Below are 91140 nucleotides of genomic sequence, written 5' to 3' on the forward strand. Positions count from 1 at the left end.
TATGCTGTGGATAACTGCGCCCGGCATGTGGCGAGCGCGGCTGGGAAGGCCTGCCGATCAATCGGTTGCCTCGCCCGGCGGGCCTGTCCGGTGGGCGCGGACCTGGCCTACCCGGATCGGGCGATGGCCTTCCATATGGCGGCCTTTCTGCGCGGGCGGGGGCTTCGGGTTTCACACCCCGAGGATTCGGAGAGTGTCCATTAACACGATGATTTGTCGAGCCGATTCCAGAATTTGCCTTGTCTTTGCCTGATTCATCGGGTTATCAATCGGCCAGTAATCCACCTCTCAGGGGAGTCCTTCGCGTGGGCATCCGATTTGGTCGGCTGGCGCTTGCGTCCGCCCTCGTCTTCGCGGCTTTGCCGGCATTTGCCAGCCCCGTTACACTGAACGCCGTCGATCAGCCGGGCGGCGCCGTTCTCAACGAAGCGGTGCAGTGGCGCGTGATGCGCCTCGACAACCAGGGCAAGGAAGTGCCGACGCCGGCGGCGGTCGGCAACGATCCGGTGCTCAAGGCCGAACTCAGTCCCGGCCATTACATGATCCAGGCGATCCGCGGCACCATCAACATCAAGCAGGGCCTGGTGGTCGGTTCCGCTGCCGAGACCCGCAACATCGTCGTCAGTAACGCCAATGCGGCGGTGAAGGCGACCAACCTCGGCACCGCGGTCGCGACCGCGAGCAGCGGCGCGCCCGCCACCGCCGTGGTGCAGCCGCTGGTGCAAAAGCCGGCGGCGCCCGCCGCGAAGCCGGCCCAGGTCATCGTGAAGCCGAATACCAAGCTCACGATCGGCATGATCCCCAATTCCGGCCGCGGCGCGATCAACGATCCGATCGCCTGGCAGGTCTTCACCTATTCGAAGGGCGTCACCGAGAACGGCCAGCTCGTCGCCGAGAAGACCGCGCCGTCCGCGACGTTCAACCTGCCCGCCGGCAGCTACGTGGTCCGCGCCGCCTATAAGGGCACGCAGTCGGATCTGGTCATCCCGCTGGCGCCGAATCAGGCCTACACCTACACGATCAACCTCTACGCCGGTAACGCCAAGCTCAGCGCCGCCAATGTCGGCGGCACCACGATCAAGAAGGGCCTCGCCTGGCAGATCGTGCGCGCGAAGCCCGCGGCCGACGGCTCCTATCAGCTCGTCACCAGCAGCGCCGATGCTTCGCCGCAGCTGCTGATCCGCGAGGGCAATTATCTCGTGGTCGCGCGCCAGGGCGATCTCTGGGGCGTGGAAAAGCTGTCGATCAAGGCCGGCCGCACCACCAGCGTGAAGGTGAAGCTGAAGAAGGCCGAAGGCGCGCCGACCGTCCTGGCCGACGCACAGTAACAGAGCCGTCTTTCCATCCCATCCGGGTGCATGCCGAACCGGCATCGCCCGGATGAGCTTTTCTGGGGCATGGGTGACGGGGGCGGTCTGCTAGGGTCCCACCCGAGTTTCAGCCCGAAACAAGGCCCTAGCGCAATCCATGTCCAGAGAACAACGTCCCCGGCGTGAACGCCGCACCGCGCGCGGCCTGAACCAGCTGCCGTGGCGCACCTACCGCAATCCCTATAGCCCGATCCAGGCCGTCACCGCCGATCAGCTGGAGGCGATCCACAACGCCTCCCTGCGGATCCTGGAGGAACTCGGCATCGAGTTCCTGGATGACGAGGCGCGCGCGATCCTGAAGCAACAGGGCGCCGAGGTGCAGGCCGACGGCACCCGCGTCCGCCTGCCGCGCGAGCTGGTGCTGAGCCATGTCGCCAAGGCGCCGCGTGAGTTCACGCTCCACGCGCGCAATCCCGAGCACAACCTGACCTTCGGCGCCAACCACATCAATTTCGGCTCGGTGGCTTCGGCGCCGAATGTGTCCGATCTCGACCGCGGCCGGCGGCCGGGCAACTTCTCGGACTATTGCGACCTGCTGAAGTTGGTGCAGACCTTCAACGTCATCCAGTTCACCGGCGGCTATCCGGTGGAGCCCGCGGACCTGCCGCCTTCGACTCGGCATCTCGACGCGCATTACGCGGCGATCACCCTGACCGACAAAATCTGGCATCCCTATTCGCTCGGCCGCGAGCGGATCGAGGATGCGATCGAGATGATTTGCATCGCCCGCGGCATCGACAAGGCGCAGCTCGCCAAGGAGCCGAGCGTCTTCTCGATCGTGAACAGCAATTCGCCGCTGCGGCTCGACATCCCGATGCTGCAGGGCCTGATGGCGATGGCGCGGCATGGCCAGCCGGTGGTGCTGACCCCCTTCACGCTGTCGGGCGCCATGGCGCCGGCGACCGTGGCCGGCGCGCTCGCGCAGCAGAATGCCGAAGCGCTCGCCGGCATCGCCTTCATCCAGATGGTCAATCCGGGCGTGCCCTGCGTCTATGGCGGCTTCACCTCGAACGTCGACATGAAGACCGGCGCGCCAGCCTTCGGCACGCCGGAATACACCCGCGCGGCGATGGTCGGCGGACAGCTGGCGCGGCGCTACGGTCTGCCCTATCGCTCCAGCAATGCCTGCGCGGCGAATGCGGTCGATGCCCAGGCGGCCTATGAATCCGAGATGTCGCTCTGGGGCGCGGTGATGGGCCATGCCAACCTGATCCTGCATGGCGCCGGATGGATGGAAGGCGGGCTGGTCGCGTCCTTCGAGAAGCTGGTGGTCGATGTCGAGCTCATCCAGTCGATGGCCGAGTTCCTCCAGCCGCTGGTGGTCGATGAGGACACGCTGGGCTTCGAGGCGATGAAGGAGGTCGGTCCCGGCGGCCACTTCTTCGGCGCCCAGCATACGCTGGCGCGCTACGAGAAGGCGTTCTACTCGCCGCTGCTGTCGGACTGGCGGAATTTCGAGAACTGGCGCCTGGCCGGCGCGCTGGATACCGCGCAGCGGGCCAACCAGATCTGGAAACAGGCGCTGGCGGATTTCACGGCGCCGGCGCTCGATCCGGCGATCGACGAGGCCCTGAAGGATTTCGTGGCCCGTCGCAAGGAAGCCGGCGGCGTCAAGGCCGCCTAGTTCTCGTCCTTCTGCCGTGCCGGCTCATGGCAAACCGGCACGGCAGAAGACGGGTGCGCATAGCCATCAACCTCAGCCATTAATCTCAGGGCTTGTTCGGGTTCGGGCTGCCGCCGCTGCGCCCGTTGCTGCTCTGACCGCCACTCTTGCCGCCGTTGCGGCCGTCGCGATGGCGATTCTGGTCGCCGTCTTCGCCGGAGGTGGGTTCCTCCTGCGGGCCGGCCGCCGTTTGGATGTTGATATCGCAGTCGCCGCGCTCGATCGCCGCCAGGTACATGTTTCCCGACAGCTGTTCGCATTCGTCCTGGGTGTCGGCCTTGGCACTGCTGGCCAGGGCGATGACGCCGAGGATACCAAGGACGGCCAGGATCTTCTCGCTGTGCTTGATCACGGGGATGAACTCCTCTGCTTGAAGAGAACCGGGCGTCGATCCTCTGCAAGGTTGGTGTCCCATCCGGCGGCACTTGTTCAACTACGCCGAAATTTGTCGGCATCCTCGGATTGTCGAATGCAGTCCGATACTTGCCGATGCGACTCGGCGTGAATCTGCGCCATGGTGCGGTGACGGCGATCACGCCGGCGTGCGTCCCCGCGAACGTCATTGCGAACGGCGTTAAGCCGCGCCAAGTGCGTTGCGGTCCAATCGATTGGGTTTTGAGGAAAGCGGCGCCGGGGCGGCGCGCGATGAGCTGAAGCGGTCGGCTCTGACAAGAAGCGGCGGCGTCGGCCGCTGCAGGGGAGATCTTCGCTGCCTCCGTACTGCCGTGCCGTTTATGAGAGAGCGGCACGGCAGATGACGGAGCGCATTCTGGTGTCTTAGTAGCCGTAGCCGCCGCCGGACTTGCCGGAGGTGCCCGCCGGCGAACCACGCGAGGTGCGGATGTAGCGGTCGGTCTCGACGATGGTCTGCACATTGCCGGCGGCGAGGACTTCGCACTGCCCGCGCTCGATCGCGGCCAGCAGCTGGTTGCCGGTCAGCGACGCACAATCCATCGCATTCGCATTGCTCGCCAGCACGGTGGCCGACAGAACAGCGGCCGAAGCCGCGAGAATGATCGTCTTCATGGTTCCATCTCCAAATTTCGTGAGGATCGACATCGAGCCTCGTTGCTGAGGATCGACAACCGAGCCTCTGCATCGTTGGTATCACGTCGAGCGTTCGGAGTTCGTGCGGGTCGTCACAACGGCACCGAGGCAAGCGGCGAGAAAGGCCTGGCGTGGAGATCATTGTGATGAGAGTCACGGGCGACCTGGCGTGCGGCAGTGGAATGTCGTGCGCGCGAGCGGCGCGGAGATCGGCGTGATGAAGATGGCGCCGGTGAAAGCGAGAGATGGGCAAGGGGAAGGGTCGCTCAGGCCAGACGATCTGGGCCGAGACGATCTGGGCCGAGACGATGGCGGCCAGCGCAAGGAAGGCGGTGCGGGGATGGATCGCTGTGATGATCATCACGTGGGCGCCGCGCAGAGGCGCCCCGGCAGGTTGCCGGAGAGTCGCGATCAGGTCGGGGAACCGGGGCTGCGGGGTTTCGTGGCGCAGCGAAAGGAATCGGCGGGCGGCAAAGCCGCGAGAGGGAAAGTCTTAAAGCCGGGCCTCCGTACTGCCGTGCCGTCTATGAGAGAGCGGCACGGCAGATGACGGAGCGCATCCCGGGGCCTTAGTAGCCGTAGCCACCACCAGACTTGCCGGAAGTACCGGCCGGCGAACCACGCGAGGTGCGGATGTAGCGGTCGCTCTCGACGACGGTCTTCACGTCGCCGCTGACCAGGACTTCGCACTGCCCGCGCTCGATCGCGGCCAGCAGCTGGTTGCCGGTCAGCGACGCACAATCCATCGCATTCGCATTGCTCGCCAGCACGGTGGCCGACAGGGCAGCGGCAACGGCCGCCAGGGTGATCTGCTTGGTAAACATGTTCAGGTCTCCTTGTTTCGGTGAGGATCGACAACCGACCCTCTGCGCAATTGGTCATGGGTCGCGGCCTCCCGGTTCGTCCCGCTTGGATTTCTCCGCCATCGGCGATTTATTGAATTGGAACCGGGGTTTGCAGGTCGCGACTCCGATCGGATCGCTGTGACGAGGGTCACCGGGCCGCGTGGCAAAAGACAACTTTGGGGCCGGCGGGCCGGCAATGGCCGGGCCTAACGTGCCCAAGGCGACGGTGCGGACTCAAGCAGCGACGTCGCCGTTTGGCTCAGGGAAAGATGGATGGGAGAAGGATCGCTGGGGCCCAAAAGAGGAAGGCGCCCGACGGGGATGAACGTCGGGCGCCTGTGACCTCGAGGCGGGTCCGTGGGGACGGTTGGGTGTAGTTCCCGCCTCGCATGAGTAAGGTAGTCACAGCCCGGCAAAAGTTCTGTGACCGCGATCACAAGGCCGCGCCACGCCGGCTCGGGAATCGAAAACCTTTCAACAACAACACATTCGGATGCTGAAGGAGCCCGGAATTCTGCGGAAAACCGGCCCGCCCGGCATTGGTTGGCGGTCGGCGGCCATGTTAGACTTGGCCGTTCAGTGATCGATGCGGAGCAGAGAGGACAGCGATGAAGGGGCGTGTTGCGGCGGCGATGCTCGGGATCGGCCTGCTCGGCCTGTTCGGGAATCTTCCGGCCGAGGCGGAGAACAGCGTGAATGTCGGCGCGCTTTCCTGCCATGTCTCCGGCGGCGTCGGCTTCATCTTCGGATCCTCCAAGGATCTCGACTGCATCTTCAAGCACGCGAACGGCGAGACCGAGCGCTACACCGGCGAGATCAATAAATACGGCGTCGATATCGGCTTCACCACCGAGAGCCGGATCATCTGGGGCGTGTTCGCGCCGGGCGAGGTTTCCAAGGGATCGCTGGCGGGGCATTACGGCGGCGTCAGCGGTGAGGTGGAGCTCGGCCTCGGCCTCGGCGCCAACGTGCTGCTCGGCGGCAGCTCGAAGCAGATCGCCCTGCAGCCGCTCAGCGTCACCGGCGGCATCGGCCTGAACGTCGCCGCGGGCATCGCCTCCATCACCCTGGAAGCCGGCAAGTAGCCGCATCGCCCGAAGCCCGATCATGCGGTTCACCTTCGTCCTTGCGACCACTGTGGCGCTCGCCTTGTCGTCCGCTACCGTGCTTGGCCAGCAGCAGGGGCCTTATTCGGTTTCCGGCAGCTGTGGCGGCCTGCCGAAGGTCACCAGCTTCCACACCGCGCCCGGCCTCTGCGCCGGCCTGGTTGCATCGGGCCTGAAGTTTCCGCGCGGCGTGCTGCCGCTCAAGGACGGCCGGGTGCTGGTTGCCGAGATGATCGGCTGGGGCACCAAGAACGGCCGGGTCACGCTGCTGACGCCGGACGGCAAGGGCGGCTATGCGAAGCAGCAGATCCTCAAAGGCCTGAAGCAGCCGCATGGGCTGGTGCAGGGGCCGGACGGCAAGATCTATGTCGGGGTGGTCGGCGGCATCAAGCGCTTCGCTCTCGGCAACCCGGAGCAGACCGTCGAGGACGTCATCGGCGGCAAGGCCGCGGTCAAGGGCCCACCGGGCGACGGCCGGCATCCGCTGGTCAGCATTATCTTCACCCAGCGCAAGACGCTGCTGGTCAATGTCGGCTCGGTCAGCAACAACTGCGAGCGCGCCAACGGCGATCTGCCGAAGCCCGACCAGATCTGCCCGGAGACCCGGGCGCCGGCCGGCCACGGGCTGGTGCGCGAATATGAGTTCGATTGGGCGACCGGCAAGGCCAAGGGCTGGATCGTCTTCGCCGAAGGCCTGCGCAATTCCATGGCGCTGGTGGAGTTTTCCGCGAGCGGCGTCGTGCTGCAGGGCGAGAATTCCCGCGACAGCATCGACGATCTGATGCCGGAGCTTCCGAACGACAACGACCTGCCGCCGGACGAACTCAACGAACTCACCGCCGGCGGCCGCTACGGCTGGCCCTATTGCTACGGCGCCAATATCGCGAGCCCGGAATACAAGGACAAGGACTGCAGCGGCTTTCATCCGCCGCTGCTGTCGCTGCCGGCGCATGCGGCGCCGCTCGGCATGGCCTATTGGGACGGCGGCCTCGCGGTCGGCTATCACGGCTATCGCGACACCGGGCACCGCATCGTCTGGTTCCCGGTCGACGCCGAGGGCAAGCCGAAGGACGAGCCCAAGGAGCTGGTCTTCGACTGGGTGAACCCCGACGGTGCGCCGACCGATCTCAAGGCCGGCGCCGACGGCGCGCTCTATGTGACGGAGGACCGCAACGGCACGGTCCTCCGCCTCGGCAAGGAATAGCTACTCGTTGGCCTGGACCGCCATCTGCATATCGCGCTGCCGCCGCTTCTCGGCCTGGGCCATGTAGATCGTGGAGACGATCACGCCGGTCGCCACGACCGCGATGATGAGGGTGGCGAGAGCGTTGATCTCCGGGTTCAATCCCAAGCGCACCTTCGAGAAGATCACCATCGGCAGGGTGTTGGCGCCCGGGCCGCTGGTGAAGCTGGTGATGACCAGGTCGTCGATCGAGATGGTGAAGCCCAGCAGGAAGCCGGAGACGATCGCCGGCGCCACGATCGGCAGGGTGATCACGAAGAAGACCTTGAGCGGCCTGGCGCCCAGGTCCTGCGCCGCCTCCTCGAGCGAGATGTCCAGGGTGGCGAAGCGGGACTGCATCACCACCGAGATGTAGGACATCGTGAAGGTGATATGCGCGATGGCGATGGTGGCGAAGCCGTTCCGCTGCGGCCAGCCGATCAGGTCCCGCATCGAGACGAAGAGCAGCAGCATCGAGAGGCCGGTGATGACTTCCGGCATGACCAGCGGCGCGGTCACCATGCCGGAGAGGATGGTGCGGCCGGCGAACGGGCCGAAGCGCGCCAGGATGTAGCCAGCGATGGTGCCGAGGATGGTCGCGATGGTCGAACTGAGCAGCGCGATCTTCAGACTGAGGACGAAGGCGTTGATGATCGGGTCGTTCTGCGCGAGCGAGACGTACCACTTGGTCGAGAAACCGCTCCAGACCGTGACCAGCTTCGACTCGTTGAACGAGAACACGATCAGCGAGACGATCGGCCCATAGAGGAAGATGTAGCCGAGCGCCATCACCAGGATGATGAACCAGGAGAGCCGTTTGGTCATTTGCCGGCCTCCGATTCCTTGTTCTGGTAGTACTGGTAGAGCGTGATCGGCACCACCAGCAGGACCAGCACCATGATCGCGATCGCCGAGGCGGCTGGCCAGTTCAAGCCCTGGAAGAAGACGTTGAAGAGCTCGCGGCCGATCATCACGGTGTTCGAGCCGCCGAGCAGCTCCGGGATCACGTATTCGCCGACCGCCGGGATGAACACCAGCATCGAGCCGGCGACGATGCCCGGGAAGGACAGCGGGACCGTGATCATGAAGAAGGCCTTCATCGGCTTGCAGCCGAGATCGGCCGCCGCCTCTAGCAGGGTCAGGTCCATCTTCTCCAGGTTCGCGTAGAGCGGCAGGATCATGAACGGCAGGTAGGAATAGACGATGCCGATATAGACCGCGAACTGCGTGTTCATCATGTTCAGCGGCCCGTCATGGATGCCGGCCCAGGAGAGCAGGCTCAAGACGCCGGTCGCATCGAGCAGGTTGTTGATCACGCCGTTGGATTTCAGCAGGCCCATCCAGGCATAGACCCGGATCAGGAACGAGGTCCAGAACGGCAGGATGATCAGCATCAGCAAGGCATTGCGGACGGTGGCACTCGACCGGGCGATGCCGTAGGCGATCGGATAACCGATCAGCAGGCAGAAGATCGTCGACCAGAACGCGGTCTGCACCGAGTTCCAGTAGGCCTTGAAGTAGAGCGCGTCGCTGAACAGAAAACCGTAGGCGGACAGCGACGGCTGCAGGTCGAGCTCGCCGGAGAAGAAGCAGCCTACCAGCGAGGTGGAGCTCGGGTCGGCGCAGACGAAGAGCGGCGTGAAGGGGGGCTGGGTGAGCGCCTTGCGGGCGAGGCTGATCTTCAGGACGATCAGGAAGGGGATGAGGAAGAACAGCCCCAGCCAGATATAGGGGACCAGGATCACCGCGGTCCGCGGCCGCAGCCCCAGCGCGGTCAGCACCCGTCCGATCCGCTGGGCGCCGGGAGCGCGGTGCAAGCGGCTGTTGCCCGAGGTCGTTTCATCGCTCATGTTGCGCCTCACGACATCAGGACGACAGGGCTGTTGGCGTGCCAGGTGATGGTCACCCGGTCGTCCCAACCGATTTCCTGCTCGGCGGCCCGCATCTGGTTCGGCATGGTCACCTTGACCTCCTTGCCGCTGTCGAGCGCCACCAGGTAGATCGAGAGATTGCCCATATAAGCGATGCCCTTGACCGTGCCCTTGAGGCAGTTGTAGGGCTCGCCGCGCTCGCCCTTGGTGAGGGTCATCTTCTCCGGCCGGATCGCCGCCCAGACCTGGGCCCCGGGCGAGGAGGAGATGCCGTGATCGACGTAGATCCGGCCGCCGGCATCGGGGGAGTCGATCAGCACGTGATCGGGCTCGTCCTCGATCAGCCGGCCCTCGAACAGGTTGACCGAGCCGATGAAGTCGGCGACGTGCTTGGTGTTGGGATATTCGTAGATCTCCTGCGGGGTGCCGATCTGCACGATCTGGCCCTGGTGCATGACGCCGATCCGGGTCGACAGCGTCATCGCCTCTTCCTGGTCGTGGGTCACGACGATGAAGGTGATGCCGAGCTTGTCCTGGATGTTCATGATCTCGAACTGGGTCGCCTCGCGCAGCTTTTTGTCCAGCGCGCCCAGGGGCTCGTCGAGCAGCAGCAGCTTCGGCGCCTTGACCAGGGCGCGGGCCAGGGCGACGCGCTGGCGCTGGCCGCCGGAGAGCTGGTGCGGCTTGCGCTTGATGAACGGCGTCAGCTGCACCATGTCGAGGATCTGGCGGACCCGCGTGTTGACCTCGGCGGCCGGCACCTTGTCCTGCTTCAGGCCGAAGGCGACATTGGCCTCGACCGTCATATGCGGGAAGAGGGCATAAGACTGGAACATCATGTTGGTCGGCCGCGCATAAGGCGGGATGCCGGCCATGTCGATGCCGTCGATATAGATCTTACCGGAGGTCGGCTCCTCGAAGCCGGCCAGCATGCGGAGCAGGGTCGTCTTGCCGCAGCCGGAACCGCCCAGCAGCGAGAACAGCTCGCCGCGATAGATGTTGAGCGAGACGTCGTTGACCGCGACGAAGTCGCCGAATTTCTTGGTGACATTCTCGATCCGGATGTAGGGCTCGGCGCCGGGCTCCTTCCAGGGCGTGCTGGTCAGGCTGTGGGCCGGTTTCTCTGCTGCCATGATTCTTCCTATTGTCCGGTCTTGAAGCGGGTCCATTCCCGCGCGATGAGTTGCTGGATATCCCCGTTGCGCACGACGCTGGGATAGCCGTTGGCCATGACCTTCGGATCCGGGTAGATCGCCGGATCGTCGAGGATGTCCTTGTTGACGAATTTCATCGCCGCCATGTTGGCGGTCGCATAATAGGTGAAGTTGGTGTTGGCCGCCGCCACCTCCGGCCGCATCATGAAGTTGATGAACAGCATCGCGTTCTTCGGATGCGGCGCGTCCTTGGGCACCACCATGGCGTCGAACCAGATATTGGTGCCTTCCTTCGGGATGGTGTAGGCGAGGTTGATCTTGACCTTGGCGTCGATGGCGCGCTGGGTCGCCGTCGCATAATCGCCCGACCAGCTCATGGCGATGCACAGATCGCTGTTCGGCAGATCGTTGAGATAGCCGGCGGAGTCGAATTTCCGGATGTAGGGCCGGACCTTCATCAGCAGGTCGATCGCCGCCTTGATGTCGGCCTCATCCTGCGACGTCGGGTTCTTGCCCATGTAGGCGAGCGCCAGCGGGATCACGTCCTCCGGAGAGTCCAGGAAGGAGACGCCGCAGTCCTGGAACTTCGCCAGCACCGCGGGGTCGAAGATCAGCGCCAAACTGTCGACCGGCGCATTCTTCATGCGCTTCTCGATCATGTCGACGTTATAGGTGAAGCCGTTGGTCCCGTAGTTATAGGGCGCCGCATACTGGTTGCCGGGATCGGCCTGCTTCGAGAGCAGGTCCAGGATCCAGCGGTCGATGTTGTTCATGTTGCCGAGCGCGGCCTTGTCGAGCTTCATGTAGAGCCCGGTCCGGATGCCCCGCGCGAAGTAGTTGGAGGACGGGAAGACGACGTCGTAGCCGGTGTGACCGGTCAGCAGCTTGGCTTCCAGGGTCTCGTCGCCGTCATAGGTGTCGTAGTTGACCTTGATCCCGTATTCCTTCTCGAACGCCTTCACGTTCTCCATGTCGATGTAGTCGGACCAGTTCGAGACGTTGACGAGCCGCTCGGCGTCGCCCGCCTCCTGGGCGGCGGCCGGCAGCATCGACAACAGCAGCCCTGTGCCCAAGGCGGCGGCCCAAGCCATCGCCCTTGGCCATGCGGTCGATTGCGCCATCGAACCCTCCCTGTAGAGAGCCGGCCCCTTGGAATCCAAGCGGAATTCCGACAGAACGCCCTGTTGTCAGCGTCCGGATTGCAACCGGAACGTCATTGTAGCCCCGCCGTCATCTGACCGCGTCCGGCACCGGATTGTCAATCGCGGCCCATTTCGAGCCGGGCGGGAAAGAAAAACCCCGCGCCCAGAGGCTGGACGCGGGGTTCGATGCGATAACAATCGAAGCAGGCTTACTGGCCGGTCTTGATGGTCGTCCAGGTGCGGGTCCGCAGCTGGTCGAGCTCCGGCGAGGCGACCTTATCGCCGGCGAGCTTGGCCATGACATCGGCCGGCGGATAGATCGCCGGGTTGTTCTTGTCCTCCTCGGCGATCAGGTTCTTGTCCAGGGCGGCCTTGTTCGGCGAGGCGTAATGCACGAAGTTGGCATTGTCCGCGGCGACCTGCGGGTCGAGCATGTTGTTGATGTATTTCAGCGCGGCATCGACATTGGCCGCGTCCTTCGGCATGGCGAGGTTGTCGACCCAGAGCAGTGCGCCTTCCTTCGGAATGACGTACTGGATCTTCACGCCGTTCTTGGCTTCGTCGGCGCGGGTCTGGGCGATGCCGAAGTCGCCGTTCCAGCCGATCGCCAGGCAGATCTCGCCGTTGGCGATGTCGTTGATGTAGCTGGACGAGTGGAAGTACTTGATGTTCGGCCGGACCGCGGTCAGGACCTTCTGCACCTCGGCATAGTCCTCGGCCTTCTCGGAATGCGGGTCCTTGCCGAGATAGATCAGCACGGATTGCAGGACGTCGCTCGGCGCATCGAGCATGGTGACGCCGCAATCCTTGAACTTGGAGACGACCTCCGGCTTCAGCACCAGGTCCCAGCTGTCGGTCGGCGCGCCTTCCGGCATCGCCGCCTTGATCTTGTCGACGTTGTAGCCGATGCCGACGGTGCCCCAGAAATAGGGGACCGAATAGTCATGACCGGGATCGAATGCCTCGGTCGCCTTCATGATGTTGGGGTCGATGTTGGCGATGTTCGGCAGCTTCGACTTGTCGAGCTTCTGGAACACGCCGGCCGCGATCTGGCGGCCGAGGAAGGCGCCCGACGGCACCACCACGTCATAGCCGGTGTTGCCGGCCAGCAGCTTCGCTTCCAGGGTCTCGTTGGAATCGAACACGTCATAGGTGACGGCGATGCCGGTCGCCTTGGTGAAATTCTCGTTGGTGTGCTCGCCGATATAGTCGGACCAGTTGTAGACGTTGACCTTGCCGCCGCCGCTGTCGGACGCGGCCGGCGTGGCGGCCGCTTCCTGGGTGGCGGCGGGGGCGGGAGTCGTGGCCGCCTCGTTGGTGGTCGCGGGCGCAGCGGTGCTCGATTGCTCGGCCTGGGACGATTCCTGTTTCTCTTCCTTGCCGCAACCGGCCAGCAGCAGCGCCGACACGATCGCGACCGTGCCAATCGAAAATGCTCTCACGATGTCCTCCAGGTTTGGGTCTCAGCGGATTGGGTCATTTCGACTCTATCTCGGGCGCGGAGTCGGGTCCACGCCAGCAAATCCCATGCGCATTTGTCCTCGCCCATGGCTGAAAAGTCAACCGAGGCGGCCGGATGCCCGGCTGACCCAAGACGATGGTCGAACTTGCGAAGCGCCGGCAATTGCGGGAAATTCGGGCCCTCAACAAGACTCCACAGGGAGGAGAAGGGGACATGAATCGTCGCTCAAATCGTCGCTCATTTATCAGGAATGCGGGTCTGGTCGCGGCTGCGGCCGGCGGCAGCGCGACCGTGGCGGCGCCCGCCATCGCGCAATCGGCGCCGGAGCTGAAATGGCGCCTGACCTCGGGCTTCCCCAAGGCTTTGGATACAATCTACGGCGGCGCCGAGCGGTTCGCGAAGGCGGTCAGCGAGATGACCGACGGCAAGTTCCAGATCCAGGTCTTCGCCAGCGGTGAGATCGTGCCGACGCCGGGCGTGGTCGATGCGGTGCAGAATGCCACCGTCGAGATGGCCCATACTGCGAGCTACTACTACTTCGGCAAGGAGCCGACCTTTGCGTTTGGCGCCGCCGTCCCGTTCTGCCTCAACAGCCGCGGCCAGAACGCCTGGTTTTACTACGGCGGCGGCAACCAGCTGATGGACGACTTCTATGCCAAGTTCAAGATGGTCGGCTTCCCCTGCGGCAATACCGGCGCGCAGATGGGTGGCTGGTGGCGCAAGGAGATCAAGACCGTCGCCGACATGCAGGGCGTGAAGTTCCGGGTCGGCGGCTTCGGCGGCGCGGTCATGGCCAAGCTCGGCGTGGTGCCGCAGAACATCCCCGGCGGCGACATCTATCCCGCCCTGGAAAAGGGCACGATCGACGCGGCGGAATGGGTCGGCCCCTATGACGACCAGAAGCTCGGCTTCGACAAGGTGGCGAAGTTCTATTATTACCCGGGTTTCTGGGAAGGCGGCGCCACGCTGCATGCCTTCGTCAACCAGGACAAGTGGAACGAGCTGCCGAAGGCCTACCAGTCGATCCTCAAGACCGCGGCGGCCTATATCAACGTCGATATGCAGGCGCAGTATGACGCGCTCAACCCGAAGGCGCTCCGCGAGCTGGTCGGCCGCGGCGTGCAGCTGCGCCCGTTCTCGAACGAGATCCTCTCGGCCTGCTTCGACGCCGCGCAGCAGACCTGCAACGAGATGAGCGAGAAGAGCGCCGACTTCAAGAAGGTGTTCGAATCCGTGAAGGCGTTCCGCAACGAGGAATATCTCTGGTTCCAGGTTGCCGACGGCACCTACGACAACTTCATGTACAACCAGCAGCGCGCCGGCAAGCTGAACCAGTAAGCCGCGTCGCTTGAAGAAGAGGGCTCCGGAGCGATCCGGGGCTCTTTTTCTTTAGCCCGACGAAGTCCCGAAGTTCGGCGCTGCCGGCTGCTCGGCGGGCGCCTCCGGCGTTGGTGCGTTGCCGAAGTTCGGCCCGTCGGTCGGTGCTTCCAATCCGGAAGGCGCCGGCGTGGTGCCAAAATTGGGCGCGGCGGGCGCGCCGCTTTCGGGGGCCGGTGCGGGCGTGGCGCCGAAATTCGGCTGCCCGGTGTTGAAGTCGGGGCCGCCCGCGGGCTGCTGGGTGTCGATCGCAGCCGGCGGTGCGCTGTGATCGACGTGCTGGTAGCGCATCACCATGCCGGGGAAGGCGATGGTGAGGCCGATCATCAGGATCTGAATGCAGACGAAGGGGATGGCACCCCAATAGATCTGGCCGGTGGTTACCGGCTGCGTGAGGATGCCGGTGACGCGGTCCTTGTAGGGCACCTTGGGTGCCACCGAGCGCAGGTAGAACAGCGAGAAGCCGAACGGCGGGTGCATGAAGGCGGTCTGCATGTTGATGCCGAGCAGCACGCCGAACCAGATCAGGTCGATGCCGAGATGCGCCGCCGCTGGCCCCAGCAGCGGCACCACGATGAAGGCCAATTCGAAGAAGTCGAGGAAGAAGGCCAGCACGAAGACCAGCGCATTGACCACGACCAGGAAGCCGAGCACGCCGCCGGGGAGGCCAGTCAGCAGGTGCTCGACCCAGACATGGCCGTCGACGCCGTAGAAGGTGAGGCTGAAGACGCGCGAGCCGATCAGGATGAACAGCACGAAGGCCGAGAGCTTGGTGGTCGATTCCAGCGCCTGGCGGACGATGCCCCAGTTCAAGCGGCGCTTGATCGCGGCCAGCGCGAGCGCGCCGACCGCACCCATGGCGCCGCCTTCGGTCGGGGTCGCGACGCCGATGAAGATCGTCCCCAGCACCAGGAAGATCAGGATCAGCGGCGGCACCAGCGCGACGACGACGCGGACCAGCAGCTGGAAGCCTTTCAGCGTCCGGAACTCCTTCGGCAAGGCCGGCGCGAAATGCGGCTTGATCAGCGTCACGAGCAGGATATAGCCGGCGTAGAGGCTGGAAAGCACGAGGCCGGGAACGATCGCGCCCTCGTACATGTCGCCGACCGACTTGCCGAGCTGGTCGGCCATGACGATCAGCACCAGGCTGGGCGGGATGATCTGGGCCAGCGTGCCGGAGGCGGCGATGACGCCGCTGGCGAGCCGTCGGTCGTAGCCGTAGCGCAGCATGATCGGCAGCGAAATGAGGCCCATGGCGATCACCGAGGCCGCGACCACGCCGGTCGTGGCGGCGAGCAGGGCGCCGACGAAGATCACCGCATAGGCGAGCCCGCCGCGGATCGGCCCGAACAGCTGCCCGACCGTCTCCAGCAATTCCTCGGCCATGCCGGATCGTTCGAGGATCAATCCCATGAAGGTGAAGAAGGGAATGGCGAGCAGGGTCTCGTTGCCCATCACGCCGAAGATTCGCTCGGGGAGCGCCTGGAAGAAGGTCGGGTGGAACAGGCCGAGCGAGATGCCGATGATGCCCCAGAACAACCCGTTGAAGGCGAGGGCGAAGGCAACCGGGTAGCCGAGCAGCAGCACCACGACCAGCGAGGCGAACATGATCGGGGCCATGTTCGCGATGATGAAGGCTTCCATGCGTCTCCCCGCTACTCGACCGCCAGGGGCGTGTGGTGCGTCTCCTGGAACTCCGGGATGGCGCCCGCGATCACGGCGATGCGCTTGATGAGCTCCGAGATGCCCTGGAGGAACAGCAGCGCGAACCCGATGACGATGCAGGCCTTGGCCGGCCAGACGATGAGGCCACCGTAATTGCTGGAGCCTTCGCCGATCCGATAGGACTCCATCATGTTGGGCCAGGTCTCCCAGACCATTAGCGCGCAGAACGGCAGCAGCATGAAGACATGGCCGAACAGCTCGATCGCGTTGCGTACGCCCTTCGGCAGGTGGTTGGAGATAATGTCGATCCGGATATGCTCGTTCCGCTGCAAGGTGTAGGCGGCGGCGAACAGATAGGCCGCGCCGAACAGATACCATTGCAGCTCGAGGAACGCGTTCGACGAGAGATCGAATGCCTTGCGCGAGATGGCGTTGCCGGCGCTGACCAGCGTCGCGGCCAGGATGAGCCACATGACGAGGCGGCCAATGAGGGCGTTGGCCCGGTCGATCGCACGGCTGACGGCGAGCAATGCGCCCATGACTTGGCGTTCCCCTTCTCTTGGTCCGCGAGGACCGGGTGACTATCCGCTTATGACGTCAGGTTCCTGCCGGTCACGGCCTCCCAACGCCCTCCACTGACCGCAAGTTATTGTTTTAACCGCATGCGCGGCGCGCCGGCCGTTTGCGATATCCGAACGGCGCGTCAGCAGATTGTGCAGTTTCGCCGGTCAGTTCAAGCCATTTGCTGGCCCGACTCGGGAACCGCGACTTTGGTCGTAAGGAGGCTATCCCGCAGGATAGTCGAACTTCGCGTCCCGTGCATCGGCGAAGGCCGCGTAGGAGATGCGGGTCCAGGCCATCGCCTGCTTCCTGAACTTGAAGTAGGAGCTGGCGATCTTGCGGGTGATGTCGTCGCCCTTGTCGTAGAGCTCCTGCATGGTTTCGCCGGCTGCCGTGCCGAAGGCGGCGACGACCGGCCGGGGAAACTGCTTCAGCTGCACCTTGTATTCGTTGACCAGGGTAGCGAGCGCGGCGGGATTGCGACCGGCGTACTCCGCCTGGCTGATCGCGTTCTCGGCCGCAGATGCAGCCGCGACGATCTGCTTCAGGTCGTCGGCGAGCTCGTCATACTTGCGCTTGTTGACCAGACATTCGATGCCGCAGCCCGGCTCCTGGAAGCCCGGCCAATAGCAGAGCTTGGTGATCTTGTAGAGGCCGAGCGAGAGATCGTTATAGGGGCCGATCCATTCCGCGCCGTCGAGATTCTCGGATTGCAGGCTGTCGAATATCTCGCCCACAGGGAGGTTGACCGGTTTAGCGCCGAGGCGCGCCAGCACCTGCGTGGCGTAGCCGGAAGAGACCGCAATGCGGAACCCGGCGAGGTCCTTGACCGTGTTGATCTCCTTCTTCATCCAGCCGCCCATCTGCACGCCGGTATTGCCGGCGAGGAACGGCTTTACGCCGAACGGACCATAGAGCTCGTCCCAGAGCTCCTGGCCGCCGCCGAAGGAGACCCACCCCGCGAACTCATCCGGCCCGAGGCCGAACGGCACCGAGGAGAACAGGCCCGCGGCCGGCGCCTTGTCGAGATGGTAATGCGCGAAGTCATGCGCCATGTCGGCGCCGCCCTGGGAGACCGCGTCGAGGCATTGCGTCGCCGGCACCAGCTCGCCCGCCGACAGCACCTTCACCGTCAGCCGCCCGCCGGAAAGGTTGGCGATGCGATCGGCCAGCCGCTCGGCGCCGGAGCCCAGCCCCGCCATGCCCTTCGGCCAGGCGGTCACCATCTTCCATTCGGTCTTGTCCTGGGCGATGGCAGGCTTGGGCAACGCGGAGGCGACGCTGGCTCCAGCGGTGACACCCGCTCCAGCCAGAAACCCGCGGCGATTCATTCAGTGGCCTCCCCCGGTCCAGCCGGGATTCGAGATAGGGCGGTGAAGCACGCCCGATGGTGCCGCCCCCGCGTCGCGGGGCCGGCTGATGCAGGACTTAAGCTAACAACCTTCATGGAGCAAAGGAAGAACCACAAAATTCCGCCCAAGACCGAACCAAAGCGCCGCGGCTCAGTCGAAGTCCTCGTCGAGCGGCGCCAGGCGCACCCAGCCCTGCGGACCGTAGGCCTCGATCGGCCGGAAGCGCCGCTTGTAATCCATCTTCTGGCTGCCGGCGACCCAATAGCCCAGGTAGACATAGGAGAGGTTCCGGCGCTGCGCTTCCTCGATCAGCCAGATAACGATGAAACTGCCCAGGCTGTTCCTTGCGAGGTCGGGCTCGAAGAAGCTGTAGACGGCGGAGATGCCGTCCTGCCCCCAATCGGTCAGGCAGGCGGCGACCAGCTTTCCCCTGGGATCGCGGAACTCGACGATCCGGGTGTCGACCGGGCTGTCGCCGACCATGCTGGCATAGTCTTGCGGGCCCATGCCGACCATCTCGCCGTCGTTGTGCCGGGCCTCGAGATAGCGGGCGAACAGCTTGAACTGCTCCTGGGTCGGCACGGCGTCGGTCACGGTCGCACGCAGGTCGGCATTGCGCTTCATCACCCGGCGCAGCGAGCGGTCCGGCTCGAAATCCGCGGCGACAATCCTGACCGGCACGCAGGCGCGGCAGCCGGCGCAGGCCGGGCGATAGGCGATCGAATGGCTGCGCCGGAATCCGGCGTGGGAGAGGATCTCGAACAGCTCCGGCGATTGCGCGCCGGACAGCTCGGTGATGATCTTGCGCTCCATCCGCCCGGGCAAATAGGGGCAGGGGACCTCGGTGGTCACCAGAAAGGGGATGGGAAACCCACGGCCTTGGACGCTCATGGTGGGGAATCTTAAGCGAATCCCGGGCGTTGCGCTAGTCGGTGAACGTCCTTAGTGCGGCTTGCCGAAGGTCAAGCCGCCCCGGAGCTAGACCGTCCGGGCGGCCTCCGCCCGGTAGACCAGGATGCCGGCCAGGTGGTCGTGCAGCAACCGACCGCGCGGGTCGAAGAACCCGAAAAGCAGGATCAGGAAGCCGGTGGTCGGCACCGTCACGTAGTACATCGCGGTCATGATGATGCCGCGTAGCAGGCCCGGGTTCTCGCCGTTCCAGGCGATGGTCCTGAGGCCCATGGCGCGCATGCCCGGGGTGGCGGCGCGGCGCCCGCCGATGGTCAGGGCGGCCAGCACGAAATGCACGAAGGGCGTGCCGAAGATGAAGGCGGGCAAGCCGCCGATCAGGCCGAGGGTGCCGACGGTCAGCGTGCAGGAGACCGCGAACAGCATCGCGACGATGACGAAAGCGATCACCGCATCGATGAGATAGGCGAAGATGCGGCGCGAGAACACGCCATCATAGAGCGCCCGGTCGCTGAGCCATTCCGGCTCGCGCCATTCGAGTGCTGCTGCATCGAAGCTGCTGTTTCGGCCCGCCCCCGCACGGGACCCAAGAAGAATCAGCGGGGGTTTCCGGTCGCCCAATTGAAACTCGCTGCTCATTCACGCCAATCCGCTATATGGCCCGGCGAAACCCCAATGCAAGTGGGGTCGGGCGTTCACGCCCGCGTGTGCTAATGCGTGGTGCTGGCCGGCGTCGCGCTTTCGTTCGTGATGCTTTCCGGCAAGGCCGGGTTCGAGGGCACAATCTCCGGCGGCGGCCCGCTTGGCTCGGCCGGCGCGGAGGCGGGCATGACCGGGGCGGGTGACGGCGCGGCGGACGGCGCCGGGGCGGGCGCGTTCGCACCCTGCGTGCCCGGCGCGGGAACCGGTTTGTCGCGCAGCAGGACGATGGAGATCCGGCGATTCTCCGGCGAAAGCGGATTGTCCTTGATCTTCGGATCGGTGTCGGCGCGGCCGGAAACATTCTCGATCCGCTTGTCGTCGACGCCATTGGTGACGAGCGCGCGCCGCGCTGCGTTGGCGCGGTCGGTCGAGAGCTCCCAGTTGCTGTAGTCGGCGCGGCCCTGATAGGGCGTCGCGTCGGTATGGCCGGAGATCGAGAGCTTGTTGTCGAGCGGCGCCACCACATGCGCCACCAGGGAAAGCAGCCGCCGGCTGCGCTCGTTCATCGCGGCGCTGCCCGACGGGAACATCGAGACCTTCTCCTTGTCGAGCAGCTGGATCAGCAGGCCTTCCGGGGTCTGCTGGATGTCGATGTTGTTCTTCAGATCGGCGAGGCCCGGATCCTGCTGGATCTGCTCCTGGATCTTTTTCTTCACGTCCTCGAATTGCTGCTGCTCGGCCTTGGCGACGACTTGCTGCGCCTCCTGCACATCGACCGGCTTCTCGGCCTTCTGCTGCTCCTCGGCCGGAACGGCTTCGGGCTGCGAGGTGGTCTTCGGCTCGTCCTGCGCGTCTTCCTGCGCGTCCTCGATATCGACCTGCGCCTGCGCCGCCGAGGCGCCGTCGACCGCCATCATCACCGCGGGCTGGCCGTTGAGGATGGCCTCCTGGGATTGCTGGTTCTGCGGGGCGATGGTCGGCTTGAAGTATTGCGCGATGCCCTTCTTCTGCTCCTCGGTCACCGCGTTCAGCAGCCAGAGCAGCAGGAAGAACGCCATCATCGCGGTCACGAAGTCGGCATAGGCGACCTTCCAGGCGCCGCCGTGATGGGCGCCGCCCGACTTCTTGATCCGCTTGATGATGATTGGTCTGTCTTCGGCCACTGCCTGCGGCTCCTCGTCAGACCGCCGGGAGGGCGCTCACCGCCTCTTCGACCTCGTAGAAGCTCGGTCGGTCCGTGGACCAGAGCATTTTGCGCGCGAACTCGATCGAGACGGCCGGCGGATAACCCTGCATATGGGCGAGCAGGCCGGCCTTGATGCATTGGAAATACTTGGAATCCGCGTTGTCCACGCCGTTCATCGCGCCGGCGAGCGGTGCCACCAGGCCGTAGGACATCAGCACGCCGAAGAAGGTGCCGACCAGCGCCGCGCCGATCAGATGGCCCAGCACTTCCGGCGGCTCGGTGATCGAGCCCATGGTGTGGATGACGCCCAGCACGGCGGCGACGATACCCAGCGCCGGCATGCCGTCCGCCATCAGCTGCATGGCATGCGAGGCGTTGTGCTGTTCCGCGTGATGGTTCTCGAGCTCGGCGTCGATCAGGGTCTCGACCTCGTTCGCATTCTCGGTGCCGAGCGTCATCATGCGCAGATAGTCGCACAGGAACTCGACGGCATGATGGTTGTGCTGGACTTTCGGAAACGCCGCGAACAGCGTGCTCTCGTCCGGCTTTTCGATATGCTGCTCGAGCGCCAACATGCCTTTGGTCTTGGCGAGGCGGAACAGCTGGTAGAGCAGGCTCAGGAGCTCGACGTAGTCGCCCTTCTTGTAGGTCGGGCCTTTGAGTGCGCGCTTCAGGCCGGCGCCGACCGCCTTCAGGTTGGTCTTGGTGTTGCCGATCACGAAGGCGCCGACCGCGGCGCCCAGGATGATGACGAACTCGTTCGGCTGGAACAGCACGCCGAATTCGCCGCCGGCCATCAGGTAACCGCCGGCCACAGCGCCGAAGACAATGATAGTGCCGACGATGACGAGCATGCGGGGACGGGACCGGAGCTTTGATTCGAACCGGCCCAACCATTGACGAATAAAGTTAAAACTTGGTTAGGGACGGCCCTATCGGTCCGTTTATTGAGACTGCTCCTCGGACCGCGAGGAGAGGCGTCGGGTCGGAAAACCGCCGGATTCCAGGGCGGAAATGATCTCATCCACGTGTGCGGCGTTGCGGGTCTCGATCACCGCATCGACGTCGGCGCGCTTCACCGGCAGGTCGAAAAACATGCGCTGATGGTAGATTTCAATGATGTTGCCGCCGGTTGACCCGATCAGCCGGGCCAGGTGGCCGAGCACGCCGGGCTGGTCGGAAATCTCGATCCGGAGCGTCACCACCCGGCCGTCGCGGATCAACCCGCGCATCAGCACCTGGGCCAGCAGCCGGGAATCGATGTTGCCCCCGCTGACGATTATGACGACGTCGCGCCCCTTGAATCGCCAGGGGTCGATCAGCAGAGCCGCCAGGCTGGCGCCGCCGGCGCCTTCGGCCACCAGGCCCTGCCGTTCCACAAGAATGTGCACCGCGTTTTCGAGCTGGTCCTCGGTGACCAGCAGGAGATCGGCGGTGTGGCGCTGGATGATCGCCTGGGTGAGCCGTCCCGGCGACTTCACCGCGATGCCGTCGGCGATGGTCTGGCCGCGGTTGTCGGGCGGTAGCTGCTTCACCGCATGGTGCATCGAGGGGTAGAGATCGGCCTCGACGCCGAAGATCTGCACGTCCGGCTTCTTTTCTTTGACCGCGATGGCGATGCCGCTGATCAGCCCGCCGCCGCCGATCGGCGCGATCAAACTGTCGAAGGCGGGGAGTTCCTCCAGGATCTCCAGCCCGATCGTGCCCTGGCCGGCGACGATCAGCGGATCGTCGTAAGGATGGACGAAGACCAGGTTCTCCTTGGCCGCGACCTCGCGCGCATAGACCGCGGCCGCGTCGATAGTGTCGCCCTCGAGCACCACCTTGGCGCCGAAGCCGGCGGTGCGCTCGACCTTGGTGAAGGGCGTCGCCTTGGGCATCACGATGGTCGCCGGGATGCCGAGCCGCTGTGCATGATGGGCGACACCCTGCGCATGGTTGCCGGCCGACATGGCGATGACGCCGCGCTTCGATTCCTCCGGCGTCAAGCTCAATAGCTTGTTGAGCGCGCCGCGATCCTTGAAGGAGCCGGTGAACTGCTGGTTCTCGAGCTTCAGATGCACGCTGTTCGCACCTGACATGGCGGCGAGGCGCGGCGAGCTCACCAGCGGCGTCCGCACCACCTGGCCCCGGATGCGACCGGCAGCAGCGCGGATGTCATCGGCGGTCGGAAACACGAGATCGGCAGACAAGAGTCAGTTCCCCGGTTTGAGAGTCAGTGTATGGACCGACGGTTGCACGATAGAGCGATACGCGCCGTCGCGCCAGTCCAGCAGCCAGTCGGCGTAATGCTCGGAGAGCGGATTGCCGGACTGTCCGCCGGCCAGGGTCACTTGCGCCTCCATCGGCATGGCGAGATCGACCACGATGCGCATGGTCGGTCCATGGACGTCGGACATTTCGAGCGTTTCGGTATCCTCGACCGGCACGGCGCGATTGACCGTGAACATGTCGCCATGGGTGGCAAGCTCGGGATCCAGCCAGTCGCCCAGCAAAGGCACGTTGCTCAGCACCGGGTTGCGGAAGTGCATCCGGTGCAAGGCGCCCCATTTCCAGTTCGCCGCATCGACCTTGAAGTGAGCGCGCAGGCGGTCGGTCGCTTCCTTCAACGTGGCGCCGAGCAGCGCGCTGCAGCTTTCCGGTGCGCAAGCCTTGGGATCGCGTATGAGCTCCTTCAGAACCTCGTCGTTCCAGAACCACCAGTCGTCATAGGACTTGCCGAGCTTCTTGCGCAGCAGCTTGTTGGCGGTGAGCGAGACCCAGAGCGTTGCGATCGAAGGCTCGGCGCGGTCGAGATCGGCATGCCCTTCCCAGCGCTGCAGCATGCCGATGATGACCGGATCCCCGTCTTTCACCAGCGGCAGCCAGGACTGGACCAGATCGCGCAACGGACCTGAGAGCGTGTCGAGCTGGATCTTCTCCATGTCCTCGACATGGAACTTCGGTCGAGCCTGCAGCAGGGTTGCGATCCGCTGATAGCGTCCGTCGCCAAACCAGCGGCCGGCGATGAAATGCGGATAGTCGTCGGCGACCACCTTGTTGTTGGCGGTCGCGATCCATCCGGCGGCGGGATCATAGGACTGCGGCAACTGATCGAAGGGCAGGGTGCCGGTCCAGTCATAGTCGCCGGTCCAGCCCGGCGCCGGCAGCAGCCCGTTGGCGAAAACCTTCCGCCGGACCGGCACGCGGCCCGCGGCGACGAAGCCGAAGTGGCCCTGGCGATCGGCGAAGACCACGTTCTGCTGCGGGCTGGCGAAATCGGCGAGCGCCGCGCGGAACTCGTCGGCGTTGCGCGCCATGTTCATCGCGTAAAGCGCATCGGCGGTGCGGTCGTCCGGCTGGAGGAACGCTGCCGCCAATGCAAGGATCGGATCAGTCGGTTTGCGCTCTTTGTCCAGGTCGGAAATGACCGGTCCATGTCGCGTCGTTCGAACCTCGATCCCCCAGGGTTTGCCGTCGTTCTTGATCTTGATCCGTTCGAAACGGGTCTCGAATGGCGCCGATCCTTCCGGCGTCTGATAGAGATTCTGATTGCCGTCGATCGGCTTCTCCTCGAACAGATCCTCGGTGTCGCCGCTGGTGGTTGTGAGCCCCCAGGCGACGCTCTCATTGGCGCCGATCACGATCAGCGGCATGCCGGGGCTGGTGACGCCGGCCCATTGCCGGTCCGGCGTCACGACATGGACGAGATACCAGACCGACGGCGCGCTGAGACTCAGATGCGGGTCGTTGGCCAGCACCGGCGCACCGGTCGTGCTCTTCTCCGGCCCGATCACCCAATTGTTGGAAGCTACGTTGATGTGCCCGAACCAGGGCGCCGGCAGGCCGGCTTGCGGTTTCGCCTCCGGCAGCAGGATCTGGAAGAGATCCGGCGGCAGCGCCTTCTTCAGCGTGAGATTGAGCTTCTCCTCGCGCCAATTGGCCGAGAGTTGCAAGGCCATGATGCGGCCCCAGACCAGCGAATCCGCCGGCCGCCAGGGCTCGGGTTCGGTGCGGAGAAGCTGATATTCGAGCGGCAGGGCACCCGAACGCTGCGCCAGAAATGCATTGACCCCCGCGGCATAGGCATCCAGCGCCGACTTCAAGCCGGGGCTCGCACTCTTGACCTGTTGCTCCGCCTGCGCATAGATGCCGAGCGTCCGCATCAGGGCGTCGGTCGACATTCCAGGACGACCAATCATCTCGGAGAGCCGACCGGCGCCGACCCGCCGCATCAGCTCCATCTGGAACAGCCGGTCCTGCGCATGGGCGAAGCCGACCGCGAAGTAGGCATCGTTCAGCGATTTGGCGGTGATGGTCGGAACCCCGCGGTCATCGCGCGCGATCTCGACCGGTGCGGACAATCCCGGGACGGCGATCGACCCGTCCACCTGGGGCAGGGAGGTGCGCAGCCAGAAGTATCCGCCGACCGCGACGACGACGAGCAGCAGCAGGAGCGTCAGGATCCCGCGCTTGATCCATTTGAAAGCCGTCTTCATGCGGCTCAGGGAAAGTCCGCCAGGATGCGGGCGCGGTCGCCGTCCAGCGCCGGGGCGGCGGCGCGTTTCTCCGCATCGGGATAGGCCGACATCTTGATCGGCATGCCGGCCACCATCAGCGGCGCGACACTCGGGTCATCGACCGGCAGCACCATGTTGCGGGCCTGGACCTGCGGGTCATGCACCGCCTGCTCGACGTCGTTGATCGGCGCGCAGGGGATGCCCGCCGGCAGCAGCAGGTCGAGCCAATGCTGGGTCGGGTGATGCAGCAGCATGTCCTCCAGCTCCGCCTTCAGCAGCACCACATGGTCGCTGCGCGCGGCGTTGGTGGCGAAGCGCGGGTCCTGCGCCAGCGCGGGGCAGCCCATGGTCTGGCAGAACTTGGCGAACAGCTCGTCGTTGCCGCAGGCGATGACCACATGCCCATCCTTTGTCTGGTAGGGCTCGAACGGCGCGATCGACGGATGGCGCGCGCCCTGCGGCTTCGGCGGCTTGCCGCTGGCGAAATAGCGCGCGATCGAGTTTTCCAGCAGCGCCACCTGGCTGTCCAGCATGGCGATATCGACCATCATGCCCTCGCCGGTTTTGGTGCGGTGATGCAGCGCGGTCAATATGCCGAGAGCGGTGAACATGCCGGCGCCGAGATCGCCGATCGAGGAGCCGACCCGGGTCGGCGGCCCGCCCTCATGGCCGGTGACGCTCATGATGCCGCCCATCGCCTGGGCGATGATGTCATAGGCCGCGCGCTTGGCATAAGGCCCGGTCTGCCCAAAGCCGGAAGTCGAGGCATAGATGAGCTTCGGGTAGCGCTGGTGCAAGGCGTCCCAGCCGAGGCCGAGCCGCTGCATCGTGCCGGGCCGGAAATTCTCGATCACCACATCGGCGCGCTTCAGCAGCCGGTGCAGGATGGCGAGGTCGTCGGCGCTCTTGAGATCGAGCGCGATCGACTCCTTGCCGCGGTTCTGGGAGATGAAATAGCCGGACTTGCCGTTGATGAAGGGCCCGTAGGCCCGGGAATCGTCGCCGCCCTGCGGGTTCTCGACCTTGATCACCCGGGCGCCCAGGTCCGAGAGCAGCAAGGTGCAGAACGGCCCCGCCAGGACCCGCGTCAGATCGATGACAACAATGTCGGAAAGCGGTCCCGCCACAATCGATAACCCCTTCTTTCTTCGTTCTGTCTTGATAGCCGAGGCGGGTGACAGTGGGAAGCGCCTGGGCTAAGAAGCCTGGAAAGGCTCGCCCCGGGAGACGTCATGGCCACCAAGGATTTCGAATCGGTCAAAGCGATGGTGACGGCCCTGCAGCCGAGCTATCCGGTCTATTGCCTGCGGCCCGAGGTGATCGCCCAGACGGCGAAGCGCTTCCTCGATCTCTTTCCCGGCCGTGTGCTCTATGCCGTCAAATGCAACCCGCATCCGGAAGTCCTGAAGGCGCTCTATCACGCCGGCATCCGGCATTTCGACACCGCCTCGCTGCCCGAGATTGCGCAGGTGCGCGAGAGCTTCGGCGACGCGGCCTGCTATTTCATGCATCCGGTGAAGGGCCGGGCGGTGATCAACACCTCGGCCCGGGTCTATGAGATCGACACCTTCGTCATCGACCATATGGACGAGCTGGAGAAGATCCTGAAGGAGACCGGCGGCGCCGAGGGCCTCACCATCTATGTCCGCATCAAGACCCCGCCGGCCGAAGGCACGCTCTATCACCTTGCGGCGAAATTCGGCGCCGGCGTCTCCGAAGCCGCGGCGATGCTGAAAGAGGCGCAGTCGCGCGGCTGCCAGGTCGGCGTTGCCTTCCATGTCGGCTCGCAGTGTCTCACCCCCGGCGCCTATTCGACCGCATTGCAGCTGGTCGGCGAAGTGCTTGACCAGGCCAAGGTGCAGATCGCCGGCCTCGATGTCGGCGGCGGATTCCCGGCCGCCTATCTCGGCACCAACATGCCGCCGCTCGAAGATTTCGTCGCCGAGATCGAGGACGGCGTAAAGAAGCTGGGGCTGCGCCGCGATTGCGTGCTGATGTGCGAGCCCGGCCGCGCCCTGGTCGCGCACGCGATCTCGGTCGTGACCCAGGTGCAGCTCAGGAAGGGCGACCAGCTCTACATCAACGACGGCATCTACGGCTCGCTGTCGGAGACGGTCGATGCCGGGCTGCGCCTGCCGGCGCGTCTGGTGCGGATCGGCGAGGATTCCCGCGCGCCCGCGCGCGATTTCACGCTCAACGGCCCGACTTGCGATTCCCTCGACGTGCTTCCGCATCCCTTCGCGTTGCCGGAGGATGTGCGCGAGGGCGACTGGATCGAGATCGACCGGGTCGGCGCCTATTCCAACGCGCTCGCCACCCGCTTCAACGGCTTCCATCCGGAAACCATGGTCACGGTCCACGACCGGGCGATCATCCCCTCGCTTTGACCGTAACCTGTCACCGATCGGTCCTTGCCAAGCCGCTGGAAGTGCTTAATTGTTGCATTGCAACATGAAGCGAGGCGGCGATGGATAGAGCGGCGCAGCAGCCCCGGATCGGCTCCATCAAGGCGGTTTCGCCGGGCGGCTTTCACGAGGTCTTCTACACCGACTGGGGCGATCCGGCGGCAGAGCGGGTGATCGTCTGCGTCCACGGCCTGACCCGCAATGGTCGCGACTTCGATGCCTTGGCCGCAGGCCTCGCGACCGCCTTGCCGGCCCGGGTGATCTGCCCCGACGTGGTCGGGCGCGGGCGCTCGCAATGGCTCAACGACCCGCTGCATTACGGCTATCCGCAATACATCGCCGACATGACCGCGCTGCTCGCGCAGCTCGGCCTGAGCCGGGTGGACTGGATCGGAACCTCGATGGGCGGGTTGATCGGCATGTTCCTGGCGGCCTCGCCCCAATCGCCGGTCCGCTCTCTGGTGCTGAACGACGTCGGCCCGGTGCTTGCGCGGGCGGCGCTCGAACGCATCGCGGGCTATGTCGGCGACGATGCGCGCTTCGACACACTTGAAGAGGTCGAGGCGCATCTCCGCCGCATCCACGCGCCCTTCGGGCCGCTCACCGATCGCGAATGGCAGCATCTGGTCCGGCATGGCCATCGCTTCAACGCGGACGGCAGCTATGGCCTCGCTTACGATCCCCGGATCGCCGTCAACGTGAAGCTCGCGGTCCAGGACTGGGACTTCTGGCCGGTCTGGGACACGGTCGCCTGTTCAGCGTTGGTGCTGCGCGGGGCGCAATCCGACTTGCTCAGCGCCGAGACCGCCGAGGCGATGGCGCAACGCGGACCCAAGGCCGCGCTCGCCAGCTTCGACGGAATCGGCCATGCTCCGGCCCTGATGAGCAGCGACCAGATTGAGACCGTCACGCAATGGCTGGCACGGCAAGCTTAAGGGCCATCATCGAGAAGCTGCCGCCGTTCCGGCCGCGGCTGCCCTGGCTCGGCGGCGATCTCCAGACCGTGCGCAATTTTCTGATGAAGCCGAAGCCGCCGATCGAGAACTGGCCGGGCCAGCCGATCAGCTTCGACATGGCCGACGGCACCGGCGACCGCCTGCATGGCCTGCTGCACCGCCCGGCGGAGGACAGGCGCCGCCCGCTCATTCTCTTGGTTCACGGCATCGGCGGTTCGGTCGAAAGCGCCTATATCCGCAACAGCAGCGTGCATCTGCTGCGCGCCGGCTATCCGGTGCTGCGGCTCAACCTGCGCGGCGCCGGCGAGGCGCCGGGCTCAACCCAGCAGTTCTATCACGCCGGCCGCACCGAGGACCTGAAGCAGGTGATCGGCAGCCTGGACGGCGCCCTTGCGGCGCAGGGCGTGGTGCCGGTCGGCTTCTCGCTCGGCGGCAACCTGGTGCTGAAATATCTCGCCGAATGCGGTGCGCTGGCACCGGTGCTGGCGGCGATCACCATTTCGGGCTCAATCGATCTCGATGCCGCGCAGCGCCGCATCGCCGAGGCGCGCAACCGGATCTACCACCGCGAGATCTTGAAATGGGTGATGAGTGAGCGCGAAGCCCGCCACCTCCCGCGAGAGATCCGGACCCTGCTCGATTTCGACAACCACTTCGTGGCACCCGCGAACGGCTTCAAGGATGCCCGCGACTACTATCGCCATTCCTCCGCGGCGCCGCGGCTGGGCGCGATCCGCCGCCCGACCTTGCTGATCCACGCTGAGGACGACCCCTGGATCCCGGCCGCGAGCTACCGTGACCTCGCACCCAATTCGAATCTCATCCCGCTCATCCCGCGCTCCGGCGGCCATGTCGGCTTCCACGCCGTCGGCAGCGACGTGCCCTGGCATGATACCGCACTGGCGACGTTCATCGGGGCGCTGGGCTAGCACACCCGAATCTGCGGCCTTCAGGAACGCGCCGCCCGAACGGCGGTTGGCGCTGCATGAAAGCACTGCGTGTTGCCTTCGCCGCGGGCGCGCTCGCCGGCGCCTGCTTTGTCGCCGCTCTGCTGCTGCTGGATCTGGGCGGCCTCGCCCGGCTGATTGTGCGCGATCACGCAGCTTTCCAGCCGCTCCTCATGCTGGTGCTGGCTTTCGCCGCGTTATTCGGCCTGGCGGTCGCGATCTCAAGCCTGAGCTCCGCCGAACAGCCGCGCGGCCATCCGCTCCGCCTGGTCAGAGCCGCTTTAGCAGCGCGCAGGCCTCTACAGCCGAGTAGGTGAGGATGCCGTCGGCGCCGGCGCGCTTGAAGCACATGAGCGTCTCCAGCACGCATTTGTCGTTGTCGAGCCAGCCCTTGCCCGCCGCGGCCTTCAGCATCGCGTATTCGCCAGAGACCTGGTAGGCGAAGGTCGGCATCTTGAATGCCTGCTTCATCCGCCAGAGCACATCGAGATAGGGCAGGCCGGGCTTCACCATCAGCATGTCGGCGCCCTCGGCCACGTCGAGCGCCGCTTCGCGCATCGCCTCGTCGCCGTTGGCCGGGTCCATCTGGTAGGTGCGCTTGTCGGCGCGACCGAGCGCCGACTTCGATCCCACCGCGTCGCGGAACGGCCCGTAGAAGTTCGAGGCATATTTTGCCGAATAGGCCATGATCTTCACATGGCTGTGCCCCGCCGCGTCGAGCGCGTCGCGGATCCGGCCGATCCTTCCGTCCATCATGTCCGATGGCCCGATCACGTCGACGCCGGATTCCGCCAGGGCGAGGCTCTGCTTGATCAGCACCTCGATGGTCTCGTCGTTGAGAATGCGGCCACCGCGCTCAAGGCCATCCTGGCCATGGCTGATATAGGGGTCGAGCGCGACGTCGGACATAATGCCGATCTCCGGCACCGCCTGCTTGATGGCGCGGATCGCCTTATCGATCACGTTGCCCTTGCGGTAGGCCTCGCGCGCGTCGTCGGTCTTCTTCTCCTTCGGCACATAGGGGAAGAGCGAGAGCATCGGGATGCCGAGCCTGGCCGCCTGCTCGGCCGCCTTGACCAGCGCCGGCACGGTCAGCCGGTTGACGCCGGGCAGCGACGGCACCGGCTCCTTGGCCGCACCGCCTTCCTTGACGAAGACCGGCCAGATGAAATCGGCGGGGGTCAGCACCTGCTCGGCGGTCAGGCGCCGCACCCAGTCGTCGCTGCGGTTCCGCCGCATGCGGACACGCGGATACTGGCCGAAGGGCTGGCGCGAATGCTTGGAATTGTCGGGCATGGTGCGGGCAGGTGCGTTGTTCTTGCTAGGCCGGGGATACTAGGCCGCTTGACCCCGATCAACAACAGCGCCGAACGGGCGGAATGTCGCGGTTCTCAGTCGAACACCGGCGCCACGTCGATGGTCTTCGGCCGTGCCGGATAAACGCCGATCCGCCAGAACACCCAACCGCCCAGCGTGCCAAAAGGGATCAGCACCAGGCCGATGAGGAGGACCACCGCGCCGTTCGCCGGACCATGGAAATCGTCCTCAAACTCGAAGTCGCCATCGCCCGATCCTGCCGCCGGCGGCGTGGTCTCCATCCAATCGATCGCATTGCTCACGAGCAGGGCGGCCGCAGGGAGAGAGGCCGCCAGGAAGGTGCCGAGCAACAGGCAATGGGCCCGGCGCACCAGGCCGCGATAGCGCGCGAAGAGCAGGAAGATCGTGCCGAGCGGCATCGACCAGATTTCGGCGGCCGCGAGAACTCCGCCCGCAAAGACTCCGCCCGGCGGCCCGGAGACCAATCCCCCGGCCATCCCAAGCATCATCATGATTGCGATGCCCAGCACGATCGGCGGCACGGGTGCAAAGGCCAGCCCGATCCATAGCCGCCATTTCGAGAGGTCGCGCCAAGCCCGCTGGTTCGTCGGCTGCTGCTCCGCAAGCACTGCGCTCACCACGTCTGTCGTCGCCCGCCGGTCCCATCGCCACTATAAGCGGAAAAGTGGCGGCGTCATGGCGGAGCTTCGCCTCAATCGAACACCGCGGAGACATCGGGATGGGGCAGCGGCGCCGGACGCACCCCGAGCCGCCAGAACAGCCAGCCGCTCAGTACACCCATCGCCGTGAACAACACTTCGACGGCAAGGAATATGATGGCGGCATAGGATGCATCCGCTCCCGGATTGGACACCATTGCGGCAATGCCGCCCCAGCCTTCGATGCCGAACATCAAGGCTGCCAGGGCCAGCGGGAACAGGTCCGCGATGATCACGCCGAGCAGCAGGCATTCGAACCGGCCGATCCTCCGGCGCCGTCGAACGACGAGCAGCAGATAGATCCATCCGCAAACCAGGCACCAGACGAGCACGAAGATCAGCGTCGCGATCCCGGCGCGGATCATCTCCGCGGTCGTCATGCTTCCATCGACGATCCAGATCAGCGCCAGGAGCGCGGTCATCACGATCGGCCCGAGGCTGAGGCCGAGCGTCAGCCGCCCGCCATGCAAGTCCCGCCACCGGCGATGCCGTGGCGTCAGGAACCGGTCTCCGGCCTTGTCTTGACCGTGGGAGACATTGTCCGGCGCGCGGGGCCGAGGCCGGATCCCGATCCGCCAATAGATCCAACCGCTCAGCAGTCCGGCGGGCAGGAAGAACAGGGCAAGCAGGATGAGGCCGTTAAGGGCGATGTTTCCGTAGGCGTCCCCGAGGCCGTCCTCGGCCAATGACGCGATCGCTCCCAAGGAGAGTTCCGCCAGGATCGCCGTCGCTACGCCCCAGACCAGACACTGGCGGCGCGTGACCTCGCGCCGAATGCGAATCAGGACGAGGTGAAAGCAAATACAGATCGCCGCAACGGCGAGCGCCAGCGGATATGCGACGATGAGCGCCATCGGGCCCGCGTCGGACAGATCGACTTCGGCATGCACAATCAGCGCTGCTGTAATGCCAAAGGCGAGCGGAATGGCGGTCACCAGGAGCGATCCGCCTACGCGCGCCAATCTCAGCTCGCGCCACAGCCGCCGATTTGGCTGCTGCTGTTGCTCCGCCATCGCTCCGTCGTTCACGTCTGCCCTCGTCCGTTGGTCTGCCGCTACTATAAACGTAAAAGTGGCGCGTTACAGCCGAGCCCCTTGCCTCAATCGAATATCGGCGCGCTCGCCATATCCTTCGGACGCGCGGGTCGAACGCCGACCCGCCAGAACAACCAACCGGAAAGCAGGCCGATCGGGGTGAGCAAGAGGCCGAACAGGACGATGGCGAGCGCGACGACAATAAGACTCGCATCCGCCGGGATTCCGGCCGGGATGACACCGAACGCAAGGCTGAAGCCTATGCCGTAGACCGGGTAGAAAGAGGTGAGCAGGATGCCGAGCAGAAGGCAGTCCGTGCGCGCAACGCTGCCGCGGCGCCGGCTGAAGGCGAAGAGATAGAGAAGACCAAGCGCGAGAAACCAGAACTCCGTGGCGATCAGCGCCACCGGTAGCGCGCCCACAAGTTCCGCACCGCGCATTGCGAAGGCTGTGTAGGCAAGGTTGGCCAAGGTCCATGGCGCCCCTGCCGCGAGCAGACCGCAGGCCAGGCGTCGCTTGCTGAGGTCCGGCCAGCGCCGGTGCAAGGATGGGTCGAACTTCTCGGAGCGTGCGATTGCAGCGATCACCGATCGTCGCGCCAGCCGCCAGAACAACCATCCGCCCAGCAGACCGAACGGCAGACCTGTCACGCCCATGCTGACCAGGGGTTGGAAGCCGAGGCCCCGGAATGTCGACGCGACCGAGTGCGCCTCCGAGGACATGGCTTGCTGGATCAGCCCCGAAACCGCAATCGAGGCCGCGGGCAGCAGGAATCCGAGCAGCAAGCCCAAGGCGAGGCATTCAAACAGGCGAAGATAGCCTTTGCGCAGCCAGACAATTGCGATTCCACCGATCAGCCAGATTCCGACCGCGCCAAGGCAGACCATGCCCAGGCGCCACGAGAGATGCGTTGCTTCGCCGCTCAGCACCGAGGCCACCATCGGCACTGCCGTCGGGGCGGCCGCGAGGATGATGCCGCCGAGTATTCGCCCGCGACGGCGGCCGGCGGCCGCTGACACTTCGGCCGAAACCGGCAGCTCGGCGGACGCATCCGGGTGCTCAGTCATTCCACCATCGATGCCAGCTTCTTCGGCGCAGTCATCTTGTAGCTGCGCCGCAGCAGCGCCGCGACCTCCTGCCAATCCGGCTTGGCGTCAAGCCGCATGCCGACCCAGCCCTTGTGCCCGACGTAAGGTGGGCGGAAGAAGGTCTCGGGATCGGCGCCGATCAGCACGGCCTGGCTGCCCGGCGGCGCCTTGAACCAGACCGAGACCCGGCCGTCGCCGCGTTTCTGCATGGCGAAGATCTTGTCCTTCACCCGGAAGGTCGGATCGTCCCAAGCCTCTTTCTCCGCTGCTTCCGGCAGCGCGAGGCAGATCTTGCGTAGGCGATTGGTGACGGCGGCGATCATGATCCGTGGCTAGAACACTTCTGCGATTTCCCGCAGCGGACGCGCGGCGGGCCGGATCGCGATGCGCCAGAGAAGCCAGCCGCCGAACAGGCCGGGAAGGGCGAGGCATAGACCAACGAACGCCAACCCGAGCACCAGTCCGAAGCTCGGCGGATGGAGGTCGCTGGTGAGAACGGCCACGGTCAAGCCCGTTGCCGCCGGCAGCAGAGCGCTCACCGATGCGCAAAGTGAAAGGCAGTCGAACCGCTCCACGGTCGACGTTCGGTGCCCGTGCCAGAAGAGGAACAGGGATCCGCCGGCGACGAACCAGAACGTCGCGATGCCGAAAATAGAGAGGAACCCAATCCAATCGAAGGCGCCGGCGTCGTCCGCTGTGAGCCAGATGAAGATCGCACTCGGAGCAACCGGCGCGAGGGATGCGAGCGCCAGGCCAAAGACCACATGCGCCTTGTTGACGTCACGCCAGGCGCGCTGCAGCGACTCTCTCGGCTCGTCCGGTCGCTCGCGCCATTGCTGGCGGCGCGATTTATGCCTCTGCGATGCAGTCCCGGTCCCCATGCCGCAATTCTATCGGCAATTGCGTCGCGGCGAAATAGACTCAGATGGTTACGGCAGCGGCAGCTCGTCAACCGAGGTGTTGAAGTCGAAATCGGTCAGCTGCCATTGATCGTCGCTGACCCTGATGAACGAGCAGCGCAGAAAGGTCGGTTTTGGTCCGATCACGATCATGTACCAGTCCCGCTCGAAAGCGTCGGCATAGTTCTTCTGTGCGAGGAAGGAAACCGAGTTCACCTTGTCGGATTTGACGAGCGCCGTCATCGGCGCCAGGGCAACCAGTGCGCCCGCGGGATCGATATTGCCCAGCGACCCGGAATGCAGCGCTTCACCGATCGCCGCGTCCTTCCCCTCCGCGACGAGCCGGCTGAAATCGCCACACCAAGTCTTGGGATCGATGATTGTTGCCTCGGCCAAGGCAGGCGCCGCTTGTGCGAATATTGCGACAGCAATGACCAGTGCGGCAATCCGTTGCGACGATCGCCCGGTATTCATGACGCGCCCCTTTGCAAGTGTCCACACGCTTGGGTTATGCAGCAGACAACCGCCGGGAGCAAATGCCAAATCCTAGGCCGGGGCCCGTTGCTGCAACGCCAGCCTCACGCCGAGCCCGATCAGCACGGTGCCCAGCGCGCGGTCGAGCCAGAGCCCGATCCGCGGGTTGCGTCGCAGCGCCGCGGTGAAGCGCGCGGCGACGAGCACGATCACCGCTTCGACCGCGAGCCCCACTGCAATCACCAGCGCGCCGTGCAGCACCAGTTGCAGCGGGATGTAGCCCAGCCGCGGGTCGGCGAATTGCGGCAGGAAGGCCATGAAGAACACCGCAACCTTCGGGTTCAGGACGTCGATCATGAAGCCCTGCCGGAAAATGGCGAAGGTCGAGCGACCGGCACGCGGCTTGCCGTCGATGCTGAAGCCGGAGCCCGCCGTCATCAGCGCATGGATGCCGAGATAAATGAGATAGGCGGCGCCGACCCATTTCACCACCGAGAAGGCGAGGGCCGAGGCGGCGAGGATCGCCGACAGCCCGAAGGCCGCCGCCAGCACATGCACGATCGCCCCGGAGCAGACCCCGAACGAGGCCGCGAAGCCATGCCGCTTCCCCTGCGCGACGGTGTTCGAGACGATATAGGCGATATCCGGCCCCGGCGAGAGATTGAGCGCGAAGGCCGCGGTGAAGAAGACGATCCAGTGATTGACGTCGTACATCGGCACACTCGATTCCGGTTCGGCCGATGATGGCACGACCTCAGGCGGGACCGAAAGTGCTGAAGCGCCGGGGTTTGGGCTCAGTCGAACACGCCGGACAGATCCCGCATCGCTATATCCGCCGGGCGCACGGCGATGCGCCAGAACAGCCAGCCGCCGAGCAAGCCGAAGGGCAGGGTGAACAGGCCGGCAAAGGCATAGTTCTTGAGGTGCGCCCAATCCAGCAGGGGAAAGCGCCCCTGCAGCAGGAGGGTGCCCACGATGTCGTAAACCAGCGGCATGAGGAAGCTGCTGGCGCAGCCGAGCAGGAGACATTCGTGCCAGGCAATCTGGTCGCGCAGCCGGCTCACGGTCCGCAGATAGGTCATTCCGCAGATCATCGACCAGGCGATCGGGGCCAGCATCGAGAGCGTCAGGTCCTTCCAGCCGACGCCGCTGCCCTCAAAGGCATTGACCAGATGGACTCCCAGCGTCATGAGCGCGGCGCCCAGCAGCGGTGCGACGGCGAGTGCCAGCAGGACGCGTCCCAGCGGCAAGTCGGCGGTGCGGGGTCCGATCGGCACCGGCTCGTCCACCGGGATAACGGGGAGCATGGTGGTGTGGTCGTGCATCCCCCATCGATGGCGGAGGATTGCGGCCTAATCCGGGCGCGGTTGGGGAGTTGTTGTGCCGCTTGTGCCGGAAGGCGCCCCAAAAGTCGGAGCAAGAAGAAGGGCGCGCCGGCGATCCGGCGCGCCCCTTGCGGAAATGACGGGTCTTATTCCGCGGCCTTCTTCGCGTCGGTGGCCTTGTCGAGGGCCTGGCGGAGATCGCCGAGGATGTCATCGATATGCTCGATGCCCACCGAGAGACGGACGTAGGAGTCGCTGACGCCGGTCTTCAACTGCTCTTCCGGCGAGAGCTGCGAATGCGTCGTGCTCGCCGGATGGATCGCGAGGCTGCGCGCGTCGCCGATATTGGCGACGTGGTAGAACATCTCCAGGGCGTCGATGAACTTGCGGCCGGCCGCGGCGCCGCCCTTGATCTCGAAGCCGACCAGGCCGCCGAGACCGCCTTTCAGATAGGCCTGCGCCCGGCGCTTCTCCTCGCCTTCCATCTGACTCGGGTGGATCACCTTGGTGACCTGAGGATGGCTGTTCAGGAAATCCGCGACCGCCTGGGTGTTCCGGCAATGCTCGCGCATCCGCAAGGGCAGGGTCTCCAGGCCCTGGATGAACTGGAAGGCGTTGAACGGGCTCATCGCGGCGCCGAGGTCGCGCAGCAGGGTGACGCGCGCCTTGATGATATAGGCGACCGGGCCGATCGGCTTCACCGCCTGGGTCCAGACCGCGCCGTGATAGCTGGGATCCGGCTGGTTGAGGCCCGGGAAGCGCTCGGCATGCTTCTCCCAGTCGAAATTGCCGCCGTCGATCAGCGCGCCGCCGATCGAGGTGCCGTGGCCGCCGATATACTTGGTGGTCGAATAGACGATGACGGCCGCCCCATGCTCGAACGGCTTGCAGATGATCGGCGCCGCGGTGTTGTCCATGATCAGCGGCACGCCGAGCTTGCGGCCGATGTCGGCGACTTCCTTGATCGGGAAGACGCGCAGCTTCGGATTGGGCAGGGTCTCGGCGTAGTAGGCGCGGGTCTTGGAATCCGTCGCCTTGGCAAACGCCTCAGGATCCTTCGGATCAACGAAGCGCGCCTCGATGCCCATTTCCTTGAAGGTGTTGGCGAACAGGTTCCAGGTGCCGCCGTAGAGATCGGTCGAGGCGACGAAGTTGTCGCCGGCGCGGGCGATGTTCTGGATCGAGAAGGCGCTGGCCGCCTGGCCGGAGGAGAGGGCGAGGGCGGCCGCACCGCCTTCGATCGCCGCGAGCCGCTGCTCCAGCACGTCCTGGGTCGGGTTCATGATCCGGGTGTAGATGTTCCCGAATTCCTTCAGCCCGAACAGGTTCGCGGCATGCTCGGTGCTGTTGAACTGGTAGGAGGTGGTTTGATAGATCGGCACCGCGACCGCGTTGGTGGCGGCATCGCGCCGGTGGCCGGCGTGCAGGACCAGGGTCTCGGGGTTCTTGCTCTTCGCGCTCATGTCGGGGCTCCCTTATCGAAGGTCGATTTCAATGAGGTCGGACTATTTTTGATGGGCGGGGTGAGATCAAGTGATCTTCGTCACCCGCCCGGGGCTCAGCTCTGCTCCGTTCAGGGGCCAGCTCGCTGTTATCCAACCATGAAACCGCGCCCTTCCCAAAGCCTTTCGCCGGAAACGGCAAAGACTTGTCAAAACCGTCAAAAACGTGCCAATCAGGCCCGCCAATTCCGGCTCCTGACCCCGTCCCTGTCAAACCAGATCCCCTTATGCCCAGCACGCCCCATGTCGAGTTTTCCTTGCGCGCCGGTACCGGTGAAATCCGGCTCAACCGGCCGGAGATGCTGAACGCGCTCACGCTGGAGATGATCGAGGCGATCGATGGCCAGGTAACGGAATGGGCGACCGATCCCAAGGTCACCGGCATCCTGATCGCCAAGGCCGGGACCGGCGAGGCCTTCTGCGCCGGGGTGGACCAGCGGGCGCTCTACGAGGCGCTGCAGGCGGGCGACCGGGAATACGGCGCGCGGGTCTATCGCCGCTTCTATCAACTGCTCTATCGGATCGCGACCTGCAAGAAGCCGACCCTCGCGGTGATGGACGGCATCACCATGGGCGGCGGTGTCGCGCTCGGCGCCCATTGCAAGATCCGCGTCGGCACCCGCAACACCTACCTCGCCAACGCCGATTGCAAGATCGGCTATTTCCCCGATGGCGGCGCCGCCTTCTTCTACAACAAGTGCCCCGGCGAGATCGGGATGTTCCTGGCGCTGACCGGCGTCGCGCTCCGGGCGCGCGGCCTGTTCCATGCCGGGCTGCTCACGCATATGGTGCCGGAGAAGCAGGTGCACATGATCTCGCCCCTGCTGATCAACGAGATCGCCGTGCCACCGCCGGTCTCGACCCTGGCGGACATCGAATCCCATGTGAACCAGGTGTTCGGCCTCGGCGGCGTCCCCGAGATCAAGGGCGTGCTCGCGGCGCGCAGCGGCGAGTGGGCCAAGGGCACCGCCGAGCAGCTGCGTCCCCAGTCGCCGACCAGCCTGGCGCTGACCTACCGCCATCTCCGCACCGCCCAGGGCAAGTCGCTCGAGGAGGTGCTGAAGGCCGACTACCGCCTCAGCCAGCACCTGATCGACGGACATGACTTCCGGGAGGGGATCCGCGCCTTCGTCATCGACCGGGACGAGAAGCCGGCCTGGCAGCCCGCCGAGCAGCGAGATGTCACCCAGGCCGCGCTGGACGCCCTGTTTGCGCCGCTGGACCAAGGGATGGAATGGTCGCCAGCCGCCTGAGCGGCAATTTTCTTTCCAAGACCCGGGCTTAGCGATTTCCTCGCCATCCGGGCCGAATCATTTTATGCTCTTTTTTCGGCAGGTTAGGGCGTCTTCCTGCAAAATTAACCCTTTTTTTAGGACGATCGCCTAGTTTCGGCGCTTATTCGCAGTTTTCTGCCGATTCTAAGTTTCGGGGGCTCAAGGTGAAAAAGGCATATCTGGACACGATCGCGCTCATCGAGCGGCTGCACCGCGAGTGTCTCGAAGTCATCAAGGCGGACCTCGACCGCCAGGGGATTCGCGACCTCAACAACGTGCAGGCGATGATCCTGTTCAACATCGGCTCCGATGTGCTCTCGGTCGGCGAACTGACCAACCGCGGCTATTACCTCGGTTCCAACGTCTCCTATAACGTGAAGAAGATGGTCGAGAACGGCTATCTGGTGCAGGAGCGTTCGCCGCACGATCGCCGCGCGGTCCATGTGAAGCTCTCGGAGAAGGCCTTGAAGGTCGTCGAGCGCATGCACGAGATGTACGACCGGCACCTGAAGAACATGACCGCGGAAGTCGCCAACGAAGGCGATCTCGACGGCGTCAACGGGACCCTGCGCAAGCTCGAGCGCTTCTGGGCCACCAGCATGGACTACCGCTAACTCAGCGGTAGCCCGTCGTATCCGCGGGCTTTCCGGCTTCCTGCACTTCCACCAGATAGCGCCAGCAATCAGGCCTTGATCCATCGAGGTCGGTGAAGCCATAGACCTGCGCCAGCTGGCCGCTCGACAGCGACTGCCCGTTCCAGCGCGCCCGTTCCGGATCGGCGGCGAGGGCCGCGATCGCGCGGCCGGTGAAGCGGGGCGTCTCCGAGATCGCAAAATGCGGCTGCGCCTTGGTCGCGTCGCGCCAGTTCTCTTCCGTGACGTTGAAGTGTCCCAGCATCATCTCCGAGCGCATCCAGCCTGGCGTGATGGCCACGGCCGTGGCGCCGTGCTTTTCCAGGTCCTTGGCGTGGTCCCAGGCCATGCGGATCGCCGCGTTCTTGGCGAGGTCGTAGAAGACCGAGAGCCGGTAATGGCTCGCGTTGTATTCGGCGGTGCCGTCGGTCACCTCGATCATCAGCCCGCCCGGCTGCCGGATCAGCAGCGGCAGCGCGTGATGCGCGGTGATGAGATGGGTGTCGATCGCCAGCCGGAGCAGCTTGAGGCCGTTCTCCAGATTGTGCTCCCAGACCGCCTTGTTCCATTCGAACAGATTCTCGCCGCCCCAGACGTCGTTGACCAGGATGTCGAGCCGCCCTTGCTCGCGCGCGATGCGGGCGACCAGCGCCTCGACCTCGGCGAGCACCAGGTGGTCGGTGCGGACCGCGATGCCCTTGCCGCCGAGGCTGGTCACCAGCTCCGCGGTGTCCTCGATCGTCTCGGGGCGCCGGTATTCCGACTGCTGGCTGCGGGTGGTGCGGCCGGTGACATAGACCGTTGCGCCGGCGGCGCCGAGTTCCGCGGCGATCCCGCGCCCGCCGCCGCGGGTGGCACCGGCGACCAGTGCGATCTTTCCTGCAAGAGACGACATCGCCGAATCCTCTCAGCAGTGGATGGACCGGCCTTTTAGCAGCGCCGCGGAGGAGTGGCGATGCAAATGTTTTCGACGCGGCCTCGAAGAATCCTAGAGCTTCAGCCGCACCAATACGCCCGAGGTGTCGTCGAGATTGCGTTCGATGCGGAAGCCCAGTTCCTCGCAGAGCTTCAGCATGGTGGTGTTCTCGCTCAGCACATGGCCCATGATCTCGCCCAGGCCCCGACTCTTGGCATACTCGATGATCCGCTGCATCAACAGCATGCCGAGGCCCTTGCCGGTCAGGTCGTCCTGCACCACGACCGCATATTCGCCGCGCTCGTTGTTGGGATCGGAAATGAGGCGCACCGCGGCATAGATCGGCGACTTGCCGGCGGGGCCGGGCTCGGTCAGCACCAGCGCCATCTCGCGGTCGTAATCGATCTGGGTGAGGCGCGCGGCGTCGCGGTGGCTCAGCGCCTTCAGCGGCGCAAAGAAGCGCAGCCGGATCGCGCGCGGGGAGAGGCGGCCAATCAGCGCCTGCACCTCCGGCTCGTCCTCGGGCAGGATCGGTCGGATCATGAAGGCGCGGCCGCTGTCATCCTCGACCATGCCCTCGAGCCGGCGCGGATAGGGCCGAATAGCCAGCCGCGGCACGCCCTTGGCCGGCCGCACCTTCATCCGGGCGTCGAGCGCGATCACGCCATGCTGATCGGCCAGCAGCGGGTTGATATCGAGCTCCACGATCTCCGGCACATCGACGATCAGCTGCGAGAGCTTGACCAGGGTGAGCGCGATGGCATCGATATCCGCCCGCGGCCGGTCGCGATAGCCGGTCAGCAATCGGTAGACCCGGGTCATCTTCATCAGCTCATGGGCGAGCTTGATGTTGAGCGGTGGCAGGGCGAGGGCGCTGTCGGCGAGCCGCTCGACCGCGACCCCGCCATGGCCGAACAGCAGCACCGGGCCGAACTGCGCATCCTCGATCATGCCCAGGATGAGCTCGATCGAATCCGCCTTGCGGATCATCGGCTCGATGCTGACGCCGAGAAGGCGCGCTTCGGGCCTTAGTTTCTTAGCCCGGGCGATGATCGCCTCCGCCGCCCGCTCGACCGCATCGGCGCCGTCGAGGCCGAGGGCCACGCCGCCAATATCCGACTTGTGGGTGATGTCCGGCGAGAGAATCTTCACCGCGAAGGGCCCGGAGCGCTGGGCCGTGGCCGCCCTGGCCTCGGCCGGCGTCGATGCCCGGGCGGCCTCGGTGGTCGGAATGTGATAGGCGCCGAGGATCGCCTGCGCCTCCGGCCCGGTCAGCATCTCACGCCGCTCGGCCAGCGCGCTGTCGATGATCCTGCGGACCGGCTCCATCTCGACCTGGAACGAGGTCGGCATCGAGGGCGGGGTCTCCATCAGCATCTCGCGGTTGCGCCGATACTCCGCGACATGGCCGAAGGCGCGCACCGCCGCCTCCGGGGTCTCGTAGGTAGGGATGCCGGCGGCGGAGAAATGCCGCCGCGCCTCGGCCGCGGTCGCCTCGCCGATCCAGCTGGTCAGGACGCAGAGCCGGCTGCCTTCGACCGCGCCGACCACGGCATCCGCCGCGGCGACCGGATCGGCGATCGCGGTCGGGCAGTTGAGGGCGAGCAGGGCATCGACATTGGGGTCGTCGCGCAGGATCCTCGCCGCCGCCGCGAAACGCTCCGGCGGCGCGTCGCCGATGATGTCGACCGGGTTGCCGTGCGACCAGCCGGCCGGCAGCACCCCGTTCAGCTTCTCCAGGGTGGCCGGCGCAAGCTCCGCCAGCTCTCCGCTCACGTCGATCAGCGTGTCGGTGGCGAGAATGCCCATGCCGCCGCCGTTGGTCATGATCGCCAGCCGGCCGCCGGCCGGGATCCGCGACATGGCCAGGGTCTGCGCCGCGGCGAACAGCTCGTCGAGCTGATAGACCCGCAGCATGCCGGCGCGGCGGAAGGCGGCGTCATAGACCGCGTCGGCGCCGGCCAGCGCGCCGGTATGCGAGGCGACCGCCTTGGCGGCTTCAGTATGACGTCCCGCCTTGATGGCGATGACCGGCTTCACGCGCGCCGCGCGCCTGGCCGCCGACATGAACTTCCGCGCTTGGGTGACCGCCTCGACATACATCAGGATCGCGGTGGTCCCGGGATCGTCGGCGAGATAGTCGAGCATGTCGCCGAAATCGACGTCGATCAGCTCGCCCATGGAGACCAGATGCGAGAAGCCGACGCCGCGCGGCTGCGCCCAGTCGATCACGGAGGTCAGGATCGCGCCCGACTGCGACAGGAAGGCGAGGCCGCCCGCTTCCGGCATCAGATGCGCAAAGGCCGCGTTGACGCCCGACCCGGGAATGATCAGCCCCAGGCAGTTGGGCCCGAGCAGCCGCATCGTGTTGGTCCGGGCGGCAGCGAGCATGCGCTGCTTCATCGCCGTGTCGAGGCCGGCGGTGATGATCACTGCCGCCTTCACGCCCTTGGCGGCCAATTCCTCGACGATGCCAGGAACAGTGTCCGCGGGGGTCGCGATCACCGCGAGGTCGGGGATCTCCGGCAGCGCCGCGATATTCGGATAGACCGGCGCTTCGCCCAGCCGCTGATGCTTCGGGTTGACCGGATAGAGCCGCCCGGCGAATCCGGAGGCGGTGAGATTTCTCCAGGTCTTCTCGCCCATGCGGCCGGGACGGTCGCTGGCGCCGATCAGCGCGATCGATTTCGGCTGGAGGAGGCTGGTGAGGTTGCGCGTGCTCATTTCGCTCTCGTGACGTTAACCGCGTGGAAAGACATTACCGGCAAAAGTTGACGGGAATAATCTTGACCTCGGGGACGCGGACCAACTCCATGGGAATTAAAGCAAAATTGTCAGGCTTCAAAGTGCGGACTTGGCTGATCGCCGGTTTCGGCCTGATGGCAGCGATCCTGGTCGTGATCGTTGCCGTCAGCTTGAAACAGATCCAGGCTAACGGCGCGATGACCGGTGCGATGGTGGCCGAGCGGCTGCCGAGCACGATGACCGGCGATCGCCTGGTCGCCAACGTCCAGGCTTCGACCGCCGCCCTGCGCGACTGGATGATCAGCGAGAACGCGGTGTTCAAGGGCGCGCGCCTCGATATCTGGAAGGCAATCGACACGGACGTGGCCAACCTCGATGCGCTGGCCGCCGGTTGGGACGTGCAGCAGGACAAGGACGACTGGCAGCAGGTGAAGACGCTGCTGGAGACGCTGCGCAATGCCCAGCAGGAGACCGAGACGATCGCGCACAGCACGCTGGAGCAGCCGGCGCTGACCCTGCTGGAGAAGAACGCGAAGTCGGCCGAGGCGCAAATGAACGGCGGCCTCATCGCCATGGCCAACGAGGAGCGGACCCAGCCCAGCACCGACGAGCGCAAGGAGTTGCTGCTCACCATCGCCGACCTGCGCCAGGGCTTCGCGCTCAGCATGGCGAACATCCGGGCCTATGCCCTGACCGGGAATGACTCCTTCATCTCCGGCTTCAAGAAGAACTGGACCATCACCACCACGCGCATGGCCAAGCTCGAGAAGGACCAGGCGCTGTTCACCAGCGGGCAGAAAGTCACCTACGGCATGCTGCAGAAGCAGATGGCGATCATCTCGCCGATCCTGCCGCAGGTGCAGGACATCCGCAGCGGCGACGACTGGAACGCGGCCCAATCCAAGCTCAACAAGGAGGTCACGCCGACCTTCGAGTCCATTCTCGATCTGCTCGCCGGCAAGGCGGGCGAGGACGGCCAGCGCCATGGCGGCCTGGTCGAGCGCCAGGCGGATTCGCTGAAAGCCAGCGGCAACCAGATCATCGACGGCTCCAAGCTGCTGATGCTGGTGACGGGTGGCCTCGGCCTCGGTGGCATCCTGCTGGCGGCCGTGATCGCCTTCGTGGTGATCCGTGCTTTGACTAGGCCGATCTCGCGCCTGACCGCGGCGATGGGCAGCCTTTCCGGCGGCGATCTCGAGGTCGTCGTGCCGGACGCGCATCTGAAGAACGAGATGGGCGCCATGGCCCGGGCGCTGGAGGTCTTCAAGACCAGCATGATCCAGGCCCGTGCGCTCGATGCGCAGCAGAAGGAAGAGCAGGCGGCGCGCGAGGCGCGCGCGGAACGCGTGACCGAAATCACCGGCCGCTTCGACGCGGCGGTCTCCGGCATCCTGCAGGACGTCTCCGACGCGGTCGGCAAGATGCGGACCACGGCGGAATCGATGACCGATACCGCGAGCGGCGCCGCCGAGCGGGCGCAGACCGTCGCCAAGGCCTCCAACGCCGCGACCGTCAACGTCCAGGCGGTGGCCGGTGCCAGCGAGGAACTGGCGGCCTCGGTGCAGGAGATCGGGCGCCAGCTCGAGAACAGCACCAAGATCGCCGTCGAGGCGACCGAGCAGGCGAAATCGACCAACAAGCTGGTCGAGAGCCTCGCCGCCGCGACCGAGAAGATCGGCACCGTGGTGCGCCTGATCAACGACATCGCCGAGCAGACCAACCTCCTGGCGCTCAATGCCACGATCGAGGCGGCGCGGGCGGGCGATGCCGGCCGCGGCTTCGCGGTGGTCGCGTCGGAAGTGAAGACCCTGGCCAACCAGACCGCCAAGGCGACCGAGGAGATCGGCGCGCATATCTCGGCGGTGCAGTCGGTGACCGGCGAATCCGTGGCGGCGATCCGCTCGATCGTCGATACCATCGACAAGATCAACGATATCACCGCCCAGGTCTCGGCGGCGGTGGTCGAGCAGAGTGCCGCCACCCAGGAGATCGCCCGCAGCGTCCAGGAAGCGGCGCAGGGTACCGCCTCGGTGGACGAGAACATCACCGGCGTCACCCATGCCGCCGACCTGACCGGCGCCGCGGCCTCGGAAGTGCGCGGCGCGGCCGACGGCCTGGCCGAGCGCTCTCAGGCCCTACGCGGCGAAGTCGAGAACTTCCTGGAAGCGGTGCGCGTCGCCTAGCGACGCGCGCTACTCCGCCATGAAGGCCTGGATTCCGGTCTGCGCGCGGCCGAGGATCAGCGCGTGGATGTCGTGCGTGCCTTCGTAGGTGTTCACGGCTTCCAGGTTCATCACATGGCGGATGACGTGGAATTCGTCGCTGACGCCGTTGCCGCCGTGCATGTCGCGGGCGGTGCGCGCGATGTCGAGTGCCTTGCCGCAGGAATTGCGCTTGATCAGCGAGATCATCTCCGGCGCGGCGCGGCCTTCATCCTTCAGGCGGCCGACCCTGAGACAGGCTTGCAGGCCGAGCGTGATCTCGGTCTGCATGTCGGCGAGCTTCTTCTGGATGAGCTGGTTGGCGGCCAAGGGCCGGCCGAACTGCTTGCGGTCCAGCGTGTAGGAGCGGGCCTGGTGCCAGCAGAACTCGGCGGCGCCCAAGGCGCCCCAGGCAATGCCATAGCGCGCGTTGTTGAGGCAGCCGAACGGGCCTTTGAGGCCTGAGACATTCGGCAGCAGGTTCGCTTCCGGCACCTCGACATTCTGCATGACGATCTCGCCGGTGACCGAGGCGCGCAGCGAGAACTTGCCCTCGATCTTCGGCGTCGAGAAGCCCTTCATGCCGCGTTCCAGGACGAAGCCGCGGATGACGCCGTCCTCGGTCTTGGCCCAGACCACCGCGACGTCGGCGATCGGCGAGTTGGTGATCCACATCTTGGCGCCGTTCAGGACATAGCCGCCGGACGTCTTCTTCGCCGTGGTCTTCATGCTGCCGGGGTCGGATCCGTGGTCGGGCTCGGTCAGGCCGAAGCAGCCGACGATCTCGCCGGAGGCCAGGCGCGGCAGGTATTTCTGGCGCTGCTCCTCGGTGCCATAGGCATGGATCGGGTGCATGACCAGGCTCGACTGCACCGACATCGCCGAGCGATAGCCCGAATCGACGCGCTCGATCTCGCGCGCCACCAGGCCGTAGGAGGTGTAGTTGGTGCCGGCGCAGCCATAGCCGTCGATGGTCGAGCCCAGCAATCCCAATTCGCCCAGCTCGTTCATGATCTCGCGGTCGAACTTCTCATGCCGGTTCGCCATGAGCACGCGCGGCATCAGCTTGTCCTGGGCATAGCCGCGCGCAGTATCGCGCACCAGCCGTTCCTCCTCGCTGAGCTGCTCGTCGAGCAGCAGCGCGTCATCCCAGGTGAACTCGGGTTTGGAACCGTGGCGGGCGGAACTCATCTCACTCTCCTCAACATCTGATCGATGCTAGAATCCAAATTGAATACGGCTCACACCAGGGCGGGGCATGTCCGAGGAAGAAGGGTATATCATCGAGTTTCACCGCGTTGGCAATGCGGTGAAAGTGACCGCCATGGACCCGGCGACCCTGACCGAAGTATCGATCGTCGGCGCGCCCAACGTCGGCGACACCGAACTGACGCGCCTGGCGGTCCGCAAGCTGGAATATGTGCTCGCCAAACGCGGGACCAATCCCGGGAACAGGTAAGGAACGCAATCCTTGGGGTGCAATATCTCTTGTTCCTACAAGGGGCTTGGGCTAGGTTCCGGCAAATAACGACAGCGCGGATCGGGCCGAACCATCGGCCGGCCAGCGAAGGTCGAGAGCGGGGAATGCTGAGCGTCGCAGAGTGGAGCCCGGTTCCAACGGAACCGGGAAAGACAATCATTCAGGTCTGGAAGTCCTGCCAAATTCGGAAGGCAGGCAGGGAAGCGCGGGGAAATTCCGTCGCCGCTCCCGTCCCAATGGTCGCGGAATAATCCGGCAGGCGATCGCACATGGATTGGTTTCCCTATTTCCTCCAGCAGCTGATCAACGGACTGACCCTGGGCTCGGTCTATGGGCTGATCGCGATCGGCTACACCATGGTTTACGGCATCATCGGCATGATCAACTTCGCCCATGGCGACGTGTTCATGATCGGCGCCTTCCAGGCGATGATCATGCTGCTGATCTGCGGCGCGCTCGGCATCACCTGGGTGCCGGCGATCCTGCTGCTGATGCTGATCGTCTCGGTCGTGCTCACCGCCGCCTATGGCTGGACGGTGGAGCGGATCGCCTATCGCCCCTTGCGCGGCTCGACTCGCCTGGCGCCGCTCATTTCGGCGATCGGCATGTCGGTGCTGCTGCAGAACTACGTGCAGCTGCTGCAAGGCCCGCGGCCCAAGCCGGTCGAGCCGATCATCCGCGGCGGCTTCGAGCTGATGAGCGCCGAGACCGCGGGCTTCACCGTGCAGCTCGGCTATCTGCAGATCGTGATCATCATCGTCACCGTGGTGGTGATGGGCGCGGTGGCCTTTGCCATCGGCAACACCTCGCTCGGTCGCCAGCAGCGCGCCTGCGAGCAGGACATGAAGATGGCCTCGCTGCTGGGCGTGAACGTCGATCGCACCATCTCGCTGACCTTCGTCATGGGCGCGGCGCTGGCCGCCGTCGCCGGCATGATGGTGACGCTCTATTATGGCAACAACGACTTCTTCATGGGCTTCGTCGCCGGCATCAAGGCCTTCACCGCGGCGGTGCTGGGCGGCATCGGCTCGCTGCCGGGCGCGATGCTGGGCGGCATCCTGATCGGCCTGATCGAGGCCATGTGGTCGGCTTATTTCACCTCGGAGTACAAGGACGTCGCCGCCTTCTCGATCCTGGTGCTGGTCCTGATCTTCCGACCCACCGGCCTGCTCGGCCGGCCTGAAGTGGAGAAGGTCTGATCATGGCCGACGTCGCTATCCGCGGTGCAATGCCGGTGAAGAAGGCCCCGTCGCCGGTGATCGAGGCGGCCCGCGAGGCATCGATCACGACGGTGCTGGTGTTCCTGCTCTCGATCTACATGGTCGGCTTCAAGACCGAGGCCGCCCAGGGCCAGCCCCTGAGCTTCGTCACCCAGTTCTCGGATGTGATCTGGGCCTGCATCCTGGTGCCGCTCGGCCGCTTCCTGATCGCGCTCAATCGGCTGGGGCGCAGCCTGCCGGCGCTGATCGGCGGCGGCCTCGCCTTCGTCTATCTGTTCGTCGGTGGTGCCACCGGCCTGTTCGAGCCGGCGGAGAACCCGACCTTCGACGCGATCTACAAGGGCCTGCTGTTCCCCTACCAGCAGCCGATGGTCAACGTGATCTTCGGCCTCGGCGGCCTGTTCATCTTCGGCACCGCGGTCTCCACGCGGCGGGCGGCGCGGCATGGCGCCATGACCCTGGCGGCGCGCGAGGCGCGGGAAGAGCGCCGCGCGCATTGGGCGCGCCGGATGTCGGGCATCCTGGGGCCGGCGCTGATCATCATCGCGGTCGTGGTGCCGGGGCTGGTCTACATATCGCCCTGGTCGAACAACACGCGCCAGGTGGTCGAGACGCTGATCCTGATCCTCACCTACGTGATGCTCGGCTGGGGCTTGAACATCGTCGTCGGTCTCGCCGGTCTGCTGGATCTCGGCTATGTCGCCTTCTACGCGGTCGGCGCCTACACCTATGCCAAGCTCAGCATCGTGTTCGGCTTCGGCTTCTGGGAATGCCTGCCGATCGCCGGCCTCCTGGCCGCGCTGTTCGGCGTGCTGCTCGGCTTCCCGGTGCTCCGGCTGCGCGGCGACTATCTCGCGATCGTGACCTTGGGCTTCGGCGAGATGATCCGCATCGTGCTGATCAACTGGCAGGTCTTCACCGGCGGCCCGAACGGATTGGGCAATCTTTCCAAGATCACCTTCTTCGGCCTGCCGTTCGACCGCAAGGCGCCGGAAGGGCAGGACACCTTCGCGACCTTCTTCAATCTCGACTTCAGCACCATGCACCGGTCGATCTTCCTCTACTACGTGATCCTGGTGCTGGCGCTGATCACCAACTTCGTGACGATCCGCCTCAGGAAGCTGCCGATCGGCCGCGCCTGGGAAGCGTTGCGCGAGGACGAGACCGCCTGCCGCGCGCTCGGCATCAACCCGACCAACACCAAGCTCACCGCCTTTGCGATCGGCGCGATGTTTGCCGGTTTCGCCGGCTCGTTCTTCGCGACCCGTCAGGGCTTCGTCAGCCCGGAGAGCTTCGTCTTCATCGAATCCGCGCAGATCCTGGCAATCGTCGTCCTGGGCGGTATGGGCAGCCAGGTCGGCGTCGCCTTGGCCGCGATCCTGCTGGTCGGCCTGCCCGAGGTCATGCGCGAGCTCTCGCTCTACCGCATGCTGTTCTATGGAATGTGCATGGTGATGATCATGCTGCTGCGGCCGCGCGGACTGCTGGCGCACCGCGAGCCGACCATCGCCCTCGATCCGAAGCACGCGCCCTCGGCGACCGGCGCCACCGCGCGGGGCATCAAGCCATGACCGCGATTCCGGTCCAGGCCAATCATCCGACCGACAGCAACATCCTGCTGACGGTCGAGCATCTGACCATGCGCTTCGGCGGCCTGGTGGCGGTCGAGGATGTGAACTTCACCGCCCGGCGCGGCCAGATCACCGGCGTGATCGGCCCGAACGGCGCCGGCAAGACCACGCTCTTCAACTGCATCACCGGTTTCTACAAGCCCTCGGTCGGCCGCATCACCCTGCAGCGCGGGGACGGCGCGACCTACCTGCTGGAGCAGATGGACGGCTTCCGGATCGGCCAGCGCGCCCGGGTCGCGCGCACCTTCCAGAACATCCGCCTCTTCCCCGGCATGTCGGCGCTGGAGAACCTGATCGTCGCGCAGCACAACAAGCTGATGCAGGCGTCCGGCTGGACCATCCTCGGGCTGCTGGGCCTGCCGGGCTATCGCCGCGCCGAGGCGGAGGCCAAGGACCTGGCGGTGCAATGGCTGGAGCGCGTCGGGCTGCTGGCCTTGGCCGACCAGCCGGCCGGCAGCCTGCCTTATGGCGGCCAGCGGCGGCTGGAGATCGCACGCGCGATGTGCACGGATCCGGTGCTGCTGTGCCTCGACGAGCCGGCCGCCGGCTTGAACCCGCGGGAATCGGCGGAGCTCAACGAGCTCCTTTTGGAGATCCGCGACCGGGCCGGGATCGGGTTGCTGCTGATCGAGCACGACATGAGCGTCGTGATGGGGATTTCCAACCACATCGTGGTGCTGGACTACGGCCGCAAGATCGCCGACGGGACCCCGGCCGAGATCCAGAAGGATCCGGCGGTGATCCGCGCCTATCTCGGCGAGGAAGAGAAAGAGTAGCGCATGAGCGAAGCCATGCTGCAGGTCTCCGGCATCCGCTCCTTCTACGGGCATATCGAGGCCCTGCGCGCCGTCGACATCACCATCAACACCGGCGAGATCGTCACCCTGATCGGTGCCAACGGCGCAGGCAAGTCGACCTTGCTGATGTCGATCTGCGGCTCGCCGCGGATCCGCGAAGGCTCGATCGTGTTCTCCGGCCGCGACATCAGCCGGCTGCCCACCTACGAGATCATGCAATTGGGCATCGCCCAGTCGCCCGAGGGACGCCGCATCTTCCCGCGCATGACCGTGCTCGAGAACCTGAAGATGGGCGCGCTCACCACCGACCCGAAGTTCTTCGACGAGGACCTGCAACGGGCCTTCACCATGTTCCCGGTCCTGGAGAAGCGCCAGCGCCAGCGCGGCGGCACGCTTTCGGGCGGCGAGCAGCAGATGCTGTCGATCGCCCGCGCGCTGATGAGCCGGCCGAAGCTCCTGTTGCTCGACGAGCCATCGCTGGGCCTAGCGCCGCTGATCGTGAAGCAGATCTTCTCGATTATCCGCGAGATCAACGAGAAGCAGGGCGTCACCGTCTTCCTGGTCGAGCAGAACGCCAACCACGCGCTGAAGCTCGCCCATCGCGGCTACGTGATGGTCAACGGCAAGATCACGCTGAGCGGCAGCGGCAAGGAACTGCTGAGCAATGCCGAGGTGCGCGCGGCCTATCTCGAAGGCGGACATCACTGATGGCCTCTGAGAATCGGCGTTCGGGAGAGACGGCATGAGCGAGTTCAGCTTCGGCGAAGTTCTCGGCGTCACCTTCGTGCTGTTCGGTTTCGCTGCGTTCCTGATGGGGCAGGCGATTGCCGATACCTGGCGTCCGGCATGGCAGAACGTGACCTACGGGCTTCTCCTCGCGGTCGGCAATCATTTCATTGATTTCGCCTTGTTTCAGGGAGATTGGCTCTCAATCAGCCACTACCTGCTGGACGCCGTCATCATCGTCGCCATCGCGCTTTTTGCACATCGGATGACTCTTGCACGCAAAATGGTGCAGCAGTACCCTTGGTTGTATGAGCGTTCTGGGCTGCTCTCATGGCGGGTGCGCGGCTGACGTGCCGCGCAATTGTAAGTGATTGGAGCGTTTCGGCGACCGGGGTGCGCGACCGGCTGCCGCTAGCGGGTTGACCCGCGACACTGGGTGCGCAAGATTGGATACAAGTCCGATTGCACAAAGCGATTGGACGCAACGAACAACGGGAAGAGGCTACCAATGTACAAGAAGCTCATTACCACGACGGCCATGGCTGCTGCCTTGGCGTTGGGGGCGTTCGTGACCAGCCATGACGCGCAGGCTGACATCACCATCGCGGTCGCTGGTCCGATGACGGGCGATCTCGCCGCGTTCGGCGAGCAGCTGCGTCGTGGCTCCGAGATGGCGGTGAAGGACATCAACGCTGCCGGCGGCGTCAACGGCGAGCAGCTGAAACTCGAGATCGGCGACGACCAGTGCGATCCGAAGCAGGCCCGCCAGGTCGCCAACGACCTCGCAGCGAAGGGCGTGGTCTTCGTGGCCGGCCACTTCTGCTCCGGCTCGTCGATCCCGGCCTCGGAAGTCTACATCGAGGAAGGCATCCTGCAGATGACGCCGGCCTCGACCAACCCGGCCTTCACCGACGATCCGGCGAAGAAGGGCGTGAAGACCATCTTCCGCGCTTGCGGCCGTGACGACGCGCAGGGCGTGTTCGCCGGTCCGTGGCTGGCGAAGACCTATCCGGGCAAGAATGTCGCCATCCTTGATGACAAGTCGGCCTATGGCCAGGGCCTCGCCAACGAGACCCAGAAGAACTTCGAAGGCGCCGGCGGCAAGACGGCTCTGCGCGAGACCTACACGCAGAAGGAAAAGGACTTCTCGGCCCTCATCTCCAAGATGAAGGAAGCGAAGATCGACGTCGTCTACATCGGCGGCTACCACAATGACGTGGGCCTGATGGTTCGTCAGGCGCGTGAGCAGGGCTTCAACGCGGCCTTCGTTTCGGCCGACGCTCTGAACACCGCGGAGTTCTGGTCGATCTCCGGTCCGGCCGGCGAAGGCCTGCGCTACAGCGACGGCGCTTCGGCGGTGAACCTCGACTCCGCGAAGGCGGTGGTCGAGAAGTTCCGCGCCGAGAAGTACGAGCCGGAAGGCTACACCCTCAACAGCTACGCGGCGATCCAGGCTTGGGCCGCCGCCGCCAATGAGGCGAAGAGCACCGATGCCGAGAAGGTCGCGGCGGTTCTCCGCGCCCATCCCCAGAAGACCGCGATCGGCGAGCTCACCTGGGACGCCAAGGGCGACCTGACCAAGGTCAACTACGCCTGGTACGTCTATCACGACGGCAAGGCCATCCAGGAGCCGCTGAACTAAAACGTCGGCTTCCGCAAGGAGGCTGAACGGAAGGCCCGGGCGCAAGCCCGGGCCTTTTCTTTGTGCCGGCAGCGCGTCACAGGAGCGCATCATTGTGCTGCAACCGGCGGCTGATTAGGATTTCCAGAGGCAAGAGGAGTCGCCGCGCATGATCGCCAATCTCCGAGCGCTGGTTTTGGCCGGCCTCGTCGCTGCACTGCTCTCCGCTTGCGCCGCCGGACCGAAGGCGCCGCCCGCCAATCCGAACGAGATCACCATCGCCGCCGCCGGGCCGATGACCGGCGATCTCGCGGTTTTCGGCGAGCAGCTGCGGCGTGGCGCCGAGGCGGCGGTCGCTGAGATCAACGACAAGGGCGGGGTGCTCGGGAAGAAGCTGCGCCTGGTGCTGGGCGACGATCAGTGCGATCCACGCAAGGCGGTCGGGGTCGCGAACGACCTGATCGAGCAGGGCGCGGTCTTCGTCGACGGGCATTTCTGCTCCGGTTCATCGATCCCGGCCTCGTCTGTCTATGCCGAGGCCGGCGTGCTGCAGATGACCCCGGCCTCGACCAATCCGGCGCTGACCGACGAGGCAGCTGCCAAGGGCATCGGCACGGTGATGCGGGTCGCCAACCGCGACGACCAGCAGGGCATCTTCGCCGGCGATTGGATCGCCAAGCATTACGCCCGAAAGAATGTCGCGGTGATCGACGACGGCTCGCCCTACGGGCGCGGGCTGGCGGACATGGCGTTCGAATACATGACCAAGGGCGGGCTGGTGCCGCAGATGCGCACCGCTTACCGGCACAGCGACCAGGATTTCGTCCAATTGATCGACACCCTGATCGTCGGCAAGGTCGATGTCGTCTATGTCGGCGGCTACCACGACGACGAAGCCCGGATCCTGCGCCAGGCGCATGAGAAAGGCCTGAAGGCGGAGTGGATCTCCGGCGACGCGCTGAACACGTCGGAGTTTCCCGAGCTCGCCGGCCCGGCGGCCGATGGCGTGCGCTTTTCCGATATGCCTTCGGCAATCGACCTGCCTTCGGCGCGCGAGGCTGTCGCCCGGTTCCGGAAGGCGGGCTACGAGCCGGAAGGCTATACCTTGAACGCCTATGCCGCGGTCCAGGCCTTCGCCGCCGCGGCCACCGCGACCGGGTCGACCGATGGCAAGGTAATGGCGGCCTGGCTGCGGAAGAACACGGTGCCGACGGTGATCGGCGACCTTTCCTGGGATGCGAAGGGCGACATCACCCGGCAGCGCTTTGGCTGGTTCATCTGGAGCGGCGGCACCTTCCGGGCGGAGTGAAATCAACGCAATTCCCGCCGGTTAACGCCCGGCGCGGATCCGCCATAAGACCGAGCCTCATCCCTTAGTTTGTGGTTGTTGCCGGCCCGGCGCCGGAGATATGGTATGCCCCTTCCGGGTTCTGGCCCTCCAGGCCCGGGGCATACGGGGCAGCCCCAGGCCCCGATCAACCCAGGCGGCCGGGCGGAAATGACGGGAAACCGGGAAACCATCGCGATTGCCAGCGACCATGCTGGTTTCGAGCTCAAGGAGGCCCTGAAAGGCGCCCTGGAAGAGCTCGGGTTTTCGCCGCTGGACCTCGGAACCCAGGGTTCCGCCTCCGTCGATTACCCCGACTTTGCCGGGAAACTCGCCAGCGCGCTGGCCGAGGACAGGGCGAAGCGGGGCGTGCTGGTCTGCGGCACCGGGATAGGGATCTCGATCGCCGCCAACCGGCACCGCCACATCCGCGCCGGCGTCGTCCATGACGCCACCACGGCGCGGCTGACCCGCCTCCACAACAATGCCAACGTGCTCTGCCTGGGCGCCAGGATCATCGGGCTCGATGTCGCAAAAGACTGTTTGCGGGTGTTTTTGGAGACAGACTTCGAAGGTGGGCGCCACCAAAACCGTGTCGCGAAACTGGGGTGACAAGCCGCGCGCTTGTCGCAATACGAGGATAGACCGATGAACGCCTACAAGCCGATGCCCGGATTCTTCACCGCCTCGCTCAAGGATCAGGATCCCGATCTCTTCAAGTCGATCGGCGAGGAGTTGCACCGCCAGCAGGACCAGATCGAGCTGATCGCGTCCGAGAACGTCGTCTCCCGCGCTGTCTTGGAGGCGCAGGGCTCGGTGCTGACCAACAAATACGCCGAGGGCTATCCCGGCCGGCGTTACTACGGCGGCTGCGAATACGTGGACATCGCCGAGGCGCTGGCGATCGAACGCGCCAAGAAGCTGTTCAACTGCAACTTCGCCAATGTGCAGCCGCATTCCGGCGCGCAGGCGAACCAGGGCGTGTTCATGGCGCTCTTGCAGCCGGGCGACACCTTCATGGGCCTCAATCTCGCGGCCGGCGGTCACCTGACCCACGGCTCGCCCGCCAACCAGTCGGGCAAGTGGTTCAAGCCGGTGCCCTACACCGTCAACCAGGAGACCCTGACCATCGACATGGACGAGGTCGAGAAGCTGGCGCATGAGACCAAGCCGAAGCTGATCCTGGCCGGCGGCTCCGCCTACCCGCGCTTTTGGGACTTTGCACGCTTCCGCAAGATCGCGGATGCGGTCGGCGCCATCTTCTTCGTCGACATGGCGCATTTCGCCGGCCTGGTGGCCGCGGGCGTCCATCCGAGCCCGTTCCCGCATGCCCATGTCGCGACCACGACCACGCACAAGACTTTGCGCGGTCCGCGCGGCGGCATGATCCTTTCCATGGATGAAGAGCTCGGCAAGAAGATCAACTCGGCGATCTTCCCGGGCCTGCAGGGCGGTCCGCTGATGCATGTGATCGCCGCGAAAGCCGTGGCCTTCGGCGAGGCGCTGAAGCCGGAGTTCAAGGTCTATTCGCAGCAGGTCATCGACAACGCAAAGGTTCTCGCCAAGACGCTGATCGACGGTGGCTTCGCGATCACCACGGGCGGCACCGACAACCATCTGATGCTGGTCGATCTGCGGCCGAAGAAGCTGAACGGCAAGATCTCCGAGGCGAGCCTCGAGCATGCCGGCATGACCTGCAACAAGAACGGCATTCCGTTCGACACCGAGAAGCCGACCATCACCTCGGGCATCCGTCTCGGCACGCCGGCCGCGACCACCCGCGGCTTCGGCACCGCGGAGTTCCGCCAAGTCGGCGAGATGATCGTGAAGGTGCTGGATGCTCTGGCGAAGAATCCGCAGAACAACGGCGCCGTCGAGCAGGAAGTCCGCAAGGAAGTGAGTGCGCTCTGCAAGCGCTTCCCGATCTACAGCTAGGGGCGAATACGGGGACCAAGGTTTAAAGTTGAGGGGAGACGATGCGTTGTCCGTTCTGCGGTAACGAGGATACCCAGGTCAAGGATTCACGGCCGACCGACGACAACGCCGCGATCCGCCGGCGCCGCCAATGCACCAATTGCGGCGCGCGCTTCACCACCTTCGAGCGCGTGCAGCTGCGCGAGCTCACGGTGGTGAAGAGCAACGGCCAGCGCGAGCCCTTCGAGCGCGAGAAGCTGATGCGCTCGATGCAGATCTCGCTCAGGAAGCGCCCGGTGGACAGCGAGCGGCTGGACCGGGTCGTGAACGGGATCGTGCGGCGCCTGGAAAGCTCCGGCGAGAACGAGATCCAGAGCAACGCGATCGGCGAGGCGGTGATGGACGCGCTCTCCAATCTCGACAAGGTCGCCTTCGTCCGCTACGCCTCGGTCTATCGGAACTTCCGCGAGGCGAAGGACTTCGAGGCCTTCGTCGACAAGCTTGGCGACGGCAACGACTAAAGCTCTCGACATCGAGCATATGCGCCACGCACTCCTCCTGGCGGAGCGCGGGCTGGGGCGCGTGGCGCCCAATCCCGCCGTCGGGTGCGTCGTCACCGACGTGGCGGGATCTGTCGTCGGCCGCGGCTGGACCCAGCCCGGCGGTCGGCCCCATGCCGAAACCGAGGCCCTGCGCATGGCGGGCGAGAAGGCGCGCGGCGGCACTGCCTATGTCACGCTGGAGCCTTGCTCGCATCACGGCAAGACAGCGCCTTGCGCCGATGCCCTGGTCGAGGCCGGTATCAACCGCTGCGTCGTGGCACTCAAGGATTCCTACCCGGAGGTGAACGGCCGCGGCATCCGGCGCCTGCACGATGCCGGGATCGAAGTCGAGGTCGGTCTGCTCGGCAGCGAGGCGGAGGAGGCGAATCTCGGCTTCCTCACCAAGGTCCGCGAGCACCGGCCGATGGTGACCTTGAAGATCGCCTCCAGTCTCGACGGCCGGATTGCGACCAGGAGCGGCGACAGCAAATGGATCACCGGCGCGCTCGCCCGCGCCCATGGTCACAAGCTGCGCGCGACCCATGACGCGATCCTGGTCGGCAGCGGCACGGTGCTGGCCGACGATCCCGAGCTGACCTGCCGCTTGCCGGGGTTGGAGGATCGATCGCCGGTGCGCGTGGTGCTCGACGGCCGCCTGCGCACGCCGCTGACCAGCAAGCTGGTCGCCAGTGCGGGCGAGGTGCGCACCGTCCTCATCACCAACCGTGGCCAGGACAAGAAGAAGCGGCAACCTTATGCGGACGCTGGCGTCGAGGCGCATGCCGTGATCGGCGACGAACAGGGCCACCCGCATCCGCCTTACGTCATGGCTGCCCTGGGCGAGCTTGGGCTCACCCGGGTGCTGATTGAGGGCGGGGCTGCCGTGGCCGCTGCCTATCTCAAGGCCGGCCTGGTGGACCGGATCCACTGGTTCCGGGCGCCCGGGGTGATCGGCGGGGATGGGCTGGCGTCGATCGCTGAAATCGGCTTGGATAGCCCTGAGCACATGAACCGGTTCGAACGCACGGCGCTCTTCGCCGCCGGTGCCGACACGGTTGAAATCTACCGGAAGAAATCCTCTTAAATATCTGAATAAAAAGCATGTTTACGGGAATCGTGACGGACCTGGGCACGGTGCGGCGGATCACGCCGGGACCGGTGACCCGCCTCGAGATCGAGACCGCCCTTCCGGTGGCCGAGATCGCGCTGGGCGCCTCGGTCTGCTGCAATGGCTGCTGCCTCTCGGTGGTCGAGAAGGGGCCGAACTGGATGGCTTTCGAGGTCAGCCAGGAGACCCTCTCGGTGACGACGCTGGGCAGCTGGCGGGTCGGCACCCGGGTGAACCTGGAGCGCGCCCTGAAAGTGGGCGACGAATTGGGCGGCCATCTGGTCAGCGGCCATGTGGACGGCGTCGGCAGGATTGCCGAGATGCGCCCGGACGGCGGCAGCATCCGCATCACCTTCGAGGGGCCGAAGCCGCTGATGCGCTTCATCGCCTCCAAGGGCTCGATTGCGGTGGACGGCATTTCTCTCACCGTCAACGAGGTCACCGACAGCAGCTTCGGTGTCAATATTATCCCGATAACACAAGAGGTTACCAATCTCGGCGCGGCCAAGGCGGGCTCTGCCGTGAACCTGGAAATCGACCAGGTGGCGCGATATGTTGCGCGCCTTCTCGGGAAGGATTCCCAAGGGACCGACAAGTGAGTTTCGAACAGTTCAAATCGACGACGGCCGAGCTCATAGAAGAGGCCAAGCAGGGACGCATGTTCGTGCTGGTCGATGATGAGGACCGTGAGAACGAGGGCGACCTGGTCATCCCGGCGCAAATGGCGACGCCGGAGACGATCAACTTCATGGCCAAGCACGGCCGCGGCCTGATCTGCCTCGCCATGGAGCGGGGCCGGGTCGAGCAGCTCGGCCTGCCGCTGATGTCCTTGCGCAACGGCACGCGGCATCAGACCGCCTTCACCATCTCGATCGAAGCGCGCGATGGAATCTCCACCGGCATCTCGGCCTTCGACCGCGCCCGCACCATCCAGGTCGCAATCGATCCTGCGAAGGGTGCGAGCGATATCGTGACCCCCGGCCATGTCTTCCCGCTGGTCGCCCGCGACGGCGGCGTGCTGGTTCGCACCGGCCATACCGAGGCCGCGGTCGATGTGGCGCGTCTCGCCGGCCTCACGCCCGCGGGAGTCATCTGCGAAGTCCTGAACGAGGACGGCTCGATGGCGCGGCGCGACGACCTGGTGCAGTTCGCGCAGTTCCATGGGTTGAAGATCGGCACCATCGCCGATCTGATCGCCTATCGCCGCCGCTATGACCGGATCGTCGAGCGCACCCTCGAGACCACCTTCGAGAGCCGCTTCGGCGGTTCCTTCAAGCTCTACGTCTACACCAACACCGTGGCGCATGCGGAACACGTGGCGCTGGTGAAGGGCGACCTCCACACCCAGGACCCGGTGCTGGTCCGCATGCATGCGGTCAGCATCCTCGACGACGTGCTGGGCGATGCGCGTTCCGGCCGTGGCGGCGAGCTTGCCGCGGCGATGCGCGAGATCGAGCGCAAGGGCAGGGGTGTCATCGTCCTGATCCGCGAGCCGCTGGCGACCTCGCTCTCGGATGCGGTCAGGAGCCGCTCCGGCGATGCGCCGAAAGGCAAGGCGGAGCTCCGCGATTACGGGGTCGGCGCGCAGATTCTATTGGATCTCGGCGTGCGCAGCATGATTTTGCTTTCCAACCACAAGAAGACGATTGTCGGCCTGGAGGGCTATGGCCTCACGGTCGAAGGCCAGCAGGCCATACCATTGGACATCTCCTAAGAGGAATTCGTGGCTGCCAAGAAACCGCATATCATGGTCGTCGAGGCCCGGTTCTATACCGAGATCTCCGACGCGTTGTTCGAGGGCGCGGAACGCGCGCTGAAGAAGGGCGGGGCGACGCTGGAGCGCTTCCAGGTCCCGGGCGCGCTGGAGATCCCCGGTGCCATCCGCCTCGCCATCGAGGCCCAGCAGCAGAAGACGCTGAAGAAACCATTCGACGGATACCTGGCCTTGGGCTGCGTCATCCGCGGCGAGACCACGCATTACGAGACGGTCTGCAACGAGAGCGCCCGCGGGCTGATGGAGCTCGGCGTTCACTACGCCGCCTGCATCGGCAACGGCATCCTGACCGTCGAGAACGACGACCAGGCCTGGACCCGCGCCCGCATGACCGAGAAGGACAAGGGCGGCGGTGCGGCCGAGGCCGTGCTCGCCATGATCGCCATCCGTAAGAAGCTCGGGCTGCCGGCGTGAACGCGAAACCGAAGGGCAAGTCGATGGAGCGCCGCGCGGCGCGGCTCGCCGCGGTGCAGGCGCTCTATCAGTGGGAACAGAGCGGCGCGGCCGCGGACACCATCATCAAGGAATTCGCCGAGCACCGGATCGGCAAGAACGTGGACGGCATCGACCTGCCCAGCGCCGACATTCGCCTGTTCGGCAACCTGGTGCGCGGCGCCATCGCCACCGCCGACGATCTGGATTCGATGATCGCCGGCGTGCTCAGCGAGGACTGGAGCATCGACCGGCTGGAATCGATCCTGCGCGCGGTGTTGCGCGGCGGCGCCTATGAGCTGGCGCACCGCACCGACATCCCGCCCAAGGTCGCGATCAGCGAATATCTGGCGGTGGCCGACGCCTTCCTCGGCGACAAGGAAACCTCGCTCGCCAACGGCGTGCTGGACCGTCTCGCCCATCTGCTGCGGCCGGCGGAGATGGAGCAGGGGCGTGGGAAACCGAGCGCCGCTCCCCGGTGAGTTCGCGCTGATCCGGAAATACTTCGCGCCCTTGGCCGCGGGGTTCTCCGGCGCGCTCGATCTCGAGGACGATGCCTGCACCTACGCGCCGCCGGCCGGCCATGACCTGGTCCTGACCGCCGACGCCTTGGTCGAGGACCGGCATTATCTGCGATCCGATCCCGCGGACCTGGTCGCGCGCAAGATGCTGCGCGTCAATCTCTCCGATCTGGCGGCGAAGGGCGCCAAGCCGGTCGGCTACCTGATGACCACCGCGCTCGGCCCCGATATCGACGAGGCCTGGATCGCGAAGTTCAGCGCGGGCCTCGCGGCAGACCAGCAGGAATACGGCCTCTCGCTGATGGGCGGCGACACGGTCGCGACGCCCGGCCCGACCACGCTGTCTCTAACGGCGCTGGGCATCGTGCCGTCGGGCCGCGCGCTGCGCCGCCGCGGCGCCAGGCCGGGCGACCGGCTCTTCGTCAGCGGCACCATCGGCGACGGCATTCTCGGGCTGAAGGTCTTGAAGGGCCAGCTCTTCGATCTCGGTGCTTCGCACCGCGACGCGTTGGCCGATCGCTATCATCTGCCGCAGCCGCGGCTTTCACTGGGCGCAGCACTCCTCGCCGGCGGCCGGGTGACGGCCGCCATGGATGTCTCCGACGGCCTGGTCGCCGATGCCGGGCATATCTCAGAGTCGTCGCATTGCGGACTGATCATCCACGCCGACCGCGTGCCGCTTTCGGCGGGCGCTGAGGAAGCCTTGGCGGGCGATCTCGACCTGCTGCCGGTGCTGCTCTCGGGCGGCGACGATTACGAGCTGCTGTTCACCGCCGGCGCGGGATTCGCCGCGCCCGATTCCGTCACCGAGATCGGCGAAGTCATCACCGGCAGCGGGGTCAGGGTGCTGGACCGCGACGGCGCGGAGATCTCCATGCGCAGCGCCGGCTGGCAGCATTTCTAGACCGGCAGCCCCATCTCCCGCAGCGCTGCCGTCGCGCTGCCGTCGTTCTTGAACAGCACCGCCCGGATGCCGAGCGCCTTGGCGGCAGCGATGTTGGCCTCGTTGTCATCGATGAAGGCACACCTATCGGCGGGCTTGCCGATGACACCGAGGAGGTGATGGAAGATCTCCGGCTCTGGCTTGGCCATCTTCAGGTCGCCGGAGACGGCCGTGTATTTCATGTGGTCGAGGAAGGGCATCGCGTGCCGGCTGGCATGATAGGTCTCCGACGACCAGTTGGTGAGGCCGTAGCAGGGGAAGGCCGCTTCGTGGAGCCGATCGAGGATCGCGTTGCCCTCGGCGACCGGTCCGGTCAGCATCTCGGCGAAGCGGTCGCGATAGGCGCGGATATGATCGGCCCGATCCGGGTGCAGCGCGATTCGCTCGGCGATCGCCTCGTCCCAGGAGCGGCCGGCGTCCTGCAGCCAGTTCCAGGGGCCATTGCAGATCTCGCTCAGGAAGTGCGTCCGCTCGGCTTCGTCCGGGATCAGATAGCGGTAGAGATGATGCGGGTCCCAGCCGATCAGCACATTGCCGAAATCGAAGATCATCGCCTCGATGTTCAAGACCAACCTCCACTGTTTCTCTCAGCCGCTGGCGTCGTATAGACTGCCGTCCCGCTTGACAAGTGACAGTCTGAGTCGGCGGGCAGGGGAGTCTAGAACCACAGGCCCATGAAGAAGCTGCTGATCATCCTGATCGTCGTTCTGCTGCTCGGCGGCGGCGGCTTTGCCGCATGGTGGTTCTATCTGCGCGCCGATCCCAACGCGCCGCCGCCTCCGCCCCCGCCGCCGCAATACTCGCAGCTCACCATCCCGGAACGGGCCGAGGATGCGCTGGTCATCAATATCGTCAAGAACGGCAAGATCGAGAAGCATACTTTTTTCCGCTTCACCTTGATCTTCGATGCGCCGGACAAGCGCGAGAAGGCGAGCAAGCTGATGCCGGCCCTGATCAACGATTTCAATCAGGAGCTCCATGGGCTGATGGCTCGCAAGCTGGTTCAGGAGATCCAGAACAATTCGGAACGGATAAACCTGATCGAGCAGCAACTGCAAAAGGTCTGTGACCGTCGTCTCGGGCCCGGCATTGTCTCCGAGGTGTCGGTCTCCAACATGGAAGACGCCGAGTGAGCGAGCCGGCGTTCCGGCATCGCGACGTCATCAGCGCCCATGCCGTGGCGATGTTCTTTCCCTCCTTCTTCACCGGGCATCTGATCCGCTGGGCCGGCGAGCTCAAGGTGATGGCGCTGGGCGCGGTCGCCTATTCGGGGACCATCGCCATCGGCCTGCACGGCGTCACGCTGCCGCATTTCTGGGTCGCGCTGATCCTGCTCGGCCTCGGCTGGAACGGGCTTTACGTTGCCGGCACCAGCCTGCTCACCAAATGCTATCGTCCGAGCGAGGCGCCGAAGGTCCAGGCGCTGAACGATTGCCTGATCTTTACCTCGGTGGCGCTCTGTCCGCTGATTGCCGGCACGATCGAGCATCTGGCCGGCTGGTCCTGGGTGCTGATCTGGGCCGGTGTGCCGGTGGCGATGATCGCCGCCGCTTTGCTCTGGGGCGGGGGAGAAGACCGTGACCGAGGAAGTCCACGAAGAATACGACGACCGCATGCTGAAATTGCTGCAGATCATGTGGGGCGAAGGCTTCCTCTCGCCCGGCGGTCCCGAGGCGGTGCGGGCGATCGTCGAAGGGCTCGATCTCAAGGAGAAGTCGGTGCTGGACATCGGCTGCGGCCTGGGCGGCCTCGATGAAGTGCTGGCCGGCGAGTTCGGCGCCCGCGTGACCGGCGTCGATGTGGCCAGACTGATCGTGGAGATGGGCCAGGCCCGCATCGCGAAGTCGCGTTTCCGGGACCGGATCGAGATCCGCCTGACCGAGCCGGGGCCGCTGCCCTTCGCGGACGCCAGCTTCGACGTTGTCTTCGGCAAGGATGCCTGGCTGCATATTCCCGACAAGGCCGGTTTCTTCGCCGAGGTCTTCCGGGTGCTGAAGCCCGGCGGCATCGTTGCCTGCGGCGACTGGATGAAGTCGCCGGGACCTTACAGCCGCGACATGGAATATTTCTTCAAGATGGAAGGCCTCACCTACCATTTCGTGACCCTGGCCGAATATGGACAGCGCCTGCACGGCGCGGGCTTCGAGGATGTGACGCTGGAAGACATCACCGACCAGAGTCAGGTGATCGCCCGCGAGGAACTGGCCCGGATGAAGGGCGCGCTTTATCCCGTTCTGACCGACGCGCTGGGACCGGATTCGCGCGACTTCTTCATCGAGGACTGGCGCTCACTGACCGTCGTCCTGGACAAGGGCGAGCTGCGCCCGGCGCGGATGCGGGCGAGAAAACCTCGCTGACACGGCGCTTTCTTCCGGCGCAGCGGCCGCGCTAACATCGCGCCCAAGAAATCTGGGAGGCAAAGCGGTCCTATGGAGAAATACACCACCGGGCTCGAGCAGCGTCCGGCCAATTACGAGCCGCTGACGCCGATCAGCTTCCTCGAACGCTCGGCGCTGGTCTATCCAAAGGGCCGCGCCATCATCGACGGCGAGCGCGTCATCACCTATGGCGAAATGTTCGCCCGCTGCCGCCAGGCCGCGGATGCCTTGCGCAAGGCCGGGGTGGGGGATCTGGACACCGTCTCGGTCTTCGCGCCGAACAGCGTCGCCATGCTGGAGATGCATTTCGCCGCCCCGATGGCGGGCGCGGTCCTGAACGCGATCAATTTCCGCCTCGACGCGCCGACGGTGGCCTTCATCCTGGATCATGCCGAGACCAAGGTCTTTCTGTTCGACGCCGAGCTGGCGCCGGTCGCGCGCGCGGCACTGGCCCAGATGAAGCGCAAGCTCACCGTGGTGGAGATCGCGGCGCCCAAGCATGCCGCGAGCGGCGATTACGTCGAATACGAAGCCTTCATCAGCGCCGGCGACAGGCAAGGCCGCATCGACTGGCCCAAGGACGAATGGCGCGCGATCTCGCTCAACTACACCTCGGGCACCACCGGCAATCCCAAGGGCGTGGTCTGCCATCATCGCGGCGCCTACCTGAATGCGCTGGGGCAGGGGCTCGCCGGCAGGCTCGGCCCCGACAGCGTCTACCTCTGGACCCTGCCGATGTTCCATTGCAACGGCTGGACCTATACCTGGGGCGTCACCGCGGTCGGCGGCACCCATGTCGTGCAGCGCGCGATCGTGCCGGCGGAGATCTTCGACAAGATCGAGCGGCATGGCGTCACCAATCTCTGCGGCGCGCCGACCGTGCTCGGCATGCTGGCCTTCGCGCCGGGCAGCGAGACCCGCAGGCTGAAGCACAAGGTCCGGATCATGACCGGCGGCGCCGCGCCCACCAGCACCGTGATCGGCGCCATGGAGAAGATGGGCTTCGAGGTGATCCACGCCTACGGCCTGACCGAGACCTATGGCCCGGCGAGCTTGTGCGAGATCCAGCCCGACTGGCACGACCTCGAGCTCAGCGAGAAGGCGAAGCTGATCGCGCGCCAGGGCGTGCGCTATGTGACATCCGCCGGCCTCACCGTGATCGATCCCGAGACCGGCAATGAGCTTCCCGCCGACGGCCAGTCGATGGGCGAGATCGCGATCCGCGGCAACACGGTGATGATGGGCTACCTGAAGAACCCCGAAGCCTCGAAGGCCGTCTTCAAGGGCGGCTGGTTCCGCTCCGGCGACCTTGGTGTCATGCATCCGGACGGCTACGCCGAGGTGAAGGACCGTTCCAAGGACATCATCATCTCCGGCGGCGAGAACATCTCCTCGCTCGAGGTCGAGGAGATCATGTCGCGGCACCCCGCCGTGCGCGAGGTTGCCGTGGTCGCCAAACCCGACAGCCATTGGGGCGAGACGCCTTGCGCCTATGTAGCGCTGAAGGACGGCGTCGAAGCACCCAGCGCCGAGGATCTCAAAGCCTGGTGCAAGGACCACATGGCCGGCTTCAAGCGCCCGCATTTCATCGTCTTCGGCGAGCTCCCGAAGACCGTTACCGGCAAGGTGCAGAAATACGTGCTCCGGGAGAAGGCGAAGGAGATTTGAGCGCGCTGTGGCAGTGCATTTCAGCTTGCCGCAAGCAGAATTACAAACATCCAAGCAATTTCTGCAGCACCTCCGCATGATCCGACCATGGACCACGACGCCCTCATCGCCTTGATCCTCGCCGGCCTGGTGCTCGCCGGCAGCCCGGGTCCGAACACGATGAGTCTTGCCGCCGCAGGTGCCGCCTTCGGGGCGCGGCGGTCGGTGCCGTTCATGAGCGGCCTTGCCTTCGGCATGCTGGGGGTGATGGCACTGGTCGCGAGCGGCGTCGTGGCCATGCTGCTGGCGGTCCCCGGCATCGCGCCGGTCGCGACCGTCGCGGCGCTGCTCTACTTCGTCTATCTCGCCTGGAAGATCGCAACGGCGCCGCCGCTGGCCGATGGCGCGACCGACCGCCGCGTGCCGTCCATCGCCGACGGCCTGCTGCAGTCCTTCGTCAACCCGAAAGGCTATGCGGCGATGCTGGCCCTGTTCGCCAGCCACACACTGATCGCCGACCGGCTGCTGGCCGATGCGGTGCTGAAGATCGCCGTGGCCTTCGTCATCATCCTCCTGGTCAACGCGGTCTGGCTGGTGGTCGGCGCCGGCCTGGCGCGCTTCTTCCGCAGCCCGCGCGCCAACCGGATCATCAACATCGGCTTCGCGATCCTGCTGCTGGCTTCCGCGGCACTCCTGATCCCGCACTAATCCAGCCGGCTGCCGAACACCTTCTTCACCGAGATGGCATCCAGATCGACGCCTTCCAGGCAGCGGACGTTGATGCTCCATTGCTCCGGTGCCGTCCGCGGGCGGCGGAACGGCAGGATGCCGCAGGTCGGGCAGAAGTAGTCTTTCGCCGTCCGGGTGTGGAACTGATAGAGCGTCAGGTCTTCGAGCGGGGTCAGCGGCCGGAACTGGTCCTCATGCACGCGGTGGAGCAGGGCGCCGCGTTTCCGGCAGATCGAGCAGTCGCAGACCCGGACATGATCGAGATCGGCCTCGACCTCGAATCGGACCCGGCCGCAGTGACAGGAACCCTGGTAGGTCTGGCGCATGCTGCGGATGCTAGCCCGAGCCCACCCCGCATTGCATCCTTCCAATGATTTCAATATCCTCCGCCGACTTTGCAGTGCGGGGGTGACGCGAGTCATCGCACGGCAATCAAAGAAAAATGATGTTTTTCAAAGGGATGGAATGATGGATCCGATGTTGTACTGGCTGGTGATTGCAGCCGGAGTCCTGGCCCTGATCTATGGGTTCTGGGCGACCCGTTCGGTTCTGGCGGCTTCCGCCGGAAACGCCCGGATGCAGGAGATTGCCGCGGCGGTCCAGGAAGGCGCCAAGGCCTATCTCAACAAGCAGTACACCACGATCGGCATCGTCGGCGTCATCGTCGCCGTCATCCTGGCCGTAGCACTTTCCAAGCTCTCGGCCTTGGGCTTCATCATCGGCGCCATCCTCTCCGGCCTCACCGGCTATATCGGCATGAACGTCTCGGTCCGCGCCAACGTGCGCACCGCGGAAGCCGCGCGCCAGGGCATGGCCCCGGCGCTGGCGATCGCCGCCAAGGCCGGCGGCATCACCGGCCTGCTGGTGGTCGGCCTCGGCCTGTTGGGCGTTGCCGGCTATTATGTCTTCCTGCGCGGGCAGGGCACCGAGATGCGCCCGATGCTGGAAGCGCTGGTCGGCCTCTCCTTCGGCGCCTCGCTGATCTCGATCTTCGCGCGCCTGGGCGGCGGCATCTTCACCAAGGGTGCGGATGTCGGCGCCGATCTGGTCGGCAAGGTCGAAGCCGGCATTCCGGAAGATGATCCGCGCAACCCGGCGGTGATCGCCGACAATGTCGGCGACAATGTCGGCGACTGCGCCGGCATGGCGGCCGATCTCTTCGAGACCTTCGCTGTCACCGTGGTCGCGACCATGCTTTTGGGCTCGATCTTCTTCGCCGACCCGATGGCGCAGGAGCAGCTGATGCTGTACCCGCTGCTGGTCTGCGGCGTCGGCGTGGTCAGCTCCGTGGTCGGAATGTTCTTCATCCGCCTGGGCGCCAGCCAGAACATCATGGGCGCGCTCTACAAAGGCCTGATCGGCGCCGGCATCATCTCGATCATCCTGATCGCCGCCTTCACCCATTTCGTGCTCGGCTTCAGCTCGACCTTCGTGGGAACCGCTATCAGCGTCACCGGTGCCAACCTGTTCTGGTGCGCCGTCGTCGGCCTGGTGGTGACCGGCCTCCTGGTCGTGATCACCGAATACTACACCTCGACCTCCTATCGCCCGGTGCGCAGCGTCGCCCAGGCTTCGACCACCGGCCACGGCACCAACATCATCCAGGGCCTCGCGGTTTCGATGGAAGCGACCGCCTTGCCGGTGATCGTGATCTGCGCCGCGATCATCGTCGCCTACAACATGGCCGGCCTCTACGGCATCGCCATCGCCGCCACCAGCATGCTGTCGCTGGCCGGCATCGTGGTCGCCCTCGACGCCTACGGACCGGTGACCGACAACGCCGGCGGCATTGCGGAAATGTCCGGCCTGCCGCCGGAAGTCCGCAAGGTGACCGACGCGCTCGACGCCGTCGGCAACACCACCAAGGCGGTGACCAAGGGTTATGCGATCGGCTCGGCCGCATTGGCGGCACTCGTGCTGTTCGCGGCCTATACCGAGGACCTGAAGCATTACTTCCCGGACCTCGCCAGCACGATCACCTTCCAGCTCAACAATCCCTACGTGGTCATCGGCCTGTTCATCGGCGGCGCCTTGCCGTTCCTGTTCGGCGCCATGGGCATGATGGCGGTCGGCCGCGCGGCCGGCTCGGTGGTCGTCGAAGTCCGCCGTCAGTTCAAGGAGATCAAGGGCATCATGGAAGGCACCGCGAAGCCGGAATACGGCCGCGCCGTCGCCATGCTGACCCAGGCGGCGATCAAGGAGATGATCGTCCCGTCCTTGCTCCCGGTGCTGGCGCCGATCGTGCTCTACTTCGTGGTCTATCTCGCCGCCGGCCAGGCCGAGGCCTTCATCGCCGTCGGCGCGATGCTGCTCGGCACGATCGTGACCGGTCTCTTCGTCGCCATCCAGATGACCTCGGGCGGCGGCGCTTGGGACAACGCCAAGAAGTACATCGAGGACGGCCATCACGGCGGCAAGGGCTCCGACGCCCATAAGGCCGCGGTGACCGGCGACACCGTCGGCGATCCCTACAAGGACACCGCGGGCCCGGCCGTCAACCCGATGATCAAGATCACCAACATCGTGGCGCTGCTGCTCCTGGCGGCGCTGGCGAACCTGGCGTCCTGATCACCATTCGATGGACCAAAGAGAAACCCCGGCGGAGCGATCCCGGGCCATTCTCCCGGAGTGTTGAAACATGCACTCCGGGAGAAGTTATCTGCGTTCAAGCGCGGCGAACGCCGTCGACGCTCAATCGACGGCCTGCGCAAGGCCGGCTCGCCGGGGTGAATCGAAGATCGAGAGCCTCGGATCCGACAGCGGCGTTGCGCACGACGATTGCGGCCCGCTGATTGCGATCGTGTGAAGATCGTAGTGTCAAAAGCTTGCGATCATAGAACCTCGAAGACGTCATACCCTGGCCCGACGGAGGTCCTCCAGCCGGTGGCGACGATAACCAGCGTGTTGAGGCGCGCCAGGTTGGGCGATGCGGTCTCGAAGGAGCCTGACACGCGGTAATAGTAGCTGTCGGCATCGACGGCCTCTCCGCGCGAGACCTTCGCGAGAACTTCAGCTGTGCCACTGCGAAATCCTTGGTAGGCCATGGCCAGCAAGTCGCCCGCTTCGGTGCGTAGTGGCACGCGCACGTTGATGCGGAACCAGCAACCAGCCGCATCCTCCGTGATCCAGTCGGTGCCGCCGGGCAGCACGATCCCGGACAACTGCGGCCCCTCGAAGGTACCGCCTGCAATGGGCGCGACTCGACGTTTGCCGAATGGCGTAGAACCCATGACATGATGGGCACCTACCTCCAGAGAAAGTCGAAACAGGAACTGCGTGCGGATCTCAGCCATAGACCATCCTCAATTTGGAGCAGCACCATTCTGCCGGGGTATTCTGGTAACCACGCGTTCATGAGGCGAAGCCGGGTCGCTGTTAGGATACCTGAATCTGAGCGCCATGGATTTTGAGCAAATCGGGTTGGGACGTCGAGCCTCTTTGACTATTCCGTCACAAGCTTGAGATCGGTGCGGCCACGACAAAATGGCCATCCTTATCGGACCTTAGTTGACGACCTGGATGTTGCGGAACGGCGCGTTCAACACGCCGGGAGAATGGCCCGGGAGCGATCCGCCGGGGTTTTTGTTTGAGGCCGCCAGAGGCCGAGCAGAAGAGAACGACTGCCGCCTTAGTACGGCCGGCTCTTCTTGTCGGGATTGTTGAAGCGGCCGAGGTTGCCGAGCACCTGCTGCACGATCGTGAGATTGTTGCCGTGGGTCGGGGTGACGCGGTCGACCATTGCCACCATGCGGCCATCCTCGAGACCGTAGACCTTCAGGTCCTGCACGATGTTCTGGGCGTCGAAGCTGATCGCCAGCACTTCCTGGTCGACCACTTCGGGATCGAGGAAGGCGGTTTGCTCGGTGCGGCGCGAGATGTAGTACCAGGTGCGGTCCGCAAAGGCGGAGACGGCGGAAGGGGACCCCAGCAGCTGGTTCACGCGGTTCTTGTCATCGACGCCGGGGTTGATCTGCACCACTTGGTCGACATCGGGGACGTTGCCTTCCTGCTGGATGGTCGGCGAGCAGGCCCCAAGGACCAATGGGAGACCTGCCAGGGACCCGGCGAGCCAGAGGCTCGAGCAGAGTGCGGTCGCGGTCTTGCGCAGCTTGGTCATGGCGGCCCCGATTCTCCTCCGGCATCCTCCGCGCCCCGGCTGCCGGATGTTGCGAATCATGGCACCCGGCGCCTAGGCTCGGCGTTGTAGCAGCCGGCGGGGCGAAGATTGCACCCACCCCCCACGCTGTCAAGAATCGGGCGCGCCCGGGATCGGCGCGTTAAGGGGCGGAGCTGAAAAGGAAATCCGGCCAAGTGGACAACCATCCGTGAGCGTACTCGGCAAGCTGATCGATCGCGTCCTGAGCGGGCCGGACCGCCGCGAGGTGATCGCACAACGGCTTTACGCGGCGCTGACCGCCCAGGCCCGGCGCCCGGACTTCTACATCGCCTGCGGCGTGCCCGACAGCATCGACGGCCGGTTCGAGATGGTGGCGCTGCACGCCTTCCTGCTGTTCCGGCGGCTCAAGAATCATGGCGACAAGGCCGGCGCCGTGGCCCAGGCGGTCTACGACGTCATGTTCGCCGATTTCGACGCCTCGGTGCGTGAGATGGGCGCCCAGGATCTCGGTGTCGGCCGGCGCATCAAGTTCATGACCGAGGCGATGAACGGCCGGTTCCAGGCCTATGAGGCGGGCCTCGCGCATCTGCAATCCCAGGGCGGCCAGACCGAGCTGGAGCTCGCGCTGAAGCGCAATCTCTACGGCACCACCGAGCCGGTCGACGAATGCCTGAAGAAGATGACCGACTACATGAAGCGCGCCGATGCCGAGCTCGCGGCTCTGCCGATCGACCAGCTGATGCGCGGTGTCCTGCATTTCCCGGCCCTCGAGCCGGACCGGCTGGATTACTAGCGCAGGACGACTAGATTAGGGGCATGCCCCGCCAGCACTCCGACTCCCAGGAATTCTCCCGCTTCGTCGAGGCCGACAGCGTCGGCACGCATCGGATGGAGCGCAAGATCAGCGCCAACAAGGAGGAGCGCGCGGCCTTGGCCCAGCGCTTCGGCCTGATCGGCATCGAGCGGCTGGAGGCCCAATTCTCGCTGAAGCGGGCGGGTGGGGGCGTCATCCACATCTCCGGCGAGATCGAGGCCGAGGTGACTCAGGCTTGCGTGGTGACCCTGGCGCCGGTCCCGGCCAAGGTCCGGGAGGCCTTCTCGGCCGACTTCGCCGACGAGGATGACCGGCGGCGGCCTTCGGAAACCGACCTCGATTTCGACGCCGAAGACCCCCCGGAACCGATCCGGAACGGGCATATCGACCTCGGGGAACTGGCCGCGGAGCACCTGTCCTTGGCCCTGGATCCCTATCCCCGGGCGCCCGGAGCCACGATTCCCGCGGAGTTCAGCCCCGACCCGGACGCGGAGGCGGTGCCGGAGCGCCCCGTTAACCCATTCTCAATATTGAAGAAATCAAACTAGCCCCGGAGCAACCGTCAAATCGGCGAGCGCGTGATTAACTTGCCACCGCGTCGGTTTTTGGCTAAGAACCCGCCATTCGGTGGCAGCATTGGGCTGCCTTTTCTTTTGTGCGAGCACAATCATGGCAGTTCCCAAGAAGAAGGTCTCCAAGTCGCGGCGCGACATGCGGCGGAGCCATCATGCGTTGAAGGTCGTGGCGTCGTTGGAATGCCCGAACTGCGGCGAGCTGAAGCGTCCGCATCATGTCTGTGGTTCCTGCGGCCACTACGACAAGCGCGAAGTCGTCGCCAGCGCGGAGTCCAGCGCCGCCTGATCGCGCGTGCTATCGTGCGCCCAGGGAGGAGTGAACGCTCTTGAGCGCCAGCCTGGCGATTTCACTGGATGCGATGGGCGGCGACAACGCGCCGGAAATGGTGGTGCGCGGCGCGGATATCGCGCGGCGCCGCTTTCCGCAGTGCAAGTTCCTGTTCTTCGGAGACGAGGCGAAGGTCCGGCCGCTGCTGGATTCGCTGCCTGAGCTTAAGAAGGTCTCGACGCTGCGCCACACCGTCTCCGTCGTCACCATGGACGACAAGCCGAGCCAGGCCCTGCGGTCCGGCCGCGGCAGCTCCATGCGCCTTGCGATCGACGCCGTGCATAACGGCGAAGCCGGCGCCGTCGTCTCGGCGGGGAACACCGGCGCCCTGATGGCGATGGCGAAATTCGTGCTGAAGACCATGCCGGGCATCGACCGTCCGGCGATCGCCTCGTTCTTCCCGACCCTGCGCTCCGAGAGCGTGATGCTCGATCTCGGCGCCAACGTGCAATGCGATGCCGACAACCTGGTCCAGTTCGCGGTGATGGGCAACGTCTTCGCGCGCACCGTGCTCGGCGTGCGCGAGCCGACCATGGGCCTCTTGAACGTCGGCGCCGAGGAATTGAAGGGCCATGACGCGGTCAAGGTCGCGCACGGGATTCTGCGGCAGGCGACCCTGCCCGGCAAGTTCGTCGGTTTCGTCGAGGGCGACGACATCACCCGCGGCACGGTCGATGTCATTGTCACCGACGGCTTCACCGGCAATGTCGCGCTGAAGAGCATCGAGGGCGCGGTGAAGCTCTACAGCCATTTCCTGCGCCAGACCTTCAAGAGCTCATGGATGGCGGGTTTGGGCTACCTGCTGGCGCGGCCGGCGATGAACGCCCTGCGTGCGCGGGTGGATCCTCGGCGCTACAATGGCGCCATCTTCATGGGCTTGAACGGAGTCTGTGTGAAGAGCCACGGCGGCACGGATGCGTTCGGCTTCGCCAATGCGATCGGTGTTGCTGTCGACATGCTGACCAATGGCACGATCGAGAAGATGCGCCACGACTTCGCCAACATGACCGCTTCCACCGGCCCTCAGGCGGCGGCGCTCTAACAAGGACATTTCATCCATGAGACGCTCGGTCGGTCTTGCCGTCGGCGCTTATCTGCCGAAGACCGTCGTCACCAATGACGAGCTCTCGAAGCGCGTCGATACCACCGACGAGTGGATCCGCCAGCGCACCGGGATCACCCAGCGCCATGTCGCCGCCGAAGGCGAGACGACCTCCGATCTCGCGGTGAAGGCAGCCGAGCAGGCGCTGCATTCGGCCGGGCTGCGCGGCGCCGACATCGGCGCCATCATCCTCGCGACCGCGACGCCCGACCATACCTTCCCGGCCACCGCTACGCGGGTGCAGCACCGGATCGGCATGAAGGGCGGCTTCGCCATGGACGTGCAGGCGGTCTGCTCCGGCTTCGTCTATGCGCTCGCGGTCGCCGACAATTTCATCAAGGCCGGCCAGGTGAAGCGTGCGCTGGTGATCGGCGCGGAGACCTTCTCCCGCATCCTCGACTGGAAGGACCGCAATACCTGCGTTCTGTTCGGCGACGGCGCCGGCGCGCTGATCCTGGAAGCGGCCGAAGGGCAGGGGACCTCGGCCGATCGCGGCGTGCTCTGCACCCATCTCTTTTCCGACGGCGCCCATTACGAGCAGCTCTATGTCGATGGCGGGCCGTCCTCGACCCAGACCACCGGCGTCGTGCAGATGAACGGCAAGGAAGTCTTCCGCCATGCGGTCGTGAACCTGGCCGCGGCGGTCGATGCGGCGATCGCTTCGACCGGCATCACGGCCGAGGAGATCGACTGGCTGGTGCCGCACCAGGCGAATCGGCGGATCATGGACGGGATGGCGCACCGCCTGAAACTGCCGCCGGAGAAGGTGGTCTACACGATCGACCGCCATGCCAATACCTCGGCGGCCTCGGTGCCGCTGGCCCTGGCTGAAGCTGTCACCGACGGCCGGATTCAGCGTGGGCAGATGGTCCTGATGGAGGCCATGGGCGGCGGCTTCACCTGGGGTTCGGCGCTGCTGCGCTGGTAGTAACCATGACGAACCAAGTTTCGTCGTAACGTCCCTCTCTAATTGACTGATTTCAGAGGAATCGATAGGCTTTTCCATCAGCCGACCACGGGCGTCGACCGGACGCCGGTTCAGCGAGAGGCGAGCCATGAAGGGCAATACAGTCACCCGCGCGCACTTGGCCGAGGCGGTCTACCAGGAGGTAGGCCTGTCCCGGAACGAGTCGGCCGAACTGGTCGATAGCGTGCTCAACGAGATTTCCGACGCGCTGGCCAAGGGCGAGAGTGTCAAGATTTCGTCATTCGGCAGCTTCCTGGTCCGCATGAAGGGCGAGCGCATCGGCCGCAACCCGAAGACCGGCGAGGAAGTGCCGATCAAGCCGCGCCGGGTCCTGGTGTTCCGCTCCTCGCATGTCCTCAAGGACCGGGTGAACAAGGGCTCGGGTAATCCGGCATGAGCGCCCAACGGGCTCGCGCGCCGCAAGCGCAGCAACCGGCCGACCGCCGTCCCGCACCGCGCCGGGCTGAGAAGTCCGCGACCGCCTTCCGCACCATCAGCGAGGTCGCCGACGACCTCGAAGTTCCGCAGCACGTGCTCAGGTTCTGGGAGACCAAGTTTCCTCAAATCCGCCCGATGAAACGGGGGGGCGGCCGGCGCTATTACCGGCCGGAGGATATCGACCTTCTGCGCGCCATCCGCGACCTGCTCTACGAGCAGGGCTACACGATCAAGGGCGTCCAGAAGCTGATGCGCGAGGGCGGCCTGAAGATCGGCGAGGAAGGCCTGGTCGAGACGCCGGCCGAAGCCGAGGTTGCCGAGCCGGCCGCCGGCAGCGTCGCGCACGCCGCTTCCGAGGATCTGCCGCTGTTCCGCACCAGCATGGACGACGGCCAGCTCCGCGAAATCCGCGGCATCGCCGCCGAGCTCTCCGAGCTCCGCGACCGCCTGCGCAAGGCCATCGACGGCCGCTAAAGCTAACTGGCTTGCACCAGCGTCAGGCGGTGGATATATAGCCGCCAGCGCTGGCCTCCCTGCGAGACCGGCGCGCCCCAAGGTCGGAGTGTAGCGCAGCCTGGTAGCGCATCAGTCTGGGGGACTGGGGGTCGTGGGTTCAAATCCCGCCACTCCGACCATTTCGCCCAATTCGGGTCCGAGGCCCAATTAATCACGAATTTTCGCGATATTCGTGATAAAAGCTCTATTGCACACACGATGATATAGAAATGCTGCACTGCACACCATGTTGCAGCGGCCCGATCCGTGCTTATCTTGTCATCATATGCCCCGAAACCTGTCTGGAGTCGGCGGCATGAAGCATCGGAAATCTGAAGCCTGAAGAGCAGTGTTATGGTCGATCAAAGCGCAGCCCCTGAAATGTCCGAAAACGGTGACGGTGTGCCCGTCTCGGCCGACCCGGATACGATCAGCCTGCAGCTCGGCGACCTGCTGCCGGACAGCGCCGGCAACATCGTCATCGAGTATGACGGCGGCAACCTGGCGGTCGAGTTGATGACCGATCAGTCCGTGGTCGAGCACGGCGTCGCGGTCGAGGCGGTCGACGCCAATGGCGGCGATCTGTCCGGGATGGCCTATTTCGCCTTCGGCGGCGGCATCACGGTCTATTTCCCGACCGACATCAGCGTCCACATCGTCCCGCCGGTCGCCTGAAGCGCCGCGGCGCTTCGCCAATCCACCTGGCATCTCCTGTTGAGAGATAAGTTGGTGCTGCGGACCCGCTTGGTGTAACCCGTCCTCTATGGGAATGATCAAGCGCTGGCTGCGGACGCGCCGCAGAACACGGAAGAAGGAGGCGCGCCGGGCCATGCCCGCCGTGGCCGCGGCCATCGACCTCGGCTGGGAGAGTTCGGGCGGCCTGGAGCGGCGTTCCTACCCGAGCTACGAGCTCTATGCCGAGCATCAGAAGGCCAAGCTCGGCGACAAGCGCGGCCTGGCCTTCTATGACCCCCGCCTGATCGAGGCGTTGCAGCCGCGCCTCGCCGCCTTGGCCCTGAAACCGGCCAGCGCCGTGCTTTGCCTCGGCGCGCGCAGCGGCGCGGAATGCAAGGCCTTCATCGCCCTCGGCCATTTCGCGATCGGCATCGATCTCAATCCCGGCCAGGAGAATCGCTACGTCATGGTCGGCGATTTCCATGACCTGCAGTTTGCCGATGCCTCGGTGGACGTGATCTACACCAACGCGCTTGATCATGCTTTCGATCTGCCGCGAATCCTCGCCGAGGTGCGGCGCGTGCTGAAGCCGGACGGGCGATTCATCGCCGATCTGGTCGATCCGGGCGAGCGCGGCCCCGGTGATTTCGAATCGATCTGGTGGTCCAGCATCGATGCCGTCATCGCCGAAATCGCGAAGGGCGGATTCAGCCTTGTCTTGCGCAGCGGCTTCGAGACGCCCTGGCGCGGCGTCCAGGCAGTGTTCGCGCCTTCCGCCTAGTTCCCGGTCATGCCGCCGCCGCCATACCCGCCGCCGGTGCCCTTGCCGCCCGGGTTCTTAGTGGCGCGGGTTGGCGGGGTGGGCTGGGTCGGCGTCGTCGGGGTGATGGTGGGGAGCGGGATCAGCGGCACGCTCGGCGTCGTGCTGGAGGGCGGCGTGCTGTTGTTCATGGCGGTGTCGTCGGTCGCGTCCAGCACGGGTTTGAGCAGCGCCGGGGTGGTCGGCTGCACCGCGGAGAACATGCCGCTCGCGTCGATCGAGCCCCATTGGCCGGTGTTGACCAGGACCGGCGGCTGGTCGCCCATGCCGCCGAACGCGACCGTGCCGTTCAGCACATAGAGGGTCATCACCGCCTGCTGGAAGGCCACGATCCACTTGGTGCCGCGCACCGCCGAATAGCCGGTGGCGGTCTTGATCTGGTAGTCGAACTTGCTCTCGCCGGATTTCGCCGCCGCGGCGTTGACGATGCCTTCCAGCACGGTCAGCACCACGGTCCGCGACTTGTTGGTGGCATCGACCGCGAAGATATCGACCGAGAGCTTGGTATTCTCGCCCAGCGCCAGGATCGAACCGTCGACGAAGCGGAGCCGCAGGCGCGCGCCCGGTCCGGTCTTGATCACGTCGCCGAGCTGCACCGCGGTGCCCTGGGAGCAGGTCATGTCGCTGCCGTCGCGGGTGATGCGGATGTCGCCGCGGGTCTTCACCGCCTGCGCCACGAAGGCGGCGGCGAAGGCATCCTCGGCAACGAAGATCATGGAGATGCAGAAGACCGCGGCGACCAGGAGCCGCCCGGCGGCATGCAGGTTGTGCTGACGACTCATCTGAAGCCCCGACCCTCCAGCGCTTTCAGTCTATTCCGTCAGACGCTACGGGCGCCAGGGGCGTTCAGATGCCCCCTGAGGCCTCGGGTGTGCGGATCGTCACGACACCCCGTCGACCCGCAGCGGATTACACATCCAGGTCCTGGGCGAACTGCGCATTTTCCTGGATATACTGGAAGCGCAATTCGGGTTTCCGTCCCATCAACCGCTCGACCAGGTCCGCGGTCTCCCGCGCCTCGGCGCGTTCCTCTTCGTTGTAGCGATGCGGCATCCGGACCCGGAGCAGGGTGCGCTTCTCGGGATCCATGGTGGTTTCCTTGAGCTGGCTCGCCGGCATCTCGCCCAGGCCCTTGAAGCGGCTGACCTCGACCTTGCCCTTGCCGGTGAACTCGGCCTTCATCAGTTCGTCGCGATGCGCGTCGTCCCGGGCATAGGCGACCTTGCCGCCCTGGCTCAAGCGATAGAGCGGCGGCTGGGCGAGATAGAGCTTGCCGTGCTCGATGAGGCCCGGCATCTCGCGATAGAAGAAGGTCATCAGCAGCGAGGCGATATGCGCGCCGTCGACATCGGCGTCGGTCATGATGACGACCTTGTCGTAGCGCAGCCGGTCGAGATTGAACTTGTCCCGCGTGCCGCAGCCCAGCGCCTGGATGAGATCCACCAGCTCCTGGTTGCCGGAGAGTTTGTCGGCCGAGGCCGAGGCGACGTTGAGGATCTTGCCGCGCAGCGGCAGCACCGCCTGGGTCTCGCGGTCGCGCGCCTGCTTGGCCGATCCGCCGGCGGAATCGCCTTCGACCAGGAAGAGCTCGGTGCCTTCCTGCGAATCCTTCGAGCAGTCGGCGAGCTTGCCGGGCAGCCGCAGCTTCCGGGTCGCGGTCTTGCGCGAGAGCTCCTTGTCCTGGCGCTTGCGGAGCCGCTCTTCCGCGACCTCGATCACCCGCTCCAGGAGGTCGCGGGCCCGGCCGGTATCGCCGGAGAGCCAATGGTCGAAGTGGTCCTTGATCGTGGTATCGACCAGCCGCGTCGCCTCGGCCGTCGCCAGCTTCTCCTTGGTCTGGCCCTGGAACTGCGGGTCGCGGATGAAGACCGAGAGCAGCATCGCCGCACCGCCGGTCACGTCCTCGGCGGTGATGATCGAGGTCTTACGGTTGCCGATCAGCTCGCCATAGGCCCGCAAGCCGCGGGAGAGGGCGCTGCGCAAGCCCGCTTCATGGGTGCCGCCTTCCGGTGTTGGCACCGTGTTGCAATAGGAGTTGAGGAACCCGTCGCCATCGACCGGCCAGGCGATCGCCCATTCGGCGCGGCCCTGGCTGTCGGGAAACTCCGCCTGACCCGAGAACGGCGTCGACGTCACCATCTTGCGGCCGTTGATGGTCGAGGTGAGATAGTCGCCGAGACCGCCGGGGAAATGCAGCGTATCGGTCGCCGGCGTGTCGTCGCCTTCGGTGATCAGCGTGGGATCGCAGGACCAGCGGATCTCGACCCCGCGGAACAGATAGGCCTTGGACCGGCACATCCGATAGAGGCGGGCGGCCTTGAAATGCGCCTGCTTGCCGAAGATCTCCGGATCGGCGTGGAACCTCACCGTGGTGCCACGGCGGTTGACCGCGCCGGTATTCTTCAGCTTCCCCTGGGGTGCGCCGCGCTTGTAGTGCTGCACATGGAGCTGCTTGTCGCGCGCGATCTCGACCGTGAGATCGTCCGAAAGCGCATTGACCACCGAGAGACCGACGCCGTGCAAGCCGCCCGAGGTCTGGTAGACCTTGCCGGAGAACTTGCCGCCGGAATGCAAGGTGGTGAGGATCACCTCCAGCGCCGACTTGTTCTTGTATTTGGGATGCGGGTCGATCGGGATGCCGCGGCCGTTGTCGCGGATGGTCACGTACATGTCCGCGCTGAGCTCGACCTCGATCCGGCTGGCATGGCCGGCGACCGCCTCGTCCATCGAGTTGTCGAGCACCTCGGCCACCAGGTGGTGCAGCGCCCGCTCGTCGGTGCCGCCGATATACATGCCCGGCCGCCGGCGGACCGGCTCCAGCCCTTCCAGGACCTCGATGTCCTTGGCCGAATAATCGCCGCCCTTCTTGGGCGCGTTCTCAAACAGGTCGTTGCTCATACTGCGCTTGGTTCTTCGCTGTAATCGTTAACGCTTGAGGGGGAGTGATAGCCCCTCAACCGCCCGGTCGCAATCGGAAAGCCATGCCGCAAAGTCTCAGGTAAGTTACTGTATTTAAAAAATAATATAGTGAATATTGCACGCGGTCGCCGGGCCGGCTGCAAGTGTAGCAAGCCGACTCGGGCGGCTGCGAGCGATCCCATTCTCGCCCGTCGGGCGCGGGGATCGGTTGCGGCAGCGCCTCGAATTGACGCCCCGCGGGAAAGGCTGATAAGCACCGCAGCCAAAGACATTTGGGGAATAACGCGTTGTTCGATTTTCTGGAGCCGCGGGCACAGCTCGACGGGCACAGCATCCTGGTCACCGGCGGCACCGGTTCCTTCGGCAAGCGGTTCATCAAGACCGTGGTCGAGCGCTACAAGCCCGCGCGCCTGATCGTCTACAGCCGCGACGAGCTGAAGCAATACGAGATGGGCCTGGAGCTGCCGGTCGCGAAATACCCGGCCTTGCGCTACTTCATCGGCGACGTCCGCGATTCCGGCCGCCTGGAGATGGCGATGCGCGGGGTCGATCTGGTGATCCACGCCGCCGCGCTGAAGCAAGTGCCGACCGCCGAATACAACCCGTTCGAATGCATCGCCACCAACGTCCATGGCGCGGAGAACGTGGTCAACGCCTCGATCCGTGCCGGGGTGAAGCGCGTGGTGGCGCTCTCGACCGACAAGGCGGCCAACCCGATCAATCTCTACGGCGCCTCCAAGCTCGCCTCGGACAAGATCTTCATCGCCGCCAACCACTTGGCCGGCGCCGACGGCTGCCGCTTCGGCGTGGTGCGCTACGGCAACGTCATCGGCTCGCGCGGCAGCGTCATTCCGCTGTTCCGCCGCCTCGTTGCGGAAGGTGCCAAGGAGCTGCCGATCACCGACGAGCGGATGACGCGGTTTCTCATCACCCTGCAGCAGGGCGTGAACTTCGTGCTCTCCTCGATGTCGCTGATGCGCGGCGGCGAGATCTTCGTGCCGAAGATCCCGAGCATGAAAATGACCGACCTCGCCATGGCGATCGGCCCGAACTGCAAGACCAAGGTGATCGGCATCCGCCCGGGCGAGAAGCTCCACGAGGTGATGATCACCGAAGAGGACGCCTGGACCACCTACGAGCTGCCCGACCGTTATGTGATCGAGCCCTCGCATATCCATTGGGAAGCCAAGCGCCCGGCGATCCCGGATGCGAAGCAGGTCACCGAGGGCTTCCGCTACGACAGCCGGAACAACTCCGAATGGATGCCGGCCGCGAGCCTTGCCGAGATCCTGCAGACGGAACCGGCGTGAGCACGCCCTTCCTGCCCTACGGACGGCAGGATATCGACGCGGGTGATCTCGCCGCCGTCGCCGCGGCGCTGCAATCCGACTACCTGACCACCGGCCCGCTGGTCGGCGCCTTCGAGACCGCCTTCGCCGAGACCGTCGGCGCGCGCCATGCCGTGATCAGCAACAGCGGCACCGCTGCCTTGCATCTCGCTTGTATCGCGCTGGATCTCGGTCCCGGCGACAGCGTGGTCGTGCCGGCGATCACCTTCCTCGCCACCGCCAATGCCGCGCGCTTCTGCGGCGCCGAGGTGGTCTTCGCCGATGTCGATCCCGAGACCGGGCGGCTCACGGCTGAGACTTTCCAGGCGGCGCTCGACCGGCATCCCAACGCCGCGGTCCGCGCCGTGCTGCCGGTCCATCTCAACGGCCATTGCGTCGACATGCCGGCGATCCGCGCCATCGCCGAGTCGCGCGGCATCGCGGTCATCGAGGATGCCTGCCACGCGGTCGGCGGGCGTCACCAGGCCGGCAACAACTCGCTGGCCCCGGTCGGTTCCTGTGCGCTCTCGGAACTCGCCTGTTTCTCGCTCCACCCGGTGAAGACCATCACCAGCGGGGAAGGGGGCGTCACCACCACCAACAACGAAGCTGCCTATAAGCGTATGCTCTCCTTTCGCACCCACGGCATGGTGCGCGACCCGGCGGAGTTCCTGCAGCCCGATCTCGGCCTCGATGCCGAGGGCGCGGCGAACCCCTGGTATTACGAGATGCAGGCGTTGGGCTACAACTACCGGATCACCGACTTCGCCTGCGCGCTGGGCCTGAGCCAGCTGAAGCGCCTCGATGGATACGCCAAGCGCCGGAAGGAACTCGCCGCGCGCTACGACAGGTTGCTGCCGCCGCTCGCCCCGGTGATCCGGCCGGTCCCGCCCGCGCCCGGCGACGACCCGGTCCTGCATCTCTATGCCGTGCTGATCGATTTCGCCGCGATCGGCCGCAGCCGAGCCCAGGTGATGAAGGACCTGAAAGCCGCCGGTATCGGCAGCATGGTCCATTACATCCCGGTCAACCGGCAGCCCTATTACCGCCAGCGCTATGGCGCCAGCCGACTGCCCGGCGCCGACGCTTATTACGAGCGGGTCCTCTCGATTCCCCTCTACCCGACCATGCAGGACGGCGACGTCGACCGCGTGGTCGGCGCCTTGCAAGCCTTGATTCCCTGACATAGCCTTCGGGCAGGAACAAGAACCCAGGGGGACGGCCATGCTGAAGGAATTCCGTGACTTCGCGATGCGGGGCAATGTCATCGACCTCGCCTTCGGCGTGATCATCGGCGTCGCCTTCGGCGCCATCGTCACCTCGCTGGTCAACGACATCATCATGCCGCCGATCGGCTTCATCATGGGTGGGCTCGACTTCTCGAACCACTTCATCGACCTGACCGAGCCCGGCACCACGCTGACACTCGCCGCCGCCAAGGAGGCGAAGCACGCGGTCATCGCCTACGGCGCCTTCATCAACACGATCATCAACTTCCTGATCATCGCCTTCGCGCTGTTCATGGTGGTGAAGCAGATCAACCGCTTCAAGAAGAAGGAAGAAGCCGCGGCACCCGCCGGCCCGACCCCGACCGAAGCCCTGCTCACCGAAATCCGCGACGAACTGAGGAAAGGCCGCTAACCTTATGATCGTCATGGTACGCGAAGGCGTACCATCCACGAGTTTGTATCCGCCGCACGAAAGAAACTCGTGGATCCTCCGCCTTCGCGGAGGATGACGAGTGAAAAATTGCAAGGACAGAGCAAATTGGCCAAGCACACCTTCTCCTGCATCGACGCCCATACCTGCGGCAACCCGGTCCGTGTCGTCTCCGGCGGCGGGCCGCAGCTCCAGGGCGCCAGCATGAGCGAGCGCCGGCAGCATTTCCTCAAAGAGTTCGACTGGATCCGCACCGGCCTGATGTTCGAGCCGCGCGGCCATGACATGATGTCGGGCAGCATCCTCTACACGCCGACCCGCGAGGACTGCGACGTCGGCATCCTGTTCATCGAGACCTCGGGCTGCCTGCCGATGTGCGGCCACGGCACCATCGGCACCGTCACGGTCGCGATCGAGAACGGGTTGGTGAAGCCGAAGACCCCCGGCACGCTGCGGCTCGAAACGCCCGCGGGCCTGGTGATCGCCGAATACAACCAGGTCGGCGAGTATGTGGAATCGGTGCGGCTTACCAACGTCCCGGCCTTCCTGCATTCGGAAGGCCTGGAGATCGACTGCCCGGACTTGGGGCCGATCAAGGTCGACGTCGCCTATGGCGGCAACTTCTATGCGATCGTCGAGCCGCAGGCGAATTACCGCGACATGGCGGATTTCACCGCCGGCGATCTGGTGCGCATGAGCCCGATCCTCAGGAAGCGCATGAACGAGAGATACAGCTTCCAGCACCCCGAGAACCCGACCATCAAGGGCCTCTCGCACATCCTCTGGACCGGTGCGCCGAAGCATCCCGAGGCCGACGCCCGCAACGCCGTCTTCTACGGTGACAAGGCGATCGACCGCTCGCCCTGCGGCACCGGCACCTCGGCGCGCATGGCCCAGCTTTCGGCCAAGGGCAAGCTCAAGGTCGGCGACAGTTTCGTGCACGAGAGCATCATCGGCAGCCTCTTCAAAGGCCGGGTGGTGAAAGAGGCCAAGGTCGGCAACCACGCCGCCATCATCCCCTCGATCGAAGGCTGGGCCCGCGTCACCGGGTACAACACCATCTTCATCGACGACCGCGACCCGTATAAGCACGGCTTCGTGGTGCAGTGACGATTTCATTCATCGAATGAAATCGTCATGGTATGCAAAGGCATACCATCCACGAGTTTGCATCCGCTGCACGATAGTACTCGTGGATGGTCCGCCTTCGCGGACCATGACGATGCATTGGTGCTAGCAGCTCAAGCACACGGATGCATCTCCGACAGGACCCTCTCGATGACCGGGCCGAGTTCCTCGTCCTGGGCCTCGGGATGGGCGCGGATCCAGTCCATCACCGCATAGGTATCGGAGAGATCGTCGGAGGCGACCGGCGAGCAGACTCTGGATCCCGCGAGCCGCGTGCGCTCGGCGCCGATCACGATCACGCAGAAGGTGCGATCCGGGCCAGCGTCGGCCAGGCAGGCCCGCGCCGGGGGAGCGCCGTCCGCGAAAGGCGCATGGACGCGCGGCGACGCCTGTCGGTCCGCGCAGGCGGCCAGGATCAGCATCGTCGCGGCCAGGCCGGCCAGAGAATAGTTGGCTTTCAAGCATTCCCCCTGTTGGACTGTAACGCGCACCATGCGGCGGCGCCATCCGCCGCAACGGCCGCCGAGCTCATGCAAGCCTGCAGGAGATAGCCCCCGGTCGGCGCCTCCCAGTCCAGCATCTCGCCGGCGACGAACACCCCCGGGACGGCGCGCAGCATCAGGTGGTTGTCCACGGCATCGAAAGCCACGCCACCGGCCGAAGAGATCGCCTCGGCGATCGGGCGTGTCCCATCAACCTTCAGCGGCAGCGCCTTGATCAGCGCCGCCAGCGCTCCGGGATCGTCCGGCACGGTCTCCTTCACCTCCCGCAGCAGGGAATAGGCGATGGGCGAGAGCTTGATCTCCGCCGTCAGCCAGGCGGAGAGCGAGCGGCCGCGGCGCCGCTCCGCCAATCGCCGCGCCAGCGCCTCGACATTGAGCTGCGGCTTGAGGTCGAGCATCAGCACCGCGGGCAGTCGGTCCCGCAGGCCGGCGCTGATCGCATAGACCGCGCCGCCTTCGATGCCATGGCGGGTCACGACCATTTCGCCCGGCACCGGTTCGCCGCCGTCGAGCGACAGCGCGATGTTCTTCAAAGGCTGCCCCGCCGCGCGGTCGCGGAAATGCGCCGACCACGCGACCTCGAAGCCGCAATTGGCCGGCTTCAGCGGTGCAATCGCCACCCCGCGCGCGCCGAGTATCGCCGCCCAGCCGGCATCCGAACCGAGCTTCGGCCAGCTCGCGCCGCCCAGCGCCAGCACGGTTGCCCGTGCGGCGACGGTGCTGACCTCGCCCTCGAACCGCAGGCGATCGCCCTCGAAGCCACGCCAGCGGTGCCGCAGCCGGAACTCGACCCCAGCCTCATTCAGCCGCCGCAGCCAGTTCCGCAGCAACCCGCTCGCCTTCATCGCCTTGGGGAAAACCCGGCCCGAGCTGCCGACGAAAGTTGCCGCACCCAACCCGTCCGCCCAGCTTCGCAGGTCGTCCGGCGAGAACCGCGCGAGCCAGGGCGCCACCTGCGCCGCCCGGTCGCCATACCGCGCGACAAACTGCGGCAAGGGCTCGGAATGCGTCAGGTTCAGCCCGCCGCGGCCGGCCATCAGGAATTTCCGCCCCGGCGTCGCCATGGCGTCGAACAGCGTGACCTTCAACCCGCGTGCCGACAGGCGCTCGGCCGCCATCAGCCCGGCCGGGCCGGCGCCGATGACGGCGATCTCTGTGGATATCTCGGGTGCGCCGGCCATGCCGCAAGCTAGCGGCGTTGCGGCCGCCCGTCGATCTCCCTAATCTCCGCCTCAATACCCCGAGAAACGACAGGGACGCGCATGGCCAGCCCGCATCCGGACTTCCCCCATCTTTATGTGCTCGACCACCCGCTGATCCAGCACAAGCTCAGCATCATGCGCGACAAGACCACCTCGACCACGTCCTTCCGCCAGCTCCTGAAGGAGATCGCGCTGCTGATGGGCTATGAGCTCACCCGCAACCTGCCGATGACCACCAAGGAGATCGAGACCCCGATCACCACCTTCCACGCCCCGACCATCGCCGGCCGCAAGATCGCGGTGGTGCCGATCCTGCGCGCCGGCCTTGGCATGGCGGATGGCCTTTTGGATCTGATCCCGGCGGCGCGCATGGGCCATATCGGCCTCTACCGCGACCACGACACCAAGCGTCCGGTCGAGTATTTCGTGAAACTGCCCGATCCCGAGGGCCGGATCTTCATCCTGGTCGATCCGATGCTGGCGACCGGCCATTCCGCTTCCGCAGCGGTCGATGTGCTGAACAAGCGCGGCGTTTCCGACGACAACATCCGCTTCATGGCCCTGGTGGCGGCGCCGGAAGGCGTGCGGGTGTTGGCCAAGGCGCATCCGACCATCCCGGTCTATGTCGCCGCCCTGGATTCCCATCTCAACGAGAATGCCTATATCGTGCCGGGATTGGGCGACGCCGGCGACCGGCTGTTCGGCACGAAGTAGGGGCTTGCATGCGCTGGGTCTGGATCATCTGCGTATCGGCTGTCTTGCTGGCCGGCTGTCAGCAGCCCGGCGGCGGGACCGGGATCCAGTCGGCCACCGCCAAGGGTGAAGAACGGCGATTCTTCGAGCCCGAGTTCGACGCCGTGCTCGATCAGGTTCTGGTGGACCTGATCAGGGCCTGTACCCCGAGCTCCGCGGATGAAGACCGGTTGAACGCCTGCTTGCGCGGCCATTTTGCCGAGGCCTTCGACGACAGCCGGCAGGGCCGGCGCGAATGCGATTACCACAGCGAAGTGGCGAAGTTCATGGGCTGCGTCGCCTTCGGCAACACGCTGCTCGAGATCCGCCATCGGCTGTCCGACGACAGCCCGGTCCCGTCCGCCTTCTGGCGGGAGGACGAGGCGATGATCGAAGCGCTCACCAACACGATCGTCGCCCGGGGCATCGATCACTGCGGCCTGTCCAATGGCGGCGATCAGCTTGAAAGCTGCGTCATGAGCTGGTTCGAGCAGGAGCTCGACCTGCCGGACACCCTGGCCCGGCGCTGCGAAGACCAGTCCGATGAAAAGGACCGCTACATCTGCTTCATCGAGGGCGTGATGGTGCAGTACATGCAGGATCACGTGGCGCGCCTGGGCGCGATCAACACTTGATCAGGGAAGCGGCGGGATCGCCTGGTTGATCCGCGCGATCAGCTCGTCCGGCACCGACTTTGCGCACATCAGGTAGCGGAACTCGCCGGCCGGCGGGTTGGCGAGGTGGAAGATCGCGAGCCCGGCATCGGCGAAGTCGCTCTGTGAGAGCAGGTCTTTCGCTTCCTCCTCGGCCATGATCATGTAGTCGACCCGCTCGCGGCTGACCATGCCCAGCATGATGCGGTTGTCGCTCGCATCGGCGCGGGATTTGGGCTTCTGGTCGGCGATCTTCTTGTCGATCTCGGCGCCGTAGGAATAGCCGGTCTTGGTCAGCAGGGTCAGCGACTTGTCGGCGAACAGCGCGTCGATGCCGGGCGTGCCGGCGAAGCGTTGGTCGTTGGCGCGCGCGACCACGATGGTCGGCAGGTCGCGGTAGATCGCGGCGGTGAATTTCGCAAAAGCCTCGCGCTCCGGGCGCTTGAACCAGCCGAGGCCGCAGGCCTGGCTTTCGTTGCGCTTCAGCACTTCCATCTGCCGGGCGCTCGGCAGCTCCTCCCAGCGATAGGCGATGCCGGCCTTCGACATCGCCTGGTTGACGATGTCCGCCGTGATGCCCTTCACGCCGCCGTCCGCCTGCTTGGCGGAGTAGGGCGGGCGCTGGTGGAAGTAGAGGACCAGATCGTCGGCCGCGGCGCTGCCCGCCAGCGCGGCAAAGCAAACCAGCAGGGCGAGGAGGCCGCGGATCACGAGGCGGCGGCCAGCGGCTCGGGGTCGGTGATGCCGAGCCGCCCCTTCCAGCCGGCGAGATCGTCGAGGGCCCGCCGCGCGAGCGCGGGCTTTCGTTCGGCACGCCATTGCTTCTCCTGCGCGCGGGTCAGGCCGGCGGGGGCGGGCAGCTCGGGAAACAGGCCGAAATTGACGTTCATCGGCTGGAAGGTCTTGGCGTCGGCCGCGCCGGTGATGTGGTCCAGCAGCGCGCCCAAGGCCGTGGTCGCCGGCGGCGCCTCGCTGGCGATCCCGCGCCGCTGGCGCGCCGCGAACTGCCCGGCCAGCAGGCCGATGGCGGCGCTCTCGACATAGCCCTCGACCCCGGTCACCTGGCCGGCGAAGCGCAGGCGCGGCTGCTGCTTCAATCTGAGATCGCGGTCGAGCAGCCGCGGGCTGTTGATGAAGGTGTTGCGGTGCAGGCCGCCCAGCCGCGCGAACTCGGCGCGCTCGAGGCCCGGGATCATGCGGAAGATCCGCGCCTGCTCGCCATGCTTCAGCTTGGTCTGGAAGCCGACCATGTTGTAGAGCGAGCCCAGCGCGTTGTCCTGGCGGAGCTGCACCACGGCATGCGGCCGCCGCCCGGTCTTCGGGTCGGTCAAGCCCACCGGCTTCATCGGCCCGAAGCAGAGCGTGCGCGGACCGCGCTCGGCCATCACCTCGATCGGCAGGCAGCCCTCGAAATAGGGCGTCGACTTTTCCCATTCCTTGAAGTCGGTCTTCTCGCCCGCCAGCAGCGCGGCATGGAAGGCGTCATACTCGGCGCGGCTCAAGGGGCAGTTGATGTAATCGGCGCCGTCGCCTTCCGGTCCCACGCGGTCATAGCGCGACTGGAACCAGGCTTTGTCGAAGTCGATGCTGTCCTTATGCACGATCGGCGCGATCGCGTCGAAGAAGGAGAGGGCGGTCTCGCCGGTGAGATCCAGGATCGCCTGGGCGAGGTCGGGGGAGGTCAGCGGCCCGGTCGCGATGATCACGTTGTCCCACTCGGTCGGCGGGATGCCGGCGACTTCCTCGCGGCGGATCTCGATCGCCGGGTGCTGGGTGAGGCGCGCGGTGATCTCGGCGGCGAAGCCGTCGCGGTCGACCGCCAGCGCGCCGCCCGCCGGCAGCTTGTGCCGGTCGGCGGCGGCGAGGATCAGCGAGCCCATCCGCCGCATTTCCTCATGCAGCAGCCCGACCGCGTTGTTCAGCGCGTCGTCGGAGCGGAAGGAATTGGAGCAGACCAGCTCGGCCAGGGATTCGGTCTTGTGGGCGTCGGTGCGCCGGACCGGCCGCATCTCGTGCAGGATGACCGGGACGCCCAGCGCGGCCGCCTGCCAGGCCGCCTCGGCGCCGGCCAGGCCGCCGCCGACGATGTGGATAGGGCGGGTTTTACTCGTTTCACGCATTGCATTTACCATTGGTCTTGGCGCTAGAATATCAGGCCCGGATACCACAGCCGACGGGAATCAGAAGTCCCCTGCGGCAATCGGCCCTCAAGGATGGATTTTGAGGGTTTCTGAGGTTCCGGGGATCAAGATGCCGCTGGGGAGCGGCCAGGGAGGGGATGCGTGCCAACAGTGGAATCCGACCGGCGTCGCGCGAAACGGGCAGGAGCCAGCCCGCGCCGTTCGAACAGCCGCTCGAAAACCTTGAAGAGCGCCAAGATCGTCTTCAACAAGAACCAGAGTGTCATCGACTGCTTCGTGCGCGATCTCTCGCCGACCGGCGCCAAGCTGAAGCTGGGCGACCTGGTGCCGATCCCCAAGACCTTCGTCCTCGAGCTGCACGACGGCACCCGCTACAACTGCGAGCGCGTCCGCTCGATGGGGCAAGAGGTCGGCGTCCGGTTCTTGTAAGTAGAACCGCAACAGCCTCTTCACAAGAGTCCCTTCCCCCAAGATGGGGGAAGGCCAGGAAGGGGGTTGATGGTAGAGCGACCCTCGTTGCGTTGGCCCAAGCCTACGCCGTCTGCTCGATCCCCTGGTCCTTCAGCATCTTCGCATAGGCCGGCAGCGCCAGGCAGTGCTGCACCAGGCGCTTGATCTCGCGATGGTGGACCGCCGGCTTCTCCATCTTGCGGGTCCAGCGCGCCATCATCGCCAGATAGATGTCGCAGGCATAGAAGTTCTTGCCGCAGAGCCAGGGCCCTGACCGCGCCAGCACGCCGTCCAGGAAGCCGAACATCTCATCGACCCGCTGCTCGGCCTTGGCCGAGAGCTGCGCCTGCTGGTCGACGCCGTCGATGAAATAGTTGCCGTGCCAGTAATGCATCAGCGCTTCCTGCAGCGTGTTGGTCTGGTAGGCCATCCATTGCAGGAACAGGCCGCGGTCGGGATGCCCCGGCGCCGGGGCGAGGCCCGCTTCCGGATGCCGCTCCGTCAGGAACAGGCAGATCGCGGCGCTCTCGTACATCACCTGGGCGCCGTCATAGACCAGGGTCGGGACCCGCCCATGCGGGTTCAAGCGCATGTATTCGGCACTCTTCTGCTCGTTCTTGTCGTCATCGACCTTGATCAGCTCATGCTTCACATTGAGCGCGTTCAGGATCGCCTGGGGCGCCATCGCCGCGCTGCCCGGTGCCCAGTAGAGCTTGTACATCCGTCTCCCCCGTGTTGAGATTCGTTCCGTCGGCTCCTCCATAGCACAGGGATCCTGTCATCATGAGTCAGGAAGCTAACCGCCGCCCCGGCCTAACCGGCCCCGACCAGATCGAATACTGGAACAGCGAAGCCGGCCGGGCCTGGACCGCCCGCCAGCATTCCTGGGACACCGCCATGAAGCCCTTCTCCGACGCCGCCCTGATCCGCGCCGCGGTGGCGCCGGGCGAGCGTGTGATCGACATCGGCTGCGGCTGCGGCGCGACCTCGCTGCAGCTGGCCGAGCTGGTCGGCCCCAAGGGCAAGGTGCTGGGCGTCGATGTCTCGAAGCCGATGCTCGACCGCGCCAAGCAGCGCGGCGCCGGCAACCCGGTCCTCTCCTTCGCCGAGGCCGACGCCACCACCTATGCCTTCGAGCGCGGTGCGGCCGATCTCCTGTTCTCGCGCCATGGCGTCATGTTCTTCACCGAGCCCGAGCGCGCCTTCGCCAACCTGCGCAGCGCGCTGAAACCAACCGGCCGCCTGGCCTTCTCCTGCTTCCGCTCGCCGAAGGAGAACGGCCTCATCACCACCATCCTCAACAGCGTGACGCCCTTCGTGCCGCCGATGCCGAAGACGGAGCCGGACGATCCCGGCCCCTTCGCCTTCCAGGACCCGGAGCGGGTGAAGCGCATCCTCGGCGCCGCCGGCTTCAAGTCGGTGGCGCTGGAGCCGGTCGACGTCCAGTCCGACATCAGCAACGGCAAGGGTATGGAGGAGGCGCTGGTCAACGCCATGGAAATCGGCCCCGCCAGCCGCGCCCTGCAAGGCGCGGCGCCGGCGGTGAAGGCGCAAGCCGAAGCCGCCTTGCGCGCCGCCTTCACGCCCTTGCAGAAGGACGGCAAAGTCCTGCTCGGCGCGGGCCTGTGGATCGTGACGGCGCGGAACGGCTGAGGCTGCTGCGGGCTAGCTGTCGTTGCCAAGCAGGTTGTTCAGTCGGTGAGCTGGGGGAGCGGCCATGATCCCGGCATGGGGTCGGTGGTGATTGTACCAATGTAGCCAGCCAGGCATGTCGGAGCAGCGATCGGCTGAAGAAGC

General features: G+C 65.5%; 95 protein-coding genes and 1 tRNA gene (1 of these 96 only partly in view). 54 read left to right on the forward strand and 42 right to left on the reverse strand.

The annotated features are described in order from the left end of the window. The 3 genes from ACH2CY_RS13980 to ACH2CY_RS13990 form a co-directional block, all read left to right on the forward strand. Positions 1–204, forward strand: the 3' portion of a protein-coding gene (locus ACH2CY_RS13980) for a ferredoxin (protein ID WP_395019879.1). 537 nt of this gene lie to the left of the window's left edge; only the last 204 of its 741 coding nucleotides appear in the window; the start codon falls outside the window, past its left edge; the stop codon is at positions 202–204. Positions 205–305: 101 nt separating this feature from the next. After that, positions 306–1328 carry a hypothetical protein gene (locus ACH2CY_RS13985; protein ID WP_395019880.1) on the forward strand — a complete coding sequence of 341 codons (1023 nt, stop codon included), beginning with the start codon at positions 306–308 and terminating at the stop codon, positions 1326–1328. Positions 1329–1467: 139 nt separating this feature from the next. Continuing rightward, complete coding sequence (locus ACH2CY_RS13990; RefSeq protein ID WP_395019881.1) at positions 1468–2994, forward strand: trimethylamine methyltransferase family protein; 1527 nt, start codon at positions 1468–1470, stop codon at positions 2992–2994. An 85-nt stretch (positions 2995–3079) separates the two neighbouring features. Here the strand turns inward: ACH2CY_RS13990 and ACH2CY_RS13995 are convergent, their stop codons facing one another. The 3 genes from ACH2CY_RS13995 to ACH2CY_RS14005 all read right to left on the reverse strand — a co-directional run bounded on the left by ACH2CY_RS13995 (position 3080) and on the right by ACH2CY_RS14005 (position 4904). Continuing rightward, the gene (locus tag ACH2CY_RS13995) at positions 3080–3385 is read right to left on the reverse strand and encodes a hypothetical protein (RefSeq protein WP_395019882.1); all 306 of its coding nucleotides are present in this window, start codon (positions 3383–3385) and stop codon (positions 3080–3082) included. A gap of 425 nt (positions 3386–3810) precedes the next feature. Then, on the reverse strand, positions 3811–4059 hold the full coding sequence (locus ACH2CY_RS14000) for a hypothetical protein (protein ID WP_395019884.1): 249 nt from the start codon (positions 4057–4059) through the stop codon (positions 3811–3813). 590 nt (positions 4060–4649) lie between these two features. Beyond that, on the reverse strand, positions 4650–4904 hold the full coding sequence (locus ACH2CY_RS14005; protein WP_395019885.1) for a hypothetical protein: 255 nt from the start codon (positions 4902–4904) through the stop codon (positions 4650–4652). Between the two features lie 629 nt (positions 4905–5533). On the opposite strand from ACH2CY_RS14005, the gene ACH2CY_RS14010 reads away from it, so the two are divergent. Further along, positions 5534–6010, forward strand: coding sequence for a DUF992 domain-containing protein (locus tag ACH2CY_RS14010; protein WP_395019886.1), 477 nt, complete (start codon positions 5534–5536; stop codon positions 6008–6010). Between the two features lie 22 nt (positions 6011–6032). Beyond that, a complete protein-coding gene (locus ACH2CY_RS14015; protein ID WP_395019887.1) occupies positions 6033–7235 on the forward strand; it encodes a PQQ-dependent sugar dehydrogenase in 1203 nt (400 codons plus the stop codon). On the opposite strand, the gene ACH2CY_RS14020 is transcribed toward ACH2CY_RS14015, so the two are convergent. From ACH2CY_RS14020 to ACH2CY_RS14040, 5 genes are all read right to left on the reverse strand, one after another. Beyond that, positions 7236–8078 carry an ABC transporter permease subunit gene (locus tag ACH2CY_RS14020; RefSeq protein WP_395019888.1) on the reverse strand — a complete coding sequence of 281 codons (843 nt, stop codon included), beginning with the start codon at positions 8076–8078 and terminating at the stop codon, positions 7236–7238. Next, on the reverse strand, positions 8075–9103 hold the full coding sequence (locus ACH2CY_RS14025) for an ABC transporter permease subunit (RefSeq protein WP_395019889.1): 1029 nt from the start codon (positions 9101–9103) through the stop codon (positions 8075–8077). Before ACH2CY_RS14025 ends, ACH2CY_RS14020 begins: the two co-directional genes overlap by 4 nt. 8 nt (positions 9104–9111) lie before the next feature. Further along, positions 9112–10257, reverse strand: a complete 1146-nt coding sequence (locus ACH2CY_RS14030; RefSeq protein WP_395019890.1) for an ABC transporter ATP-binding protein — start codon at positions 10255–10257, stop codon at positions 9112–9114. Positions 10258–10265: 8 nt separating this feature from the next. Continuing rightward, positions 10266–11399, reverse strand: a complete 1134-nt coding sequence (locus ACH2CY_RS14035) for a polyamine ABC transporter substrate-binding protein (protein ID WP_395019891.1) — start codon at positions 11397–11399, stop codon at positions 10266–10268. Positions 11400–11629: 230 nt separating this feature from the next. Further along, positions 11630–12862: a polyamine ABC transporter substrate-binding protein gene (locus ACH2CY_RS14040; RefSeq protein ID WP_395019892.1), complete on the reverse strand. Its 1233-nt coding sequence runs from the start codon at positions 12860–12862 to the stop codon at positions 11630–11632. 233 nt (positions 12863–13095) lie between these two features. Between ACH2CY_RS14040 and ACH2CY_RS14045 the strand changes: the two genes are divergently transcribed. After that, entirely contained in the window at positions 13096–14220 is a 1125-nt protein-coding gene (locus ACH2CY_RS14045; RefSeq protein ID WP_395019894.1) for a TRAP transporter substrate-binding protein, read from the forward strand. Between the two features lie 51 nt (positions 14221–14271). Here ACH2CY_RS14045 and ACH2CY_RS14050 read toward each other — a convergent pair whose 3' ends face one another. From ACH2CY_RS14050 to ACH2CY_RS14095, 10 genes are all read right to left on the reverse strand, one after another. Beyond that, positions 14272–15903, reverse strand: a complete 1632-nt coding sequence (locus ACH2CY_RS14050) for a TRAP transporter large permease subunit (RefSeq protein WP_395019895.1) — start codon at positions 15901–15903, stop codon at positions 14272–14274. A gap of 11 nt (positions 15904–15914) precedes the next feature. Further along, positions 15915–16463: a TRAP transporter small permease subunit gene (locus tag ACH2CY_RS14055; protein WP_395019896.1), complete on the reverse strand. Its 549-nt coding sequence runs from the start codon at positions 16461–16463 to the stop codon at positions 15915–15917. 246 nt (positions 16464–16709) lie between these two features. Beyond that, positions 16710–17816, reverse strand: a complete 1107-nt coding sequence (locus ACH2CY_RS14060) for a TRAP transporter substrate-binding protein (protein ID WP_395019897.1) — start codon at positions 17814–17816, stop codon at positions 16710–16712. A 171-nt stretch (positions 17817–17987) separates the two neighbouring features. Next, a complete protein-coding gene (locus ACH2CY_RS14065; protein WP_395019899.1) occupies positions 17988–18728 on the reverse strand; it encodes an arginyltransferase in 741 nt (246 codons plus the stop codon). An 87-nt stretch (positions 18729–18815) separates the two neighbouring features. Beyond that, positions 18816–19385, reverse strand: coding sequence for an RDD family protein (locus tag ACH2CY_RS14070; RefSeq protein WP_395019900.1), 570 nt, complete (start codon positions 19383–19385; stop codon positions 18816–18818). Positions 19386–19456: 71 nt separating this feature from the next. Then, on the reverse strand, positions 19457–20551 hold the full coding sequence (gene motB / locus ACH2CY_RS14075) for a flagellar motor protein MotB (protein ID WP_395019901.1): 1095 nt from the start codon (positions 20549–20551) through the stop codon (positions 19457–19459). Between the two features lie 16 nt (positions 20552–20567). After that, a complete protein-coding gene (motA, locus tag ACH2CY_RS14080) occupies positions 20568–21428 on the reverse strand; it encodes a flagellar motor stator protein MotA (protein WP_395019902.1) in 861 nt (286 codons plus the stop codon). A gap of 90 nt (positions 21429–21518) precedes the next feature. Next, positions 21519–22766, reverse strand: coding sequence for a threonine ammonia-lyase (locus tag ACH2CY_RS14085; protein WP_395019903.1), 1248 nt, complete (start codon positions 22764–22766; stop codon positions 21519–21521). A 3-nt stretch (positions 22767–22769) separates the two neighbouring features. After that, a complete protein-coding gene (locus ACH2CY_RS14090) occupies positions 22770–25052 on the reverse strand; it encodes a penicillin acylase family protein (RefSeq protein WP_395019905.1) in 2283 nt (760 codons plus the stop codon). A gap of 5 nt (positions 25053–25057) precedes the next feature. Continuing rightward, positions 25058–26200 (reverse strand): CaiB/BaiF CoA transferase family protein, encoded by a 1143-nt coding sequence (locus ACH2CY_RS14095; RefSeq protein ID WP_395019906.1) that lies wholly within the window; start codon positions 26198–26200, stop codon positions 25058–25060. 105 nt (positions 26201–26305) lie between these two features. On the opposite strand from ACH2CY_RS14095, the gene ACH2CY_RS14100 reads away from it, so the two are divergent. The 4 genes from ACH2CY_RS14100 to ACH2CY_RS14115 all read left to right on the forward strand — a co-directional run bounded on the left by ACH2CY_RS14100 (position 26306) and on the right by ACH2CY_RS14115 (position 29698). Beyond that, positions 26306–27460: a type III PLP-dependent enzyme gene (locus ACH2CY_RS14100; protein WP_395019907.1), complete on the forward strand. Its 1155-nt coding sequence runs from the start codon at positions 26306–26308 to the stop codon at positions 27458–27460. A gap of 80 nt (positions 27461–27540) precedes the next feature. Next, the gene (locus tag ACH2CY_RS14105) at positions 27541–28413 is read left to right on the forward strand and encodes an alpha/beta fold hydrolase (protein ID WP_395019908.1); all 873 of its coding nucleotides are present in this window, start codon (positions 27541–27543) and stop codon (positions 28411–28413) included. Then, positions 28392–29363, forward strand: a complete 972-nt coding sequence (locus tag ACH2CY_RS14110; protein ID WP_395019909.1) for a YheT family hydrolase — start codon at positions 28392–28394, stop codon at positions 29361–29363. The genes ACH2CY_RS14105 and ACH2CY_RS14110 overlap by 22 nt, the downstream gene beginning before the upstream one ends. 56 nt (positions 29364–29419) lie before the next feature. Further along, entirely contained in the window at positions 29420–29698 is a 279-nt protein-coding gene (locus ACH2CY_RS14115) for a hypothetical protein (protein WP_395019910.1), read from the forward strand. Here the strand turns inward: ACH2CY_RS14115 and hemB are convergent. The 10 genes from hemB to ACH2CY_RS14165 all read right to left on the reverse strand — a co-directional run bounded on the left by hemB (position 29652) and on the right by ACH2CY_RS14165 (position 37700). Next, complete coding sequence (hemB, locus tag ACH2CY_RS14120) at positions 29652–30677, reverse strand: porphobilinogen synthase (protein ID WP_395019911.1); 1026 nt, start codon at positions 30675–30677, stop codon at positions 29652–29654. The genes ACH2CY_RS14115 and hemB overlap by 47 nt on opposite strands. A 95-nt stretch (positions 30678–30772) precedes the next feature. After that, complete coding sequence (locus tag ACH2CY_RS14125) at positions 30773–31327, reverse strand: hypothetical protein (protein WP_395019912.1); 555 nt, start codon at positions 31325–31327, stop codon at positions 30773–30775. Between the two features lie 83 nt (positions 31328–31410). Beyond that, positions 31411–32445, reverse strand: a complete 1035-nt coding sequence (locus ACH2CY_RS14130; protein WP_395019913.1) for a hypothetical protein — start codon at positions 32443–32445, stop codon at positions 31411–31413. 71 nt (positions 32446–32516) lie between these two features. Continuing rightward, positions 32517–33518: a hypothetical protein gene (locus ACH2CY_RS14135; protein ID WP_395019914.1), complete on the reverse strand. Its 1002-nt coding sequence runs from the start codon at positions 33516–33518 to the stop codon at positions 32517–32519. Next, the gene (locus ACH2CY_RS14140; protein WP_395019916.1) at positions 33515–33862 is read right to left on the reverse strand and encodes an MmcQ/YjbR family DNA-binding protein; all 348 of its coding nucleotides are present in this window, start codon (positions 33860–33862) and stop codon (positions 33515–33517) included. The genes ACH2CY_RS14135 and ACH2CY_RS14140 overlap by 4 nt, the downstream gene beginning before the upstream one ends. Positions 33863–33871: 9 nt before the next feature. Continuing rightward, positions 33872–34420 carry a hypothetical protein gene (locus ACH2CY_RS14145; RefSeq protein WP_395019917.1) on the reverse strand — a complete coding sequence of 183 codons (549 nt, stop codon included), beginning with the start codon at positions 34418–34420 and terminating at the stop codon, positions 33872–33874. Between the two features lie 48 nt (positions 34421–34468). After that, a complete protein-coding gene (locus tag ACH2CY_RS14150; RefSeq protein ID WP_395019918.1) occupies positions 34469–34912 on the reverse strand; it encodes a hypothetical protein in 444 nt (147 codons plus the stop codon). Positions 34913–34984: 72 nt separating this feature from the next. Beyond that, complete coding sequence (locus ACH2CY_RS14155) at positions 34985–35626, reverse strand: LysE family translocator (protein ID WP_395019919.1); 642 nt, start codon at positions 35624–35626, stop codon at positions 34985–34987. Positions 35627–35706: 80 nt separating this feature from the next. Then, positions 35707–36237, reverse strand: coding sequence for a hypothetical protein (locus tag ACH2CY_RS14160; RefSeq protein WP_395019920.1), 531 nt, complete (start codon positions 36235–36237; stop codon positions 35707–35709). A 146-nt stretch (positions 36238–36383) separates the two neighbouring features. Then, a complete protein-coding gene (locus ACH2CY_RS14165) occupies positions 36384–37700 on the reverse strand; it encodes an O-acetylhomoserine aminocarboxypropyltransferase/cysteine synthase family protein (protein ID WP_395019921.1) in 1317 nt (438 codons plus the stop codon). A gap of 266 nt (positions 37701–37966) precedes the next feature. On the opposite strand from ACH2CY_RS14165, the gene ACH2CY_RS14170 reads away from it, so the two are divergent. Beyond that, entirely contained in the window at positions 37967–38992 is a 1026-nt protein-coding gene (locus ACH2CY_RS14170) for an enoyl-CoA hydratase/isomerase family protein (RefSeq protein WP_395019922.1), read from the forward strand. 185 nt (positions 38993–39177) lie between these two features. After that, positions 39178–39627, forward strand: a complete 450-nt coding sequence (locus tag ACH2CY_RS14175) for a MarR family winged helix-turn-helix transcriptional regulator (protein WP_379955721.1) — start codon at positions 39178–39180, stop codon at positions 39625–39627. 1 nt (position 39628) lies between these two features. Here the strand turns inward: ACH2CY_RS14175 and ACH2CY_RS14180 are convergent, their stop codons facing one another. Both ACH2CY_RS14180 and ACH2CY_RS14185 read right to left on the reverse strand, forming a co-directional pair. Next, positions 39629–40540, reverse strand: coding sequence for an SDR family oxidoreductase (locus ACH2CY_RS14180; RefSeq protein ID WP_395019923.1), 912 nt, complete (start codon positions 40538–40540; stop codon positions 39629–39631). A gap of 93 nt (positions 40541–40633) precedes the next feature. Continuing rightward, positions 40634–43285: a GNAT family N-acetyltransferase gene (locus ACH2CY_RS14185; RefSeq protein ID WP_395019924.1), complete on the reverse strand. Its 2652-nt coding sequence runs from the start codon at positions 43283–43285 to the stop codon at positions 40634–40636. Between the two features lie 107 nt (positions 43286–43392). Here ACH2CY_RS14185 and ACH2CY_RS14190 point away from each other — a divergent pair, with 107 nt between their 5' ends. Next, on the forward strand, positions 43393–45489 hold the full coding sequence (locus tag ACH2CY_RS14190; RefSeq protein WP_395019925.1) for a methyl-accepting chemotaxis protein: 2097 nt from the start codon (positions 43393–43395) through the stop codon (positions 45487–45489). A 9-nt stretch (positions 45490–45498) separates the two neighbouring features. Here ACH2CY_RS14190 and ACH2CY_RS14195 read toward each other — a convergent pair whose 3' ends face one another. After that, the gene (locus tag ACH2CY_RS14195) at positions 45499–46698 is read right to left on the reverse strand and encodes an acyl-CoA dehydrogenase (protein WP_395019926.1); all 1200 of its coding nucleotides are present in this window, start codon (positions 46696–46698) and stop codon (positions 45499–45501) included. Between the two features lie 67 nt (positions 46699–46765). Between ACH2CY_RS14195 and ACH2CY_RS14200 the strand changes: the two genes are divergently transcribed. From ACH2CY_RS14200 to thiL, 17 genes are all read left to right on the forward strand, one after another. After that, positions 46766–46966 (forward strand): DUF6898 family protein, encoded by a 201-nt coding sequence (locus ACH2CY_RS14200; protein WP_395019927.1) that lies wholly within the window; start codon positions 46766–46768, stop codon positions 46964–46966. A 290-nt stretch (positions 46967–47256) separates the two neighbouring features. Further along, the gene (locus ACH2CY_RS14205) at positions 47257–48186 is read left to right on the forward strand and encodes a branched-chain amino acid ABC transporter permease LivH (RefSeq protein ID WP_395019928.1); all 930 of its coding nucleotides are present in this window, start codon (positions 47257–47259) and stop codon (positions 48184–48186) included. Between the two features lie 2 nt (positions 48187–48188). Beyond that, the gene (gene livM / locus ACH2CY_RS14210) at positions 48189–49778 is read left to right on the forward strand and encodes a high-affinity branched-chain amino acid ABC transporter permease LivM (protein WP_395019930.1); all 1590 of its coding nucleotides are present in this window, start codon (positions 48189–48191) and stop codon (positions 49776–49778) included. Beyond that, positions 49775–50614: an ABC transporter ATP-binding protein gene (locus ACH2CY_RS14215; protein WP_395019931.1), complete on the forward strand. Its 840-nt coding sequence runs from the start codon at positions 49775–49777 to the stop codon at positions 50612–50614. The genes livM and ACH2CY_RS14215 overlap by 4 nt, the downstream gene beginning before the upstream one ends. 15 nt (positions 50615–50629) lie before the next feature. Beyond that, complete coding sequence (locus ACH2CY_RS14220; protein WP_395019979.1) at positions 50630–51343, forward strand: ABC transporter ATP-binding protein; 714 nt, start codon at positions 50630–50632, stop codon at positions 51341–51343. Between the two features lie 34 nt (positions 51344–51377). Beyond that, the gene (locus tag ACH2CY_RS14225; RefSeq protein WP_395019932.1) at positions 51378–51710 is read left to right on the forward strand and encodes a DUF6867 family protein; all 333 of its coding nucleotides are present in this window, start codon (positions 51378–51380) and stop codon (positions 51708–51710) included. A gap of 159 nt (positions 51711–51869) precedes the next feature. Then, complete coding sequence (locus tag ACH2CY_RS14230) at positions 51870–53003, forward strand: branched-chain amino acid ABC transporter substrate-binding protein (protein WP_395019933.1); 1134 nt, start codon at positions 51870–51872, stop codon at positions 53001–53003. Between the two features lie 148 nt (positions 53004–53151). Then, entirely contained in the window at positions 53152–54291 is a 1140-nt protein-coding gene (locus tag ACH2CY_RS14235; RefSeq protein WP_395019934.1) for a branched-chain amino acid ABC transporter substrate-binding protein, read from the forward strand. A gap of 189 nt (positions 54292–54480) precedes the next feature. Further along, entirely contained in the window at positions 54481–54921 is a 441-nt protein-coding gene (gene rpiB, locus ACH2CY_RS14240) for a ribose 5-phosphate isomerase B (protein ID WP_395019935.1), read from the forward strand. A 54-nt stretch (positions 54922–54975) separates the two neighbouring features. Next, the gene (gene glyA, locus ACH2CY_RS14245; RefSeq protein WP_395019980.1) at positions 54976–56244 is read left to right on the forward strand and encodes a serine hydroxymethyltransferase; all 1269 of its coding nucleotides are present in this window, start codon (positions 54976–54978) and stop codon (positions 56242–56244) included. Between the two features lie 41 nt (positions 56245–56285). Beyond that, positions 56286–56744, forward strand: a complete 459-nt coding sequence (gene nrdR / locus ACH2CY_RS14250) for a transcriptional regulator NrdR (RefSeq protein WP_395019936.1) — start codon at positions 56286–56288, stop codon at positions 56742–56744. Positions 56745–56763: 19 nt separating this feature from the next. Next, a complete protein-coding gene (ribD, locus tag ACH2CY_RS14255) occupies positions 56764–57849 on the forward strand; it encodes a bifunctional diaminohydroxyphosphoribosylaminopyrimidine deaminase/5-amino-6-(5-phosphoribosylamino)uracil reductase RibD (protein WP_395019937.1) in 1086 nt (361 codons plus the stop codon). A 17-nt stretch (positions 57850–57866) separates the two neighbouring features. Further along, positions 57867–58472, forward strand: a complete 606-nt coding sequence (locus ACH2CY_RS14260; RefSeq protein ID WP_395019938.1) for a riboflavin synthase — start codon at positions 57867–57869, stop codon at positions 58470–58472. Further along, positions 58469–59587 (forward strand): 3,4-dihydroxy-2-butanone-4-phosphate synthase, encoded by a 1119-nt coding sequence (gene ribB, locus ACH2CY_RS14265; RefSeq protein ID WP_395019939.1) that lies wholly within the window; start codon positions 58469–58471, stop codon positions 59585–59587. Before ACH2CY_RS14260 ends, ribB begins: the two co-directional genes overlap by 4 nt. Before the next feature lie 9 nt (positions 59588–59596). Next, positions 59597–60061 (forward strand): 6,7-dimethyl-8-ribityllumazine synthase, encoded by a 465-nt coding sequence (locus ACH2CY_RS14270; protein ID WP_395019940.1) that lies wholly within the window; start codon positions 59597–59599, stop codon positions 60059–60061. Beyond that, positions 60058–60561, forward strand: coding sequence for a transcription antitermination factor NusB (nusB, locus tag ACH2CY_RS14275; protein ID WP_395019941.1), 504 nt, complete (start codon positions 60058–60060; stop codon positions 60559–60561). Before ACH2CY_RS14270 ends, nusB begins: the two co-directional genes overlap by 4 nt. Beyond that, entirely contained in the window at positions 60533–61504 is a 972-nt protein-coding gene (thiL, locus tag ACH2CY_RS14280) for a thiamine-phosphate kinase (RefSeq protein WP_395019942.1), read from the forward strand. The genes nusB and thiL overlap by 29 nt, the downstream gene beginning before the upstream one ends. Here the strand turns inward: thiL and ACH2CY_RS14285 are convergent. Further along, on the reverse strand, positions 61501–62109 hold the full coding sequence (locus tag ACH2CY_RS14285) for an HAD family hydrolase (RefSeq protein WP_395019943.1): 609 nt from the start codon (positions 62107–62109) through the stop codon (positions 61501–61503). The genes thiL and ACH2CY_RS14285 overlap by 4 nt on opposite strands. 108 nt (positions 62110–62217) lie before the next feature. Here ACH2CY_RS14285 and ACH2CY_RS14290 point away from each other — a divergent pair, with 108 nt between their 5' ends. The 5 genes from ACH2CY_RS14290 (at position 62218) to ACH2CY_RS14310 (ending at position 66276) form a co-directional block, all read left to right on the forward strand. Beyond that, complete coding sequence (locus ACH2CY_RS14290) at positions 62218–62676, forward strand: hypothetical protein (RefSeq protein ID WP_395019944.1); 459 nt, start codon at positions 62218–62220, stop codon at positions 62674–62676. After that, positions 62673–63299, forward strand: a complete 627-nt coding sequence (locus tag ACH2CY_RS14295) for an MFS transporter (protein WP_395019945.1) — start codon at positions 62673–62675, stop codon at positions 63297–63299. The genes ACH2CY_RS14290 and ACH2CY_RS14295 overlap by 4 nt, the downstream gene beginning before the upstream one ends. After that, positions 63262–63900 carry a methyltransferase domain-containing protein gene (locus ACH2CY_RS14300; RefSeq protein WP_395019981.1) on the forward strand — a complete coding sequence of 213 codons (639 nt, stop codon included), beginning with the start codon at positions 63262–63264 and terminating at the stop codon, positions 63898–63900. The genes ACH2CY_RS14295 and ACH2CY_RS14300 overlap by 38 nt, the downstream gene beginning before the upstream one ends. Positions 63901–63972: 72 nt before the next feature. Beyond that, complete coding sequence (locus tag ACH2CY_RS14305; RefSeq protein ID WP_395019946.1) at positions 63973–65589, forward strand: AMP-binding protein; 1617 nt, start codon at positions 63973–63975, stop codon at positions 65587–65589. Between the two features lie 87 nt (positions 65590–65676). Further along, on the forward strand, positions 65677–66276 hold the full coding sequence (locus ACH2CY_RS14310; protein WP_395019948.1) for a LysE family translocator: 600 nt from the start codon (positions 65677–65679) through the stop codon (positions 66274–66276). Here ACH2CY_RS14310 and ACH2CY_RS14315 read toward each other — a convergent pair. Further along, positions 66273–66623 carry a GFA family protein gene (locus tag ACH2CY_RS14315; protein WP_395019949.1) on the reverse strand — a complete coding sequence of 117 codons (351 nt, stop codon included), beginning with the start codon at positions 66621–66623 and terminating at the stop codon, positions 66273–66275. The two genes, ACH2CY_RS14310 and ACH2CY_RS14315, sit on opposite strands and share 4 nt — an antisense overlap. A 151-nt stretch (positions 66624–66774) precedes the next feature. Here ACH2CY_RS14315 and ACH2CY_RS14320 point away from each other — a divergent pair, with 151 nt between their 5' ends. After that, positions 66775–68865, forward strand: a complete 2091-nt coding sequence (locus ACH2CY_RS14320; RefSeq protein WP_395019982.1) for a sodium-translocating pyrophosphatase — start codon at positions 66775–66777, stop codon at positions 68863–68865. 263 nt (positions 68866–69128) lie between these two features. On the opposite strand, the gene ACH2CY_RS14325 is transcribed toward ACH2CY_RS14320, so the two are convergent. Together ACH2CY_RS14325 and ACH2CY_RS14330 are read right to left on the reverse strand one after the other, a co-directional pair. Beyond that, positions 69129–69590, reverse strand: coding sequence for a DUF3237 domain-containing protein (locus tag ACH2CY_RS14325; protein WP_395019950.1), 462 nt, complete (start codon positions 69588–69590; stop codon positions 69129–69131). 335 nt (positions 69591–69925) lie between these two features. Then, positions 69926–70414 carry an outer membrane protein assembly factor BamE gene (locus ACH2CY_RS14330; protein ID WP_395019951.1) on the reverse strand — a complete coding sequence of 163 codons (489 nt, stop codon included), beginning with the start codon at positions 70412–70414 and terminating at the stop codon, positions 69926–69928. 208 nt (positions 70415–70622) lie between these two features. Here ACH2CY_RS14330 and ACH2CY_RS14335 point away from each other — a divergent pair, with 208 nt between their 5' ends. The 10 genes from ACH2CY_RS14335 (at position 70623) to ACH2CY_RS14380 (ending at position 76589) form a co-directional block, all read left to right on the forward strand. Continuing rightward, positions 70623–71207 (forward strand): ubiquinol-cytochrome C chaperone family protein, encoded by a 585-nt coding sequence (locus ACH2CY_RS14335; RefSeq protein WP_395019952.1) that lies wholly within the window; start codon positions 70623–70625, stop codon positions 71205–71207. 23 nt (positions 71208–71230) lie between these two features. Further along, a complete protein-coding gene (locus ACH2CY_RS14340; protein WP_395019953.1) occupies positions 71231–71776 on the forward strand; it encodes a YceD family protein in 546 nt (181 codons plus the stop codon). 121 nt (positions 71777–71897) lie between these two features. Beyond that, complete coding sequence (rpmF, locus tag ACH2CY_RS14345) at positions 71898–72089, forward strand: 50S ribosomal protein L32 (RefSeq protein ID WP_395019954.1); 192 nt, start codon at positions 71898–71900, stop codon at positions 72087–72089. A gap of 40 nt (positions 72090–72129) precedes the next feature. Continuing rightward, positions 72130–73173, forward strand: coding sequence for a phosphate acyltransferase PlsX (plsX, locus tag ACH2CY_RS14350; protein ID WP_395019955.1), 1044 nt, complete (start codon positions 72130–72132; stop codon positions 73171–73173). Positions 73174–73189: 16 nt separating this feature from the next. Next, the gene (locus ACH2CY_RS14355) at positions 73190–74161 is read left to right on the forward strand and encodes a beta-ketoacyl-ACP synthase III (protein WP_395019956.1); all 972 of its coding nucleotides are present in this window, start codon (positions 73190–73192) and stop codon (positions 74159–74161) included. Positions 74162–74288: 127 nt separating this feature from the next. Then, positions 74289–74597, forward strand: a complete 309-nt coding sequence (locus ACH2CY_RS14360; protein ID WP_395019958.1) for an integration host factor subunit alpha — start codon at positions 74289–74291, stop codon at positions 74595–74597. Beyond that, positions 74594–75112, forward strand: a complete 519-nt coding sequence (locus ACH2CY_RS14365) for a MerR family transcriptional regulator (RefSeq protein ID WP_395019960.1) — start codon at positions 74594–74596, stop codon at positions 75110–75112. Before ACH2CY_RS14360 ends, ACH2CY_RS14365 begins: the two co-directional genes overlap by 4 nt. An 84-nt stretch (positions 75113–75196) precedes the next feature. After that, positions 75197–75273 (forward strand) — tRNA-Pro (locus ACH2CY_RS14370). A gap of 241 nt (positions 75274–75514) precedes the next feature. Beyond that, complete coding sequence (locus tag ACH2CY_RS14375) at positions 75515–75808, forward strand: hypothetical protein (RefSeq protein ID WP_395019961.1); 294 nt, start codon at positions 75515–75517, stop codon at positions 75806–75808. A gap of 154 nt (positions 75809–75962) precedes the next feature. Next, positions 75963–76589 carry a class I SAM-dependent methyltransferase gene (locus tag ACH2CY_RS14380; RefSeq protein ID WP_395019963.1) on the forward strand — a complete coding sequence of 209 codons (627 nt, stop codon included), beginning with the start codon at positions 75963–75965 and terminating at the stop codon, positions 76587–76589. Here ACH2CY_RS14380 and ACH2CY_RS14385 read toward each other — a convergent pair. Both ACH2CY_RS14385 and parE read right to left on the reverse strand, forming a co-directional pair. Continuing rightward, positions 76586–77410, reverse strand: a complete 825-nt coding sequence (locus ACH2CY_RS14385) for a FecR domain-containing protein (RefSeq protein WP_395019964.1) — start codon at positions 77408–77410, stop codon at positions 76586–76588. The genes ACH2CY_RS14380 and ACH2CY_RS14385 overlap by 4 nt on opposite strands. Positions 77411–77537: 127 nt before the next feature. Then, positions 77538–79526, reverse strand: coding sequence for a DNA topoisomerase IV subunit B (parE, locus tag ACH2CY_RS14390; RefSeq protein WP_395019965.1), 1989 nt, complete (start codon positions 79524–79526; stop codon positions 77538–77540). A 308-nt stretch (positions 79527–79834) separates the two neighbouring features. Here parE and pseB point away from each other — a divergent pair, with 308 nt between their 5' ends. The 4 genes from pseB to ACH2CY_RS14410 all read left to right on the forward strand — a co-directional run bounded on the left by pseB (position 79835) and on the right by ACH2CY_RS14410 (position 83644). Beyond that, positions 79835–80857: a UDP-N-acetylglucosamine 4,6-dehydratase (inverting) gene (gene pseB, locus ACH2CY_RS14395; RefSeq protein ID WP_395019966.1), complete on the forward strand. Its 1023-nt coding sequence runs from the start codon at positions 79835–79837 to the stop codon at positions 80855–80857. Continuing rightward, complete coding sequence (pseC, locus tag ACH2CY_RS14400) at positions 80854–82059, forward strand: UDP-4-amino-4,6-dideoxy-N-acetyl-beta-L-altrosamine transaminase (RefSeq protein ID WP_395019967.1); 1206 nt, start codon at positions 80854–80856, stop codon at positions 82057–82059. The genes pseB and pseC overlap by 4 nt, the downstream gene beginning before the upstream one ends. 40 nt (positions 82060–82099) lie before the next feature. Then, on the forward strand, positions 82100–82516 hold the full coding sequence (gene mscL / locus ACH2CY_RS14405) for a large conductance mechanosensitive channel protein MscL (RefSeq protein ID WP_395019969.1): 417 nt from the start codon (positions 82100–82102) through the stop codon (positions 82514–82516). Positions 82517–82642: 126 nt separating this feature from the next. After that, positions 82643–83644 carry a 4-hydroxyproline epimerase gene (locus ACH2CY_RS14410; protein ID WP_395019970.1) on the forward strand — a complete coding sequence of 334 codons (1002 nt, stop codon included), beginning with the start codon at positions 82643–82645 and terminating at the stop codon, positions 83642–83644. 131 nt (positions 83645–83775) lie between these two features. On the opposite strand, the gene ACH2CY_RS14415 is transcribed toward ACH2CY_RS14410, so the two are convergent. Both ACH2CY_RS14415 and ACH2CY_RS14420 read right to left on the reverse strand, forming a co-directional pair. Continuing rightward, positions 83776–84123 carry a hypothetical protein gene (locus tag ACH2CY_RS14415; RefSeq protein WP_395019971.1) on the reverse strand — a complete coding sequence of 116 codons (348 nt, stop codon included), beginning with the start codon at positions 84121–84123 and terminating at the stop codon, positions 83776–83778. Next, positions 84120–85346 (reverse strand): NAD(P)/FAD-dependent oxidoreductase, encoded by a 1227-nt coding sequence (locus tag ACH2CY_RS14420; RefSeq protein WP_395019972.1) that lies wholly within the window; start codon positions 85344–85346, stop codon positions 84120–84122. The genes ACH2CY_RS14415 and ACH2CY_RS14420 overlap by 4 nt, the downstream gene beginning before the upstream one ends. A gap of 81 nt (positions 85347–85427) precedes the next feature. Here ACH2CY_RS14420 and upp point away from each other — a divergent pair, with 81 nt between their 5' ends. Next, positions 85428–86081 carry a uracil phosphoribosyltransferase gene (gene upp / locus ACH2CY_RS14425; RefSeq protein ID WP_395019973.1) on the forward strand — a complete coding sequence of 218 codons (654 nt, stop codon included), beginning with the start codon at positions 85428–85430 and terminating at the stop codon, positions 86079–86081. An 8-nt stretch (positions 86082–86089) separates the two neighbouring features. Continuing rightward, complete coding sequence (locus tag ACH2CY_RS14430) at positions 86090–86734, forward strand: hypothetical protein (RefSeq protein ID WP_395019974.1); 645 nt, start codon at positions 86090–86092, stop codon at positions 86732–86734. Here the strand turns inward: ACH2CY_RS14430 and ACH2CY_RS14435 are convergent, their stop codons facing one another. Together ACH2CY_RS14435 and trmFO are read right to left on the reverse strand one after the other, a co-directional pair. Then, positions 86735–87463: a substrate-binding periplasmic protein gene (locus tag ACH2CY_RS14435; RefSeq protein ID WP_395019975.1), complete on the reverse strand. Its 729-nt coding sequence runs from the start codon at positions 87461–87463 to the stop codon at positions 86735–86737. Continuing rightward, complete coding sequence (gene trmFO, locus ACH2CY_RS14440) at positions 87460–88872, reverse strand: methylenetetrahydrofolate--tRNA-(uracil(54)-C(5))-methyltransferase (FADH(2)-oxidizing) TrmFO (protein WP_395019976.1); 1413 nt, start codon at positions 88870–88872, stop codon at positions 87460–87462. Before trmFO ends, ACH2CY_RS14435 begins: the two co-directional genes overlap by 4 nt. Before the next feature lie 171 nt (positions 88873–89043). Between trmFO and ACH2CY_RS14445 the strand changes: the two genes are divergently transcribed. Beyond that, complete coding sequence (locus tag ACH2CY_RS14445) at positions 89044–89322, forward strand: PilZ domain-containing protein (protein ID WP_395019983.1); 279 nt, start codon at positions 89044–89046, stop codon at positions 89320–89322. 103 nt (positions 89323–89425) lie between these two features. Here the strand turns inward: ACH2CY_RS14445 and ACH2CY_RS14450 are convergent, their stop codons facing one another. Then, positions 89426–90064, reverse strand: coding sequence for a glutathione S-transferase family protein (locus ACH2CY_RS14450; protein WP_395019977.1), 639 nt, complete (start codon positions 90062–90064; stop codon positions 89426–89428). 62 nt (positions 90065–90126) lie between these two features. Here ACH2CY_RS14450 and ACH2CY_RS14455 point away from each other — a divergent pair, with 62 nt between their 5' ends. After that, the gene (locus tag ACH2CY_RS14455; protein WP_395019978.1) at positions 90127–90996 is read left to right on the forward strand and encodes a class I SAM-dependent methyltransferase; all 870 of its coding nucleotides are present in this window, start codon (positions 90127–90129) and stop codon (positions 90994–90996) included. The last annotated feature ends 144 nt before the right edge of the window (positions 90997–91140 follow it).

Origin of the sequence: Dongia sp. (assembly GCF_041905885.1) — a bacterium.
In the GTDB taxonomy this organism is placed as follows: Bacteria; Pseudomonadota; Alphaproteobacteria; order Dongiales; family Dongiaceae; genus Dongia.

Bases quoted from the DNA above. Each gene is read 5' to 3' on its own strand.
- ACH2CY_RS13990 (WP_395019881.1), top strand. From the start codon at position 1,468: ATGTCCAGAGAACAACGTCCCCGGCGTGAACGCCGCACCGCGCGCGGC.
- ACH2CY_RS14000 (WP_395019884.1), bottom strand. From the start codon at position 4,059: ATGAAGACGATCATTCTCGCGGCTTCGGCCGCTGTTCTGTCGGCCACC.
- ACH2CY_RS14005 (WP_395019885.1), bottom strand. From the start codon at position 4,904: ATGTTTACCAAGCAGATCACCCTGGCGGCCGTTGCCGCTGCCCTGTCG.
- ACH2CY_RS14010 (WP_395019886.1), top strand. From the start codon at position 5,534: ATGAAGGGGCGTGTTGCGGCGGCGATGCTCGGGATCGGCCTGCTCGGC.
- ACH2CY_RS14015 (WP_395019887.1), top strand. From the start codon at position 6,033: ATGCGGTTCACCTTCGTCCTTGCGACCACTGTGGCGCTCGCCTTGTCG.
- ACH2CY_RS14020 (WP_395019888.1), bottom strand. From the start codon at position 8,078: ATGACCAAACGGCTCTCCTGGTTCATCATCCTGGTGATGGCGCTCGGC.
- ACH2CY_RS14025 (WP_395019889.1), bottom strand. From the start codon at position 9,103: ATGAGCGATGAAACGACCTCGGGCAACAGCCGCTTGCACCGCGCTCCC.
- ACH2CY_RS14030 (WP_395019890.1), bottom strand. From the start codon at position 10,257: ATGGCAGCAGAGAAACCGGCCCACAGCCTGACCAGCACGCCCTGGAAG.
- ACH2CY_RS14035 (WP_395019891.1), bottom strand. From the start codon at position 11,399: ATGGCGCAATCGACCGCATGGCCAAGGGCGATGGCTTGGGCCGCCGCC.
- ACH2CY_RS14045 (WP_395019894.1), top strand. From the start codon at position 13,096: ATGAATCGTCGCTCAAATCGTCGCTCATTTATCAGGAATGCGGGTCTG.
- ACH2CY_RS14050 (WP_395019895.1), bottom strand. From the start codon at position 15,903: ATGGAAGCCTTCATCATCGCGAACATGGCCCCGATCATGTTCGCCTCG.
- ACH2CY_RS14055 (WP_395019896.1), bottom strand. From the start codon at position 16,463: ATGGGCGCATTGCTCGCCGTCAGCCGTGCGATCGACCGGGCCAACGCC.
- ACH2CY_RS14060 (WP_395019897.1), bottom strand. From the start codon at position 17,816: ATGAATCGCCGCGGGTTTCTGGCTGGAGCGGGTGTCACCGCTGGAGCC.
- ACH2CY_RS14065 (WP_395019899.1), bottom strand. From the start codon at position 18,728: ATGAGCGTCCAAGGCCGTGGGTTTCCCATCCCCTTTCTGGTGACCACC.
- ACH2CY_RS14070 (WP_395019900.1), bottom strand. From the start codon at position 19,385: ATGAGCAGCGAGTTTCAATTGGGCGACCGGAAACCCCCGCTGATTCTT.
- motA (WP_395019902.1), bottom strand. From the start codon at position 21,428: ATGCTCGTCATCGTCGGCACTATCATTGTCTTCGGCGCTGTGGCCGGC.
- ACH2CY_RS14090 (WP_395019905.1), bottom strand. From the start codon at position 25,052: ATGAAGACGGCTTTCAAATGGATCAAGCGCGGGATCCTGACGCTCCTG.
- ACH2CY_RS14100 (WP_395019907.1), top strand. From the start codon at position 26,306: ATGGCCACCAAGGATTTCGAATCGGTCAAAGCGATGGTGACGGCCCTG.
- ACH2CY_RS14105 (WP_395019908.1), top strand. From the start codon at position 27,541: ATGGATAGAGCGGCGCAGCAGCCCCGGATCGGCTCCATCAAGGCGGTT.
- ACH2CY_RS14110 (WP_395019909.1), top strand. From the start codon at position 28,392: ATGGCTGGCACGGCAAGCTTAAGGGCCATCATCGAGAAGCTGCCGCCG.
- ACH2CY_RS14115 (WP_395019910.1), top strand. From the start codon at position 29,420: ATGAAAGCACTGCGTGTTGCCTTCGCCGCGGGCGCGCTCGCCGGCGCC.
- hemB (WP_395019911.1), bottom strand. From the start codon at position 30,677: ATGCCCGACAATTCCAAGCATTCGCGCCAGCCCTTCGGCCAGTATCCG.
- ACH2CY_RS14135 (WP_395019914.1), bottom strand. From the start codon at position 33,518: ATGACTGAGCACCCGGATGCGTCCGCCGAGCTGCCGGTTTCGGCCGAA.
- ACH2CY_RS14140 (WP_395019916.1), bottom strand. From the start codon at position 33,862: ATGATCGCCGCCGTCACCAATCGCCTACGCAAGATCTGCCTCGCGCTG.
- ACH2CY_RS14145 (WP_395019917.1), bottom strand. From the start codon at position 34,420: ATGGGGACCGGGACTGCATCGCAGAGGCATAAATCGCGCCGCCAGCAA.
- ACH2CY_RS14150 (WP_395019918.1), bottom strand. From the start codon at position 34,912: ATGAATACCGGGCGATCGTCGCAACGGATTGCCGCACTGGTCATTGCT.
- ACH2CY_RS14155 (WP_395019919.1), bottom strand. From the start codon at position 35,626: ATGTACGACGTCAATCACTGGATCGTCTTCTTCACCGCGGCCTTCGCG.
- ACH2CY_RS14160 (WP_395019920.1), bottom strand. From the start codon at position 36,237: ATGCACGACCACACCACCATGCTCCCCGTTATCCCGGTGGACGAGCCG.
- ACH2CY_RS14165 (WP_395019921.1), bottom strand. From the start codon at position 37,700: ATGAGCGCGAAGAGCAAGAACCCCGAGACCCTGGTCCTGCACGCCGGC.
- ACH2CY_RS14170 (WP_395019922.1), top strand. From the start codon at position 37,967: ATGCCCAGCACGCCCCATGTCGAGTTTTCCTTGCGCGCCGGTACCGGT.
- ACH2CY_RS14180 (WP_395019923.1), bottom strand. From the start codon at position 40,540: ATGTCGTCTCTTGCAGGAAAGATCGCACTGGTCGCCGGTGCCACCCGC.
- ACH2CY_RS14185 (WP_395019924.1), bottom strand. From the start codon at position 43,285: ATGAGCACGCGCAACCTCACCAGCCTCCTCCAGCCGAAATCGATCGCG.
- ACH2CY_RS14195 (WP_395019926.1), bottom strand. From the start codon at position 46,698: ATGAGTTCCGCCCGCCACGGTTCCAAACCCGAGTTCACCTGGGATGAC.
- ACH2CY_RS14200 (WP_395019927.1), top strand. From the start codon at position 46,766: ATGTCCGAGGAAGAAGGGTATATCATCGAGTTTCACCGCGTTGGCAAT.
- ACH2CY_RS14205 (WP_395019928.1), top strand. From the start codon at position 47,257: ATGGATTGGTTTCCCTATTTCCTCCAGCAGCTGATCAACGGACTGACC.
- livM (WP_395019930.1), top strand. From the start codon at position 48,189: ATGGCCGACGTCGCTATCCGCGGTGCAATGCCGGTGAAGAAGGCCCCG.
- ACH2CY_RS14215 (WP_395019931.1), top strand. From the start codon at position 49,775: ATGACCGCGATTCCGGTCCAGGCCAATCATCCGACCGACAGCAACATC.
- ACH2CY_RS14220 (WP_395019979.1), top strand. From the start codon at position 50,630: ATGCTGCAGGTCTCCGGCATCCGCTCCTTCTACGGGCATATCGAGGCC.
- ACH2CY_RS14225 (WP_395019932.1), top strand. From the start codon at position 51,378: ATGAGCGAGTTCAGCTTCGGCGAAGTTCTCGGCGTCACCTTCGTGCTG.
- ACH2CY_RS14230 (WP_395019933.1), top strand. From the start codon at position 51,870: ATGTACAAGAAGCTCATTACCACGACGGCCATGGCTGCTGCCTTGGCG.
- ACH2CY_RS14235 (WP_395019934.1), top strand. From the start codon at position 53,152: ATGATCGCCAATCTCCGAGCGCTGGTTTTGGCCGGCCTCGTCGCTGCA.
- rpiB (WP_395019935.1), top strand. From the start codon at position 54,481: ATGACGGGAAACCGGGAAACCATCGCGATTGCCAGCGACCATGCTGGT.
- glyA (WP_395019980.1), top strand. From the start codon at position 54,976: ATGCCCGGATTCTTCACCGCCTCGCTCAAGGATCAGGATCCCGATCTC.
- nrdR (WP_395019936.1), top strand. From the start codon at position 56,286: ATGCGTTGTCCGTTCTGCGGTAACGAGGATACCCAGGTCAAGGATTCA.
- ribD (WP_395019937.1), top strand. From the start codon at position 56,764: ATGCGCCACGCACTCCTCCTGGCGGAGCGCGGGCTGGGGCGCGTGGCG.
- ACH2CY_RS14260 (WP_395019938.1), top strand. From the start codon at position 57,867: ATGTTTACGGGAATCGTGACGGACCTGGGCACGGTGCGGCGGATCACG.
- ACH2CY_RS14290 (WP_395019944.1), top strand. From the start codon at position 62,218: ATGAAGAAGCTGCTGATCATCCTGATCGTCGTTCTGCTGCTCGGCGGC.
- ACH2CY_RS14305 (WP_395019946.1), top strand. From the start codon at position 63,973: ATGGAGAAATACACCACCGGGCTCGAGCAGCGTCCGGCCAATTACGAG.
- ACH2CY_RS14310 (WP_395019948.1), top strand. From the start codon at position 65,677: ATGGACCACGACGCCCTCATCGCCTTGATCCTCGCCGGCCTGGTGCTC.
- ACH2CY_RS14315 (WP_395019949.1), bottom strand. From the start codon at position 66,623: ATGCGCCAGACCTACCAGGGTTCCTGTCACTGCGGCCGGGTCCGATTC.
- ACH2CY_RS14320 (WP_395019982.1), top strand. From the start codon at position 66,775: ATGTTGTACTGGCTGGTGATTGCAGCCGGAGTCCTGGCCCTGATCTAT.
- ACH2CY_RS14325 (WP_395019950.1), bottom strand. From the start codon at position 69,590: ATGGCTGAGATCCGCACGCAGTTCCTGTTTCGACTTTCTCTGGAGGTA.
- ACH2CY_RS14330 (WP_395019951.1), bottom strand. From the start codon at position 70,414: ATGACCAAGCTGCGCAAGACCGCGACCGCACTCTGCTCGAGCCTCTGG.
- ACH2CY_RS14340 (WP_395019953.1), top strand. From the start codon at position 71,231: ATGCCCCGCCAGCACTCCGACTCCCAGGAATTCTCCCGCTTCGTCGAG.
- rpmF (WP_395019954.1), top strand. From the start codon at position 71,898: ATGGCAGTTCCCAAGAAGAAGGTCTCCAAGTCGCGGCGCGACATGCGG.
- ACH2CY_RS14355 (WP_395019956.1), top strand. From the start codon at position 73,190: ATGAGACGCTCGGTCGGTCTTGCCGTCGGCGCTTATCTGCCGAAGACC.
- ACH2CY_RS14360 (WP_395019958.1), top strand. From the start codon at position 74,289: ATGAAGGGCAATACAGTCACCCGCGCGCACTTGGCCGAGGCGGTCTAC.
- ACH2CY_RS14365 (WP_395019960.1), top strand. From the start codon at position 74,594: ATGAGCGCCCAACGGGCTCGCGCGCCGCAAGCGCAGCAACCGGCCGAC.
- ACH2CY_RS14375 (WP_395019961.1), top strand. From the start codon at position 75,515: ATGTCCGAAAACGGTGACGGTGTGCCCGTCTCGGCCGACCCGGATACG.
- ACH2CY_RS14380 (WP_395019963.1), top strand. From the start codon at position 75,963: ATGCCCGCCGTGGCCGCGGCCATCGACCTCGGCTGGGAGAGTTCGGGC.
- ACH2CY_RS14385 (WP_395019964.1), bottom strand. From the start codon at position 77,410: ATGAGTCGTCAGCACAACCTGCATGCCGCCGGGCGGCTCCTGGTCGCC.
- parE (WP_395019965.1), bottom strand. From the start codon at position 79,526: ATGAGCAACGACCTGTTTGAGAACGCGCCCAAGAAGGGCGGCGATTAT.
- mscL (WP_395019969.1), top strand. From the start codon at position 82,100: ATGCTGAAGGAATTCCGTGACTTCGCGATGCGGGGCAATGTCATCGAC.
- ACH2CY_RS14420 (WP_395019972.1), bottom strand. From the start codon at position 85,346: ATGGCCGGCGCACCCGAGATATCCACAGAGATCGCCGTCATCGGCGCC.
- upp (WP_395019973.1), top strand. From the start codon at position 85,428: ATGGCCAGCCCGCATCCGGACTTCCCCCATCTTTATGTGCTCGACCAC.
- ACH2CY_RS14430 (WP_395019974.1), top strand. From the start codon at position 86,090: ATGCGCTGGGTCTGGATCATCTGCGTATCGGCTGTCTTGCTGGCCGGC.
- trmFO (WP_395019976.1), bottom strand. From the start codon at position 88,872: ATGCGTGAAACGAGTAAAACCCGCCCTATCCACATCGTCGGCGGCGGC.
- ACH2CY_RS14450 (WP_395019977.1), bottom strand. From the start codon at position 90,064: ATGTACAAGCTCTACTGGGCACCGGGCAGCGCGGCGATGGCGCCCCAG.
- ACH2CY_RS14455 (WP_395019978.1), top strand. From the start codon at position 90,127: ATGAGTCAGGAAGCTAACCGCCGCCCCGGCCTAACCGGCCCCGACCAG.